Genomic DNA, 109,742 nt, shown 5'->3' on the forward strand with positions numbered 1-109,742 from the left:
GCGGTCCCGCCCCCCCACTTTTTCTCGGGGGACCGTTTGGGCGCCCCCCCCACCCCGAGCTCGTGCCAGGCCCAGGCCGGCGCCCATGACGGGGCCCCCGACCGCAACACCCGCAGGAGCGCCGGTTTCACGGACAACCGGGGCATCCTCCCCGTGGAGGAGTTGCGCCGGGGCCTCGCGGGCGCCCCGGTGCTGGTGTGGGACACCGGGACGCCTTCCGCGGACTGGGCGGACGAGCGGCACGCGCTGCTGACCCGTTCGGTACGGAACATGACCGAACCGGCATCGCCGCACGAGGGCCTCGCCGGACTGAGCACCCTGCCCGACGTCCTGGCCGGACTCGAGGACCACCCGAGCCGGTCGTCGATCCTGCGCATGCGCGTGTCGGGGCCGTTGCAGCGGCAGGTCTCCGGCGACCGTCAGCTGCTCGCGGCGGTCCTCGACGGGGACACCACCGCGGGTTCCCGGGAGGCGGCGGAGCTGCTGAGAGCGTCCTCCGACGGCTTCGTGGAACTGGCCCGGCTGGTCTTCCTGCTCGGCCGCTCCTGGTCGGCCGAGACGCTCGGCCTGTGCTCGGAGCGGGCGGAGCGCCTCCACGACCTGGACTCCCGGGCCGTGGAGCGGCTCGCCGCCCTTCTGTGAGCGGGGACGTTCAGGCCAGGGCGGCGGCGTTCGAGAAGCCGCCCATGTAGTAGTCGACGGTGGGTCGTCCGCTGCACACCGTGGTGACGCCGTGGCGCAGCAGCTCCTGGCAGAGGGCCATGTCCTCAGTGGTCTCCAGGATGCGTTGCCACACCGTGTACGTGGTGGGGAAGGGGATCCGCGCATGGGTCTCACGGCGCACCAGCAGCTCGTTGGTGTCGACCCGGCTCAGGAGCTTTCCGTCGATCACGCGCATCGCGTCGCGGACGACGGAGGAGCCGGGGACGAAGACGCCCTGGTCGACCAGCGAGCGGTAGGACGCGGCCCGCTGACGGGGGACCGGGTGCCACGGGTCCTCGCCGTCCGGCACGAAGTCGGCGCCGGCGTGGGTGAGCAGGCGGCGCCAGCTGTGGGCGACCTCGGCGCCGGGGGTGCGCTCGAGGAGCTCCAGCAGGGAGCTCAGATGGTCGGGGGCGTAGGCGTTGTCGTCGTCGAGGTGGGCGACGTACGGGGTGCCGGCGAGGGAGACGCCGAGATTGCGCAGGTAGGCGAGCCGGGCCGGCAGGTAGTCGCGGGGCATCAGCGGGTGGTCGCCGGGCGTGACGTTGACGAACCGGGCGTGCGGGAACTCCACCTCCAGGGTCCGGCGGATGACCTCGTCCCCGAGGAACGGGCAGTCGTCGCCGACCACGACATGGGCGGCGGTCACACCCTCTTGGGCGGTGACCGAGCGCAGGGCCCGCTCCAGCAGGGCGGGCCGTCCCCTGGTCGGAGTGACGACGGTGACGGTCATGGGTTCTCTCCTCGTGGGTGCGCGGTTCAGCGGTGGGCGGCGGACAGCACCAGCGAGGCGTTGTTCCCGCTGAAGCCGAAGCTGTTGACCAGGACGTGTTCGGCCGTGGGTGCCCGGCGCGGCTCGGCGACAGCCGTGACTCCGTCGGGCAGGGGCGCCCGGTGGCGCAGTCCGGGGGTGCCGGGGATCCACGCCTCGCGGAGGAAGCCGACCGCCGCCGCCAGGCCGGGGAAGGCCGAGGCGTGCAGCAGGTGCCCGATCGCGCCCTTGTGGGAGCTCATCGGCAGGGGTGCGGCGGCGCCGAGGGCGTGGGCGAGTTCGGCGACGGCCTCGGCCTCGGCGGCGTCGCCCTGCGCGGTGCCGGTGGCATGCGCGTGGACGTAGTCGACGCGGCGGACGCCGGCGTCGTCGAGCGCGGCACGCATGCAGTCCCGGATGGCGTCGGGCGCGGAGGCGACCGCCTGAGAGGTGTCGACCAGGCAGGCGGCTCCGGTGAGCCAGGCTTCGGGCCGGTGGCCCCGGGCGCGGGCGGCCGAGGCGGTCTCCAGGACGAAAGCGCCGCCACCCTCGCCGACGGTGATGCCGTCCCGTTCGGCGTCGAAGGGCCGGGCGCCGTGCGGGCTGAGCGTCTTGACGACGTCCATGCTGGCGTACTCGTACCGGTTGAGGGCGCTCGCCCCGACGACGAGCGCGGTCGTGCTGAGGCCGGACAGCAGCCAGTCGCGGGCGAAGGAGGCGGCGAACGCGGCGGAGGCGCAGGCGTGCGAGAGGTGGACGACGGTCGTGCGGCGGGCGTCGGCGCGGCAGGTGGCGAGCAGCGCCGCCGGGCGCGGACCGGCGAAGTCGCCGTTCCGCTCGGCCTCCGGGGCGGTCAGCACGGGTGTCTGCGAGACGACGACGAGCAGGGAGCCCTGGGGAAGGCCGGGCAGACCTGCCGCGTCGAGCGCCTGGCGGGCGGCGGTCGCCGCGAGGGCCTCCTTGCGGCGACCGGCCGGGGCGGGACAGTCGCCGAACGGCACGGCGGCCACCACACGGCTGCGGAACTCGCCTTCGATGCCCTGGAGTTCGCCGAAGGCACGCCGCCCGTCCAGGAGGCCCCGCCAGAACGCGGCCGGTGTGGGGCCGAGCGGGCTGATCAGACCGGTGCCGGCCAGGGCGACGGCGGTCATGCCGCGGCCGCCGTCTCGTCCGAGGCCCAGGCGCGCAGCCGGACCCGGTCGTACTTGCCGCTGCCGGTGCGAGGCAGCGCGGGCACCACCCGGACCGTGCGGGGGCGGGCGTGCGGGGGCAGTCGGCGCCTGCAGGCCTCGGCCACCCGGCCGGCCAGTGCCGTCCTGTCGGCGTCCAGGCTCTCCACGAACGCCCACACGGTGTCGCCGCGGTCGCCGCGGCGGACGCCGACGACGGCGACGTCCGTGACGCCGTCCGCGGCCCGCACCGCGTCCTCGACGACGGTGGGGGCGACGGTCTCGCCGTGGACGACGAGGACCTCCTTGATGCGGCCGCCGACGGTGAGCCACCCGTCGGCCGTGACGGCGCCGGTGTCCCCGGTGCGGAGCCAGCCGTCGGCGGTGAACGCCCCGCGGTCGAGGGAGCCGGTGGCCGGGTCGAGGTAGCCGAGCATCAGGCTCGGGCTCGCGATCTGGATCTCGTGCTCGGGGCCGGCGAGCCGGGCCCCGACCCCGTCGAGGAGTTTCCCGACCGTACCCGGACGTACGTCACCCGGGGCGTTCAGCGCGACGTTCGGCCCGGCCTCGCTCAGGCCGTAGCCGTCGTGCAGGGGTACGCCGGTGGCCCTGAGGAAGTCGTCGTACAGGGCGGGGGTGAGCACGTCACCACCGCAGCCTCGGATGCGCAGGGCCGCGAGTGCCCGGGCCGCCTCGGGGTCCCGGGCGGCCTCGGCGGTGAGCATCCGGTACATGGTGGGCACGCCGTCCAGGGAGGTGATTCCCTCGGTGACGAGCCGGGCCATCGTGCCACGCAGGTGGAATCCCGATTCGACGTACAGGTGGGCGCCCGTGGTGCGCCACACGCTCAGAACGCTGTACCCGTAGGCGTGCCGCAAGGGCAGCGGGAGCAGCAGCCGGTCATCGGCGGTCACCCGCATGCGGGCGGCGGTGGCACGGCCCTGGTGGGCGAGGGCCGCGGCGGAGACGGCGACCGCCTTCGGATCGCCGGAGCTGCCGGAGGTCCAGAAGACGGCGGCGGTCGCCTCGGGGACGTCGAGCGGGCGCCCGGCCCGGGTGACGACGGGCTCCCCGGTGGTGGTGGCGTGGACGACGGCAGCCGGGGGGACGCTGCGGGCGGGAGCGGCGCCGTCCAGCAGCAGCGGCGCGCCGACGGCCTCGGCGGCGAGCGTGGCGACGACGGCGGTCAGCGGGTGGTCGCACGCGAGTGCGGCGGCCCGTCCGGGTCCGGCTCCGGCCGCGTCGAGTTCCCGCGCGGTACGGGCCGCCAGCCGGGCCAGACGACCAGGCGGGACGTGCTCTCCGTCGACGGTCAGGCGCGGCCCGGCGGCCCCGGGCGGGGGGATCACGCCTCGGCCCCGGTGGTCGGGACGGTGTCGAAGACGCGGCGTACGCCCACGGGGACGTCGTCGTCGTGGACCGGCACCGTGATGACGGTGGTACGGCCCTCGGCGTGGGCCCTGGCCGCGGCGTCGAGGGCGGTGGCGAGTTCGGCGGCCGTGGTGCAGCGCGCCGTGTCGCCGCCGAGCGCGCGGACGACGGCGTCGGTGTGCGAGGGAGCGGTGAAGCGGGTGAGGTCGTCCGGCGCCTCTTCCCCGGCGCGGACGAACCGGGGCCAGCCGTAGCCGCGGTTGTCCAGGACCAGGACGGTCAGCCCCAGGTTCAGCTCGGCGGCGGTGGGCAGGGCGGCGAGCCCCATCTCGAACGCACCGTCACCGCAGACGAGGACGGTCCTCCGGGAGCGGTCGGCCAGCGCCGCGCCGACGGCCGCCGGGAGGCCGAAACCGACCATGGTCTGTTCGCCGGGGGTGATGACCCGGGCCCGGTCGCCGACGGACACCACCGGGTGGTGGTATCCCCACATGTCGTGGAGCCCGTTCTCCTGGACAAGGGTGGCGTCGCGTGTCACCGACCGCTGGAGCAGCCGCAGCGCCTCGGAGACGGTCAGCTCCGGTCCGTCCGTCGTGACAGGGGTGTGGCGGGCGCGCATCTCCTCGCGTACGGCGGCGATCCCGGCGCGGCGGGCGGCACCGGCCTCGGTCGCGGCCGGCGGGTCGGCCTCAAGCGCGTCGGCGAGCTGGCCGGCCACGAGAGCGGCGTCACCGAGCAGGGCGACCTCCGGCTCCAGGGCGGTGAGGAACACGGCCGGATCGACGTCGACGTGCACGAGCCGTTTCTCGTCGAGGCCGTCCCAGCCCATGCGAGCGGTCTCCTCCAGGCGGGAGCCGATCGCGAGGACCACGTCGGCGTCGCCGAGCAGGCGGTCCGCCGGGGGCGTGGTGTAGAGGCCCACCAGGCCGCAGGCCAGCGGGTGCTCCTCGTCGAGGACACCCCGTCCGGCGGCCGTCGTGAAGACCGGCGCGCCCAGGAGCTCTGCCAGGCGCCGCACGGCGCTGCCGGCTCCCGCGGGCTTGCAGCCGCCGCCGGCGACGACGACCGGCAGCCGCGCCGCCGCCAGCAGGGCCGCGGCGCGGCGCACCTCCTCCACGTCGGCGGCGAAGCGCAGGCGGCGCACCGGCGGGGCGGGCCGCCGCTCGGGTGCCGGGGCCCGCAGGACCTCGTCGGCGATCTCCACCAGGACCACGCCCGGGGCGCCGTTGACCGCGAGGTGGACGGCCCGGCGCAGCGCCCAGGTCAGCTGTCGTGGATCCTCTACGAGGAAGCTCCACTTGGTGAGGGGCCCGGCCATGGCCGCCTGGTCGGTGTGCTGGAAGCCGCCGCGTCCGATGCCGAGGGCCGGTACCCGGGTGCTGACGACGACGACGGGGGCGCCCAGCGAGGAGGCTTCCAGAAGGCCGGTGAGGGCGTTGGCGAAGCTCGGGCCGGAGTTGACGGCGAGGACGGCGGGCCGCCCGGAGACGGCCGCGTGCCCGATGGCCGCACAGGCTCCCGCCCGCTGGTCCCGGACCCCGAGCACCCGCAGCCCCGGTACCGCGCGTGCGGCGTCCATCAGGCCGGGCTCGTCGGAGGGCAGTCCGACGACGACGTCGCATCCGGCGTCCGCGAGGGTCACGGCCGCGACGTGCCAGGGGTGGGTCTCGGTGGTCGCGCTCACGGCAGCTGCTCCTCGGCGGGATCGGGGGACGACGAACGGACGGACGCGCGCAGGACGGCACTGCGGCGGCTGGTGACGGGGTCGAGCCCGAGGGCGGTGCCGTCGGCCGGGGCCGGGGGGTGGCCCCCGGCCTCGGTGGACCGGCGGCCGGGGCGGACCGCCGTCTCCTGGTGGACGCGGGTCGCGACGGCCCAGAAGGCTCCCGTGTCGGCGCGCCGGAGGACTTCGCACAGGTAGACGGACGGGGCCCGGCCCGACTCGACGAGTGCGCGGGCGAAACGGAGGGCCGCGTCGCCGTCGCCGTCGGGCTCGGCGATCGCGTAGCCGGGGCCCTGCCAGCCGGTCAGGGCGGTGAACCGCTGGAGGAGACCGGAGGCTTCGAGGGCCACGGAGTCCGAGGGGCGCAGTCGGCGCGCCGGATCGTCACAGCGGGCGGCGAACGCGTCGGCGGCACGCACGCAGTAGTCGGTGGCGGCGAGGATCACCGGCACGGTGCGGGGTGACCCGTCGGTACCGTGCAGCGCGGCGAGGGCCTCGCCGACCGCGTCCACGGCCTCCGGTTCGGCGAGGAGGCGGCGGGCGCCGGTGACGGGCAGGGGCGGCGGATCGTCGGCGGAACGCCCCCGGACGACGGGAGCGTCCAGGACGGCCTTCACGATCCGGCCCGGATACCGGCCTCGGCGGACAGGAGCAGGGGTCGGCCGGTGGCCGTGCCGCGACGGCGGACGTTGCCGGCCCGGAGGCCGTAGCCGCCGAACGGCCGGTTGCCGTCCTCGGCGTCGAAGGTGATGCGCTCGTGGCAGACGACACTGGTCGCGATGCGCGCGGCTCCGGCGAGAGCCGGTTCCCCGAAGACCGAGACGTACATGCCGCGGGCGGTCTCCTCGGGGGAGTGCAGCCAGCGGGTGATCTGCCCGGGGGCGTCGTACTCCATGACGCACACGACGGGGGAGAAGAACTCCGGCGGGTGGAACGCGTCCTGCCAGGGCAGGTGAAGCAGTGTCGGTTCGACGACATGCCGCGCCCCGTCGACCCCGCCTCCCTGGACCGTGAACTCGCGGTGCCCCGCGAGGAATCCGGCCGCGTCCTCCACGGCGTCCGGGTAGACCAGCGGTGCGACCCGGGTGCCGGGATCGCGGCGGTCGCCGACGCGGACCCCGGCGAGCGCGTCGGCGAGCCGGGGCACGACCTCGCGCACGAGCGAACGATGGACCAGGACGATGTCGGTGCAGAGGCAGTCCTGCCCCGAGTTGTAGAGCCGCGCGTCGAGCACGGTACGGCAGACGGCTTCGGGGTCGGCCTCGGGTCCGACGACCAGCGGGTTGGGGCCGGAGCCGAAGGTGAGCAGCAGCGAGTCGGCGGGGAGGTGGGCGGCGACCTTCTCCCCGTTGTCCGGCTGCCCGGTGAAGACGACGGCGTCGGAGCGGGCGCAGTCGGCGAGGAACTCCCGTTGCGAGGAGGGCGCCATGATGATCCGTCCGCCGCCCAGGCCGCGCAGCTGCGGCCCGAGGATCTCGTGCACGGCCATGGCCGCGGGCGCGACCCGTGCCGAGGGCCGGATGCGGACCTCGTCGGTGTAGAGCGAGGGGATCACGCCGAAGAGGACGTAGGAGTAGAGCAGGTTGTTCGACGGCAGGAAGGTCGCGAGGCGGCCGAGTCGGGCGGGAGAATTACGCAGCAGTTCCCACGGGGCGCCGGAGAGGGCGCGCAGCGAACGGAACAGTTCGTCCGTGGCGGCCTCCGCGGTGGCGACGCGGGTGAGAACGGAGTGCAATGCGTCCCGGTTCCGCAGAAGCGCGTCGACAACACCCGGAACGATCGTTTCCGTGGTGGCGGGCAGTTGTCTCGACGGGTGCGCCCGCCGGTCCGTCGAACCGTCCGGAAATGCCGTTCCCGGCCCTGCGTCGATGACGCCGCTGTGCATGCGCGTACCCCCTTGCACCTGCCCGTGACCTTCGGGCTCGATCAGGAAGCGTCTCCCGCGCGGGTGCTCTCGCGCATCTCGGTTCGTGCTCTCTTCGGACAGGTCCGAGTCCACTCCGCATTCTCGGAGAACGCGGGTGCCGGGACGGCCAGTAGCATCCGGAATACGTCGGCACGTCCCCCCGCGTCGACGCCGGAATCCAGCCGCTCGCGGAGAAGGGAGAATTGCTGTGAATATCCGTACATTCCGTTTCAGCGCCTTCCTTTCCACGGTCGTTCTGGATTCCGGAATTCTTCTTTCCCACGGGCCGCACCAGCAGCGGATCGTCCTGGACGCGCCCTGGGAGCACCTCGTGCGCACGCTGGCCGACGCGCCGTTCGACCGGGCCGCGTTCACCGCGCTGGCACCGGACGCGGCCGCCGCCCCGGCCGTCTTCCGGGCGCTCACGGAGCGGCAGCTGATCGTGCCGGACGGGACCGACGAGGCGGCGGCGTTGCGCGCCTCGTTCGCGGACCGTCCCGAGAGCTCCGGTCAGGACCCGGCAGGCGCGTCCGCCGGCTCCTGGCCGGTCACCCGCTACGGCCTGCCTCAGCGTCTGACGTCGGCGGCCGCTGCCGCCCGGGGCCCCGGGGAGCGGGTGCGCGTGCTCCTGATCGGCGGCTGTGTCACCCAGTTCGCCGAGGAGCCCCTGCACGCCCTCGGGCAGGACCTCGGTCTCGACGTGCGGACCGAGCACATGTGGCCCGGCCCGTCCGCCGATCTGGCACGTGCGGTCGCCCGCTCCCGCCCCGACGTGACGGTCTACCAGCCGGGTGTCCAGCCCTTCCTCACGGGCCTGTTCGACGGCGCGCACACCCTCGGCGACGAGGAGCGGGCACGCACGCTGGCCCTGATGAAGAACGCGTTGACGGTCGCCGTCCGTGCCCTCGCCGAAGCGCTCGAAGGTTCCCTGGGCCTCGTCCACAACTTCGGGCCGCCGGCCGTGTCCCCGTTCGGCCGCTTCGACTTCGCCGAGGAGTTCGGGCTGCGCCGCGTCGTCGCCGAGCTCAACGCGCACGTCGACCGGTGCGTGCGGCGGTACGCCAATCTGATGGTCGTCGACGAGGAACGGCTGGTCGCCCGGCACGGCGCGCCCGCGCTCTTCGACGACCTCGTCTTCCCCTTCGGCCACCACGGCGGCTCCGTCGACCCGTTCGACGAACGGCCCCACCAGCTTCCGGCGCTCGGCCGCGTCCTGGCCGGCGAGTACCTGGCCTGCCTGCGCGCCCACCGTGCCACCGGGCGGATCAAGCTGGTCGTGACCGACCTCGACGGCACGTTGTGGCCGGGCATCGCCGCCGACGACGGCTTCGGCTGGCTCGACTCGGACGCCACCAGCCGCTGGATGCACGTCGGGCTGCATCAGGCCCTGTCCGTCCTCAAGAGCCGCGGTGTGCTCCTCGCCACCTCCAGCAAGGGCGACCCGCACGCGACGCTCGGAGTGTGGGAGAAGGCGGGCAGTCGACTGCTGCTCTCCCCGGACGACTTCGTTCTCCACCGCATCACCTGGGAGGCGAAGTCCGCCGCCGTCGCCGACATCTGCGCACGGCTCGGCTTCGCGCCCGAGCAGGTCCTCTTCCTGGACGACAACCCGGTCGAACGGGCCGAGGTCGGCGCCGCGCTCCCCGGTCTGCACATCGCCGAGGGACCGGTGCACGGCTTCCGTGAACTGCTGCTGTCCCATCCCGCTCTGGAGGGCGGCCGGCGTACGCACGAGGCCGCGCGGCGGACCGAGACCACCCGGGCGATGCTGCGCCGCGAGGAACTGGCCGCCGAGGTCGACCGGGACGCGTTCCTGCGCTCGCTCGACGTGGAGGTCCGCGTGGCACGGGCCGGCGAGGAACACCTGGACCGGGTGGCCGAGCTGTTCAACCGGACCAATCAGTTCACGACGACGGCCTGGCGCACCACGCCGGAGGAGCTCCGGCGCGTTCTGGCCGAACCGGACGCGCGCCTGCACGTGGCGCACGTCTCCGACCGGTTCGCCGACTACGGCATGACCGGTGCCTGTCTGGTGCGCGGCGGGGAGGTGGCGGCCTTCGCGCTGAGCTGCCGGGTCATCGGTCTCGACGTCGCGGTGCCGTTCCTGGTCGCCGCGGTGCGGGACGGCTCCGACGGCGAGCCCGCCCGTCTGGCGGGACTCGGCGGCCGGATCGCGGTCACGGACCGGAACACACCCGCGCGCGAGCTGTTCCTGAACGCCGGATTCGCCGCGGACGACGGCGAGGGCCGGCACGTGCTGACCGATCCGGAGAGGCTGCCGGACCTGTCCGCGCTGCCCGTGACGGTCGTCTCCGGGACGGCCGTCGGCGCGGGAGGGCATTAGACCGACGACGCGGGGCAGCGGACCGAGATACTCATCAGAAGGGAAAGACCGTGCGAGCAGTAGTCACCGGAGGCGGCGGATTCGTCGGGTCGCACCTGTGCGAACGGCTTCTGGCGCGGGGGAACGAGGTCGTCTGCGTGGACGACCTGTCCACCGGCCGGGCCGAGAACATCGCCCACCTGCTCGACCACGCGCGCTTCCGTTTCGTGCACCAGGACGTCACCGAGGGCTTGGAGATACCCGGCCGGGTGGACGCGGTCTACCATCTGGCGTCGCCGGCCTCCCCGCTCGACTACCTGCGGCTGCCGGTCGAGACCCTGCTCGTCGGCTCGTACGGCACGCGCAACGCGCTGGAGCTGGCCCGCCGTGACGACGCCGCGTTCCTGCTGACCTCCACCTCGGAGGTGTACGGCGATCCGCAGGTCCACCCGCAGCCCGAGAGCTACTGGGGCAACGTCAACCCGATCGGGCCGCGCTCGGTGTACGACGAGGCCAAGCGCTTCGGCGAGGCCCTCACCGCGGCCTACCGGCGCACCCACGGGGTGCGGACCACCATCGTGCGGATCTTCAACACGTACGGCCCGCGGATGCGCGCCGACGACGGGCGCGCCGTCCCCGCCTTCTTCACGCAGGCGCTGGCCGGGCTGCCTCTGACCGTCCACGGCGACGGCAGTCAGACCCGCTCGCTGTGCTACGTCGACGATCTGGTCGAAGGGCTCGTCTCGGCGCTGGAGGCGGGCGTTCCCGGCCCCGTCAACCTCGGCAACCCCGAGGAGGTGACCGTCCGCGAACTCGCCCTGGCCGTACGCGAGGTGTGCGCGTCGACGAGTGTCCTGACGTTCGTCCCCCGCCCCGAGGACGACCCGAGCCTGCGCCGTCCCGACATCTCGGCCGCCCACAGGGAGCTGGGCTGGGCACCGAGGACCCCGCTGGCGGAGGGCCTCGCCCGTACCGTCACCTGGTTCCGGGACGCCTCTCCCCTCACTGAGGAGGCCCTGCCCGCGCTCGCCTGATCCCGGCCGAACCCGGCGCCGCCGACCCGGCGCCGGCCCTCGACACTCCGGCCCGACCGCCGGACCCTATTCCCCCAGGAAGGGGGGCACGACCCATGGCCCCACACCGACAGCTCGCCGTCAGGCGAACGGCCGACGTCCCGCTCGACAGCCTGGTCCGCCTGGTGCGGTCCTACGAGGAGAACATCACGGGGGTGGCCACCTGCACACGGGAGGACATCCTCCTGGAGACCGGCCATCCCGGGTACGAGGAGAACAGCTGGTGCCTGACCGGTCCCGGTGACGAGGTGCTCGCCTGGGCGGCCCTGACGCCGCGCGGCAGCACGGTCGACGCCGCGCTGACGGCGCTGCCCGGCCCGCACGGCCCGAGCGCGGCCCGCACACTGCTGTGCCTCGTCCTCGACCGGGTCGACGAGCTGGAGGCGGAGCACGGCAGGCCGTACGCCGTCACCGTCGGAGGCGTCCTGCGCGGCGATCCGGTGGTCCCGTCCGTCCTCGGGGAGGCGGGGTTCGTCCCTGGCGCGACCTCGGGCCAGTACGACATCGATCTGAGGGCTCCCGCACTCCCGCCCCTGCTCCCCGACGACGGGACCATCCGGCGGGCCGGGCCGCAGGACGACGAGGCGCTGCACACGCTGCATCTGCGCAGTCTGTCCAGGGGACCCAAGACGCAGGACGCGGCGGCCTTCCGCGCGAGCCGGAACCGGCTGCGCGACAGCGGCGAGGTGACGCTGCTGCTCGAGATGGCGGGCCGCCCGGTCGGCTACGTCCTGGCCCAGGCCTCCGGCACGGAGGGCCGTGTCCTGGATCTGTGCGTGGCCCCCGCCTTCCGCGGCCTCGGCATCGGTCTGGCCCTGCTCACCGCCGTCCTCGCCGACCTGCGCGAGATCGGCGTCGAGCGTGCCCTGGTCACCCTGGACACCGGCGATCCGAACGAGCACGAGGCGCTCGGCCGCGTGCTCGCCGTTCAGGGCGCCCGCGTCCTCATGCGCTTCGACCGAACCGACGGCTGACCCGTCACCCCACGAAAGACGCGGCCGGCACCGCCCCCCGGCGGACACCGGCCGGCCCCACACCGGACAGCGGACAGCACTCCCGACCGAGCTCTGTCCGACTTCTGACGCAACGATACCGACTCTCCCCCTCCCGAAGAACGATCGGCGGGCCCTCGGCGCTTCTTCGGGAAGTCGCCGGCATCGGGCCGCCCTCCCGGGCCTCCGCGCCCGGCGGAACCGGACCAAGTCCCACGAGAACGGAGCCCCTCGACATGAACCCCACCGGCGCACCCAGGCGGCTGCTGATGGTGATGCCCTACAGCCAGTTCGTCCGCAAGGCCGCCGAGGCGGGCTTCGAGGTCTGGGCGATCTGGGACCCGGCCCTGCGCGAGCAGGAGTACCTCGACGAGGTCGCCGAGCATGCCCGGGAACTGCTGCTGACCGACTTCTCCGACGAGGCCGGCCTGCGTGCGCTCATCGCCGGGACGGTGCGCGCCCACGACATCGGCACGGTCCTCCATCTGGGTGCCGAGGACTCGATGCCCCCGGCCGTCGCCGAGGCCGAGGCGCTCGGCGTCTCCCCGAACCCGGCCTCCGCCGTCACCGTCCTCAACGACAAGGCCGCGATGCGCGCGCTCCTCGCCGAGCACGGGCTCTCCGTCGTCCGCGCGGAGCCCGCCGGGACCATCGAGGAGGTCGCGGCCGCCACGGAACGGCTGCCGCTGCCCGTCGTCGTCAAGCCCGCCCGGGCCTCCGGCAGCCGCGGCGTCGCCCTGATCCACGACGCGGACGACCTCGAGGAATGGACGGACCGCGTCACGGAGGCCGGTCTCCCGGGCCCGTACCTGGTCGAGGAGTACCTCCGGGGCCCCGAGTTCAGTGTGGAGACCCTCTCCGCCGACGGGGTGCACCACGTCATCGGCATCACGGCCAAGCACACCACGGGCGCCCCCTTCTTCGTCGAGACCTCGCACGTCCACCCGGCCCCGCTCGGGCCGGACGAGCGGACCGCCATCCACGCGGTCGTGATCGGGCTGCTGGACCTGGCCGGCTACCGCTTCGGCCCCGCGCACACCGAGGTCATCCTCACGGCGCGCGGCCCGCGCATCGTCGAGTCCCAGACCCGGCTCGGCGGTGACCGGATCCCGCTGCTCATCGAGACCGCCTCCGACTACGACATCGAGGCGGCGATCTTCCGCACCCTCGCCGGGGAACCGGTCGAGCCGCCCACCCCGCGGCACACCGCGTCCGTCGGCTTCCTCTCCTTTCCCGCCGGCCGGCTGGAGTCCCTCGAGGGCCTCGACGCCGTCCGCGCGCTGCCCTACGTCCAGGCGGTGCACTTCCCCTTCTCCCCCGGGGACGAACTGCCGCCCACCACCAGCTCGTTCACCCGCCACGGCTATGCCGTCGTCGACGCCGAGTCCCCCGCCGAGGCCGCAGACCGCGTCGCCCGCGTCCGTGGGCTGCTGCGCGCGAACGTCCGCGACGCCGTGCTCGCCGCCCCGAAGGGATCCCTCTCATGAGCAACGCCAAGACCGTCCTGCTGATCGGCGGTGTCGACGCCCATGTCGAGCGCTTCACCGCGCTCGGTGTCAAGATCGTCCTGATCCAGCACCCCGACAAGGTCACCGAGTACCAGACCCGCGCCGCCGACGTGCTGCTCGTCGTCGACTACACCGACTGGGACGTCGTGCGGCCGTTCGCCGAGGCGGCCCACGCGGTCTACGGCGTGGACGCCGTGGTCTCGCTCACCGAGCCCGGTCTGAACCCGGCGAGCCGGCTGGGCGACCTGTTCGGGCTGACCGACGGCCGCCGCTACGAGGTGAGCCGCCGCATGCGCGACAAGTGGCTGATGCGCCGCCACCTCGCCGAGCACGGCCTTCCGGTGCCCCACGCCGCCCTGGTGGAGGACCGGGCCTCGCTCGACGCCTTCGGCGAGCGGGCCGGCTTCCCGTTCATCCTCAAGCCGGTCTCCACGACCGCCGGCTTCGGTCTGCTGCGCGCCGAGGGCCCGGAGGACCTGGACCGGGTGTGGGCGCGCGTCCGGGAGCTGGACGGCGGCCGGACCGACCGCGGCTCGACCATGTTCACCGTCGACGGCTTCCTGATGGAGTCCTACATCGACGGACCGGAGTTCAGCGTCGAGGCCCTGAGCTTCGCCGGCCGCCACGTCGTCGTCGCCGTCACCGAGAAGCTGACCGCGGAGGAGCACTTCGTCGAACTCGGTCACGCCGTTCCCGCCCGTCTGTCCGACCCCGACCGGGAGCGGCTGACCGGCGCCGTCGAGGAGTTCCTGACCGCCATGGGCGTCACGGACGGTCCCAGCCACACCGAGATCCGGCTCTCCTCGCGCGGCCCGGTCGTCATCGAGTCCCACAACCGGCTGGGCGGGGACAACATCGTCGAGCTCGTCGAGGCCGCGTACGGCGTCGACATGATCGCCTACGGAGCCGCCTGGCCGCTCGGGCTCACCGAACCGCTCGCCGCGGCACCGGCGCCGAAGGCAGCGGCCGTCATGCGCGCCGTGCTGCGCGAGCCGGGCACCGTCACCGCGGTGTCGGGAGTGGAGACGGTCCGTGCCCGGCCGGACGTCCTGGCCGCCCAGGTCTCCGTCCGCGTGGGGGACACCGTGCGACCGCTGAACGACAACTGGGACCGCCTCGGGAGTGTCGTCGCCGTGGCCGCCGACACCGACAGCGCGGTGGAGCTGTGCGAGCGCCTGGTGCACGAGGAGATCCGTATCGATGTCGAGCCGGCGGCCGTGGACGCGCCGGTCCTGGCCGCCTGACCGATGGCCTCGCCGAAAGGAGTCGACAGCATGCCCGAACAGCCAGGTCTACTGCGGACCCTGACCGAGGACCTGGACGTCGTCGTCGCCCGTGACCCGTCCCTCGGCGGCCGCTGGGAGGCCTTCGGCCACACCGGTCTCTCCGCCGTGTGGGCGCACCGCGTGGCACACCGGCTGTACCGCCGGCGGCTGCGCGCGGCCGCGCGGACCGTCGCCCGCGTCGCCCGCCGCCGTACCGGCGTCGAGATCCACCCCGGCGCGGTGCTGGGCCGCCGCGTCTTCATCGACCACGGCGCGTCCGTGGTGATCGGCCAGACCGCCGTCGTCGGCGACGACGTGACGATCTACCAGCAGGTGACGCTCGGGGCGGTGGGCTGGTGGGCCGACAACCACCGTCCGCCCGGTGCCCGGCGGCATCCGGTCGTCGGCGACGGCGTGATCCTCGGTGCGAACGCGACCGTCCTCGGACCGGTCACCATCGGCGACCGTGCCCTGATCGGCGCCATGGCCACCGTCACCGAGGACCTGCCTCCCGGGGCCCGGGTGTACGCGGCGCGTTCCGTCGTCCGGTCCACGCCCGCGCTGCGGGCGGTCCCCGACGCCGCGCCCGGTGCCGAACCGGCCGTCGGCCCGGTGCCCGTCTCCCCGCCCGTTCCCGACGCCGTGCGGGTGCTCGCCTCGGCGGGTTCCTGGTGACCCGTTCCGCCTCCTCCCCCGACCTCTTCACACCCCCTGGAGTCCTCTGGTGACCACCGACCTCCTCGCCGCACCCGCCCGGCGGCGCATCGCCGCCGGCCTCGAAGAACTCATCGGCAACACCCCCCTGGTCCGCCTCGCCCTTCCGGACGGCGCGCCCGGAGCCGAGGTCCTCGCCAAGATCGAGGCCGCCAATCCCTTCGCCAGCAGCAAGGACCGGGCCGCCCTGGTCATGCTCCGCGGCGCCGAACAGCGGGGTGAACTCGTCCCCGGCGGCACCGTGGTGGAATCCACCTCCGGCAACACCGGCATCGCCCTCGCCGCTCTGTGCGCCTTGCGCGGCTACCGCTGCGTGGTCGTCCTGCCCGACAGCGCGACACCCGAACGGATCGGGCTGCTGACCGCGCTCGGCGCGGAGATCGTGCAGACGCCCAGCGCCGACCGGTTCGCCGGTGCCATCGCGAAGGCCGAGGAGATCCAGGCCGCCACACCCGGTTCGTGGTACGTGCGCCAGCACGAGAACCCCGACAACGTGCGGGCCCACTACGAGACCACGGGACCCGAGATCTGGGCGGACACGGGCGGCCGGGTCGACGTCCTCGTCGCCGGGGTCGGCACCGGGGGCACCCTGACCGGCGCCGGCCGCTTCCTCCGGGAGCGCAACCCGGAGCTGGAGATCGTGGCGGTCGAGCCGGAGGGCTCGCCGGTCCTCTCCCGCGGCTATGGCGGGTCCCACCGCATTCCCGGGCTGAACGGCGGTTTCGTCTCCCCCACCACGGATGTCGCGCTCATCGACCGGGTGCTCACCTGCTCCGACGAGGCGGCTCTGGAGACGGCCCGCGCCCTCACCCGGGAGCAGGCCCTCTTCGCGGGGCTGTCCTCGGGTGCCGCGGTGTACGGCGCCACTCTGCTCGCCCGGGATCCCGCCTACGCGGGCAGGACGATCGTGACGATCCTGCCGGACACCGGCGAACGCTACGTCAGCATCTGGAACGAAGGGAGCTCCGCATGACCACGCTCGTCCTGCACCGCGGCTCGCTGCGCGCCAACCCCTACGAGCGGTGGCTGGCCGACCACGGCGAGAAGATCGTCCTGCTGGGTTCGGCCGAACAACTCGCCCTGTTCGGCGAGGAGCTGCCCACCGGGGCGCCCTACGTGCACGCCGAGGTGCTGTCGGACTACGACACCGGCCCGCACGTGGCCGAGCGGGCCGCCGCCCTCGTCGAGGAGTTCGGTGTCACCGATGTCGTCGCCTGCCAGGAGTTCGACATCGAGCGGGCGGCCGCGCTGCGCGAGCGCTACGACCTGCCGGGGCAGCGGCCCGGGTCCGCTCGGGTGTACCGCGACAAGTGGGAGATGAAGCAGGTCGCGAAGGCCGCCGGGATCCCCGTCGCCGACCATGTGCTGCTGCGTGCGCGCGAGGACCTCGACCGCTTCGCCGAGCGCCACGGGCTGCCGGTCGTCGTCAAGCCCCGCAAGGGGCTGCTCTCCGTCGGCGTCTCCGTCCTGCGCACGCGCGAGGAGCTCGTCGCGTGGGCGGAGGACGCGGAGCTCCTCGCCCCGGACGGAGAACCGGAGTGGCTGGCGGAGGCGTTCGTCGTGGGCTCGATGTGTCACATCGACGGCAACGTCCTGGACGGCCGGATCGCGACCCTGTGGCCCTCGCAGTACCAGTACGCGCTGGCCGACTTCCGGGACCGCAAGGGCCGGGTCGACATCGCGCTCGACACCGCCGATCCGCTGGCGCGGCGGCTCGTCGACTTCGGCGAGCGGTTGCTGGAGGCGTTCGGGGGGCCTGAGCACTTCGCTTTCCACATCGAGGTGTTCCACACCGCCGACGGCGAGCTCGTCCTGTGCGAGGCCGCCTCCCGGGCCGGCGGGGCGGGGGTACGGGACGTGCAGCGGGTGCTGTTCGGTTTCGACCCGATGGAGTACCCGGTCCGCCGGCAGCTGGGGCTGCCCGCCGACGCCGGGGAGCGAAGGGATCCCGATCGGCTCGCCGGTCAGCTGCTCTTCACCAAGCGTCCCGGCGTGCTGCGGTCCCTGCCGGACCCGGCGACGCTGCCGCCCGGGGTCGTGAAGTACACGACGTACGCGGAGGTCGGCCAGACCGTCCAGGACGCCTCGCACTCCGGGGACTTCCTCGCGGCGTTCGTGATCGAGGGGGCGGACCGGGCGGAGACGGAGGAGCGCATCCGGGTCGCCGAGGCGTGGTTCCGGGAGGGGCTCGACATCGGCTGAGGCCCCGCCCGGTCGCCGGGCACCCCGGCTACGGCGTCACGCCGCGCCGCGCGACGGCGGCCAGGCGGGCGGAGAGAAGGACGGCGAGAGCCGCGACGGCGACCTCGGTGATCATCGCGGGCGTGTAGCGCAGCCCCGACGCCGGCTCGGACGGGTAGAGGACGATGCCGACGACGGCGATGCCCAGGGCCGCCGCGAGCTGCTGAGTGGTGGCGAGCACTCCGGCCCCGGCTCCCGCGTCCTGCGGCGGTACCCGGCTCATCACGGTGCCCGTCAGCAGAGGGACGATCATTCCGTTGCCCGCCCCGTAGACGGCCATGCCGACCAGCAGCAGCGCGAGCGACGCGCCGTCGCTCTCCAGCGCGGCGGCGGCCGGTGCCGCGGCGAGGCCGAGTGCGATCAGGGCCGCCGAGGCGACGAGCACGCTCCCGCCGAAGCGTGCCCGCAGCGGTACGGCGATCCTCGAGCCGACGGCGATGGCGACGGCGGCGGGAGTGAACGCCAGCCCCGCCGCGGCGGAGCTCAGCCCCGCCTCGTCCTGGAGGTACAGGGCGAGGACGACGGCGAAGGGCACGCTGGCCATGTAGAGCAGGAAATTGAGCAGGACGCCGTGGACGAAGACAGGGACGGCGAACAGGTCCACGGGGAGCATCACCGACCGGCCCCGGCGGGCCCGGGTCCGCTGGTTCCGGACGAACACGGCGGCGAGCAGGCATCCGGCGAGGCACACCGCCAGGCCGGTCGGGAGGAACGACCACTCACTGACCGCGGCGAGCGGCAGCAGCACGCAGGCCATCGACACGGCACTGAGCACAGCACCGGTGACGTCGATCCCCCGGCCCGCGAGGGCGGGCCGGTCGGCCTCCAGCGTGACGGGCAGGAGCAGGAGGACCGCCAGGCACAACGGCACGGCGACGAGGAAGACCGGGCGCCAGCCGAGGCCGAACAGGTCCCAGGCCGGCAGGGCCCCGCCGAGAATCTGGCCGAGGACCATGCCCAGGCTCATCGACACGGCGAACCAGGACAGGGCCTTCTGCTGCTCGGCGGGCGGGAACTGCGTCCGGATCAGCGCAAGGACCTGCGGCTGGAGGACGGCCGCGGCCGCTCCCTGGGCCAGCCGGGCCGCGATGAGCGAGCCCGGGGACCAGGCGAGGGCGCACGCCAGCGAGGTCACCGCGAAGACGGCGATGCCGGCCCGGTACATGCGCCGGCGCCCGAACAGGTCGCCGAGCCGCCCGCCGGTGATGAGGCCCAGGCCGTAGACCAGACCGTATCCGCCGACCACCGCCTGGAACTCGAACGGGGTGAGGCGGAACGACTGGTTGATCGACGGGGCGGCGAGATTGACACAGAACTGGTCGAACAGCGAGAGGAACGGGCCGACCAGGAGCAGGGCCAGTGCCTGTCGGCGCCGAGGGTTCGGCGGGGGCGGAGCCGGGTCCGTCCCGGCACCCGCGCGCCGCTGCCCGAGCCGCGGGACAGGCTTCTCGCCGACGAGTTCATCCGCCATGTATCGCAATCCCCTCACACGTGTCCTGCCGCCATCCCAGGAGTGGCCGGAGCGCGGGGCAAGCGGACTTGGCTGAGTCTTCGCGGGTCGGGGAAGCCACGGAGGCTTGTGCAACTCGGCATGGACGTCGCGGGGACGGGCCGCACATTCTGCCGACGCAACCAGACGCAGAAAGGCTGTGCGATGGAAAGCGGTCCTTCGACGGTGCGCCTCCTCTCCGGGAACGGACCCGACCACGAGGAGGCGCGCGGCCTCGTGCTGCGGTTCCTCGGCGGCGACGTCGGCTCCGACCCGTACCCCGTGCTGAACCGCATCCGGCAGGCGGGACCCGTATGGGTCCGTGACGACCTGCTCGTCCTCTCCTCACGCGCCCACTGCGAGGCCGCCCTGCGGGCGACGGACACCGCGCCGGCCTCCGCCGGTGCCTGTCCGGTGTCCGCCGCCCGGCTGCGCCGCGCGGCGGACCGGGCCTTCTCCGCCGACGCCGTGACGGACCTGGCCCCGCTCGTCCGCCGCCTCGTCGACGACCGTCTGGACTCGGTGGCCGCCCGCGGCCGCCTCGAAGCCGTCAGCGATCTCGCCCATCCGCTGCCGATGGCCGTCCTGTCCCACCTGCTGGGCCTGCCGGCCTCCGACGCCCAGTGGCTGCACCGGCGGGCTGTGGCGCTCGCCCCGGCCCTGGACCCCGGTCCCGCGGGCACCGGGACGGCCGGGCCGGCAAACCTGGCCGGGTCGCGGCAGGCGGAGACCGAGCTGGAGGCGTACTTCGCCGAGGCCGTCGAGCGGCGTCGCCGGAACGGCGGCGACGACCTGCTGTCCCGGCTGATCCGTGTGGACGACGGCGGGGAACGGCTCACCGACGCCAAGACCGCCTCGGTCGGCCGCTTCCTGCTGGGTGCCGGATACGAGACCACGGCCGCCCTCGTCTCGGGCAGCGTCCTGGCGCTGCTGCGGGCACCGCAGGAGATCGACACCGTGCGGAAGGATCCGGGCCACGCGGGGCACGTGGTGGAGGAGACTCTGCGACTCGACCCACCGCTCCAGATGGTCCAGCGCCGCGCCTCCGCCGACCTCGACCTGTGCGGGACACCGGTGGCCAGGGGCACCCTGATGGTGCTGCTCCTCGCGGCGGCCCATCGCGACCCGGCCCTCGCGTCCAGCCCCGATGTCTTCGCCCCCGACGGCGCCTCGCCGCACCTGGCGTTCGGAGCGGGCCGGCACCACTGCCTCGGCGCTCCCCTGGCCCGGCTCGTCGCCCGGACCGTACTCGTGCGCTTCACCCAGCGCGTCCTCGGACCGCGCTTCGCCCTCGGCAGCCCGTCCTACCGGCCCGCCGGCGCGCTGCGCGGGCTGCGAGCGCTGTGGGTGGACGCGGACGGATTCGCCGGCCGGGACCTTCCCTGGCCGGAACCTCCCGCGTAACCACCCGCCCTTCGACCACCCTCGCCATGCCGCGCCCGGCGCGGCGGGAAGGACATCGTGACAGTCACGCACCCCGGCGCGCCGCCCCTGACGGCCGCCCTGGACTGCTTCTTCGTGAGGCCCGGCGACGAGGAACGGGCCCGCGCGACCGGGCGGCACGTGCTCGGCAGGGTGACCTACGGCCACGGCGGCCGGCCGCCCATGCTGCACGACGGCGCCCCCCTGGTCCGGATCGCCATGGCCGGTGACACCACCGAGCGGATCACCGAGGTGTGGACCACCGACCGTCCGGTGCGGTCCGGCCGCGAGGGCGGGCTGGTGTACGCCGAGGACGGCGAGACCTTCTTCTGCGCGGTCCGGATCGACGAGCGCGGCGTCTACCGCGACACGGTCCGTTCGGTGTACGAGAACGCCTTCACGCTGATGTGCCGGCTCGGCTACACCGAGCTGCTCCGCATGTGGAACATGGTCGGCGCCATCACGGACGCCAACGCCGACGGCATGGAGAACTACCGGGACTTCTGTGTGGGCCGCGCCCAGGCGTTCGAGAGCTGGTCCGGCCGGGTCGACGGCATGCCGGCCGCGACCGGCATCGGCTCGCTGCGTCCCGGCATCGACCTGTACTTCCTGGCCTGTCGCACCGGTCGTGCCCGGCACCTGGAGAACCCGCGTCAGACTCCGGCGCACCGGTACCCCACGCGGTACGGCCCCAAGTCGCCGAGTTTCGCGCGCGCCACGCTCCTGGAGCCGGGCTCCGGCACCCGGGCGGCTCTGTACGTCTCCGGGACGGCCAGCATCATCGGCGACGACACGGTCCACCACGACGACGTCGAGCGGCAGTGCGACGTCACCCTCGCCAACATCGAGGCGCTGATCTCCTCGGAGAACCTGCGACGCCACGGCCTCGCCGGCGGCTTCGGCCTGGCGGACCTCGACTGCGTCAAGGTCTACGTCCGCGACGCCGAGCACCTGCCGGCGGTCCGCGCCCGGTGCGCCGAGGCGTTCCGCTCCGGCACGGACCTCGCCTTCTTCAACGTGGACGTCTGCCGTCCTGACCTGCTGGTGGAGATCGAAGGGATCTGCCGATGACCAACTTCGTCCGGCGCCTGGCGGAGACCGCCCTGTCCCGGAGCTGGCTGGAACGCCCCGCGTACTTCGTGGACGAGAGCGTCTACCGCTTCGAGGACGTGTTCGCGGGCGCGGACCGCGCGGCGGCGGCCTTCGCCTCCCGCGGCCTGGGACAGGGCGCGCGCGTCCTGATAGCCCTGCCCGACGGCATCGAGTTCGTCTGGGCCTTCCTCGGTGCCCTGCGCGTCGGGGCCGTGGCCGTTCCGGTGAACTCCATGTTCCACCCGGACGAGATGCGCCGGGCCGCCGACATCGCCCGGCCCTCAGTCGTGGTGTCGGACCCCGGGTTCGAGGACCGCTTCACGGTGCCCGTCCTCACGCCGGACGCGCTCCGTGGCGACGACACCCCCGTACCTCCGTACGCTCCCGTGACGGACGACGCCCCGGCGTTCGCGGCGTTCACCTCCGGCACGACCGGCGGTCCGAAGCTCTGTTTCCACACGCATGGCGACCCGGAGATCCTCACCCGGGCGGCCGGCGCGGCCGTCGGCGTCACCGCGGACGACGTGAGCTATTCGGTGCCGCGCATGAACTTCGCGTACGGCCTGGGCAACTCGCTCTTCTTCCCGCTGCTGACCGGCGGCGCCACGGTGCTCACGCCCCGGCGGCTCGCGCCCGGTGACTCGCTGGCCGTGCTGGAGAAGTACGGCGTCACCGTCTTCTACAGCCAGCCGACCTTCTTCGCCCACATGCTCGGCCATCCCGAAGCCCGTCGGGTGCTGGACGGGCTGCGAGTGGCCGTCGTGGCGGGCGAGGTCCTGCCCGATTCGCTGGAGCGTGAGCTGCGCGGCGTCCTCGGACCCCGGCTCCTGAACGTGTACGGCACCACGGAGATCGGGCACGCCCTGCTGGCCAACGGGCCCGACACGGTGCGCGAGTTCACCCTCGGCCGAGTGCTCACTCCGTATCGCCTGCGAATCGTGGACGACCAGGGCGTGCCGGTCGCGGCCGGCGTCGAGGGGCGTCTGGAGGTCGCGGGTCCGACCATCGGGCTCGGCGTCCCGAGCGGCGATCACGCGCCGATCCGGCTGACATCCGACGAGTGGTACGCCACGAGCGACGCCGCGGTCATGGACACCGACGGGTTCGTCCGCGTCCACGGGCGGCTCGACGACGTGGAGATCGTGGCGGGCATCAACGTGCACCCCACGGAGATCGAGGACCGGCTCATGGCGCACTCCGCCGTCGAGGAGGCGGCCGTGTGCGCGGTCCGGCGCGACTCGGGCATCTCCGTGCTGCGCGCCTACGCCGTTCTGCGCCATCCTGTGGACGAAGCCACCGGCCAGGCGCTGCGCGACGAACTGCTCGACTCCTGCCGATCGTCCCTGACCTGGTACAAGGTGCCGGAAGACGTCACCTTCGTCACCCGGCTGCCTCGCAATCCGACGGGCAAGCTGCTGCGCCGCACCATCCGCGCGCTCGCCGCCGACGACGCCCTGCACTGACCGGGACGGCGTCCGCCTTCGCGTCGCCCGCCCGCCTCTGCCCCGCACCGCATCTACGCCCTGGAGTGAAAGCGTTGAGCTCAGTCGAGACCGTCACCGCCCCCGTCTCCTTTGACGGCCAGACCCTCACCATCGACGCCGTCCGGCGCATCGCCGAGGAGGGGGCGCAGGCCGACGTCGCCCCCGAGGCGGTCGCCAAGACGCTGCGCAGCCGGGCGATGCTGGAGGATCTGGCGGAGCAGAACGTTCCCATCTACGGCGTGACCACCGGTTACGGCGAGATGATCTACATGCAGGTCGACAAGTCCAAGGAAGTCGAACTGCAGACCAACCTGGTCCGCAGCCACAGCTCCGGCGTGGGGCCGCTGTTCGCCGAGGACGAGGCGCGGGCGATCGTGGCGGCGCGCCTCAACACCCTCGCCAAGGGTCACTCCGCGGTGCGCCCCGAGATCCTGGAGCGCCTCGCCCTCTATCTGAACCGGGGCATCATCCCGGCCATACCCGAGATCGGCTCGCTGGGCGCCAGTGGCGACCTCGTCCCGCTCTCGCACATCGCGAGCACGCTGATCGGTGAGGGCTACGTGCTGCGCGACGGCCGGCCGGTGGAGACGGCCGCGGTCCTGCGCGAGCACGGCATAGAGCCGCTCCAGCTGCGGTTCAAGGAGGGGCTCGCGCTCATCAACGGAACGTCGGCGATGACCGGTCTCGGTTCGCTCGTCGTGGAGCGCGCCCTGGCCCAGACCCGGCAGGCCGAGCTGGTCTCCGCCCTGCTCAACGACGTGCTGCGCGGCTCCGCCAGCCCCTTCGGGTCCGAGGGCCACGACGTGGCCCGTCCGCATCGGGGACAGATCGACTCGGCCGCCAACATGCGGGCCCTGCTGGCCGGCAGCAACCTGATCGCCGAGCACGCGGAGCTGCGCCGCCAGGTGCAGGACGTGAAGGAGGACGGGAAGGAGGTCCAGCGGACCGAGACCTACCTCCAGAAGGCCTACACGCTGCGCGCCGTCCCGCAGATCCTCGGCGCGGTGCGCGACACCCTCTACCACGCCCAGGACAAGCTGGAGATCGAGCTCAACTCCGCCAACGACAACCCGCTGTTCTTCGAGGGCAAGGAGATCTTCCACGGCGCCAACTTCCACGGTCAGCCGATCGCCTTCGTCCTGGACTTCGTGACGATCGCCCTCACCCAGCTCGGCGTCCTCGCCGAGCGGCAGCTCAACCGTCTGCTGAACCGTCACCTCAGTTACGGCCTTCCGGAGTTCCTCGTCGCTTCCGAGCCCGGTCTGAACTGCGGCTTCGCCGGAGCCCAGTACCCCGCGACCGCGCTGGTGGCGGAGAACCGCACCATCGGCCCGGCCTCCACCCAGTCCGTCCCGTCCAACGGCGACAACCAGGACGTCGTCAGCATGGGGCTGATCGCCGGCCGCAACGCCCGGCGGGTGCTCGGCAACAACAACCGGATCCTCGCCGTGGAGTTCCTCGCCGCCGCCCAGGCCGTCGACGTGTCGGGCCGCTTCGAGGACCTGAGCCCCGCTTCCAAGGCGACGTACGACGCCGTGCGCTCCCTGGTGCCGGCGCTGGGCGTGGACCGGTACATGGCCGACGACATCGAGCTCGTCGCGGCGGCCCTGTCGCGGGGTGAGTTCCTCACCGCGCTCGCCAAGTACACGGACGTCGAGCTGCGCTGACCTCCTTCCCGTGACGCGGAAGCGCCCCCACCCGGTCGGGTGGGGGCGCTTCCGCGTGTGGGATCGGTTCAGGCCGCGAGCGTCTGCTCGTCGGAGGACGCGGCCTCGGCCGGGGCCTCCTCCTGGCCGATCGGCGGGACGTGGCGCATCAGGGCGACGAAGAAGGCTCCCGCCACCGCGATCAGGATCGCGCTGACCGTGGCGACCGTGTGGATGCCGCCGGTGAACGCGACGCGGACCGGTTCCATCAGCGCGTCGGCGAGCTGCTGGGGCAGGTTCTGCGTGGCGGCGGCCGCGCCGGAGACGCTGTCGCGGGCGGCCTCGGCCGCGTCGGCCGGGACGGTCGCCGGCACGGTGTCCGCCACCCGGTCGCGGTAGACGGCCAGACCCAGGGTGCCGAGCGTGGCCACGCCGAGGGCCGCGCCGAACTCGTTGCTGATCTGGGAGAGCGCGCCGGCGGAACCGGCCTTCTCCGGCGGGACGGCGCCGACGACCATGTTGGTGCCGAGCGCGACGATCGGGGCGCCGCAGAAGGAGAAGACGGCGAAGCCCGCGATCAGGGTGGCGGTGCCGCTGTCGGCGCTCAGCTGCGAGAAGACGAGCAGGACGGCGACCACGCCGACGATGCCCGCGCCGATGACGTACGCGGGGCGGATCTTGCGGGCGATGATCGGGCAGACCATGAAGGAGACGGTCGCGGCGGCCATGCCCGGGAGCAGGCCGAGGCCGGACTCGATCGGGGTCATGCGCTGGGCGGCCTGGAAGTACTGGGTCATGAGGAGCATGACCGTGCCGCCGATGAGGCTGTAGGCGAGCAGGCCGAGCAGCGAGGCGCTGAAGCGGCCGTGGCGGAAGAGCGATACGTCGAGCAGCGGGGCGGTCAGCGCGCGCTGACGCCGGACGAAGAGCACGCCGAGGACGATGCCGACGACGATGGCGGCACCGGACAGCGGGCTCCAGCCGTTGCGGGCGGTCTCCTTGATCCCGTAGATGACCGGGAGGGTGGTGCCCAGGTTGAGGGCGACGCTCGGCAGATCGATACGGCCGGCCTCGGGGTTGGCGGATTCGGGCAGCACCTTGGGGCCCACGATCAGCAGCAGGACCATGACCGGGACGCCGAGGAGGAAGAGCGAGCCCCACCAGAAGTGCTCGAGCATGACGCCGCCGAGCATCGGGCCGATGATGGCGCCGAGGGTGAAGCAGCTGGCCCACATGCCGATCGCGGCGGCCCGCTGCTTGGCGTCCTGGAACATCGTGGAGATCAGCGCCAGGGTGGACGGGCTGATCGCCGCGCCGGCGATGCCCAGCAGTACACGGGCGGCGATCAGCATGGCCGGACTGGTGGCGAACGCGGCGAGCAGCGAGGCGGCGCCGAAGGCCGCGCCGCCGATCAGCAGCAGCTTGCGGCGGCCGATGCGGTCGCCGAGGGTGCCCATGGGGACCAGGAAGCCGGCGACCAGGAAGCCGTAGATGTCCATGATCCACAGCTGCTGGTTGCTGTTCGCGCCGAGATCCGCACTCAGGTGCGGCAGCGCGAGGAGGAGTACGAAAACGTCGAGGGCCACGAGCAAAGTGGGAAGGGCGAGGATTCCCAGCCCGATCCACTCCTTGCGCCCGGCCTTGGGAGCACCGCCTGCAGTCATGTGCCTGTTCTTCCCGTCGTCGTGTGTGTGGAGGGCTTTCCGCGTCTCTGCCCATGGCCGCGCGCGCCCGCCCCCGAGGGTCTCCCGGCCGGAGCCGTGCACGCATCTCGCAGAGTGCCGTCCTGACGCCGCGCGGGAGTGAGTTTCATGAAGCAACCTCGAAGATGCGGACGGTGATCACCCGCTTCTAATGTCGTTGGCGGACAAGGGGAAACGGCCCCACGAAAGCACGCCGGGTCCCGCGGTCCTGAGATCCCCTCACACATGACATGGAGTCAGGAAATGATCGTCAAGAACAAGCTCGGCCTTGCCACCCGCGTCGCCGCCGCCACCGCCGTCGCCGCCGGTCTGGCACTGACCCTGCAGCCCTCCGCGAGCGCCGCCCCCACCGCGCCGGTCGTCTCGGTGTCGCCGGCGTCGGCCCTCTCGGACGGCCAGCAGGTCACCGTCACCGCCTCCGGTCTGACCCCGAACACGGTCTTCCACCTGGGTCAGTGCGCGTTCGTCGAGCCGGGCAAGTACGGCTGTGACGCGACCACCGCGAAGGACGTCGTCTCGGACGCGCAGGGCAAGGTGAACACGACGATGGTCGTGCACAGCTCCTTCCAGGCCGTCGTCGGCGCCGACCGCACCGTCTGGGGCACCGTCAACGCCAAGACCACCCAGACCCAGGTGGGCCTGGGCAGCGACGCCGGCGAGGGCGGCGGCCAGCTGATCTCCTTCAAGTAATCCCGGCCCGGCACGGGCATCCCCCTCCGGAGCCCTCGGCACGTCGGCCGCCAGCCGACGGCCGGGGGCTCGGACGTGTTCCGTCACGGACTCCGCGAGAACGCCGAACGGCGCGGCCCCCGAGGAACCGCGCCGTTCGGCGTGCGCCGGGAACGGAACTCAGCCCGCCGCGGTCGCGCCGGGAGCGATGTCCCCGGCGAACCGGCCGCACGGGTCGATCCGTGCCCGGACCCGGTCCACGGCAGCCACGGCGCCGGCAGCGAGATGACGCTGCGGCCGGTCCGCCCCCTCGACCAGGGAGGGCACGGTGGTCCCCGTGTCCCAGGGTGCCAGCGCGGCGCGCACGGTGGCGCAGTGGGCCTCGAGGTCCCCCACGGTGACCGGCCCGAACGGAGGGCCCGACCCCATGTACGCGAAGGCCGCGTCCACCTGGTTCAGCACACCGCCACGCGGGTCCGGGTCCGCGAACGCCCCACCGAGCTGACGGAGGGTGGCGACGACCAGCGGGGATCCGGAGCCCTCGCCGACGACGGCCAGGAACGCCTCCGCCGCCTTGTCGGAGAGTTCCGCGAGAAGCAGGTGGTCGCCGATGAACGGGACCGGGTCGGCCGGGTCCATGTGGGCGTCGAGCACGCCGGCGGCGTCGGTGAGCGCCCAGGTGTCGAGGAGCGGTTCGGCGAGGTCGCGCAGGGGCCCGAGCAGGTTCTCTGCCTGCCGCTCCGCCTCGGCCACATCGTCCGGCGACGCGGCGAGCACCGCGCCGTCGACGCACAGCACGGGCCCGGCCGCCAGGGCGGGCGGGACGCCGGGGACGGGCGGCAGGTTCATCACGCGCAGCGAGGTGGTCGCGTGGCGCGGTGCCGTGCGGGTCCAGTCGCGCCAGGCCGCGAGCAGCGGGCGGGCGTGAGCAGCCGACCAGTACGTGGCTCCGGTGACGACCTTCGCCACCGGGAAGAGCGCGATCTCGACGGCGGTGACGACGCCGAAGCCACCGCCTCCGCCACGCAGCGCCCAGAACAGTTCGGGGTCGTTCTCGGCATCGGTGCGGACCGGCTCACCGTCGGCGGTGACGAGTTCGACCGCGCGCACGCTGTTGGCGGCGAGTCCGGTGTGCCGGCCGTAGAAGCTGACGCCGCCGCCGAGCAGGTAGCCGACGACGCCTACGTGGGCGGCCGAGCCGTGCGGGGTGGCCAGGCCGTACGGCGCGGCGGCCGCGACGACCTCGCCCCAGGTCGTACCCGCCGGAACGCGGGCGACGCGGCGCTCGACGTCGATCTCGACGCCGCCGTCCAGCCGGGTGCGGATGAGCACGCCTCGGTCGGCGGGAGGTCGCGCACCGGAGGCGTGGCCGGTGGTGTGGACCCGTACGGCCAGGTCCCGCTCGCCCGCCTCGCGCACGGCGGCGCGGACCTCGTCGACGGTGCGGACGGTCACGGCCGCGTCGGGGCGCGCCGGGGCGGCGAGGTTGAAGACGCCCGTGGCCTCGTCGTACTCCGGCGAGCCGGGTGCCGCGAAGGACTCCTGGAGGACGTCGTGCTGGTTCATGTCGGCGGTTCTTCCTTGTCTGTGTCAGTGCTCGCGCACGGCCGTCAGGAACACGAACGTTCCCGGGCCGCTCTCCTCGCGGACCGTCAGGCCGGCGTCGTCGAGCCAGCGCCGCAGGTCGTCGAGGTCGAAGAGCTGCAGGCCGCCCTGGTGTTGCGGGAAGCGGTGGGCGCTCTGGAAGTAGCGGTAGACGGGGTCGTCGGAGCGGCGGAACGTCATCAGGGTGAAGGTGCCGCCCGGCCGCAGGACCCGGCCGACCTCGGCGATCGCCGCGCCGGCGTCGGCGTAGAAGGCCTGGAGCGCGTTCCAGCACACGACCGCGCCCAGCGAGGCGTCCTCGAAGGGAAGCTCGGCGGCGGAGGCGAGGACGGAGGGCACCTCGGGCAGTCGCCCGCGCAGCACGTTGAGCATGGGCAGCGCCGAGTCGAGGGCGATGAGCCGCTCGGCTCCGACCGTCTCGGCGATGACTGCGGTCCACCGGCCGGCGCCGGCTCCCAGGTCGAGGACGGGCCCGTCGACGGGCCGTACCTGCTCCGCGATGTAGCGGTCCTCGTCCTCGGGGGCGACCGCGCCGCCCCAGTCGGAACCGGAGACCCGCAGGAAGGCCGGGCGGGCCACGGCTTCGTAGAACAGGCCCATGCTGGGGACGCGGGACAGCTTCTCCAGGAAGTCGGCGGCGGTGTCCCCTTCGGCCGCCGTCGCGGTCAGGTCGAGGATGCCGCCGGCGACCGGGTAGCGCGCCTGGCAGCCGCCGCAGAGCGCGACGCCGTCGTGGGACTCCAGCGACCCCTGGCAGGAGGGGCAGCGCAGCGCGCCGAGGGTCGGGGCGAACAGGGCGGCGTCGGCGACCGGGGCGGCGACCTCGCGGCGCTCGGGAACCGGCGCGGCGGGCAGGTTGCGGGGGTCTCCGTTGCACACCGCCCAGTAGGCGCGGGCACCGGTGCAGCCGAGGACGGTACGGGTGTCGTTCTCCCAGTTCGCCACGAGCTGCTCGGGCGCCAGTTCCTTGATCCATCCCTGGTCGAAGGCGCGCTCGTCCTCGTTCAGGGTCCACGCCGACGGCGAGGGCCACACCCGGCCGAGGTCGGGGCGCTCGAGGTCGAGTGTGCTCAGCGCGCGGTCCAGGCGGGAGATGTCCTCGGCCTCGAGGTCCAGCGCGGCGACCGCGCCAAGGATCCGTTCGCGCTCGGCGGGGAAGTGCGCGAGCAGGTAGAGCAGGGCGAGGGTGAGCGGTGTACCGATGCCGGGGGTGCCGAGCAGCTCCAGGTAGGTGTCGAGGTGTCCGCGGACAGCGCCGGCGATCGGGCCGTCGAGGTCGGGGTACTCCGTCTCGGCCAGCAGACCGAGGAGGACGGCCAGGTGCCCCTTGCGGTCGGTGCCGGCCCGTTCCAGGGCAGCCACGAGCGCGGGAACGGCGGCCAGGGCCTGCCCACTCGCCGTGCCGTCCTCCCACAGGACGCCCACCAGCGCGCGGAACTCCCCGGCCACGCCGTCGGGCGCGGCCTCGACGAAGGCGTCGGCGAGGCCGACGGCAGCTGGGGCGGTGGAAACGTTCATCTCCATGTCCTTCCAAGGTCTGTGCGGCGGTCGCCGGCGCCACGCGCGACCGTCACGCTGCCAGCGGCCGGGCGACCACCGCATCTTCCTGGCTGCCCTTCCGGCCCGCGCGGCGGACCGGGGCGCAGGTGGAGCAATCCGCAAGATGCGGGCGGATTCGACGACGGCGGACGATACGGCTGGGCGCTCCGGGTGCTCCGGGACCGGTCCCGGCTCCGCGGGCACGCCCCCGTTCCCCCTCGACCGATGACCTGCCGCCGGCGGTCAGCCATCTCCGGAGCGCTCATGCACCCCTTCCGCATCGACATCCCGCAGGCCCAGATCGACGACCTGCATCGCCGCCTCGACGCGACGCGCTGGCCGGACGAACTGCCCGGCGTGGGCTGGGACCGGGGTGTTCCGGTCGGGTACCTCAAGGAGCTCGCCGCGTACTGGCGCACCTCCTTCGACTGGCGGGCGGCCGAGGCGCAGTTGAACGCGCACCCGCAGTTCGTCGAGGAGATCGACGGCGCACAGGTGCACTTCCTGCACGTCACCTCCCCCGAGCCGGACGCGACCCCGCTCCTCCTCACCCACGGATGGCCGGGCTCGGTCGCCGAGTTCCTGGACGTGATCGGGCCGCTGACCGACCCGCGCGCGCACGGCGGCGACCCGGCCGAGGCCTTCCACCTGGTGATCCCGTCGATCCCGGGCTACGGCTTCTCCACGCTGACCGAGACCGGCTGGGACACCGCGCGGATCGCCCGCGCCTGGGCCGAACTCATGGCCCGCCTGGGCTACGGGAAGTACGTCGCGCAGGGCGGCGACGCCGGAGCGGTGATCTCCCTGGAGCTCGGCCGCATCGACCCCGAGCACGTCCTCGGCGTCCACGTGAACATGCTGATGACCTTCCCGTCCGGGGACCCCGCCGAGTTCGAGGGCCTGGACGAGCGCGACCAGGCGCGCCTGGGCAAGCTGGCCCGGTTCGACGCGGAGCTCTCCGGTTACATGAAGCTCCAGCAGACCCGCCCGCAGACGCTCGCGTACGGGCTCACCGACTCCCCCGTGGGCCAGCTCGCCTGGATCGTCGAGAAGTTCCTCGACTGGACCGGTGCGACGGACCTGCCGGAGGACGCGGTCGACCGCGACCGGTTGCTGACGAACGTGACGATCTACTGGCTGACGGCCACCGCCGGTTCGTCCGCGCAGTTCTACTACGAGGGTGCCGCCGGGGTCCGGGCCGCGGCGAGCGGCGCCGTGCCGCCGCCGGTGACGGTGCCGGTCGGCGTCGCCGTGTTCCCTGATGACATCTTCGTGCCGGTCCGCCGCTTCGCCGACCGCGACCTCCCGAACATCACGCACTGGACCGAATTCGAGCAGGGCGGTCACTTCGCCGCTCTGGAGCAGCCGACCGCGCTGACCGGGGACATCCGTGCCTTCGCGCGGGCGCTCCGGCCCGTCGCCGTCGCCGTCTGACGCGCGCCGCCGAACCGTTTCGAACGCTTACGAGAGAGATGAGGCATGGCATGACGGCCAAGACCGTGATCGACGTCTGGGTGGCCGACCTGACGTTCCCCGGCTACATGGACCGGCTCCACCGGCTGGGAGCCGAGTTCGAGAAGGCGCACCCCGAGTACGAGATCAACATCGAGGGCCGTGACTTCCGGCTGCTGTCGCAGCAGATCGCCGAGGCCGCCGACGCGGGACGCCCCCCGGCCGTAGCGGAGTACTACTTCGCCGTCACCCAGGCCGCCCGGGACTCGCGCACCCGTGACGGGAAGCCGCTGTTCACCTCGGTGCAGAAGGCGATCGCGGGTCGTACGGAGATCCTCGGCGAACCGGTCGTCGTCGACGACCTCATCCCGTCGGTACGCGAGTACTACTCGGTGGACGGCGATCTCACGTCGATGCCGGCCGTGGTCACGGCCATGCTGATCTACGGCAACAAGACGGTGCTGGACAGGGCCGGGGTCTCCACCCTGCCCACGACCTGGGCCGGGGTCGAGGCGGCCTGCGAGGCCGTGGCGGCCCTGGAGGGCGGCCCGTCGCACGGTGTCACCTGGGCCAACCACGGTCTGTTCTTCCAGCAGGCGCTCGCGGTCCAGGGCGGTGAGCTCGCCGACAACGCCAACGGCCGCGCGGGCCGGGCGACCCGCCTGGACCTGTCGTCGGAGGCGATGCTGACCTGGGCGGAGTGGTGGCGCGAGCTGCAGCGCAAGGGCCACTACCTCTACACCGGGAAGATCCCGGACTGGGAGGGCAACATCAAGGCCTTCGCCGACCAGGACGTGGCGATCCGCGTCACCTCTTCCAACGACCTCAACTACATGGCGACGGCGGCCGAGAACGCCGGCTTCGAGATGTCCGTCGGCCGGTTCCCGCAGCGGGACGGCGTACCCTACGGCGGCAACATCATCGCGGGCACCTCGCTGTGGCTGGCCGACGGCCTGGACGAGGTGACGCAGGACGGCGCGCTGGCCTTCATGCAGTTCCTCAACAACCCCCGGAACGCCGCCGACCGGCACATCGCCAGCAGCTTCGTCCCGGTCACCCGCTCCTCCTACCGTCTGCTGGAGGACGAGGGCTGGTTCGAGGCGAACCCCTACCACCGGCTGGCGAGCGCTCAGCTCGGCTCGTACGACGAGGGCCAGGGCGAGGGCGTGCCGCCGTGCCGCGGAGCGATCTTCGGCGACTTCGCCGGCGTCCAGGACGTCATGACCCGGGCCATGGACGACGTGCTGAGCCGCGGCGACCTGCCCGCCGAGCGGTTCGCCGAGGCCACGGCCGAGGCCCAGGCGCTGCTCGACGCGTACGAGAAGGACCGCGTCGACAACGGCGTGCGCAGGGCAGAGAGCCTGCGGGTGGAGTACTTCCGCGACGCGGAGGACTACACCGGCGCCCAGCTGGAGGACGCGGTGAAGGGCGTGTCGAAGGAGTAGCCGACGACACGGCGAGGGGGCGGACCGGTCGGTCCGCCCCCCTTCGGCGTCGGGTGGGTGTACGGCTCAGGCCGCCGCGACGGTGCGGAGCGGCCGGTAGTAGTCCTCCAGGTCCACCGCCTGCCCGTCGAGGGCGACGCGCAGCTCGGCGAGGGCGCCGCGCAGCGCGGCGGAGACCGCCGGGACCCGACAGGTCTCCGCCAGGTCCGTGAGGGTCCGGTAGCTCTCCAGGAGCAGGTGCTCCTGCTCAGGCGTGAGCGAGCTGTCGTTCGTCATGAAGTCGTGCCGCCTTCCATCTCGTTCGGGGCAGGCTGCCGCCGGGGACCAGTTCCACCTGGGGCCGGATGCCGATCTCGCGCTTGAACTCCTCGGCGATCCGCGCGCACAGGGCCGACGCGGCCTCACCGGTGACGCCGTCCGCCTCGGCCTGGACGTGGACGGTGTCAAGGCCGCGGACCGTGCGGAGGGAGGAACGGAACTCCGCGACCTCGCCGAAGCCGCGGAGCACGTCCTCGATCATCACCGGGGTGACGGAGACCCCCCGGATCTTGCGCATGTCGTCGTAGCGCCGCAGGATGCCGCCGTCGAGGAAGTCCCAGGTCCGGCCGCATCCACAGTCGGTGTAGGGCCGCTTGACCACCATGTCCTCGGTCCAGTGGCGGAAGAGCTGCATGCCCTCGCGATAGAGGCCGGTGGTGACGCGGACGCCTTCCTCGCCGTAGCCGACCGGCTCCTTCGTCTCGGGGTGCAGGACCTCCTCGATCACCGTCGGCTCGTTGATGTGGCAGGCGCCACGGCGCGAGGGGCACTCGAACATGAAGACCGCGCCGAACTCCGTGGTGCCCGCGGCGTTGAAGACACGGGCGCCGAACGCCTGCTCGATCGTACGGGTCGTGAAGTCGGAGCGCGGCTCCGCGCCTGCCAGCATGACCTGGACGTTGGCGTCGCGGGCGAGGTCGACGCCCATCTCGGCCGCAGTCTCGATCAGCCGCATCGCGTAGCTGGGGGTGAGTCCGAGGACCTCGATCCGGTAGTCGACCAGCAGCCGGACCACCGTCTTCGAGTCGAGGCCGCCGGCCGGGACGACGGTGCAGCCCATGCGCTCCAGGGCGTAGTGCATACCCCAGAACCCGGCGAACAGGCCGTAGCCGAAGGCCACCAGGGCCTTGTGCCGGGGGCGCACCCCGTTGGCGTACAGGGCCGTGCAGAACGTGTCGGTGATCCACTTCCAGTCGCGTTCGGTGTCGAACGTGCGGACCGGGGGGTTGCCGCTGGTGCCGCTGGTCTGGTGGTGCCGCACGCCGTGCACCGGGTCGAGCGAGGGCCAGGTGCCGTACGGCGGCGCCGCTTGCTGCGAGGCGAGGAGGTCCGCCTTGTACAGCAGGGGCATCCGCTCCGTGTACGCGTCCATCGAGGTGATGCCGTCCGGGATGCGCTCCGCCCAGAACGGGGAGTTCCGCCGGGCGTGGTCCAGGGCACGCCGCAACCGGTGCCACTGCCATCGCTCCAGCTCCTCGCGGGGCATGGTCTCCGTTTTTCCGTTCCAGTACTCCACTACGCCTCCGAGGTGCGCGACGCCTACGTGAGCGAGCCCATCACGCCCGGCAGCGGCCGCGCATCTCAGCACGTGCGGTCCTCCGCCCCCTGTCAGGCGGCGCGGACGGTCGCCACGGCGGAGAACTCCCTGACTCCTTCGAGGAAGTTGGAGATCACGCGCATGCCGTGGTCGGTGCGGAAGCTCTCCGGGTGGAACTGGACGGACTCGATGGGCAGGGTCCGGTGCCGCAGCCCCATCACGTAGCCGTCGTCGGCTGACCGGGCCGTGACCTCCAGACAGGACGGCACGGTCTGCTCGGGCACGATCAGCGAGTGGTAACGGGTCGCCGAGAACCCGGCCGGCAGCCCGGCGAACAGGCCGCGTCCGTCGTGGTCGATCGGGCTGGCCTTGCCGTGCATCAGCCGGCGCGCCGGCACCACGTCGGCGCCGTACGCGCGGCCGATGGCCTGGTGGCCGAGGCAGACGCCGAGCAGCGGCAGACGCCCGCCGAAGGCCCGCACGATCTCGACGTGGCCGGACTCGTCCGGGTGGCCGGGACCGGGGCCGAGCAGGATCGCGTCGGGGAGGTCCCTCTCGATGTCCGTCAGGCGCACGGCGGTGGAGCGCACCATGACCGGATCGGCCCCGGCCGACATCAGGTACTGCCGGAGGATGTCGACGAAGCTGTCGAAGGCGTCGACCACCAGGACCTGCGGCCGCCCGGCGGCCGCCCCGGTGGGGAGGAAGGTCACAGCAACTCCTTTCCGGTGACCGCCCAGTGGGCGGCGCTCATCTTGGCCAGCGTCTCCCGCCACTCCTTCGCCGGGACGGAGTCGGCGACGATTCCGGCCGAGGCGCGTGTGCGGTAGACGCCGTCGTGGTGGAAGAGGGTGCGGATGCACAGCGCGAGGTTGGTGTATCCGCCGACGTCGATCAGGCCGAGCGCGCCCGCGTACAGGCCGCGGCGGCTGTGCTCCAGGGACTCGATGATCTCCATGGCCCGGATCTTGGGCGTGCCGGTCATGGTGCCGGCGGGGAACAGGGCGGTGACGGCGTCGAACGCGTCCTTGCCGGGTTCCGCCTCTCCGGTGACGGTCGACACGAGGTGCAGGACGTGGGAGTACCGCTCGACCACGAACTCGTCCGGTACGGCGAGGGTGTCCGCCCGGGCGATCCGGCCGATGTCGTTGCGGCACAGGTCCACCAGCATGGTGTGCTCGGCGATCTCCTTGGGGTCGGAGCTCAGCCGCCGCGCCGCTTCCTCGTCGTCGCCGGTGCGGGGTAGCGTCCCGGCGATCGGCCGCATGGTGACGGCGCCCTCCTCGACGCGGACGAACAGTTCCGGGCTCGCGCCGATGACGCACTGGCCGCCGACGCTCGCCAGGTACATGTAGGGGGAGGCGTTGCGCCGCCGCAGCCGCTGGTAGACGTCGACGGGGTCGGCGTCGGAGCGCATGGCCAGTTCATGACCGATCTGCACCTGGTAGATGTCGCCGACCGCGATGTGCTCCAGGCAGCGTTCGACGTCGCGGTGGAACGCCTCGGGGCTGGTGTCGTCGCTCACGGTCGACCCGGGGATGGTGTCCGCGACGGGTTCGGGGTGGGTGTCCTCGGCACGCTCCAGGAGGGCCGTGATCTCCGGCGCCGCCAGAGCGGGCCAGGCGTCGGACTCGTGGAGCAGGAGTTCGGTCCGTCCGTCGGCGAGGTCGCGGACGACGCAGCCCTGGTGCAGGACGAGCTGGACGTCGGGCAGGTCGGGCCGCTGCTCGATGAGGTACGGCAGCTCCTCCACGTAACGCACGGTGTCGTAGCCGAAGTAGCTCAGGAACCCGAACCGGAAACTCGTCGGCGAACCCTCGGCGTCGAACAGCGCCCGGGTGGCCCGCAGCAGCGGCCAGAGGTCCGCGAAGGTCCGCAGCCGGAGGGTGCCTCCGGCGTCCTCGGTGAGCAGCGGACGGATCCGTTCCAGCAGCGGCCGGCGCAGCGCGGGAACGCCGTCGACGCGGACGACGCCGTCGGTGACCGCCACGGACAACAGCGCACCGAAGCCCACGACCTGGTAGCGGCGGTCGCGGATCGGCCCCCCGGCCGATTCGAGCAGATAGACCTCGTCAGGTCCGAAGCGCCCGGTCAGGGCGCGGTAGGCGGGCAGCATCGGCACCGGGGACAGCGTGTGTGTCCGGGTGGTCACCCGGATCGCTGCCGGGGCCGGGAGCAGGTCGGTCATCGCGGGGTCCTTCGGGCTCAGGTGGTGATCGCGTAGCGGTGCGCGACCTGCCGGGCGGTCTCGACCGCACTGTCGGGACCCGACCGCAGGTCGAGCACCCTGGCTGCCTTCCAGCTCACGAACGAGCCGGTGTGTGTCACCGGGTCGAGGTCGCTGTCGACGACGACACGGACGACGGCACCGGTGAGCGCGCGCAGCCGCCCGGCCACGGCCGCGGCGGTGGCGTCCGCGTCGGCGGAGCCGGGCAGCAGGTCCATGCGTACGGTGACCTCGTCCTCGCCGCCGACCGAGTGGTCGACGACCACCTGGTACCCCAGGCAGCCGCGTACGCCGTCGAGGATCGCGGCCTCCAGCTCACCGGGGTACAGCAGGGCTCCGCCCAGCGGGATCCGGTCGGCGACCCGGCCGACGACGTCGACCACGGGTCCGGGCAGCGGCGAACCCGGCGGTGCGGGGGTGATGCGGACCAGGTCGCCGGTGCGGTAGCGGATCAGCGGCTTGATGCCGTCGACCAGCATGGTCAGCGTCAGTTCGCCCTCGCCGGCGTCACCGAGGACGGCTCCGGTCTCCGGATCGATCAGCTCGGCCAGGTAGTTGGGCACCGACAGGTGGAGCCGGCCGTTGTCGGCCCCGGTGGCGATGCACAGCGCCTCCTGGGATCCGTACAGCGCGGGACGGACCACGGCGTGCGGCCACACGGTCGAGACGTTGGCGGCGAACTGCGGGGTGCAGATCTCGCCGAGCACGAGGAACAGCTTCACCGGCAGCCGGGCGAGGTCGTACCCGTAGTGCAGCGCGGCCTTGGCCAGGCTCAGACACAGCGCGGGCGCGCACACGACGACTTCGACGCCGAGCTCCTCGATCAGGCGCAGCGCCTTGCGGAAGCCGACCCGGGGCGACTCCGGCCAGATCTTGACGTGGCAGGCGCCCAGGGAGCCGGCGACGGCGGTGAACACGTCGCCGAAGGCGTACAGCTCGGAGGGGCCCATGAGGCCGACCACCGGCATCCGGTCGCCGAAGCGGGCGCGGAACATGCGCCGCCAGGACTCCTCGACGGCGGCGTTGGAGGTGACGATGTCCTTGGCCCCGCGCGGGCAGGGGGTGGCAGCGCCGGTGGTCCCGTTGGTCTCGTAGTAGATGCTCGCCTCGGAGAGCGGGCCCGACAGGACGTCGTACATCTCGCGGCGCAGGTCGTCCTTGGTGGTGAAGGGCAGCGACGACAGGTCCTCGGGGGTGACGGCCTCGATGTCCGCTCCCGCGAGATGGCGACGGTAGAACGGTGAGCGCTCGGTGACGTGGCGCAGGACGCCGGACAGCCGCTCGCCGCGCCAGCGGGCCAGTTCGGCGTCGGACAGGGAGGAGTCGTAGAAGGCGCGGCTGACCTCCTCGTACGCGTCGAGGAAGTCGTCCGGACCCGGGCCCTCGCGGACGGGGAACGGGGGCGCGGTGGTCACGCCGGCACCTTCGTCTCGTTCAGGGCCAGCCCCACCCGCTCGTTGGCGTCGCCGGAGGGCAGCAGGTCGTCGCGGCCGGTCAGCCGGCGGTGCTCGTCGAGCAGCTGGATCATGTCGACCATGCGGTCGATCATGCGCGAGACGTTCTTGAGACCTTCGTCGTCCTTGAGCGCGTCGCCGCGGTGCAGCGCGTGGACCGTCGCGGGGAATCCGCTGCCGACCACGATCATCCGGTTGAGCAGGGCGTTGACGGTGAGCTGGGCCCACACCTCGCCGGCGCTGTAGCGGCGGGCGACGGAGATGATCCCCGCGACCTTGTTGCTCAGCGGCCGGTCGAAGCGCAGATAGCCGACACCCGCGCGCTCGATGAACGTCTGCATGAGGCTCGCGGTGCCGAACCCGTGCACGGGGGCGGCGAAGACGATCCCGTCCGCCTCGATCATCTTCTGCACCACACCGGACACTCCGTCGCCCAGCTCGCAGGCGATCGTGCGGTCGTTGCAGTCGCCGCAGGGTCCGCAGCGCTCCATCCAGGTGTTCCGCAGGTCGACGACCTCGAAGTCGACATCGCGCTGTTCGGCGGTCTCGGCCGCGTGCCGGAGGACGTCGGCGGTGTTGCCGTCGCGTTCCGACCCGTTGATGGCGAGGATCTTCAGACGTGCTGTCACGAGGTGTCTCCTTACGAAGGATCCGGCCGACGCCAGAGGGACCCGGGCACGGCGCGTTCCCAGCCGCTCTCTCGACCCTTGACTCCCCTAAATCGTCATGTCTCGCCGCCGCTCGAAGCATCTTCGTAAATGCTTGATGGATCTACGGGCCGGAACCTGGTACTGGCCCCCTCTCCTCAGGCGGCGACCACGACGGGGAAGGTGTCCAGGCCGCGGACGACCCAGCGGTCGCGGTACACGGGCGGCTCGGTGGCGGTCAGGCCCGGGAACCGGGCGAAGAGCCGGGGCAGCGCGAGCGCGGCCTCCAGACGGGCCAACGGGGCGCCCAGACAGAAGTGTCCGCCGGCCCCGAAGCTCAGGGGCCGGTTGCCGGGGCGGTCCGGGTCGAAGCGGGCGGGGTCGGCGAAGCGCCGCGGGTCGCGGTTGGCGGCGGCCAGGACCAGGGTCAGCCGGGTGCCGGCGGGGACAGGGGTGCCGAACAGTTCGGTGTCGGCGGCGGCCCGGCGGCTGGTGACGTGCACGGGCGGCTCGAAGCGGAGGATCTCCTCGACGTAGGCCGGGGCGAAGTCCGGCTCCGTGCGGAGCCGTCCGGCGAGGGAGGTCCGCTCCATGGCGAGCATCGCGCCGTGGCCGATGAGGAAACTCGTCGTCTCGAAGCCGGCGGTGAGCAGCACCATGAGGGTGCCCATCAGTTCGTCGTGGCCGAGTCGGCGCGGGTCGTCGTCGTGGGTCCGCGTGAGCAGGCTGACGAGGTCGTCGCGCGGGTCGCGGCGGCGCCGGTCGACGAGGTCGGTGAAGTACGCGGTCATGTCGTCCATCGCCCGGTCGGCCCGTTCCAGGGCGGCGGGGTCCCCGAAGCCGTCCGTGGAGACGGCAACGGTCGAGGCCATGTCGCGGAACCACACCTGGTCCTCCTCCGGGAATCCGAGCATGGCGCTGATCACGGCGACCGGGAGGCGGGAGGCGTACTCGGCGATCAGATCCACGGGCGAACCGTCGGCGCCGAGACGGGCCATGCGGTCCAGCAGCCGGTCGGCCATCTCCTCGACGACCGACCGGAGCCGGCGGACCTTCGGCGGGGTGAAGGCGAAACCGGCCACCGCGCGCAGCCGGGTGTGATCCGGCGGATTGCTGTAGAGCATCGAGCTCGTGAAGGCGCGCAGCGAGGAGTGGTCCCGCCAGCCCGGCGAGGTCGCGTCGTAGCCCGCGGCGTCCTGGACGTGCAGGCGCGTGTCCCGCAGCGCGTGGTCGCACTCCTCGTACCCGGTGACGACGAGTCGGCCCGGCTTGAGCCAGGCCGTGCCGCCGTGGGACCGGATCGCCTCGTACAGGGGATAGGGGTCCTGGCGTCCCCGGGCCGTGCCCAGCTCGGTGAACGCCTCCTTCACCGACATCGCGCCGGCGGATGTGGGACGGCTCATCGGGCGGCGGTGAGCTCGATGATCGCCGAGGGCCCGGCGGGATGCACCGCCGCGACGTCGAGTCCCGCGGCCGCGGCCAGCGTGGAGAACTCGGCGACGCCGCGCTCCCTGGCCCCGTAGACACAGAGCATGCGGAGGTCCATTCCGGTGTGCGGTGCCTCGCCGGTCGCACCGATCGACTCGATCACGAAGACCGAGCCGGTGTCCCCCGCGGCCTCGGCGCAGCGCCTCAGGATGGCGGTGGCGGCCTCGTCGTCCCAGTCGTGCAGGACCAGTGAGAGGACGTACCCGCCCGCCCCCGCGGGCAGCGCGTCGAAGAAGCTTCCGGCCACGGCGTCGGCGCGGTCGCCGAGACCCGCGTCGGTGAACCTTTCCTTGGCCGCCCGCGCGGCGTCGGGGAGGTCGACGACGGTGCCACGCAGCGTCGGGTTCGCCTTCAGCAGCTCGGTGAGCAGCGAGCCGTCGCCGCCGCCGACGTCGACGACGTGGCCCACCGAAGCCCAGTCGAACCCGGAGACGACGCCGGGGGCCCGCACGGCCACGTCGGCACCGAGGAGCTGGTTGAAGGAGGCCGCCCGGCCGGCGTCGGCGGTCAGGTCCTCCCAGTACTCGCGTCCGTAGCGGACGGGGAAGGCTGCCTCGCCGGTGCGGACGCTGTGCGGCAGCTCGACGAAGGACAGCTCGCCGCGGCCGGCGCCCTCGGTGTCGAACCAGGCGCGGATTCCGGCGGGGTGGTCCTCACGCAGGGGTTCGCCCAGCGGCGTCAGGGTGTAGCGCCCGTCGTCGTCGACGTCCAGCACCCCCCGGACCGCGAGGTACCGCAGCAGCCTGTCGAGTGCCCCGGCGTGCGCGCCGACCGTCTCCGCAAGCTCCGCCGCGGTGCGGCGGCCCGCGACGATGTGATCGGCGATGCGCAGCGTCGCCGCCGTCCGTATGGCCATCGGCGTGCCCAGACCCGCCATGGCCCACAGCTTGGCGGCCGTACCGTCCTCGTCACCCAACACGGCATGTCCTCCCTCGTCAGAGGGCTCCTCCGAGCCCATGTCCTTCATCGTCGCGTACGGGCACGTGCGCCCCATCTCCCTTATTGCGCTGCTGCCCCGGGTCGCGCACGACGCGGCGCCGCCGCCGTCCTCGGGTCGGGACAGCGGCGGCGCCGGGCGGGCGACGGTTCGTCAGACGTTCTCGAGCTCACGCTCCCTGACGGCTCCGGACCCCTCCGGCGCCGGGCCGGACGCGCCGCCCTTGGACAGGGCGCCCGGTGCCCAGAAGCGCGGGCCGAGGTCCAGCGCGAGCGCCGGCACCAGGACCGTACGGACCAGGAAGGTGTCGATCAGGACGCCGATGCAGACGACGAAGCCCATCTGGGCCATGGCGACCAGCGGCAGCCCGGCGAAGACCGCGAAGGTCGCGGCCAGCACCAGGCCCGCGGAGGTGATCACACCGCCGGTGGTGACCAGACCGGTCAGGACACCCTTCTCGTGACCGTGCGTGGTGACCTCCTCCTTCACGCGGTGCATGAGGAAGATGTTGTAGTCGATGCCGAGTGCGACCAGGAAGACGAAGCCCAGGAGCGGGATCGTCCAGTCGACGCCGGAGTAGCCCATGACGTTCTCGAAGATCAGGTTCGCGGCGCCGAGCGCCGCGAAGTACGACACGACGACCGTCGCCAGCAGGACGAGCGGTGCGACCAGCGACCGCAGCAGCCAGATGAGGACGAGCAGGACGACGAGCAGGACGAGCGGGACCACGACCCTGAGGTCGCGGGCGGTGGCGGTCTCCTTGTCCAGGGCCTGGGCCGCCGTGCCGCCGACGAGTCCGTCGGTCTTCTCGCGGAGGGTCTCGACCGCGTTCTTGGCCTGGTCGCTGTCGGGGGTCCCCTCCAGGACGGCGGAGAGCCGGGTGAGCGTGCCGTCCGGGGTGCGGCCCACGGTCGTGACGCCGACGACTCCCTTCGTGGCCTCGGCGGCCCGGGCCGCCTCGTCCGCGTCCGGGGTCCTCACGATGATCGTCGCCGGGTCGGCGGCGCCCGCCGGGAAGTGCGCCGAGAGCTTCTCCTGGGCGACGACCGACTCCGGCTTGGTCTGGAACCAGTCCTTCTGGCTCAGGCCCATGTCTAGGCCGAACGAGCAGAGGGCGAGGGCGCCGGTGACGGCCAGGGACAGGATCCACGCGCGGCGCGGCCGGGCGGCGACGGCGGTGCCGACGCGCTCCCAGAACGGGCGGGACGCGCGGACGGCCGCACCGTGGCGCGGCACGAGCGGCCAGAAGACCCAGCGGCCCGCGATGACGAGCAGCGTCGGCAGGATCGTGATCATGGCGAGGAAGCCGCAGACGACGCCGATCACGCCGACGAGGCCCATGGAGCGGGAGGAGTTGATGTCGGCGAAGCCGAGGCAGGCCAGGCCGATCGCGACGGTGCCCGCGGAGGCGAGGATGGCGGAGCCGGAGCGGCGCAGTGCGGCCTTCATCGCCTCGTGCTTGTCCTCGTGGCGGTGCAGCTCCTCGCGGTAGCGCGCGATGAGCAGCAGGGCGTAGTCCGTTCCGACGCCGAAGACGAGGACCATCAGGACGCCCGAGCTCTGCGGGTCGACCTGGAGGCCCGCGTACTTCGCGAACAGGTAGGTGCCGGCCTGGGTCAGTACGGAGGCGAAGGCGACGGCGAGGGTGGGGAAGAGCCACAGGACCGGGCTGCGGTACGTGAGCAGGAGCAGGATGACGACGATGAGTCCGGTGGCCATCATCAGGGTGCCGTCGAGGGTGCCGAAGACGGTGAAGGCGTCGGCGATCGAGGCGGCGGGGCCGCCGACCTGGGTGTCGAGCCCCGGCGGCGCGTGGGCGTCCGAGATGTCGCGCAGCTTGTCGATGGTGTCGGCGACGTCGGCCTGCTCCTCGCCGAGCAGCGGCACGACGACCATGAGGGCCTTGTGGTCCTTCGACGCGATCGCGGGCGACACCGTCTCGCCCTGGGCGGCGAGCTTCGCGAAGGCGGTGCGGTCGGCCTCCACCTTGGCACGGGCCGCCTCGCCGAGCGCGTCCTGCCCGCTGTAGACGACGACGGCCGGCAGCAGCTCGTCGGTACGGAACTTCTCCAGCTCCGTGTTGACGCGGGCGGACTCGGCGCCACGCGGCAGGAACGCGTTGGCGCTGGTGTCCTGGACCTCACCGAGTTTTCCGGCCAGCGCGCCGAGCGCCATGACCGCGATCAGCCAGATCGCGAGGACGAGCCATTTTCCGCGACGGCCGCCGGGCACGACGGCGCCTCGCTCGAGCCATGCTCGCATGGGGGGTTCTCCTTCGGGGGACGTTCCGCGGCCTCGCGCGGAGCGGCCGCGCGGCGGGGACGGTTCATCGTGGCGGGTGTTCAACCGCACGGGCATCTTCGGGATTGCGGAGTTCCGCGCACGCGTCAGCGCCCGTGGAACACAGCTCCACGGGCGCTGTCCGGATGCGTTCCCGGCGATACGCCGGGCCCGGCACCGGGCGGGCGTCGTGTCTCAGCCGGTGAAGAAGTTCTTCAGCTCGGGGGCGAGGACGGCCGGGTCGACGGCGATCCCCTGGCCGGCCAGCGTGTGGCGCGAGGCGACCGGAACCGTCTCCTCGACCGCCTTGGCCGAGGCGTGCAGCCACGCTTCGGCCTCACCGGCGTGGACCACGTGCACCGGGATCGTGACCGAACGCAGTTCCTCGGACGGCAGCGCGAAGCCCTTGCCCAGGAGGGTGGTGTCGTACGGCAGCGTGTGCGCCAGGGCCTCCAGACCCGGCCAGAAGGGAGCGAACTTCATGCCGGCGACGGCCTCGGCCGGTGCCCCCATGCCCTCGACCATGAAGAACTCGACCGCCTCGCCGCGCCGGCCCGACGCGGCGAGCTCGGCGAGCTTCTCGGTGAAGTCGGCCGGCGGGCGCGGGCCGGTCTCCTCGACGACGTACGGCGGGTCGTAGAGGGCGATCTGCGTGATGCTCAGACCGGCGGCCGCGGCCTTCAGTGCCAGGGCACCGCCGACCGACATGCCGAACACCTTGGCCGAGCCACCGGCCTCGGCGATCAGCGCGGCGAGGTCCTCGATCTCCTTCTCCACCGTGTACTCGGCGGCGTCACCGCTGTCGCCGCGGCCGCGGCGGTCGTAGTTGTAGACGGTGAAGTGGGGGGCGAGTTCCCCGGCGAGCTGTGCCATGACCGGATGCGCGCGCTCGCTGAAGGAACCGCCGATGAGGATGAGCGGTTCGCCTTCGCCCGAGCGGTCGTAGGCGATCGTGGTGCCGTCGGCGGACTGAACTGTGTTCATTGTTCTCCTGGAGTTCGGGGCCGCGTGCGCAGGCGGAGGTCCGATGATGCGGGGTGTGGGATGTGACGCGTCCAGCCTGCGGACGGCGAGGCGGCGCACGCATCTTCGGAATTGCTTCGTCCGGGTCGCGCACACCGGAAGAGCCCGAAGACCGTCAAGGCCTTCGGGCTCCGGTACCGGGCGTCGCGCCGGTCAGCGCGGTCCGGCGACCGTGTAGGAGTCCTGCGACGGGGTGGTGGCCTGATCGGCCGCGCGCTCCTTGCGGGCGGCCCACCGGCCGACGGCGTTCACCACGGGACGCTCGACGAGGTAGTGGCTGACGGTCGCCGCGAGGATGCTGCCGACGAGCACCGCCGTCATCAGCTCGGGGAAGCCGATCGTGCCGCGGAGCTGGTTCATCAGGGCCGGCTCGGTACCGAACACGCTGCCCGTCTCGAACCAGAAGTACATGATCGCGAAGTGCCAGAGGTAGATGCCGTACGAGATCCGCCCGAGGTAACGCGAGACCGGGTTGGCGACGATCGCGTCGACGACCCGGGACCTGGAGCCGGGGATCGAGAGCGGCATGACCGTCAGGTAGGAGAAGGCCAGCAACAGGAAGTACTGGGTCAGGGCCAGGCCCACGCCCTCGTAGTCGCCGTATCCGGGACGGCCGAACGGCTGGGTGCAGTTGAAGGCGTAGATGGCCAGGGCGCCGACCCAGAAGAGGAGCGGGTGGTCACCGGCGATCCGGTACAGCGCGGGCTTGTGGTCCGGCTTGATCTCCGCGAGGACGTGGAGGACGGCCATCGCCATGCCGAGGGCGAAGGCGCCGCCCACGGCCAGCGGCCACCAGTACTCCTGCGGGTAGATGCCCATCTCCGGGCGGTGGATGTAGTACGTCCACACCGCGGAGCCCACCGTGATGAGCCCGAGGGGGATCATCATGCGGCCCGCCTTGCGCACCGGGTCGCTCACGCCCTTGGCCAGCCGGTGCATCAGCGCGGCGAGCAAGGGCAGGGCGAGGTAGTACTGCATCTCGGCCGGGACGGTCCAGGCCGGGTCCATGCCGGCGATCCACGTGTAGTCGTACACCTGGAGCATCAGGATCGGCCGCAGCACGTACCAGGGGCCGTCGACGGCGTCGAGGTTGAGCAGGAAGACGCAGACCAGCGCGAGCAGCACGTACGCAGGCCACAGCCGCGCGAGGCGCTTGGCGAGGAACGGACCGATCTGGGGGCGCTTGCTCCCGGTGAGGGTCCAGCGGGCGAACGGCTTGTAGAGCAGCATTCCGGACAGGACGAAGAACGGTCCCAGGGCCAGCGGCCTCAGACCGGCCAGCAGGGTGGCGAGGGCCTCGTTGCCCGGCGGCATGACGTAGGCGCCCATGACTCCGGCGGCGAAGGACGTGTGCACGCCCGCCACCCCGAGGGCACACAGCGCGCGGACACCGTCGAGTCCCCCGACACGCTGGGTCTGGTGGGCCGGATCCGCGGCCCGCTTGGCATTCACTGCGGAGAGCTCCTCTACGTCTCGGTGGCTCGTTCAGGATGGGCGTGGCTCAATTTCCGCGCCATCTTCTGCCGTGCGGTGTTGAGGGGCGCGCCCGGCGTGCGCGGACAGGGCCGGGGACGGGCGGCGTCACGACGGCAATCCAGGAGATGCAGGGCCCGATCGGGCTGTGTGAGCGTTCCGGCAGACCTGACCGTTCCGTGCGGGCCACGCGTCGGCAGGGACGAGCGATTGGACAACACCTTGGTCTCCACCTCGATTCACGCACGCTTCGCCGACCAGGCGCGCCGGACGCCGGACGCGGTGGCGGTGTCGTCGGACGACGTCACGCTGACCTACCGTCAGCTGGACCAGCGGGCCGACCGGTTCGCCCGCGGCCTCCTGCGGGCCGGGGTCCGGCCCGGGGACCCGGTCGCGATACTGATGGAGCGCTCTCCCGATGTCGTGGTCTCGATGCTGGCCGCGCTCAAGGTCGGCGCCTTCTACCTGCCGCTGCACGATGCCTACCCGCTGGAGCGGATGCAGCAGATCATGGACCGCGCCGGCTCCCCCCTGCTCCTCGCGGACCCCGTGATGGACCGGCGCGGCCTGCCCCGCACGAGCGCGGTCCTCTTCCCCGCCGCCGACCGGGGCACGGCGGTGGCCCTCACCACCGACGTCGGCGTGACGGGCGGCCCCGACACGACGGCGTACGTCATCCACACCTCGGGGTCGACCGGCGAGCCGAAGGGGGTCGCGGTCACGCACCGCGGCGTCCTGGGCCTGGTCGACGACACGTGCTGGGACGGGGACGCGCACCGCCGGGTCCTGGCCCTCGCGCCGTACGCCTTCGGTGTCTCCACGTACGAGGTCTGGGTCCCGCTGCTGCGCGGCGGACAGATCGTGCTGCCGCCTCCCGGCGACCTCGACGTGCGCGCCGTGCGCCGGCTGATCGCGCGGGAGGGCATCACCGCGCTGCACGTGACCGCCGGCCTGTTCCGCCTGTTCGCCGAGGAGGCGCCGGACAGCTTCGCGACGGTCCGGGAGGTCCTCACCGGCGGTGACGTGATCTCCCCGACGGCCGTGCGAAGCGTCCTCGACGCCTGCCCCGGCCTGGTCGTCCGAGCGATGTACGGCGCCACCGAGGTGTCGTCCTTCGTCGCGTACGCCACGCTCACCGCGCCCTACGAGCCGGCGGCGGCGATCCCCGTCGGCCGCCCGATGGACACCGTCGACGCGCGGCTGCTCGACGGGGACCTGCGGCCGGTGCCGGACGGCGAGGTGGGTGAGCTGTACATCGCGGGTGAGCGGCTCGCCCTCGGTTACCACGGCCGGCCGGACCTGACCGCCGAGCGCTTCGTCGAGGACCCGGGTGCGCCCGGTTCCCGCATGTACCGCACCGGCGATCTGATGCGCCGCGGCTCCGGAGGACTCCTCGAGTTCGCCGGCCGCGTCGGCGACCAGGTGAAGATCCGCGGCTTCCACGTGGAACCCGGCGAGGTGGAACACGTTCTGGCGCGTCAGCCGGGCGTGGCGCACGTCGCCGTCGTCGCGCGGGAGCACGAGGGGGGCGAGAAGCGTCTCATCGCCTACGTCGTGCCCAAGGCCCCCGGTCCGGACATGGCGGAACTGCGGGCGGCCGCTCTGGCGGTGCTGCCCGACTACATGGTGCCCGCCGCGTTCGTCGAACTCTCCGCACTGCCCCTGACCCCCAACGGCAAGCTGGACCGCGCGGCGCTGCCCGCCCCCGCCGCGCCCCGCTCCCAGGCCGCCGCCCCGGCTCGCAGCGCCCGGCAGGACACGCTGTGCGAGCTGTTCTCCCGGGTGCTCGGCGTTCCCGGTGTGGGCGTCGACGACAGCTTCTTCGCCCTCGGCGGGGAGTCGCTGCAGGCCATCCGCCTCGCCTCCCGCATCGAGGCGGAACTCGGATTCGACGTCTCGGTCGGCGACGTGCTCAACCATCCGACGGTCGCCGAGCTCGACGCCCGTATCCAGGACCTCGCGGAAGCGCCCGAGCTGACGGGAGCGGGCCGATGACCCCGGACGACGCCGGCAACCACGGAGCACCTCCGCCTCCGTACCTCGTACTCGTCAACTCGCTGGGCGCGCACGCCCGGTGGCCCGAAGCCCTCGACACTCCCGTCGGCTGGCCCATCGCCCACGGCCCCGCCGTCCGCAGCGAGTGCCTGGACTTCATCGAACGCACCCCGAGCCCCCGCCACGCCGCTCGGACGGCGCACGCCGCCTGAGCCACTCGGCCGCCCCGCACCACCCATGCCCACGAAAGGACCCGTCACTGTGAGCATCACCGCCGCGCCGCCCGAGGCGACCGGACGAGACCAGCGGATTCCGCTCTCGTACAACCAGGAGTTCCTGCGCGCGTTCGACAAGGGCGAGACGGACGGTGCGTTCGGCCACCGTCACACCCTGGTGTGTGGCTGGCGGGTCTCCGGCGCGATCGACCTCACCGCCCTCCAGCAGGCCCTCGACGACGTCGTGGTCCGCCACGAGGTGCTGCGCACCGCGCTCCTGAACGACGAGGAGGGCGGTCACCAGGCCGTCCGGGCGCCGTCCCCGGTCGCCCTGGAGGTCCGCGACCTGGACGCCGACGGGGAGACGTCGCGGGACGAGCGCGCCGAGGAGTTCCTGAACGAGCTGGACGCCCGCCCGTTCGACGTGCGCGAGCTTCCGCACCTGCGCGCCGCTCTGGGCCGCTTCGACGCGGCCGACGCGGTCCTGGTGCTGGCGACCCACCACACGTCCACCGATGCCTGGTCGCTCCAGGTCGTCATGCGCGACCTCGCCGCCGCGTACGCGGCCCGGGTCGAGGGCCGGCCGGCCCTGACGGCCGAGGTCGCCCAGTACCAGGAGTTCGCGCGCTGGCAGCAGGACACCGCCGGGAGCGGTCGGGTGGACACCGCCCGCGCGTACTGGCGCGAGCGGCTCGCGGGCGCCGAGATCACCGGCATCACCTCCGACCGGCCGCGCGACGAGAACCTGACGAGCGCCTACGGCGTGCACCGCTTCGTGTTCGACGCGGAGCTGTCCTCGGCCGTCGTCGAGTTCGCCAAGGCCACGCGCTCCACGCCGTTCATGGTGATGGCGGCCGCCTACAGCGCGCTGCTGCGCGAGCGCACCGGCGTCACCGACGTCGTCTTCCCGACCTTCTCCTCCGGCCGCTACGAGGAGCGGTTCATGGACTCGGTCGGGCCGTTCTTCAACTTCGTGCCGATCCACATCGACACCACCGGCTGCACCACCCTGGGCGACGTGCTGGACCAGGCCCGTACCGCTTGTGTCGGCGCCTACCAGCACGAGATCCCGTTCGCCCGGATCGCCGAGGACAGCCCCGCGCTGCTCGCCCCGTTCGCCAACGGTTTCCTCGCCGTCGTCGCGTTCGAGGTGCTGCAGACCGCGTTCCCGATGGAGGGAAGCCGGGTCGGCGGCCTGGAGTTCGCCGAGATCCGCGGCCGTCACCTGTCGCAGAAGGTCAGCTCGGCCATCCCGGACGGCGGCCTGTGGGCGATGGACGTGCTGCCGAGCGGTGAGCTCGCGGGCAGCCTGAAGTTCGACCACAACCGCTTCGACGAGTCCACCGCTGTGGAGCTGGTGGCCCGGTTCCGCGAGCTGTTGGGCTCGCTGGTCGGCGAGCCGCAGACCCAGCTGTCCTGACCGCGGGCCGAAGGGCCTTCCGACGCAAGAGGAACCGATCGACGATGACCACCCTGGCTCCCTTCGCTCATGTGGCTCCCCCGGAGCCCGATCTGACCCCTGACGAGATCATCGCCCGGGCCGAGGCCCTCGCCGCGACCCTGGTCGAGCGGCAGGCCGAGACCGAGCGGCGCGGCTTCTACGCAGAGGACACCCACGAGGCCTTCGCCCGCGCCGGCTTCTACCGCATCCTCGTGCCGCGCGCGTACGGCGGGTACGAGTTCGGCCCCGAGACCTTCATGAAGGTCTCCATGGCACTGGCGCGGGGGTGCCCGTCGACCGGCTGGATGTACCTCTTCGGTGCGGCGCACGCGCTGGTGGTGGGCACCCTGTTCGACGAGGCCACCCAGGCGGAGCTCTTCGCCGGCGGTGACTTCGTCTGCCCCGCGACGGTGGCCCCGGCCGGCTCGGCCCGGCCCGACGGCGAGGGCGGCTGGATCGTCGACGGCACCTGGAGCTACTGCTCGGGCGCCCCGTACGCGACCCACTTCATCGGCCACACCCTGGTCGCCCAGGGCGAGGGGCAGCCGCCCGCCCCGATGCTGTTCATCGCCCCGCGCGATCAGTTCGAGCGTCTGGACGACTGGGGCGCCCAGCTCGGCCTCAAGGGCAGCGGATCGCACAGCATCCGTATCGAGGGCGGCCGGATCCCCGGTCGCTTCACCCTCGGCGGACACCTCAGCCAGATGGCGATCACCGACCGGACGCCTGGCCGGACCCTGCACGGCCCCGAGTACGGCGGCGGTCCGCTCAGTTTCATGCTGCTCGAACTCGGCGTCCTCGCCGTCGGCATGGCCAAGGGCGCCCTGGACGCGTACGAGGAGCTGATGCGTACGCGTACGACGACGTTCTTCCCCATCGTCCCGCGCACCGAGGACCCCGACTTCCAGTTCCGCTACGGCGAGGCCACCGGCATGATCGCGGCGGCCGAGGCGGCCGTGCTGCACGCCACGCAGCAGTGGCAGGCCCTGTGTCTGCGCGAAGCGGAGGCCTTCACCCGCGAGGAGGAGCTGCGGCTGGCCACCATCAGCCGGGAGGCCGTGCGCCTCGCCTGGCGGGCGGTCGAGGGCCAGCTGTTCCCCACCGCGGGTTCCAGCGCGGTGCGCGCCGGTGAGCGTGTGGAACGCGTCTGGCGCGACCTCTCCACCCTGCACAGCCACGCCGGCAACGGCGTCTTCCTGTCGACGCTCGCCAATCGCGAGCTGGCGCAGGCGCACTTCGGCGGGGCCGGCCGATGAGCGGCGCCGTGCACCCCTGGCCGCATGGCGGCCCTCAGACCTCCCTCCTGACAGATCGGGAAGAACCCATGGCACAAGGCTGCCCCTTCGCCCTCGACACGGCCGGCCGCGACATCCACGCCGAGGCCGCGGTCCTGCGGGCCCAGGGCCCGGCGACCCAGGTGGAGCTGCCGGGCGGTGTGCTCGCCTGGTCGTTGAACGGTCACGACGTGATCAAGCGCGTGCTGGCCGACCCGCGTGTCACCAAGAGCGCCCGCAACCACTGGCCGGCCTTCGTCAACGGCGAGGTGCCGCCGGACTGGGAGTTGATCAGCTGGGTCGCGATGGACAACATGGTGACGGCGTACGGCAAGAACCACGTGCGGCTGCGCAAGCTCGTCGGCAAGGCGTTCACGCCGCGTCGCACCGAGGCCTTCCGCCCTCGCGTGGAGGAGCTCACCGATCAGCTCCTGGATGCCCTGGAGCAGGCGGAGCCCGGCGAGACGGTGGATCTGCGCGAGCGGTTCGCCTACCCGCTGCCGGCGCGTCTGGTCGCCGACCTGATCGGCATGGAGGAGGAGGCCCGCGCCAAGACCGCGAAGGTCATCGACGCCATGGTGGACACCACCATCACGCCGCAGCAGGCCCAGGCCGTGCTCGCGGGCTGGCGCGGCGCGATGGCCGACCTCATCGCCGAGAAGCGCCGCGAACCGGGCGAGGACATCACCAGTGACCTGGTCGCCGCGCGCGACGAGGACGGCTCGCGGCTGACCGAGGACGAGCTCGCGGACACGATCTTCGCGATCCTCGGCGCCGGCTCGGAGACCACGATCAACTTCTTCGACAACGCGATCACCGCGCTGCTGAGCGACCGCTCGCAGCTGGAGCTGGTCCGCTCCGGCCGCGCCACCTGGGACGACGTGATCGATGAGACGCTGCGCGTCGAGTCGCCGCTCGCCCATCTGCCGCTGCGGTACGCGGCGGAGGACATCGAGCTGGACGGGGTGACCATCCCCAAGGGCGACCCGATCCTGGTCAACTACGCCGGTGTCGGCCGCGACCCCGAGCTCCACGCGGACGCTCCCGACACGTTCGACCTCACGCGGGCCGACAAGTCGCACCTGTCGTTCGGGTTCGGTCCGCACTTCTGCCTCGGCGCGGGCATCGCCCGCCTGGTGGCGACGACCGGCCTGTCCCGTCTGTTCGAGCGCTTCCCGGACCTGGAGCTGGCCGTCGAGCGCGACGAGCTGCAGCCGCTGCCGACCTTCATCATGAACGGCCACCGCAGTCTGCCGGTCCGGCTGACGGCGAGGGTGCCGGCGGGCGCGGGCGCCCGCTGACGGCCCGTACCCGCGAAGGGGCCGCCAGGACGTGTGTCCTGACGGCCCCTTCGCGTCGTGAAGGTGTTCAGCGCCGCCAGGGCAGGTCGCCGTCCTCGTCACGGAACCCCCCGGCGATGAGCCCGCACAGCTCACCGAACCGCGCGGCCTGCTCCGGCGTGAGCCGGTCGAAGATCCCGCGGCGCACGGCGTCGACGTGGCCGGGTGCGGCGCGCCGCACCAGCAGGGCGCCCTCGTCGGTGAGGACGGCGAAGTGGCCCCTGCGGTCGGACGGACAGGTGTCGCGGCGTATCCAGCCGCTCTTCTCCATGCGTGTGACGGCGTGGGAGAGCCGGGAACGCGTGATGTCGGCGTGCACCGCCAGGCCGGTCATCCGCATCCGGCCGCCGGGTGCCTCCGACAGCCGGGCGAGCAGCGCGTAGTACAGGTGCGGGATGCCCGCGTCACGTCGTGTCGTCTCCCTGTCGGTCGGAGCGGTGTGGACACCGTGATCTCGAACGTGGGAACCCGCCCCGCGCCGGACGCGGAGCGGGTTCCGTCGTGGCAACGGCCGGTGGACCGCTAGGCGGCGAGCACCGCCGCGGCCTTCTGCGCGCCCTCCTCGACACGCCGCAGCATGTCCGGACTCATGAGCGCGTCCGGCGTGTCGACCAGGCCCATGACGCGCATGAAGGTGGCGGTGATCCCACCGTCGACAGTGGCCGCCGCGTGCAGGGCGGCCATGTAGGTGCCGGCCGCCTCCCACTCGGGCGTGCGCTCGCCCTCCACCTCGGGGTAGCCGAGGTCGGCGCTCGCCGAGAGCTGCCAGGGCAGTTCGATGGTCCCGGCGATGTCCGCGAGGAACGCCGTCGGGTCCACCGCGCCCCGGGCGAGGTGCTCTCGGAGTACCAGCGCCTCCAGCGCGGACACGGTCATGCCCTGCCCGTACACCGGGTTGAAGCTGCACGCGGCGTCGCCCAGGACCAGGAAGTTGCCCGGGAAGCGGGACAGCCGCTCGTAGCGGCGGCGCTGGCTGGCCGGGTAGCGGAACACCGCCCCGTCGTCGACGGGCTCGGCGTCGTGGATGACGTCGTGGATGTCGGACACCGGGAGCGTCCTGGTCCACTCGAGGAAGCCCTCCAGGTCGGCGGGGGCGCTGTCGCCCAGTACGCCGGTGAGGGAGACCACGACCAGTCCGTCCTCGATCCGGGAGAGGAACGCGCCGCGCCGGTGGCTGGGCGAGGAGACGGGGTTGATCGACAGGTCGCCGTTCAGCACCGTCTCGTCGCGCAGCCGGAACCTGCGCGTGGTGTAGCTGAGATCGATGCGGATGCGCTCCTCGTCGGGGCGCTCGTAGCCGAACTCCTCCAGCCACACCGGAGTGCGCGATCCGCGGCCGGTCGCGTCGACGACGAGATCGGCGTCGATCGTCCGCTCCGCCGAGCCCTGCTCCTGCGACTGGACGCGGACCCCGGTGACGGTCTCCCGGCCCTCGTCGGCGACGAGGCCGACGATGTCGTGCCGCTCCAGGAGGGTCACGCCCGGCAGCGCCGCGACCCGCTCGCGGACCCGGCCCTCGAGCACCGGACGCGTGGCGGAGACACAGATCAGGCCGGTCGTGCCCGGGCTCAGGCGGCGCCCGTTGAAGAACCAGCGCAGTTCGCCCAGGTCACCGGTGGGGATGCCGGCCTCGACGGCCTCCCGGGTGAAGCCCGGGAACAGCTCGTCGAGGATCTGCTGCCCCCGGGCGAGCAGCCCGTGGACATGGCGTCCCTGCCCCACGCCCTTGCGGGCCGTGGTCGTCCCGGTGACGGCGTCGCGCTCCACGACGAGGACCTCGTCGTAGGAGTCGGCGAGGACACGCGCGGCCAGGAGACCCGCCATGCTGGCACCGAGCACCACCGCGCGCTCGCCCACCCTGTTGGTCATGGACCTCAACCTCTCTCGCGGATTCGGTTGCCGTCAGGCGGCGCTGCGCGGGGTGTTCTGGTAGGCGGCGAGGAACCAGTGGCCCTCGCGCTTGACGACGATCCAGGAGGCGTTGACCGCGCGCTCGGCGCTCGGCTCGCTCTCGCCGGGGGCGAGGACGCCGCCCTGGGTGATCAGGATGCCGGACTCGCTGTTCGCGAAGCGCAGGTCGGCCGGGGTTCCGGTGACACGGGTGCCCTTGAAGGGGCCTTCGAAGGCCTGGGCCATGAAGGCGCGGATGGACTCGCGGCCCTTCTGGAAGACACCCGGGATGATCATGGAGCCGTCGGGGGTGAAGACCTCGGCGAAGGCGTCGGCGTCGTGCGCGGCCCAGGCCTCGACGATGCGCTGAGGCAGGGCGGCGATGGCGGCCTTGTCCTCGTCGGTCACGGTGGCGGTGTTCTCGACGGTCTGCGTAGTCATGTCTGCTGCTCCTGGGGTATCGGCCGGGTGGCTCAGATGTAGAGGGTGTTGGGCTCGAGGCCGCACAGGACCCGGCCGTACAGCTCGTTGTTGGTGTTCGGGTTCATCAGCGCGTGCAGGCTGATGGCCTGGATGTCGCGGCTGATCCGCTGGATCGGGACGTCGCGGTAGACCGAGGAGCCGCCCGAGGCCGAGGCGAGGATGTCGACGGCCTCCTTGGCGAGGCGGACGACGGCCCCCATGTCGGCGCGGGCACGGGCCCGCTCCTCCAGGGTGAACTCCTCGCCGACGACGCCCTTCGAGTCGACGAGGTCGGCGAGACGGTAGGCGTGGAACTCCGCCTGGTCGATCTTGAGGGTGGCCTCGGCGACCTGGTGGTGGGTGAGCGGCGCCTCGGCCTGGGTCTCGTACGCGGTGTACGTGAGGGTGCGCCCCGGCAGCCGGTCGAGGAAGGTGTCGCGCGCGGCGCGGGCGAGGCCGAGGGCGGTACCGACAGAGGAGGCGGCGGCGACCGGCAGCAGCGGGACCCGGTAGACGGGGCTCGCCGCGTTCAGCTCGGAGGCGTACTGGCCCTGGAGGATCGCCGGGAGGGGGATGACCCTCTCCTGCGGAACGAAGACGTCCTGGGCGACGGTGCTGACACTGCCCGTACCGCGCAGGCCCGACGTGTCCCAGTCGTCGATGATCTGGAGGTCCGACATCGGCACGAGCGCCATGACGGGCAGGTGCTGGCCGTCGGGCGTCGGCTGGACGGCGATGATCTCCTGCCAGTGGGCGTGCCGGGCGCCGCTGACGAAGCCCCACTTGCCGTTGACGACGATGCCGCCCTCGGCCGGGGCCGCGAACGCCGACGGGCTGAGCGTGCCGCAGATGCGCACGTCAGGGGTGGAGAACACCTCGTCCTGGACGCTGTCGGGGAACAGGCACGCCATGAAGGTGGGGATCCAGTAGACGGACGTGGTCCACGCGGTCGCCCCGTCGGCGCGGCCGAGTTCGGCCGCGACCTCGACCAGCGTGCGGGTGTCCGCCTCGTAGCCGCCGTAGCGCTTGGGCACGCGCAGCTTGAACAGGCCCGCCCCGGCCAGTGCCTCGATCGTCTCGTCCTGCAGCCGCCGGTCCTCCTCCGCCTGCGCGGCGTTCTTCTTCAGCAGCGGTGCGAGCTCGCCGGCGCGCTGCACCAGTTCCGTGCGCGTGGGGATCTCGGCGGTGAGCATCGTGGGGTCCTCCCGGGAGGTGACAGAGGTGTCGGTCGTCGAAGCGGGACCGTTTCCGCGTCCGACGCTCACATCCCGGCCGCCCCCGGGACACCTCCCGGATTGCGCAATCGGTGTCTCGCCGCGACTTCGGCACGTCGGCGCGGAGGCGGCCCGGCTGCCGCACGCAGCAAGAAGCCTCCCGGTCCGGCGGCTGCCACGATGAGGCGCATGACCGATCAGCAGCACGCCGCGGCAGACCAGGAGGGGGCACCCCGCACGCGCCCCCTGACGGGCGACGAGTACGTGGAGAGCCTGAAGGACGACCGCGAGGTCTACATCTACGGGGACCGCGTCAAGGACGTCACCAGGCATCCCGCCTTCCGCAACCCGGTGCGGATGACAGCCCGCCTGTACGACGCGCTGCACGACCCGGCCCATCAGAGCGTCCTCACCACCACGACGGACACCGGCAGCGGCGGCTACACCCACCGCTTCTTCACCACGCCCCACAGCGCCGAGGACCTGGTGGCCGACCAGAAGGCCATAGCCGCCTGGTCCCGCATGAGCTACGGCTGGATGGGGCGCAGCCCCGACTACAAGGCCGCCTTCCTCGGCACGCTCGGCGCCAACGCCGATTTCTACGCGCCGTTCTCCGACAACGCGCGCCGCTGGTACCGCGAGTCGCAGGAGAAGGTCCTGTACTGGAACCACGCGATCGTGCACCCGCCGGTCGACCGGAGCCTTCCGGCGGACGAGGTCTCCGACGTCTTCGTCCACGTGGAGAAGGAGACGGACGCGGGCCTGGTCGTCAGCGGGGCCAAAGTGGTCGCGACCGGCTCCGCGCTGACCCATCACAACTTCATCGCGCACTACGGGCTCCCGGTCAGGAAGAAGGAGTTCGCCCTGGTCGCCACGATTCCCACGGGCGCACCGGGAGTGAAGCTGATCTGCCGCCCGTCCTACACCGCGACGGCCGCCGTCATGGGCAGCCCGTTCGACTATCCGCTGTCGTCGCGTCTGGACGAGAACGACACGATCCTCGTCATGGACAAGGTCCTGATCCCGTGGGAGGACGTGTTCGTCTACGGGGACATGGCCAAGATCCAGATGTTCTCGGGTCAGTCCGGGTTCCTGGAGCGCTTCACCTTCCACGGATGCATCCGCCTCGCGGTGAAGCTGGAGTTCATCGCCGGCGCGCTGGCCAAGGCACTGGAGATCACCGGCACGCAGGACTTCCGGGGCGTGCAGACCCGGATCGGGGAGGTCCTCGCCTGGCGGAACCTGTTCTGGGGTCTGTCCGACGCCGCCGCGCGCAATCCGGTGAAGTGGCGCAACGGGGCGGTCCTGCCCAACCCGGAGTACGGGATGGCGTACCGCTGGTTCATGCAGATCGGCTATCCCCGGATCAAGGAGATCATCCAGCAGGACGTCGCGAGCGGACTGATCTACCTGAACTCCAGCGCGGAGGACTTCAAGAACCCCGCGATCCGTCCGTACCTGGACAAGTACGTGCGGGGGTCGAACGGCATCGACGCCGTCGAGCGCGTCAAGGTCCTGAAGCTGCTGTGGGACGCGGTGGGCACCGAGTTCGGCGGGCGCCACGAACTGTACGAGCGCAACTACTCCGGGAACCACGAGGCCGTCCGCGCCGAGCTGTTGTTCGCGCAGACGGCGAGCGGGCAGATCGACGGCTACAAGTCGTTCGTCGACCAGTGCCTGTCCGAGTACGACCTCGACGGCTGGACGGTCCCCGACCTCGACTCCTTCGAGAAGCTGCGCGACGCGCGGTCCGGGCTGCTCGGCGGCTGAGGCACCGGCCGCGCCGTCAGGCGCGTGCCAGCAGGTCGGACAGGAACGGCGCGACCACGCCGGCCACCACCTTGCAGTCCAGGACCAGCGTGCCCGGGCAGCCCGCCTCCCGCCACTCCCGCACGGCGCCCAGGTCGTCGACCGAACGCACGGTGACCGCGGCGGCGCCCAGCCCGCGGGCCACCGTCGCGAAGTCGGTGTCCGCGAAGGACGTCGTCGCCGGGTCGGCGCCCTGGGGCAGGTACATGTGCTCCTCGAAGCCGTACGCCGCGTCGTCGTAGACGACGACGAGAGCCGGCCGGCCCGACCGCACCAGCGTGTCCAGTTCGGGGAGGCCCATCAGCGCGCCGCCGTCGCCCGCCGCCGCCACGGTCAGGCGGTCGGGGCGTCCCACTGCGGCGCCGACCGCGCCGGCGAGGCCCAGCCCGATGCTCTGGAAGGCGGCGCCGGTGAACACGAATCCGGCGGGGTCGGGCACGGGCCAGTACATCGCGGGCCAGGCGATGAAGTGCCCGCCGTCCAGCACCACCGTGCGCTCCTCGGGGAGCAGCTCGGCCAGGGCCCGGGTCAGGGTGCGCGGGTCTATCCGGCCGGCGCCTGACGCGTCCTCGGAGGGGAGGGCCGCCCATCCGGCGCGCGCCCCGGCGACGGCCGCCGCCCGGTGGTCGCGCCATCGCGACACGGGCAGTGTCCTCTCCTCGACCGCGTCGAGCAGGCGTACCGCCACGGCGTGGGCGTCCCCGCGCACCGTGAGATCGGCCCGCTGCGCCCAGCCGCCCCCCGCGAGGTCGACCTGGACGACGGTGGCCGCGGGGTCGAGGATCCGGCCACCGTGCAGGGTGAAGGTGTCCAGGCTCGCCCCGAACGCGACGACCACATCGGCCTCTCCCATCAGGGCGGCGGCCGACGGTGACGCGAATCCGCCGCAGATCCCCAGCGACCAGGGGCTCCCACGGAAGAGACCGCCCGCCATGACGGTGGTCGCGAACAGCGCACCGATGCGGTCACCGAGCTCACCGATGACCTTCCCGGCTCCCGCGTGCCAGGCCCCGAGCCCGGCGAGGAGCAGCGGCCGGCGCGCGCCGGCCAGGGCGGTGAGGACCGGCTCCAGGTCCTCGCCTTCCGGGGCGGCCGGGCCGCCGGCCTCGACCGGCGCCCTCAGCGGTTCGCGGTCGGGAACCGGCTGGTCGATCAGGTCGCCGGGCAGGAGCAGGGCGACGGGGCGGTGACCGTCGCGGGCGGTCCGTACCGCCGCCGCGGTGTCCTCGCGGGCCGTCGCCGGGTCGGTCAGCCGGACGACGCGGACACCGACCGCGGCCATGAGCGCGCTCTGGTCGATGTCGTGCGGCCTCGGGCCGCTCACCGGCGCGTCGCCGCAGAGCAGGACGACCCCGCTGCGGTTCTTGGCCGCGTCCGCCAGCGCCGTGACGGTGTTGGTGATGCCGGGCCCGTGGGTCGTGGTGCAGATCGCGACGTCACCGGTCGCCCGGAAGTAGGCGTCGGCCATCGCCAGGGCACCGCCCTCGTGGCGGGCCGCCGTGTAGTGCACGCCGGCGGTGGTGAGCGCGGCGGTCGCCAGGATGTTCCCGCCGCCCACGACCCCGAACGCGTGCCGGATGCCGCTGTCGGCGAGGGTCTGACCGACGGCTTCGGCGAGTGTGGACATAGACGTGACTCCATGGGTTGCGTGAAACAACTTACTGATCACGGAGAGAGCGCCGCGTGAGGCGGCGCTTCGCCGTGCGGGTCAGGCGAGTTCGAAGATGACCTCGCCGACCGTCATCTCGATCCGGTTGGTGCGCACGAGCTTCCAGCCGCCCTCCTCGAAGACCGACTCCCAGTCGTCGATGGTGGGCAGGAAGGTGCCCATCAGGTCGTGGCCGAGTTCGAAACCGAGGGTGAAGACGGGCAGTTCGGTGTCGGGCAGCGACGTGCGGGTCGCGTCTCCGATCAGCAGGCGCTTGGCCGCGGGGAAGACCTCGCGCAGCCGGCGCAGCGTGGCCACGCAGTTCTCCCGGGGCCAGAAGTCGTGGCCCATCATGAAGCAGGTGAGCAGTTCGATGTCGGCGTACTCGGGGCGGGGCTCCAGGCGCAGCACGTCGCCCTGGACGAAGTCGGCCCGGTCCGCGAACCCGGCCTCCGCCGCTTCCTTGCGGGCCACGTCGATGGAGGGCTGGGCGATGTCGACGCCGACACCCGTCGTACCCGGGTGGCGGTCGAGGACCTGCATGAGCCGGGCGCCGCTGCCGCAGCCGAGGTCGGCGACGCGGGTGAAGGGGAAGTCCACCCGGTCCACGGCGGCCCAGAAGGTCGGGGCGTAGGTGACCTGGTCGATCTCACGGCACGCGTAGGCGATGGCGGCGGGGTCGCGATGGCAGTCGTCGCCGGTGCGGTTCTCGGTGCGCAGGACCGAGGGGATCTGCCGGAACAGTTCGGCGCTGCCGCGGGTGAGCCAGTGGAAGAACGACTTGTTGCGGTACATGTCGTCGAAGCCGTCGAGGGTGCGGACCACGGCGCCGTCGCGCGCCACGAGGCCGACCGCCGAGAGGGCGCGGAACAGGCCGGTGGTCGACTGCGGGTCGAGGCCGTTGCGCTCGGCGAACTCCGCGGTGTCCAGCGTCCTCGCCCGGTGCAGTTCGTCGAGCGCGCCGATCTCCCAGGCGGCGGCGATCGCCCAGGCCGCCACGGCGGAGTTGTAGATGGAGGCAATGCCGCGTGCGTTGCCCTGTGCGATGTCAACAGTCACTGCTCTCAGCACCTCGTCCTCGGGACGGTTCACGGGTGGGTCACCTCTCGTCCCTCATGCTTCAAGCAGGTGGCGGGCAGGGCATCTCTGACGTTGCTCTGCCCGCCGCGGAACGGTGGGGCGCCGCCAGTGACCGGGAAGCAGCTCGCGGGATGCCTGGTCAGGTCATGGGAAGGGTCTCCCTTCTGGCGTTCTCGACATGCCGTCCGGGTCCGGACGGAGTGTGCGGGAGGGATTCGGATCAGGCCGACAGCTGCCTTGCCAGGGCACGTTCCTCCGCGGTCAGGGGAAGTCCGGTCAGCCGCTCGGGGTGGCCGGGAGGCGGCCCGTCGGGGGCGGGCTCGTCGACGAGCGGCACCGTCGGTGTCGTCATCCCGAGCCAGACCCAGCCGAAGTCGGACACGGTCCAGTAGGCGGAACGGAACAGCTGCCTGGCCACGCGGAGGGCGGAGGCGGGCCATCGGTCCCCGGCGGGGTGCGGGGAGGACAGGGAGGGGGACGTCATCACTCGACCGTCACACTCTTCCGCCGGTGCGCGCATCTCGCGTCGTGCGCAGGTCACCGGCCTGCCGCAGCGCCGCCTCCCCTCGCCTGCCCTCCTCCAGGGTCAGGGCGAGTTCCAGCGGCGCCGAGTCGTCGCCCTCGCGCAGGATGGCGGCGGCCCCGTTGAGCTGGGCGGCGATCCGGTCGAGCACGTCGGCCACCGGGCCGGCGTTGTGCGCCAGCACGTCGCTCCACAGCCACGGGTCGCCGCCCGCCGTACGGACGGCGTCGCGCAGCCCCTGCTCGGCGAGGCCGAGGAACGCCGAGGAGCTGTCGGCGAAGCGAGTGGAGCAGGCGGCCGCGACCAGGTGCGGGCCGTGGGACAGCTCGGCGACGATCCGGTCGTGCACGTGGGGCGCCAGGTCGAGCCGGTCCGCCCCGCACAGCTCGATCAGGGCGGCGACCGTCTCCAGGGCCCAGCCGGGCGTGGTCTCGTACGGGCACAGGATCCAGGGCCGGCCGGTGAAGCGCCCGGCCTCGGCGGCGGCGGGACCGGGGGCGTCGGGTCCGGCCAGCGGGTGCCCGGGCACGTAGCCCTTGAGGTCACAGCCGCGCAGCTCGGCCTCGGCGGAGACGATCTCCTTGGTGCCGGCCGTGTCGGTGTAGACGTTCCCGAGCCCCCTGCTCTGCGCGCTGTAGAGGGTGTCGACGACCTCGGACGGCGGGGTGGCCACGACGACGAGGTCGGCGGGCGGGCGGTGCGCCGTCCAGGCTGCCCCGGCGCCGAGCGCCACGGCCCCGGCCGTCGCCCCCGGGTCCTCGTCGATCAGGGCGACGTCGACGCCCGCGGCGGTGAGGGCGAGGGCCACGGAGGTGCCGGTGGCGCCGCAGCCGATGACGATGGCGGTGCGCAGGGGGGTGGCGGTCATGGTGGGCTCCTGGCGTGGGCTGCGGCGGGGACGGGCGGGGTTGGTGGGTTCCGGGCCCGCGTGCGCGGCCCGGGTGACACCGTCGGGGTGCGGCGCTCGGCCGCCGGTCGGACGGTCACGGCCGCTCAGTGTTCGCAGTGGGCGTGGGCGAACTGGCCGGGCGTACGGCCCTCTCCGGCGGGGCCGCGGTAGGCCTGGGCGATGTCGAGCCAGCGCTCGGCTTCCTCGCCCGTGGCGACGACGGCGAGGTCGTCACGGTGGCGGCGCCGGGTGACCAGGAGGCAGAGGTCCTCGGCGGGCCCCGTGATCGTGTTCGCGGCGTCCTCGGGGCCGTACGCCCAGATCTCGCCGTTCGGGGCGGTCACCTCGAAGCGGAAGGGCTCGGCCGGCGGGGTCAGGTCGCGGGAGAGGTAGCCGAAGTCCCGGGTGAGGAAGGTGAAGAGGACGAGGTGGCGCAGGCGCTCGGTGGGCTCGCGGCGCACGCCAAGCGCGTCGGCGATGTCCTGGCCGTGGCCGAAGATCTCCATGATTCCGGCGGAGGCGAGAACGGTCGGCGGCAGCGGGTTGACGAGCCAGGGCACGACGTCGCCCTCGGGGACGGCGGCGAGCGCGTCCACGGACTTCCGGCCCAGGGCGCGGAAGCGGCCCAGGAGTTCGGTGGGCGGGAACGGGTTGAACTGCTTGAGGGCGGCGTTGACGGCCCCGTCGAAGTCGCCCGCCGCGCCGGCGGCGAGTTGGGCGAAGCCCTCGGGGTCGGAGGCCGCGGTGCCGGCCAGGTGGAAGATGAAGGTGAGGTGGGCGATCTGGTCGGCGATGCTCCAGCCGGGGGCGGGGGTCGCGGTGTGCCAGGCCTGCTCGTCGAGGCCCTCGACGAGGCGGGCGGTCTCCTCGATGTCGGTGGCGAGGTCCTTCAGCACGTCGTTCAGCGTGGTCATGATCGTTGTCTCCTTGGAAGCGAAGCGGTGTGGGGTGTGGGGGGGTGTGCGGTGGGTGTGTGTGGGGGGGGCGGGGGGGTGCCGCCGGTCAGCCGGCGACGGGCGTCACGGGCCGGGCGGGCTCGGCGAAGCGGGCTCCGATACGGACGGCGGCGGTGAGCGCCGCCCAGGAGGCCAGCTCCACGAGCTCCCGGTCCTCGGGGTGGAGCGCGCGGAACTCCTCGAGGTCCGCGTCGGTGATCTGGTGGGGGTTGAGGGCGACGAGGAGCGCGAGCCGGGCGGCCGGCACGTGCCCCGCGTCGAGGCCGTCGGTCGCCTTCCCGAGCCAGGCCCGGGTCGGTCCGGGGACGGTCCCGTCGTGGACGGCGAGTTCGGTGTGCAGGAGGTCGCGTACGGGTTCGGGGACCCAGCGCTCGGCGGCCGCGTCGACGGAGGCGACCGCCCGGGCGAGGGCTCCGGCGACGGCCGGGTTGGGCTTCGCCCAGTCGAGTCCGGCCGGCAGCGGCGCCGCGGGGAGCAGACCGAGTGCCGTACCGGGTGTCACGGTCGTACCGGTGTCGGGGCGCATGGCGCGGGCGACCATCCGCATCACCGGCCCGCGGCCCGCGGCGGGGGCCGCGGCGGGGACGGGCGAGTCCGGCAGGAAGAGCCGGACCATCCGGTTGAGGTAGTGGAAGGTGACGGCGGTACCGAGGATCTCGGGGGCGTCGGCCGCGTCGAAGGGAGGCCGCTCCTCCCCCTCGGCCGGGCCCAGGGCGTTGCGGTCCGCCCAGTCGGCGAGCGTCCCGTGGGCGTCCGCGCCGGTGAGGGTCGCGAGCTTGGCCTCGTGGACCTCGACGCAGTACGGGCAGTCGTTGGCCCGGGAGATCGCGGTGGCGACCGCCTCCTTGGCGGCCCGGCTCACCCGGCCCTGGGCGAGCAGCGTCTCGCGCAGCAGGAGCCAGGATGCCGCGAGCGCCTCGGGGGCCGGCGAGTGCAGCGCCAGGGGCGGGGCGACGACACCGAACTCGCGCCGGGCCTGGGCGTAGACCTCGGCCACCGGGCCGCGGGCCTCCGCGTGCGGGACGGCCGCGATGTGCCGGATCTGCCGGAGGGAGTCCCTCAGCATGATTCTTACGAGCGGTCGCACCGCCGCCTCCTGGTTCGGCTTCGAGTTGCGTGAAGCAACTCACTGGTCAGAGAAGGTTTCTTGAAGCAACTCACTGGTCGGCGAAAGGCCGTTCCGGGGTGTCACACGGTGGCGAGGCTCTTCTGCTTCAGCAGGGGCAGCACGCCCTTGCGTCCGCTCTTGTAGCCCGTGGGGGCCGGGGCGCCGTAGGTGACCGCGACTCCCCTGGCCTGGGCGGCGGCCACGATGTGCGGCACGGCGCGTTCGGCGAGGGCGGCGATGGTCATCGCCGGATTGACGGTCAGGGCGCCGGGGACGGCGGAGCCGTCGGTGACGAAGATGCCGGAGTGACCGCGCAGTTCGTTGGTGTCGTCCAGCGCCGAGGTGTGCGGGTCGTCGCCCATCCGGCAGGAGGCCAGCGGGTGGACGGTGTAGGCACCGACCAGGTCGTTGGTCCACGGCATCACCTTGGCGAGGCCGTCCTTCTCCAGGATCTCCTTCACGTCGGCGTCGGCTTGGTTCCAGCCGTGCCACGTGTTCTTCGTCGGCTGGTAGGACAGGTTGCCGCGACCGAGCATCTGCTGCGAGATGCGGTGAGAGTTGCCGGTGGCCGGCGGCGGGCCGAAGACGCCCTCGTTGTCGTCCTCCGTCATGCAGAAGATCGTCAGCCAGGACTTCCAGTTCTTGAGGATCTCCTTCTTCTCCTTGCCGAACCAGGTCGGCCCCTTGGTGTCCGGCACCTGGGCGAGGACGGTGCCGAGACCGGGCGGGAAGTAGAGCTGTTCCAGGGAGTAGCGGGAGTACTCCGGCAGGGAGCCGTCGAGCTTGTCCCAGCTCGCCACGGTCGGGCCCTTGCCGATGGCGTTGGCGCCGTACGGCAGGTTCCCGTCACCGCGGGTCAGGCCGAGGATCTCGGCGGCCTTGTCCTCGTTGATGATGGCCGTGTTGAGGCGCTCGCCGTTGCCGGAGAAGTAGCGGCCGACGGCGTGCGGCATGGTGCCGAGGTGTGCCTCGCTCCGCTGGAGGATGACCGGGGTCGCACCGGCGCCCGCCGCCATCACGACGAGCTTGGCCTCGATGACGCCGGAGCCGTTCTGCAGCCGGTAGTCCTCGTCGTGGACGATGTTGTAGTGGACGCGGTAGTCACCCTCAGGGGTCCGCGTCAGGTACTGCACCTCGTGCAGCGGGCGGATCTCCGCGCCGTGGGCGAGCGCGGCGGGCAGGTAGTTGACGGTGAGCGACTGCTTCGCCTCGAATCGGCAGCCGGCCATCATGAAGTTGCAGTTGACGCACTTGGAGTTGTCGATGGCGGCGGCGAGCGGGTTCGCGGTGCGCCCGGCGTGGTCGCAGGCCGCGGCCCAGAGACCGCCTGCGTAGGAGGCGTCGCTCCAGTCCTGCTTGCTGACCGAGAGGGACTCCTCGATCCGGTCGTACCAGGGGTCGAGGGTCTCGCGGCTGACGGCCTTCGGCCACATCCTGCGACCGATGCTGCCGTGCCGGTCGAAGACGAACTTCGGAGCCCGCGGCATGGCCGCGAAGTACACCACGCTGCCACCGCCGACGCAGTTGCCGCCCAGCACGCTCATGCCGTCGCCCACGACGAAGTCGAAGATGCGCGTGTAGGAGGAGCCGAGCTTGTAGTCGTGCTCGAACTCGTCGTTCTTCAGCCAGGGGCCTCGCTCCAGCACGGTGACCTTCGCCCCGCCGGCGGCCAGGTGGTAGGCGGCGATGGCTCCGCCGAAGCCGCTCCCGATGACCAGGACGTCGGTCTTCTCGATCGTGTCGCTCATGCTGGGCTCCCGGAGAGGGTGGTGTCGGGGTGGAGGGCGGCGAGCTGCCTGCCGTAGCCGAAGTCCTGGAATCGCCACAGTCCGTCGGCGTCCGGCTGGGTGATGCCCATGGCCTCGAGTCCCGGGTGGCCGGCCGCGAGGGCTTCGGCGGTGTGCAGGTGGGCGGCGGAGTCGTAGGCCATGTTGCAGAAGAGGGAGAGCAGCACCCAGAAGTCCTTCTCCGGGTGGCCCGGGGTGGTCAGCTCCTGGATGAGCCGGACGCGGTCGTCGTAGTCGAGGGCGACGAAGGGGGGCACCGTCGTGTCGAGCGTCAGGCCGGCCTGCTCGGCGTAGGTCCCGGCGTGGTCGTTGACGCGGCTCGCGAGGTCCTCCAGGCCGTCGTGAATGCCGGTGGCGTCCCAGCGCAGCAGTTCGAGGGCGCCCGCGGTGACCGAACCGCCGCCGGTGCTGACACCGGCGATCGCCCGGTCACCGGGCCAGCGCTTCTCGCCCGGGACGATGGTGTCCGCGTAGGCCTCGAGGGTGATGGTCGCTTTCTCCCCGATGTCGACCCTCCGGTCAGGGATTCTCCGTACTGTCGGCAACTCGTTCTCCCGGTCGGTGGGTTGTTCCGGTTGGCGTGAGAAGAAAGCTAGAAGTGTTGAGTCTTTTCAAACAACCAACCTCGGGACCGTTCACCTGAACGCGGGTCTCTCCATGCAACTAACCGGAGTCGCGATATCTCGCCGCAGGGGCGTCAGAAACAAACAGGTCGTTCACTATGCTCATCCCGGATGAATGATCTCCGTGGTGTGGCGGCCCATCTCCGCGGGATTCTCAGGGGGCAAGCGGGAAACGCCTCGATCTCGCCAGAGGAAGGGGAGAGGTGGACAGCAACGACAGATCTCTGGCGCTGCCGGCCAACTTCACCCACCGGGTCCGGATCGAGGCGCTGCTGCCCGCCGATTCGCCGCGGCTGAACGGCGTCGACGAGGAGCACGTGCGACGCCTCGCCGGCATCTACGCCTCTCTGCCCCCGGTCCTCGTCCACCGCACGACCATGCGCGTGGTCGACGGGATGCACCGCGTCGCCGCCGCCGCCTCGATGGGGCTGCCCTCCGTGGAGGTGCAGTACTTCGACGGCGCGGACGAAGAAGCGTTTCTCCGCTCGGTGACGGCCAACATCGCCCACGGTCTTCCGCTGTCGGTCACGGACCGCAAGGCGGCCGCCGAACGCATTCTGCGTTCCCGCCCCGACCTCTCGGACCGATCGGTCGCCGCCTACACCGGCCTCGACGCGAAGACGGTCGCCTCGATCCGTCCGCGTTCGACCGCGGATTCTCCACGGTCGAACATCCGGGTCGGTGCCGACGGCCGGCTCCACCCGCTCGATCGCACGGCCGAGCGCCTCCGTGCCGCGGAGCTCATGACCAAGCACCCCGACCTGCCCCTGCGCGCGATCGTCCAGGAGACCGGCCTGTCCCTGGGGACGGCCCACGACGTACGCCAGCGGCTCCTTCGAGGTGAGACACCGGTGCCACAGGGCCGCAGACCCGCGACCGGACCGCGTCCTCCCGTGCCGGTGGCCGTCCCGGACCTCCCCGCCCCTCCCGCCACGACCGGCGCCTCCGCCACGACCGCCGCCTCCGGCTCGAGCCGCTCGCGCGGCTCGCTGGAGACCCTGCGGCGGCTCGCCGGCGACCCGTCGCTGAGGCACTCGGAGTCGGGCCGCCAGTTCCTGCGCTGGCTTCACACCCACTTCGTGGTCGACGAGGCCTGGCGGCAGCAGGCCGACGCGATACCCGCGCACTGCACGGACACCGTCGCGGAGCTGGCCCTCCACTGTTCCCACGCCTGGAAGAGATTCGCCGAAGACCTCGGCCGGCGGCGGCTGACCGACACGACCCCCGTTCCGTTCCGGCAGACGGCCTCCGGATCTCGGCCGGCAGCATGATTCAACGACAGGGAGAAACGGTGACCACCACCCCCATTGAAGCCGCCGTCCTTCGAGTGATCGACGAAATGCATGCGAATCTCGGCCAGGAACTGACCATCGACGACATGGCGCGCACCGCCATGTTCAGCAAGTTCCATTTCACCCGGGTGTTCCGGGACGTGATGGGGACGTCGCCCGGACGTTTTCTCTCCGCCCTGCGCCTTCAGGAGGCCAAGCGTCTCCTGCTCGAGACCGATTTCAGCGTTGCGGACATCAGCAGCCAGGTGGGATACAGCAGCGTCGGAACCTTCAGTTCCCGATTCAAATCGTGCGTCGGCGTGTCTCCGAGCATGTTCCGCGAGCTGGACGGATTCACCGGGGAAATCAGCCAGGTCCAGAATCCGAGTGCCCCCGTCGAGGGCTCCCGCGGGGTACTGCGCGGCCGGGTGCACCTGCCGGAGGACCGCAGGCCCGGACACTGCTTCGTGGGCCTCTTCCCCACCCCCGTCCCGCAGGGGCAGCCGGTGCGCTGCGCCGTCCTGGACGGCCCCGGCTCCTTCGAGTTCCGCGACGTCCCGGCCGGCACCTGGTACGTCCTCGTGCACTCCGTCCCGTACGGACACGAGCACGTGCCCAGCGGCATCGGCGACGAGGACATCGTGTCGGTCGGCACCTACGGGCCGGTGACCGCGCACGAGGACACGCTCCTGATGCCGGCTGAGATCACGCTGCGCCCGCTGAACGCCCTGGACCCGCCCGTCCTGATGGCCCTGCTCGATCTGCGGTCCGGCGCCCTGGACCGCCTCGCCGGCTGAGCCGCCGTCACGCTCAGTCCACCGGACGGACCGTCATCGGCAGTCCTCCCCGCATCCGCAGTGACATCATCGGCTCGGCGATGCCCTCGTGCCCCGGCACCACGGCCAGGTCGAGGTCCCGGGTGACGAGTGCGGTGACGAACACCGCCTCCATCATCCCGAGGTTGCTGCCGACGCAGAACCGCGGTCCCGCACCGAACGGGATGTACGCGTACCGCGGCCGGTTCGCCACCCGCGACGGGTCGAAGCGGCCCGGGTCGAAGCGCTCCGGGTCGTCCCACAGGTCCGGGTGCCGGTGCATCGTGTACGGGCAGACCAGCACGTCGGCCCCGGCCGACACGGTGAACCCGCCGACCTCGTCGGCCGCCTGGGCGATCCGGGGCAGGATCCACACCGGCGGGTACAGCCGCATGGCCTCCTGCACCACCTGCGTCGTGTACGACAGCTTGTGCAGGTCCTCGGCGTCCGGCAGACGGCCGCCCGCGAGCACCGCCCTGGCCTCCTCACGCACCAGATCCCGCACGTGCGGGTGACGGGCGAGCAGCAGCAGCGTCCAGCCGAGCGTGCTCGCCGTCGTCTCGTGCCCGGCGAGCAGCAGCGTGACCAGCTCCTCCTGGAGCAGCCTGCGCCCGGTGGCCGGGTCCGGGTGGGCACGAGCGGCGAGGATCATCCGGGCGAACGCGTCGTCAGCGCCGTCGTCGGCGCTCATCCGGGCGCCCCGGTCGGCGACCAGCTCGTCGACGGTCCGGGTCAGCTCCCGGCGGGCGGCACGGAACCGGCGCTGGGTGCCGAACGGCACCCAGGTCGGCACCAGGCCCTGCGTGAGCATGTCGAACATGGCCTGGTCCTGCACCGCCTCGAAAGCGTGCGCGATGCCGCCGTGCCCCTCAAGAGAGGTGTCCATCAGGGTCCGGCCGAGTATGCCGAGGGTGAGCCCGGTGACCTCTTGGAGGACGTCGACCGGGGTGTCCCCGGCGCGGCCCCGCAGGGTCTCCACGAGCCGTCCGGACTCCTCGGCCACCGCGCCGGCCTGGGCGGCGACCCGCCCCGGCTTGAACGCGGGCTGCACGGTGCGGCGCTGCTTGCGCCACAGCTCCCCCTCGCTGGTGAGCAGCCCGTCACCGAGCACCTTGCGGGACTCCACCAGGCCGATGCCCTTGTGGTAGTTGGCCGCGTTGTCGGCGAGGACGTGCTTGGCGTAGTCGGGCCGGTTGAAGATGTAGAGCTTCTTCGGGCCCATGTTCACGCGCACGGCGTCGGCGAGCTCGGCCGCCTCCCGCATCATGCCGAGCCGGTCGACCGCCAGCTTGCGCAGCAGTCCCGGCAGCGCCCAGACGGGCGGGCCGGGTGGGTGGACCCTCATCGGTGGCCCTCCGGCTGCTGGGGCATGACCTGCCGGAAACGGCCGCCGTGGAACACCAGCGGTTCGCGCCCCGGCAGTTCGTCCAGGGCGAGCACCCGGCCGACGTGGATGGTGTGGTCACCGCCGTCGTACGCGCGCCAGCGGGCGCACTCGAAGTGGGCCGCCGCCCCCGCGATCAGGGGGGCGGCGGTGGCCTGGCCCGGCAGCCGGTCGACGGTGTCGAACTGGGCCGCACCGAGCGGCCGGGAGCGGTCGGCGAAGTGCCGGGCCACGTCCTCCTGGCCGGCGCCGAGCACCGAGACCGCGAAGGTCTCGGCCTCGGCGAGGACCCGGTTCATGACGGCGTCGTTGCCCACGCACACCAGCACGAGGGCCGGGTCCAGCGACACCGACGTGAAGGAGTTGGCGGTCATGCCGCGCGGGGCCGCGCCGCCGACCGTCACGACGGTGACACCCGTCGCGAAGGACCCCAGGGCCCGCCGCAGCCGCGCGGGGTCGCCGGTGACGGCGTCCCGCGGCGGCGCGACGGTCAGGGTGCTCATGCGGTCCGCCCGGCCAGCGCCCGGCCCTGGTTGCTGTACGGCTCCAGGGCGCGGGCGAGGCCGTCCGGGATGCGCGACGGCACCGTGTTGGTGTTCGGGCCGCGCATGCACGCGATCCGCTGGCGGCCGCGGGCGATGAGCACCTCGGCCCCGCCGGTCACCTTGACGTAGTCGAAGGTGAACTCCAGCTGGGTCTGGCCCAGCTCGGACAGGCGCATCCGGATGGACAGCTCGTCGAAGGCGGTGATCTCCGCGAAGAACTCGCAGTCCACCTTCAGCGTGAACAGCTTGAGGTCGTCCTGGACCTCGGCGAGCACGTCCGGCGCCTTCTGGTGCAGGAACAGCTCCCGGCACCGGCCCTGCCAGCGAAGGTAGTTCACGTAGTACACGTTGCCGACGAGGTTGGTCTCCTCGAAGCCGACCGTGTGCCGGTACTCGAAGTAGTCGTCCGCCATGATCTAGGACCGCCCTTCGGCGAGAGGTGTCTCGTGGGTGAGGAAGGCGAAGACGGCGGGCTCCAGGGCGTCGCGCAGCGCGGTGACGAAGGTGGCGATCCGCAGGTCCCCGGCGGCGAACACCACCCAGGCGTCCTTGCGGCGCGGCAGGACCGTCAGCGGGGCGCCCGCCATGATGCCGGCCTTGCGCAGGCATTCCACGGCCCCCCACACGCGGGTGGCCGCGGTGTCCGGCGCCTCTCCGGTCTCCCTGGCGACCAGTTCGGCGACCGGCGCGTGGTCCCCGAGCAGCCCGCGCCACTCGTGCGGCGAGCGCATGCTGACCGCCTCGATGTCACAGGCGACCTCGGTGTCGGAGACGGCGCTGAGGGTGACTCCCAGGCCGTGCGCCGCCGACATCGACATGTGCCGACCGGGCTCCAGTTCGGGCCGCCCGTCCGGACGGTGCCGGACCGCGACCGGGCCGCCGAGGGCCCGCGCGGCGGCGTCGGCGGTGAAGCCGCGCCGCTGGGCGACGGAGCCGGCCGGGGCGTCGCCGTGCGGTTCCACCGCGACCGCGACGCGGCTGCCGACGACGTCCTCGAGGGAGCGCTCCAGGTACGGGCCGAGCAGGGGCGCGACCCACGGGCCCGATCCGTCGGTCTTGCGCACCGCGTGCAGGGTGAGCCCCTCCCAGCGCTCGACGACGGTGCCGTCGGCGTCGCGCACGGCGATGTCGTACACATACGTGTCGCCGTCCCGGCTGCGCTCGACCGCGGTGTAGCGCAGCTGATCGGGGACGTGCGAGCCGGAGCCGAGGGTGTGGATCCGCTCCACGCCCGAGGGCAGCAGCGTGGCGTCCGGGACGCACACCTGGTTGCCGTGCATGAGCGCGTCGCGCATGCCCGGGTCGGCGAGCAGCAGTTCGCCCGGCAGGAAGGCGGCGAACCAGCCCTCGGGCTGCTGCTGAACGGTGACATCGGCGTCCACGTGCCGCGCGGCGGCCCGGTGGAAGCGGCGCAGCCGCTGGAAGCGGCCGCCCTGGAACAGCACCCCGCCGTACAGGTCGACGGCCGGGTCCAGCGGGACGACCGGTGTGTCCTCGGGCACCTGGAGCGGCGGGCCGTCCGGCGCCGGGGTCCCGCCGAAGATCAGTCGGGCGCGGAAATGCTCGGCGACGAAGCCGGTGTCCTCGGCGTGGATGGCCACGTCGACGGTGTCGGTGCCGGTGACGGTCGCCGCGATCCGGATCCGGGTGCTGCCGTTCGGCGGCACGACGATCGGACGCAGGAACTTGGCGCCCTCGATGACCGGGGCGGTACCGGTGCGGCCGGTGACGGCGGACGCCACCTGGGTCATCGCCTCCATGCCGATGACGGCGGGCAGCAGCAGGTTGCCGTCGAGCAGGTGGTCGGCCAGGTACAGGTCGGTGCCCGGGTTCAGCTCGACCTCGGTGACCAGTTCGACGCCGTGGTAGCGCACCAGCGGGTTGCCCGTGAAGCGCAGCATCGGCAGGGGGGGCAGGTCGCGCCGTACGGTGTCGATGCCTTCGGTACGGCCGCTGATGACCGTCACGACGGGGGCGTCCGGATCCTCGATCAGCCGCAGCAGGATCTCCACGCCCCGGTCCGGGGAGACGGGCACGATGCCCTCGCGGGAGAGCGACTCGACGACGGAGAGCTTCTCGCCCATGCCGACGCCGGACCACACCGACCACTCCATGCAGCGGGCCCGGATGTTCGGGTGCGCGCGGGCCACGTCCTCGGTGAGGTCGGCCAGCCACTCGTTGGCGGTGGCGTAGTGCGCCTCGCCGCGCAGTCCGGCCCGGCCGATGATGCTGCCGAAGCTGACGAGCAGCTTGAGCCGCTCGGGGCCGACCGCGTCGAGGACCGTGCGCAGTCCGTCGACCTTGGGGCCGAAGGTGCGGTCGAAGTCCTGGCCGGTGAGCCCGGTCAGCGCACCCGGCTGGTTGAGTCCGGCGCCGTGCAGCAGGCCGGTGATCGGGCCGAGGGCCTCGGTCAGTTCGGTGACGGCGGCCGTGACCTGCTCGGTGACGGTGACGTCGGCGCGGGCATAGTGCACCCGCACGCCGCTGCCGCGCATCCGGTCGAGGTTCTCGGCGAGCTCGGTGTCCTGGGCCGGGTCGGACCGGCCGAGGACGGCGAGCGAGGCGCCGGTCTTCTGGGCCACGGCGAGGGCGCACTCGGCGGAGATGCCCTTGCCGCCGCCCGTCACGAGCATCACGTCGGTGTCGTCGAGTGGGGCGTCGGTACGCTCCGGCTTCACGGGCAGCGCCCGCAGCGTCGGCACCCGGCGCACCCCGGCCTGGTCGTAGTGGACCTCGGCGAACCGGGTGGTCGCCGCCACCTCGGCCACGACCCGCTCCACGACGTCCTCGGTCTGCGGGGTGTGGACGACGGTGGTGCGCAGGTGCGGGGCCTCCAGGTACAGCGTCTTGGCCAGACCGGCCGCGCCGCGGCCGTCCTGGACGAGGACGAAGCGGCGGGCCCGGTCGCCGGCGAGCGCGCTCTTGGCCGCGGCCAGGACCTGCTCCACCTCCTCGCGGGGGCAGCCCTTGGCGAGGACGGCGAGTACGCCGGAGCCGAGTCCGGCGGCGGCCAGTGCCGACCGGAGCCGCTCGGCGTACGGGTGGCCCGCGGAGCCGAACAGCTCCCAGGGGCCGTCGGTGCCGTCGGCAACGCCGTACGGCCGGTCGACCTCGTCGAGGTCGACGGCGAACGGCCGGGCCCAGGGGGCCGCGCCGGCGATGACGGGCGTCTCGGACTCCGGGGCGGCGCCGCCGGTGCTGACCAGGGTGTCCAGCGCCTCGGCCAGTTCGGCCAGGGTGGCGGTGGCGAAGTTGGTCGGCACCTGGGCGGCGGCGATCCCGAGGCGGGACGCCGCCTGGTTGACGATCTGGCCCACGGTGATGGAGCTCATGTGCAGGTCGTCGAGGAGCCGGCTGTCCGGGTCGACGAGGTCGGCGGGCAGCTCGGCGCGTTCGGCGACGAGGGCGCGCAGCACGTCGAGCGCGTCGTCGCCGTCCGCGGCGGGCTCCGCCGCGGCGGCCGGGGCCGCGTCGGCGGTGTCCTGGGCGGCGGGGGCGGCCTTCGCCGGCGCTTGGGCGGCGGCCTTGGCGGCCCGCTCGGCGCGCGGCGCGCGCTCGGTCTGCGGGAGGTCGCGCGGGGCCTGCTCGCAGGGGTTGGCGAAGAAGGAGAACTCCTGGCCGACCTCAAGGGGCCGGATCAGCCGGTCCTGGAACAGCCTCTCCAGGTCGACCGGCGCGCCCGCGACGTACGCGGCACCGGCGACCTGGAGCACGCTGCGCAGCGACTCGTCGTCGGTGTTGAGCGCGACGGCCGGGACGCCGGTGGTGGCGCGGGCCAGTGAGCTGAGCACCCGGCCCGGGCCGACCTCGACGAACAGGTCGATGCCGCGGGCGGCTTCGCCGACCGCCTGGGTGAACCGGACCGGGCCGGTGATCTGCTCGGTGAGCAGGGCGGCCAGGTCGGTGGCGGGGGTCAGCTCCTCGCCGCTGACGGTGGAGACGACCCGACCCGCGACGGTGCCGACCGGGGCGTCCGCCAGCCAGCCGCCGAAGGACGCGGCGGAGGCGGCGACCAGCGGCGAGTGGAAGGCGTGCGAGACGTTGAGGCGGGTGCAGGGGATCTCGGACCGTTCGGCCCGGCGCTGCACCTCCTCGATCTCGTCGACCGGTCCCGCGACCACCGTCTGCTCGGGGCCGTTGTATCCGGCGACGACGACGGACAGGCCCTCGATGAGCTGCTCGGCCCGCTCGGGCTTCACGCTCAGCGAGGCCATGGTGCCGGAGGAGCTGTGCTCGGCCATCGCCCTGCCGCGCACCCGTGCCGCCGCAAGGAGGGTGTCCTCGTCGAGGGCGCCCGCCCAATGCAGGGCGGAGAGTTCGCCGAGGCTGTGGCCGACCGCGACAGAGGCTTCCAGCCGCAGCGCGTCGAGCACCCGCAGGCCTGCGGCGGAGCCGGTGGCGATGCGCGGCTGGGCGACGTCGGTGGCGACCATGTCGCCGGTGGTGGGCAGCGCGGCCCGGTCGAAGACCTCGGCGGCCTCCGGGAAGCGCCGGCGCAGCGCGCCGCCACCGGTGCCGTGGCCGGAGCCCTGGCCGGGAAAGAGGAAGCCGATCCGGGCGGGTCCGCAGGCGCGGCCGAGGAAGCTGCGGCCGTCGGCGGCGGTGTACGCCGTCTCGCCGGACTCCAGCAGGTCTGCCAGGTGGGTCAGACGTCGCTCGGCGTCCTCCGGGGAGGTGACGACGACGGCGGCGCGGTGCGCGAGGCCGCGCAGTTCGCGCTGCAGGGTGGCGGCGAGGTCGGCGACCTGGCCGTAGGAGACCTGCGCGGCGAAGGCGGCGACCTCGTTGAGGCGGGCGCGCAGCGCCTTGGCCGACTCGCCGTCGACGACGAGCAGTTCGGCGTCCTGGAGGGCGTGCGCCAAGACGGCGGAGCGGCGGCTCGGTGCCGTACGGCGACGTCCGGCGGGCTCGTCGAGGACGACGTGGGTGTTAATGCCGCCGAAGCCCATGGCGGTGACACCCGCGCGCCGGGGCGCGTCCTCGGGCCAGGCCTCGGCCTTGCGCAGCGCCTTGAGGTTGGCCTTCTCGTCGCCGAGCAGCTCGTGCGGGTCGGTGGTGCCGATCGCGGGCGGCAGGGTCTGGTGGTTGACGGCCATGGCCGCCTTGATCAGACCGGCGACCCCGGCGGCGGCCTTGGTGTGGCCGATCATGCCCTTGATGGACGTGATCGCCGCGAGGGGCGCGTCGGGGTCGGCGGCCCGGCGGGCGCCCATGAGGGCGGTGAGCTCGGTGGCGTCGCCGACGGCGGTGCCGGTGCCGTGGCCCTCGAAGAGCCGGACGGTCTCGATGCCGAATCCGGCCTTCTCGTAGGCGCGACGCAGGGCCAGCTGGTAGCCGCTGACCTCGGGGCGGGTGATGCCGCCCTGGCCGTCGGAGGAGACGCCCCAGCCCGCGATGGTCGCGTAGATGCGGTGGCCGGCCGCGAGGGCGTCCTCCTCGCGCATCATCACGATCATGCCGCAGCCCTCGCCGGGCCAGAAGCCGTTGGAGCCGCGGTCGTAGAGCTTCATCTCTCCCTTGGCGAGGGCACCGGTCTTGGCGAAGCCGATGATCTCGAAGGGGTCGATGGACAGGTCGACACCACCCGCGACGGCGACGTCGAGGTCGCCGTTGATGAGGGCGGTGCCCGCGGTGGTGACCGAGAGCAGCGAGGACGAGCAGGCGCCGTCGACGGTGTAGCCGCCGCCGTTCAGGTCGAAGTGGTTGCAGATCCGCCCGGCGATGGTGTTGGCGAGGCCGCCCGCGAGGGTGTCCTCGTCGATCGCCGGGAACGGCTCCTTGTACGCGACCTCGACGTCGTCCAGGAACTCGGCGATGCGCTCGTCGTCCCAGACGTCCTGCTCTTTGAGCGCGGAGGCCATCACCCGGCGGACGTACGGCCAGCGCAGCCGCATCACGTTGGCGCGGGAGAACTCGCCGGTGAGGGTGTTGCCGACGACGACGCCCGTGCGCTCCCGGGGCAGGCCCTCGCCGCCGGCGAACCCGGCGTCGGCGAGCGCGCGGCCCGCGGTGTCCAGGGCCAGCCAGTGGGTGAGGTCGGTCGAACGGAAGGTGCTGCCCGCGATCTTGTGGGCGATCCGGTCGAACTCGTAGCCCTCGATGACCGCGGCGTTGCGGGCGTAGAAGGTGTCGGGGGTGGTCGGGTCGGCGTCCCAGTAGTCGTCCAGGTTCATCCGGACGTCGGGCAGCCGGCGGAACGCGCGCCGTCCGGCGACGGCGTTGTCCCACAGCTCGTTCGGGTTGGTGGCGTCGGGATAGCGGCAGGCCATGCCGACGATGGCGATCCTGGTCATGCGGTCACCGGTATCTTCTCGGTCTCGGCGGTAGCGGGGGCCGGGCAGGCGCAGGCGCCCGCCGGGCAGGCGCAGGCGCCCGCCGGGCACGCGCAGCCCTCCGCGTCGGCGACGGTCACCTCGGTCCGGGCGGCACCCGTCTGACCCTGGGCGACGGCGTCAGCCTGAGCGACGGAGTGGGTCACGGCGGCCAGCGCGAGGGCCTCCTCGGCGCGCTTCCTGGACACGATGTCGGCGGTCCACAGGAACACGCCACGGATGGCGCAGACCAGGGCGGTGGCGAAGAAGATGCCGTAGGCGACGCTCATCGCGGTGAGCACGCCGTACAGGGCGGCGGTGCCGCCGCCGAAGGCGATCTGCCCCCACTTGGACGACGGTGTCGTGCCCGGGTCCGTGATCATGTAGTTGGTGAACAGGACGAACGCCACGCCGGTCATCATCGCGAGACCGGCGGGGATGGAGGTGTCGAACAGCAGACCGCGGACGATCGCCTGCAGGGCGAAACCGCCGACCCAGGCGAGGATCAGCCACATGCGCTCGGTCAGCTTGGCGTTGAGCATCGTGCCGAGGGTGATGATGATCGCCGGGACGAGCCAGTCGAAGCCACCGTCGAGGTACTCGGTGAAGTGGTACGGCGGGGCGATCGAGGCCCACGGGAAGAGCAGCAGGATGACGGCGATGCCGAAGTTCGACGGGTTCATGAAGTGGCGCAGGCGGCCCTTCACGGGGGCGCGCAGGACCCACTTGGTGCCGACGGCGACGATGACGCCGAACACCATGACCCAGACGAGGTCGTTGACGTAGGTGAGCATGTTCACCGCGAGCGAGGTGATGTGGGCCGGCAGGAGGAACTCCATGAAGCCCTTGGCCCCGCCGCCGGCGAAGCGCGGCGCGCGGCCCTCGGCACGGGCGCCGAGGATCTCCAGCAGGATCTCGGTGGTGTAACCGGCCGCCAGGGCGATGAACGGCCAGGTCCAGGGCTGCTCGAAACCGAGGACGGTGTAGCCGAAGATGTTGAGGACGGAGATGGAGATCGCGAAGCGGCGGAGCGCGGTCACGACCTTCGGGTTGTGCCGTGGGGCAGCGGCGGTCTTCGTTGCGGACATCGTCACTTCTCCTTGACCTCGGTGCCCAGCTCGAGGCTGTGCCAGCCCGGCGTGAGCTTCAGCTTCTGCTCGTGGATCCGGCCGGCCCGGTCACGCCAGGTGACCATGGCGGGCACGGGGCCCCTGACGTCCTTGCCCAGACCGAGGTGGACGTCGGTGCTGCGCTTGCCGGAGTGGCCGCCGCCGCCGTCGAGGCGGGTGATGCGCTTGGTGCCGTCGGGCAGTTCGACGCAGACCTCGGCGCCGACCACGGGAGCGCCGTCCGGGTGGGTGAGCTTCAGGCCGAGGTACGCGCCGGGGTTCTTGGCGACGTTGTGCAGGAAGATCGGCTCGCCCCACTGGCGGGCGACGGCCAGGTCGAGCCGGCCGTCGCCGTCGACGTCGCCGGTGGCGAGGCCGCGGGTCGGGATGGGCTCGCCTATGCCGAGGGCGACGGAGAGGTTGTGGTACTCGCCGGTCTCGGCGTCCTTGGCGAAGAAGCGCATGCGCTGGTTGCCGGCGAGGTCGTCACCGTGCTTGACGTTCGGCCACCAGACGGGGTTGGCGACGAGGGCGTCGTTCGCCGTGGCCAGCTCCTGGAGCTGCGGCCAGCGGTTGTTCTTGCCCTTGACGAAGCCGAGGGCCTGGGTGATCTCCAGGTCGCCGTTGTTGTCGAAGTCGCCCGTCTTGACGTCCCAGCCCCAGCCGGACCAGGCCAGCTTCAGGTCGGTCGAGCGGTCCTTGAACGGCGCCTCGCCCTTCTTCAGCCGGGCCTGGACCTCGGAGCGGGAGTCGGCCGTATCGATGAACGCGAAGTTCGACTCCTGGATGCCGAAGGAGGTGGTGATGTTGCTGACGAACATGTCGTACAGGCCGTCGTTGTTCAGGTCGCCGAAGTCGACGCCCATGCCCTTGAAGGAGCTGCGGCCCAGCTCCTTCGACTTCGGCACGGTGCCGCTGTGTACGGCCTTGACCTCGGAGAACTTGATGTTCCCGGGGGTCGAGGTGTTGTGGAGCAGCGCGGAGGTGCCGAAGTCGTGGGCGAGGAACAGCTCGGGCAGCCGGTCTCCGTCGAGGTCGGCGGCGGAAGCGCCGAGCGACCAGCCCTTGTTCAGGTTCTGCGGGACGGCGGCGTCGACCTTCTCGTAGCCGTCCTTCGTCCACCGGAAGATGTGGGCGCCGCCGCCGTTCTGGGCGTGCGACAGCGACTCGTTCATGGTGACGTCGCCGTCCTTGGACGGGTCGAGGACCGGGCTGTCGGGGAAGTAGTTGCCGATCAGGATGTCGTTGTGGCCGTCGCCGTCGAAGTCGGCGACCGCGGCCGCGTTGGAGTTCCACAGCGGGCCGGTGTAGGTGGCGCCGGACTTGCCGGGCAGCAGCTCGGTGGGCGTGAAGGAGGCGGCGGTGAGCGGCTTCCCCTTCTCCCCCTTGTTCACGAAGATGACGGGGGTGCGGCCCCAGTAGTAGACGAGGAGGTCCGTGCGGCCGTCCTCGTTGTAGTCGCCGGGCATGCAGCCCATCGGCGCCATCGTCTTGCTGGTGCCCAGCGGCGCCGGGTTCAGTGCGAACGGCGCGTACTTGTCCTTGCGGGTGGGTGCCGGGGTGACGACCGCCTGGTCGATCCGCACGTCGTTCACGCAGAGGTCGTTGTCGAGGCCGTCGCCGTCGAGGTCGTTGATGGCGATGCCGGCACCGACCGAGGAGATCCACGCCTCGATGTGCTGGTACGCCTTGTTGACCTTGCGGACCTCTTGCTTGTCGAATCCGGCGGGCATCGCGATCGACATCGGCTCGAATGCGAAGTTCTTCGCCAGCTTGTCGATGTCAGCGGCGGAGGATTCAGGCAGCCGGACGCCGTAGAACGTGCCCACCATGACGGCGAGAGCGACGATTCCCGGTGAATTCCTGCGGAGCCAGTTCTTTGTGACCGTCACTGGTCGACACCTTTCGAGATGAGCGAGTCAGAAGCGAGTGCCGCGGCGATGTCGCGCCGCCATGTCTCGTAGGCCGGGGAAGCACCGCCGACGGTCGCGGCGGGACGGGTGTCCCGGCACACCTGCGAGGCCCGTTCGGCGGTCGTGCCGCACACGACTCGGGCCGCGAGGTGGGTGTGGTCGATGATCGTGCCCGCCTTGACGCGGGCCTCGGTGGCGAAGGCCGCTCCCTGGGCGAGCGCCCAGCGGTGCTCGCCGGCGCCCTCCACGAAGCGGGCGAGCTCGTCCTCGGTGACGCCGCCCGCGTAGGAGCAGGCGAGGCCGGCGCCCGCGTACAGGTCGCTGTGACGGCGCTCGTCGTAGGACCGGATCAGTTCGGTGACGACGTCGGGATCGGTGCCGCCGACGAACCACAGCGCTCGGCCGATGCCCTGGTCGACGGCGTTCAGGGTGTAGTGGTTGTGCCCGCCGCTCCAGCGGAAGGGGTGCTGGATCTCCGGGGTCCGCACGTACGAGGCGGTCTTGAAGTACGCCTGGTGGAAGCCGTATCCGTCGAGCGCGAGCCAGCGCAGCAGCGGGTCGGTGGTGCGGATGTCGGGCCACAGCGGCTTCGGCAGCCGGGCCATCGCCCAGCCGACGCCGACGTAGATCATGTAGTCGTGGTGGCGGCCCGCACCGGCCAGCAGACCGTCGAGCCGGCCACCGTGCCCGGGCAGCGAGTCGTAGACCACCGCGCCCATGCCGGCGCCCTCGTAGGCGAAGCCGCGCATGTCCCGCGGGACGGTCTCCAGGAGTTCCTCCGCCTCCGCGGGCGACCCGGCCTCCACCGCGTACGCGTAGCCCTGGAGAAATACCTCCCCGATGTACTCGAGCCTGGCCTTTGCTTCCGCGTTCTTCACATGAAAGCCACGGACTTCCATGGTCGTCTCGGAAACAGGCGGCGTGAGCAATCGGCGTCGGAATGCGCCAAACAGACTGGACACGGCTGTAGACCGCCCCTCTCGAATCCCACTCGAATCCCTGGATTTCCCCCAGCGAATCGAATCTAGCCAGCGGGCCCGGAGGGGCGTCTACTTCAGATGTGCTCAAACAACGAGGGCACCGAGTTGCGTCCGCACATTCCGCCGCCAGACCTCGTAGGCGGGTCCGGCGCCCGGCTCGGGGTCGGTGACCGCGCAGTCGTCGGCGAGCCGGGCGACCGCCTCCACGGTGCGCCCGGTGAACGCCGCGACGGCCGCCTCGCTGTGCTCGGGGACGAACCCCGCGTGGTGGCGGGCCTTGGCGGCGAACACCGAGCCCTGTGCCAGGTGGTCGGCGTGCTCGCCGGCCTCCGCGCGCAGCGCCGCCAGGTCCGCGGGGGTGCTGCCCCCCGCGAAGGTGGCGGCGAGGCCGACCCCGCTCCACAGGTCGGCCCTGCGGTCACCGGCGAACGCCCGCACCGCGGCGGAGACATTGCCGACGTGCCCGCCGTGGATGAACCACAGCGCGCGGCCGACGCCCTGGTCGAAGGCGCGCTGCCAGTAGGAGGCGTCGCCGTCCCAGTCGTAGGGGGCGTCCAGACGCTGTCCCCCGACCCAGGTGTCGGTGTCGAAGTAGGCCCGGTCGAAGCCGTAGCCGTCCACGCACAGCCAGCTCATCGCCGGGTAGAGGTCGGGCTCGGCCAGGGTGGGGACGAGCTTCTTCCACAGCGGCCTGGGCAGCTTGGCCATCGCGAAGCCGATGCCGATGTAGTTCAGGAAGATGTGCGGCCGGCCGCCGCCGCGCAGCAGGTCGGCGGCGCGGTGCCCGCCGGGGCCCATGGTGTCGCGGATGGCGCAGGCCATGGTGGCGCCCTCGTAGGCGAAGCCCCGGTTGAGCGGGTCCACGAGCGCGAGCCTGCGCTCGGTGGTGGCCAGGTCCTTGTCCTCGATGCCCCATTCGAAGCCGGTCACGACCGCTTGCGGCACGGCTTCCAGCTGCCGGGTGCGTTCGGTCGGTTCCACGGCGAACCCTCGCCCCGCGAAACTCACGTCGTCCAGGGACGGGGCCATGATCAGCCTGCGCAGCGCTCCCAGTGCGGGCACAGTTGCCTCCTCGTACGAGCCCGCTCCGGACATGGGCGGCGGGGGCTGTCATCGTCGGCAGACGGACCGCGGTGCGGCATCTTCCCCGTTGCGCTTCCCCTGGTGTTCACCGGATGCGGCGGACGTCCACCTCCTCGTCGTGCACGGCGCGCCCGCAGTCGGTGCACCGCAGCTCGACGTGGACGGAGCCGTCGCAGCCGATGTGGTCGGCGCGGCGCGGCGGGCCCAGTTCCTGCGGCAGGTTGCGGTCGCCCCACTGCATGAGGGCGATCACGGCCCGGGTCAGGTCCCGGCCCACCGGGGTGAGCCGGTACTCGTAGCGCACCGGCTTGTCCTGGTAGGGCACCCGCTCCATGATCTCCTGGTCCACCAGCCGGGCCAGCCGGCTGGAGAGCACGTTGCGCGCGATGTCGAGGTGCGCGAGGAAACCGTCGAAGCGGGAAGTGCCGAGCAACGCGGAGCGGATGATCAGCAGGGTCCAGCGCTCGCCGATCACCTCAAGTGAGCGGGCGAGGTTGCAGTCCTGTCCCTCGTACGTGTGCTTCAGCATGCGCTCACTCTAGGGCGGGGAGAGTTGCGTGAAGGAACCCCGAGTTGGCGAAGTCGTCGCAGAACGCGCCCGGTCGTTCAGGCGGCGACCAGCAGCCGCTCTCCGCCACCGGTGGGTGCGGGCCGTCCGTTGAAGCGGCTGTAGGCGTACGCGGCGGAGACCAGGGTCATGTGGTGGTGCCAGCCCGGGTAGGAGCGTCCCTCGAAGTCCTGGAGGCCGAAGCCGTCGGACATCTCCCGTACGGACTCCCCCGCGTTCGAGAGCGTCCGCGTCAGGGCGAGCACCGACTCCATGCGGGTGTGCGTGAGGCTGGTCAGCCACAGCTGGACGGGCTGCCGCCCGTTGTCGGGGCGGACCGCGAAGAGCCGGTAGGTGCGGTGGACCCGCTCGCCGCCCCGTCCGAGCTGGGGGATGCGCACGAAGCTGGATATGACCGTGGTGTGCCGGCCGCGCCCGTCCCAGGGGGCGACGTTCTCCACATGGGTCAGCGTGCCCGCGTCGAACTCGAAGAGATTGCGGGCGGCGAGCACCAGGCCGTGGCCGTCGCCTCCCGGGGAACGCTGCACCCGCAGGTGACGTCCCACAGCGACCTGGAGGTTGTCCGGGACGGCGACCACGAAGTCGCGTCCGCGGAGGGCCAGTCCGTGGATCAGAGCGGTCGCGCTGGTGCCGCCGAGGGCCTCCAGGTCGGCGACGACCGGCAGGGGCACGGTACGGCTGGTGTCGGCCAGGGTGTCGACGAGGTCCAGGGCATGCTGCTCGACGGAGCGGGGGGTCACGTCGGCGGGGATACGGGTGCGGACGCGACGCTCGGGATCCTTCGTCCACGAGCCCGGAAGGAGCAGGCGCCAGTCGACCGGAACGGCCTGGTCGTACGAGGAGAGGAACATGCCGACGCCGACCTGGCACGTGACCGAGCGGCCGGTGGAGGCCAGGAAGCGGCGGTGCACACCGCAGGAGTGCTCGCCCCGCTTGCGCAGGACGGCCTGGCCGATCACCCAGGCGCGCGGCGTCATCTCGTGCTCGACCCAGCGAGCGAGCTCGGCGCGCACCGGCATCCAGTCCCACGGGCTGGCGTTGACGAACTGGTGCAGCGACTGGGAGACCGCCGGCTCGGGCGAGATGGCGGCGGCCAGCCTGCGGACCGACTTCTTCCCCGGTGTGGTCAGCAGGCCCTGCATGTACGCCTGGGCCCAACGTCGCTGATCCACCCGCCGAAGGCCTTCGAAGACCCTCTCGGCGAACACCGGCACCGAGGTGCGGGCGGCCTGCAGAGCGTACGCGACCATGGCTGGTTCCCTCCCCTGTTCCCGGCCCCTGGCGGCCGTCTCGGCTAAAATAATAGCGAACGCCCTCTTTTTTTTGCGACTCAGGAGAGTTGCCGCATGCACTTCGCCAAGTCGGCCCCCGCCGCCCTCCGCGACGGGGGCCGACTCACCCCTGTGACCTGCACTGATCTACAACATCTTGGGCAACTCGCCCTTGCCCACCAGAGGAAGGAGGCGCGAGCGTTGGACGGGAGGGTGAACGTCTGTTCCTCACGGGACGTCCCGACGGTGCGCCGTCGAGACGGAGTCAGGGTCCCTACATGTCCGGCGGCGATGAGCCCTCTTCGGGAGACGGTGTGGTGAAACAGGAGAGGGCTTTGCGTACGCGCCAGGCCCTGATCAGAGCGGCGGCCGGGGAGTTCGACCTCTACGGGTACGACGGGACGTCTCTGTCGCGGATCAGCTCGGTGGCGGGCATGTCCCTCGGCGCGATCACCTTTCACTTCCCGACCAAGGTGCACCTGGCGGACGCGGTCCAGCAGGAAGGGCGGACGGTCACGCTGGCCGCCCTGGAACGCCTGGCGGCCGAACCGATGACGCCGCTGCGCATGGTGATCGACCTGACCCTCGAGCTGACCCGGCTGATGGAGCAGGAGCCGTCGGTACGCTCCGCGATCCGCCTGGGCCGGGAACGTCCGGGGACCGAGGCCTGGTCGGACGCCTGGTTGCCCATGGTCCGCGGACTGCTCGACCGGGCCTATGAGAACGGCCAGCTCCGCACGGACGCCCTGCCCGCTGACGTGACGACGCTGGTGGAGCACCTGACGAGCGGGGCCGAGGCGTACCTGCGCGGGCGCATGGGCTCGGACCCCGCGTTCGAGAGCGCCGTCGCCCAGCTCAAGCGCGTCTGGCACCTCGCGCTCGTGGGCGTCTCCGCCGAGGCGTCGGGCGTGCCCCGGCAGCCGGAACCGCCGGCCTGTGAGGAGGGGGACCAGGAGGCAACACGCTGACGGTCCGTCGGGCGGATCTCTCCCGGTCCGCCCGACGGAGCGTCAGTTCCCGGTATCAGACCGCGCTCAGCCCGCCGTCCACCGCCAGTGCGGCACCCGTGACGAACGAGGCACGCGGACCGGCCAGCCAGAGCGCGGCCTGGGCGACCTCGTCGGGATCAGCCATGCGCTTCTGGATCTGGCGCGCGACGAAGAGCTCCTCGAGGTGGGGATGAGCCGCGATCGCCCCTTCGATGAGTTCGGTGCGCGTGGTTCCGACCACCAGGGAGTTGACCCGGATGCCGCGCCCGCCGTACTCGGCCGCTGCGGCCTTCGTCATGCCGATCACGGCGTGCTTGGCGGCGACATAGGGTGCTCCGGCGCCGGTGGCCACCACGCCCGCCGTGCTGGCGGTGTTCACGACGGAGCCGGCCCCGTGGGCGAGCATCGCGGGGAGCTGATGCCGCAGACAGTTCCACAGGCCGCGCACGTTCACGTCCATCACCTGGTCGAAGACCGCGTCCTCGGTCTCGTGCAGGTCGGTGCCGGCCGTCCCCCAGCCGGCGTTGTTGAAGGCCACGTCCAGCCGTCCGAAGGTGTCCACCGCCGCTGTCACCACGCGGTGTACGTCCTCGGAGCGGGTGACATCGCCCGGTGCCGCGAGGGCACGGCCCCCCTCGGCGGTGATCCCTTCGACGATCTTCCCCAGCTCCTCCTCACGTCGCGCCATGAGCACGACGGCTGCCCCTTCCGCGGCGAACAGGCGGGCCGCCGCCGCCCCGATACCGCTGGAAGCCCCGGTGATCATGGCGACCCTGCCGCTCAGCAGACCGCCGGCTCTACCCGTAATCTCGTTCATGTCCGTACCCCCTGTTGACGGAGAAGAAAAAGCTCTGTGGGCCCGATCGGGCCTATGCCGGTACGAGGCGCGTGGTCGCAGGGGCCCAGAAGGCGCCGGCGGCGGCTTCGGCGTCGACGGTGCGCAGCATCGCCTCGTCGATCGCGTGCAGGGAGTCCACGAGGTGTCGCACGCCCGCCTCCCTCATCAGCTGGCGCTGATGGCTGTGCTCGAAGGCACTGGGGTGGCCGATGAACGGAACGCCGAGCTCCTTGGCGCTCTCGGCCACGCGAGCCACGTCGTCGATGAACACCACCTGGTCGTAGGCGAGTCCGAAGGTCTCGGTCGTGATCTCGCGGATGCCGGGGCGGAAGTCGTTGGTGCAGACGTATCCCGGACCGTCGAAGAGGTGGGCCCACTCCCCCAGGAATCGGTCGAAGTGCTCCCTGCCGAGCCCTCCGTAGCAGATCGTGTTCAGCCCGAGGCCTCGCAGGCGGCGCACGAGGTCGACGGCACCGTCGACCAGCCGTACCGGGTCGTCGCACAGGTAGGCGTCACGCTCCACGAAGTAGGCGTCCAGGGCCTCCTGCGCCGTCATCGGCACGCTCACCACGCCGGCCATGTAGGCGCTTGCCACCTGCTGGGGCTGGGAGAAGACGTGCCGTTCCACCTCGGCGGTGTAGACACCGCCACGGCTGACTATGAAGTTGTGGATGACCGGGCTGAAGGTGTCGTTCAGCAACACGCCGTCGATGTTGAGCGCGGCGAGGCGCAGCTGTCGAAGTCCTGAGGACACGAGGGATCTCCTGAGTCGGTCGGGGCGAGGACGGTGCGAGAGATCGTGCGAGAGAGAGGCGGGGCGTCACCGCGGTCAGCCGAGACGGTTCACGTCCAGGTCGATGGAGTCTACGATCCGTCCCGCAGCGATGCTGGGGAGAAGGAGCTTCCACATGGCCACGGTCCGTTCCGGCAGGTCCTGGCGCGCGCTCACGGCGTTCGAGTACATCTGCATCCCGGTGCACGCGCTGACGAGGAACTCGGAGAGCTGCTTGACGTCGACGGACTCCCGGAGCTCACCGTCGTACTGGGCCTCCCGCAGCGTCACTTCGAGGATCTGGGACCAGTCCGTGTACGGCGTCGCGTCGCGCACGCCGGTGCCGTCCTGTTCGTTGGTGAGACGGACACCCGCGCGCAGGAGAACGTCGCTCTGGATCTGCCAGGCCCATACGAACGTCGTGTCGACGATGCGCTGCAAGCCGTGCGAGCCCAGCCGGGGAATGACCGTCTCGGGTTGCGCGCTCATCACCGCGCGCGCCAGGTCTTCCTTCGACTTGAAGTGGAAGTACATCGCACCCTGGGAGACCCCGGCCCGCTTCATGATCTTGCTGATGCTGGCACCGCTGAACCCGTACTCGTCGAAGACCTCCGCGGCCCCCATGACAATGGCTTCCCGCGTCTTCAACGCACGGTCCTGCTGCGGCCTGGCCATGGATCCCGGCCTCCCTCTCGACAAAAAAAAAGAACGACCATATTTTATAGCCCGTCCCCCATCGACCGGTAGGGGGTCCTGGGGGGGAACCCCACACGCACGCCCTAGGGGAGAGGCATGCTGTCAACCACCACGGAACTTCAGGCAAGACCGGCGCTGACCACGACGGTGGCCAGGGAGTACGTCCACCGGGCGGCCCTGTCGGAAGTGTTCCTCACCGGCTGGAACATGGCGGGCCGCGACACCTACAAGGTCACCGCTCAGTGGCCCCGCAGCCACAGTTTCTACGTCCCGGAGCACGGGATGCACGACCCCCTGCTGCTCTGCGAAACGATCCGGCAGGCCAGCACCCTGCTGGCACACGTCGGTTACCACGTCCCGTTCGGGCACAGCCTCTCGTGGTCGCGCCTGCAGTTCGCCGTCAACCCGCAGGCTCTGCGCATCGAGGGCACACCGGCGGACGTCGAGCTGCACGTGACCTGTTCGGACATCCGGTACCACCGCGCGATACCCGTCACGATGTCCATGCACATGGAAGCCGTCCGCCGCGGTTCTCTGCTGGCCATGGCCAGTGTGCGCTTCGGCAGCCACTCCCCCGCCGTCTACCAGCGACTGCGCGCGGGCCGGGGCGAGGTCGGCGAGATCTTCGCGCGGGCGCCGCAGCCGCCGGAGCCGGTCTCACGGAGCACCGTCGGCCGCCTGCGCAAGCAGGACATCGTGCTCGCTCCGACCCCGGACCGCCGGCGCTGGCAACTCCGCGTGGACACCAGTCATCCGGTTCTCTTCGACCACGCTCTCGACCACGTTCCCGGTATGTTGCTCCTGGAGTCGGTACGGCAGGCGGGACACGCCATGCAGCCGTCGAGCGCCGGTGCGGTGATGCCCGTCTCGATGGACGTCTCGTTCAACCGCTACGTCGAGTTCGACGAACCGTGTTGGATCGAGGCCGAACCGGTGGACACCGCGTCGTCGGACGGCAGCCGCCGAACGATTCGCGTCAACGCGGTTCAGGGGGGTGCCTTCGCGCTCAGCGCGAGCGCGGAGCTGGCGGACGTGGCCTCGCTCTGATGAAGAGCCTTTCACCCGGAGCATCGGGTGAAGGAAGGGGAGGGGAAGGGGAGGGGGAAGCCATGTGAGGGTGCAGGGCGGCCGGTGCCTGCCAGGGGGACCGGCATCGACCGGAACCCAGTGAGCCACCACTGAGGTCCACGGTCGTTTTCATACCGCCCGTCGAGTTGCCAACTCGACGGGCGAAGGCCCGTTCCGGGAGCCACCCCAGAGACGCGCGATGTCAGGTTCTGCCAGAACCGTGAAGCCGCCGCACAGCGGCTCCTTCATGCCTCCTGCCAGGAGACCACTTCATGATGAACCAAAGTTCTGTAATTCTCCAGCCCCTTGCACACCTTTCCGAAACGGAAAGTTGCGTTAACGGCCATTCTTCACCCCAAAAATCCAGCCACTCCGGGGCTGCAACGGACCGTTCCACGCCCGCCCCCCTCCCTCGCGGGCGGGTCAAGGTGCCGATGCGACTCGTCGAGTCCCCTCACTACGCCGACGCGGCTCTGAGCGTCTACATGAAGGTCAAAGCACTCGGGCTGCGCCCGGAGGGCTGTACCGCGGGCGTGGCCACCCTCGCGTCGTACCTCGGTGTCTCCCCCTCGACCGTGCAACGCGGCCTCGCGCAACTGCGAGCCGTCGCTCCCGACGGCGTGGTCGAGCTTCCCGACAGCCGGCGCCGATCCCTCCCGGGCGGTTGCGGAACCACCGCACGCCGCCGGGTCCGTCCACTGCACCCCACCGAACGGTTCATCTGGCTGCCCGTCGCGGCGAGTGAACACCTGCGGCCCCGGTTGCTACGCGCGTACGCCGTCATCGCCTACGCGGTCGTGCGCGGCATCCCTCTGACCGAGGGGGTCCTCGCAGACTTCCTGCGCCATCACTCCGGCCGACGCGCCGGCCAGGCCCTCACCGCCGAAGCGGCGGGCCGCATCGTCGACGAACTGGCGGCGTCCGGCTGGATCAGCGTCCATCGGCGAGCCGGGTCCAGGGGTCGCCACCTCTTCCTCGTCCATGACCAACAGGCCCCCCTGTCCTCTGTTCTTGATGACCGGTCAGGTCCCCAACCTGATGCGCGTTCGCTCGCGAACAAGGAAGACCTGAGGATTGACCGACCCGAGAACGACGCGATGCCTGTGTCACCCGCCGTAGGCGAAGTACCGGTGGACAAGGCTGTGGACAACCGCCTCGCAGCAGCGCGCCCCACCGAGGCACCGGGTGATCACGCGCTGCGCGCGGGCGGCACAGCTCCGGCTCCCTCCCCCACGACTCACAGCGACGGCAAGAGCCCTTACAGGGGCCCGCAGCTGACGTTCAGCCCACGGCTGCACACCGTCCTGGAGCCGGTCCGCTTCCTGCTCACGGGGGTCGGCGCCTACGTGCAGCGGCGCATCGGCCAGGAGATCGCCCGCCAGCTCGACGACGGCACCGAGGTCCGGCGTCTGCAGGCCCGGCTCGCCCACCGCCTCGCCCGGACCCTCGTCGCAGACATCCGGGACCCCGGCCGCTGGCTGCTGGGCGTCGCACTCCGCCGCTGGGGCTGCGCCGACCCGGACTGCGAGGCGGGCGTGCTCTGGTCGACGGGCGCCGAGTGCCGGGCCTGCCGGGAGGTGATCGCCGAGCGCGCGGCGCATCGCCGGTGCACCCCGCCGCCCACCGCACCAGCCACCACACCCTCCCCCACCAGACCGGCCGCCGAGGTCCGGCTACGCGTCGTGGAGTGCTGCCCGGAGTGCGAACGGCCCCACCACCCCGGCAACTCGGGGCTGTGCGCGGAATGCCGGCCCCGCCCCGGGCTCACCCCGGTCCCCGGGCCACCGGCGGCGATCGGTATCGCCTGCCGGGGCCGCGAGGGAACCTGCGGACGCCCGGCCCCGCGCGGTCTGTGCTGGCGCTGCCGCGCCGAGGAGAGAGCCCGGTTGCCCGAGGACGCCGACGCGCGCGTTCCGGCGGGCACGTCATGAGCCCCGCACCGCCCACGACGGGCATGCGCATCGCGGAACTCGGCCGCACCTGTGGCGTGTCCACGCCCACCATCAAGTACTACATCCGCGAGGGCCTGCTTCCCGCAGGCCGCCTCACCAGCAGCAACCAGGCCCGCTACACCGAGGAGCACGTCCACCGGCTGCGTCTGATCCGGGCTCTGCTCGAGCTCGGCGGCCTGTCCGTGACGAAGGTCCGGGCCATCGTGACCGTGCTGGACGGTGAGTCCGACCTGTCATGCCGGGGCAGGGGGACCGCCAGGCTGGACGCACTGGAGGTGCTGGCGGCCCCCGCCCCGCAGGATGGACCACTCGCGATCCTCACGGCGAACCCCCGCACCCTGGCCCTGGTCTACGCACTCGCCGAGCGCCGTAGCTGGCACGCGCCCGCCGACGGCCCCGAGTTCGCACGGGTGGTCGAGATCCTGGACACCCTGGGCGAACTGGACGAGCACCACTTCGCCGACCGGATCGACGCGTACGCCGACGCAGCGGAGCAGGCGGCGACGACCGACGCGGAGCTGCTGCACTCCTCCACCAACGGGACGGGCCCGGCGGAGCGCCTGGTCGTTGCGGCCGTCCTGGGCGACCAACTGCTGTCGGCGCTGCGCCGACTGGCCCGTACGACAGCTACGACAGCTACGACAGCTACGACAGGATGATGCACCGCACCGGCCACCGACGGGCAAGGGGAGGGAGCCGCCCGCCGGGCAGCCCCCTCCCCCACGCTTCGGGTCGGCGCGCCTACGAGCGGCTCACCAGCTCCCGCTCGTGCACGTGCTCCGCACCCTGAGCGGACTGCTCCGCGGAGTCTGAGACGGGGTCGGAAGCAGGGAAGAGGGCACGGTCCCCGTCGGCGGCGCTCGCGAACTCGGGCAGGTAGCCGTCCTTGACCGCCTTCTTCTCCTTCCACAGGTGGAAGAGGGCGGCGGCGAGGATGGCGGTGCCGATGAGGTTGGCGACGAAGTGCCACCACACGCGGTACGTGACGAGGGCCGGGCCCGGGTCGATGGCGCCGAACCAGGTGGACAGGCCGATGGCGCGGCTGGCGCCGAGCGCGACCGACAGGGTCAGCACGATGTGCTCGATGCCGTGGATCCCCTGCATCCAGACGCCCATCTTGGCCCACTTGCGGGACTTGAGGGCGCCGGTGGCGCGGCGGGTGATCTGAACGATGCCGACGAGTCCGGCGAGGAAGATGAAGTTGCCGGTGAGGTGCAGGATCTCCATGCCGAGGGCGGGCTTGGTCGGGTCGATCTGGCCCATGCCCCGCGCGATGCTGTTCGCCCACGGAGTCATCCAGGCGGGAGAGTACGGGTTCGCCACCCAGTAGCCGGCCTGGACGACGTGCTCCTGGAAGTGCCCGATCTGGCCGACGACGCCGAGACCGATGACGGCGACCGAGGTCCTGAACAGCCAGGGCCGCACCGGCCCTCGGTTGGCGTACGCGACCACGACGACGGCAGCCCACATGACAACGGCCCATCCGATGAACAGGACAGCACCCCAGCTGTCCAGGGAGGAAACCGCCCCTCCCATGTCGTGGCCTCCGTGGCCTCCGTGCGGGTGGTCCATGGGCACCATGAATGGGCTCCTTGTCGGGATCTCAGGTCGGCGTGTCGTACATGACGGTTCTGTCACGCTACGGATCCCGGTTCGGGGCGAGCCACTTCCAGAGTGCTGACTTTCCTGGGCCCGGCGGGGAGGAGCCTTCCGGGTCGTCACGACGTGATGGCCCGTAAGCAGCTCAGGTCGCCGGCGGCGCGTCGCGGGTGGCGCTGGAGGAGGACTCGTCGAGCGTTTCCCGTGAGGCGCGGGATGAGGTCGGCTACGCCCCTAGATGGGGGACGGTCTGATGCCCGCGTGCGGGCGGTGCTGTTCGCACCGCTGCGACGGAAGAACGTGCACACCACGACAGGCGCGCCCCACTGGACCAATCACCTGAAGGTGCAGCGAGTGCCGATCCGGCCCTGCCGCGTGGTCGGTGCTTCCCCTACGGTCGAGGCCGAACGGCTCGTCCGAGTCGTTCCGCAGCCACAGGGACACAGCGGAAAGGCCGGCACGGAATGGGCGAGGACTGGATAGAGAACGCCGTCTGTCGGACGGCCGACGCCGAGGACCTTTTTGTGCAAGGACCGGCCCAGAATCAGGCCAAGGCCATCTGCACCGGCTGCTCCGTCCGCACCCGCTGCCTCGCCTACGCCCTCGACAACCGGATCGAACACGGAATCTGGGGCGGAACGACCGAACGGGAACGCCGGAGGCTGCTGAGGCGCAAGCCTGCCGTCGCCTCTTTCGGCCTGTCCTGACCGCACGGCTCCGACCCGGACCGAGCGCTGAAGTAGCTCACCGACAGCAGGGGCCTCGTTCTCGACCGAAGAGTGCGGAAAACTCACAGCAGCACCTCAGCGGGAGCACTGGGCGCCGGACTCGCCGGCAACTGCCCGATCCGCTCATCCATGGCAGCCGCAGCGGGGTCCTCAGCGCCGAGCATACGAAGGACGCCACGGCCTGGTGGTCGTTCCCCGGCACCGATGAACCGACGAAGCGACGACCGACGAACACGCGGTCAGACGGTCCCGTGATCCGACGACAACGTACTTTCGCATCCTCGTTCCACCATCATCGAGCAGCTCAGGTGCACCATGCACGTGATCACTCTCGGTCCATCCTGTACGAGTGTGGTGGTCCGGATGCCCACAGACGTCAGTGCGGCGGGTGGCAACCGGCGTGGGAAGGCACGTACCCGGGGGGGGCATGCGACGCGCCGCCACGTGCCCGAGCCCTGCTGGGCGGGCCGTTGTCGCTCGCCGTACAGGGACCCTCTCGCCCCGTACACGGGCGCAGTCGGCGGCCGCCAGGGCTCCGGCGGTGACGACGGTCGCGGGCACGCACGACATCCGCTGTTCCCGGAGACTGTCCGTCCTGCCCGCCGGGACGCCTCGGGCAGGGACCGAAGGGACTCGGAGAACCGGTCTAGGCGACCGTCGTCTCGGATCCCCGCTGAGACCGGGTGGTCTTGCTGCCGACCTGGCCTGGCCTGATCGTCCGTGGGTCGACCGCTTCGCCGGGCGCACCCGCGCGGTACAGCCCGTTGGGCTCTGCGTCCCGGTCGTGGGGCAGCAGGTAGAAGACCCGTCGTTTCTGCAGTCCGCTGTCGGGGTCGGCCTCGGCGCTTTCGCTGAGCTCGGCGAAGCCGATCATGCGTCCGTCGCGGTGGTAGCGGGGCTTCCCCCGGCGGCGGGGGGTCTTGTCGAGGGCTTGGCGTACGTAGTCGAGCTCTTCAGGGTCTTCCAGCCACACCACTTTGTCCTCGTGGGTGAGGTCGCCTGCCGTCAGTAGCGAACTCATGGCCTGGGTCCCTTCTCGGTCATCTCGGCCCACGGGGGGCCCGGTGTCCTCCACGCCGTGCTCGGCGCCGGTGGCGATATGGGGCCGGCCGTCACGGGGCCCGGCACTGTGGTGGCTCGGCTCATTCCTCTTCCATGGTATGTGTGTCGGTCGTTCTCGGGGAGCACGCATTCCGGCCTCACCGTGAGGCCTACCCGTCTGCGCCGCGGCGGGGCGGCTCGTCGTCTGCCAGGAGAGCGAGCCCGGGATAGAACTTCTGTCCGTTGGAGCGGAGCATCTCGCCGGGCGAGGCGACGCCCACTTCGGCTCTGATCCGTGTGGCGAACGCGCGGGTGGTGGCGGGGCGCAGTCCTTCGCCGTCCTGACACCACATGCTGTAGGCGCGGTACAGGGCTCCCTGCTCGACTTTCAGATCGCGGGGTTCCTCCAGGTCGCCGCCGGTGGTGCAGCACTCGGAGAGGAAACGTCCGATGTGGTCTTCGGTCGTGGCGTATGCCTGGGTCGCGGTGCGGACCACGCTCGGGCCGGTCAGCGGCGGTTTGGTGGCCAAGTAGGCCTTGGCTCCCTGGATCATCCAGTGGAGGATGCCGGGTCCTTCGTCGTGGACGAGGATTTCGGCGAGGTTGTCGATCTTGCGGTGGTCGGGGACAACGCGTTCGAAGGGGATGAGCCGGATCCGCCGCCAGAAGGCGTGCCCACCGGTGCCGACCTCGGGACGGTGGTTTCCGAGCAGCCACAGCTTGTGTGTGGGTTCGAAGCTGAAGAAGTCCTGTCGCATGCGACGGGCCTTGAGGCGGTCTCCGCCGGTGAGGAGTTTGACGCGGGCCTCGTCGAACTTGTCGTGCGGCTTCAGTTCACTGCACACGAACAGCCGACGGCCGTGCAGCTCGGTCAGCTCCGTGGAGTGCTCATTGAACTTTCCCCGTTCCATGAGGAAGCCGGGAGGCGCGACGTCGGCGTAGTCGCCGAGGATCTTGATGACGACGTCGAGGAGTGCCGACTTGCCGTTGGCTCCGACTCCGTAGAGGAAGGGCAGGACCTGTCCGCCGACGTCGCCGGTGATGGAGTAGCCGAGCAGAAGGTGCAGAAAGTTGATCATTTCCTTGCCCCGGTCGTCTTCGCCGAAGGTCTGGGCGAGGAAGTTGTGGAACCGGGGTGTAGGCATGGCTTCCGGTGCGAGGTACGTGGCTCGCGAGTGCAGGTCTCGGGTGGGGTCCGGTTTGTGGAGTTCACCGGTGCGCAGGTCCACGACGCCTGCCGGGGTGCACAGGGCGTATTTGTCGCCGTCGAGGCTGTCGGGGTCGAGAGCGAGTTCGGGTGAGGCCTTGGCCTGGGTCAGCATGGCCTTCACGCCGGAGGTGGACATGGCGCGCTTGCGGTGCTGGGTGAGTTCGCGGTCGGTGAAGACGCCCCGGGGGTCGGTGGTGGGGAGTTCCTCGGCCATGTCCCCCGCGGCCCAGATGGCGGCCTTCTCCCCGCCGGTCCGCTTCCAGCGGTACTCGTCCCAGACGTACCAGCCCAGCCCTTCTACGTGGCGGAACCGGTCGTGGTAGAGGTGGGCGAAGAGTTTGGCGTTGCCACGGTCGCTGAGGTTGCCCAGTACCCCGGACTGGACGAAGTCGGAGGAGCCTGTCGAGGCGGCTCCCCCGTTCTTGTGCTGGGGAGGAACCCGTTTCGCGGGTGCGGCAACGGGTTCGTCGCCGAACGCGGCGAGCTGTTCGGCCGCCGCTTGGGCGTTGAACCCGGTGCTTCCGGCGCTGCTCATGTGCGTTCCTCGAGTCGGATGGGTCGGGCGCTGCCGGCACGCATGCCGGTCTCGACGATGTGGGCGTTTCTGCGGGGCTGATGAGGTCGGGCGCGCGCCGCGATTTCGAGAAGCAACTGGCGGGTCTCGGCGTCGCTGAGATGGCCGCCCTGCACGAGTCCGCCGGCGGTGAAGGCGGCCCGGTTGAGCTTCTCGCTGAAGGCTGCTCCTTCGGGGATGGCGGCGCAGGCCTCGATGTTGCTGAGCAGAGTGGCGAGGATGCGCGGGCCGTCTCCGGTGCGAGGGGGTGAGGCAGGGGGGCTTGTCGGCGGTGGTGTATCTGCCCGGTGCCCGGTGCGGGTGAGTTCAGCGACCAGCCACAGGGGCAGCGGAGCGGGGGTGCGGGCTCCGGGCAGGGCTTCGTAGGCACCGGCTGTCGTGCGTGTGCCGGGCGCGACGATGTATCCGTTGGCGGCTCGGATGTCGACCTGCCAGGCGAAGGCGGTCCGGTTGCTGGAGCCACTGGAAGACGTGAACGGGGGTCCGATGCGGGGCGCGCGGTACCAGATGTGCATACCGCCGGACGGCGTTCGCACGCGCAGGGTCGAGGTGTCCGTGCAGGGGTTGGGCCTTCGCCGGTAGGCGGCCAGCAGGGCGAGAGTGTCGAAGCCGCTGCTGAGGCCGGTCAGATCGACGGAGTCGTGGATGGCGATTCCGGGGAGAAGACGTGATCGCTCCGGCAGGCAGGTGGTGTGGGCGTCCACGTCAAGGATGATCAGGCGGGAGGGCCCGCAGGCGACTCCGATCCCGAATCGGGGCTGAGTAGCCCACCACTGCTGGACGGCGTCGAGGTCGGTGGTGGCAGCGTGGAAGCCGTGGCACCAGCCGAGTCTCGCGTGGCAGGGGCAGTCTCGGGCCTGATGAGTTCCCGCTGCGCATGCTTCGCAGTTGGGGGCGGGTGTCTTGGCGCCAGGAGCCAGAGGGTGCACTGCAAACCCATGTCGGACCATCCAGGTCGCGACATCCACCGGACGGACGGGCACTGGCTCTTCCTTGATGGTGCGTTGAAGGCGTTCGCAGGGACTGAAGGGACTGAAGATTCCCTATTGCGGATGCTAGCGCAGCGTCACGCCTGACTCGCGCATGACGTCACCGGTCTTTCGGAACTGGGTCCCTTCGGTCCCTTCCGTCGCTCTTCGGCCGCTGGAACAGAGGGGCGCGACGCCGTGAGGGCGCATGTCGGTGCGCCCCCTCCCCCGGACACCCTCCCCCTGCTCCAGGGGCTGATGCCGGTCCAGCCCCCTTCGGTCCCTGTCGCTTCAGTCACTGCATAAACCTGCAGGTCAGGGGGCTGGGCTGGGCTGAGCAGGGACTGGAGGGACTCAAATCTCTAGTTATGAGCCACTCAGAGCACAAGGACTTACATACGCCCGCGCATACACGCACGCACGTAAAGGCTGGAAACAGCAAATTTGAGTCCCTCCAGTCCCTGGGTCCCTCTCCACACGCTTCTGACCTGCTGGTTTTCGGAGGGACTGAAATGGGAGGGACCGATCGCCGAGAAGGGCACGGTAGGGACCGAACGCTGAGGGGGGTGAGCGACCTGCTCCCAGGAGGAGGGACGCAAAACGCCTGGCTCCCCCAGCAGTTCTCATGCCGGGGGGCCAGAAGCTCTGTACAGGAAGCCGGGCTACAGCTCGAACTCCAGGTGCTCCACGTCGGTGAAGCGGACCTCCTCCAGAGAGCCGGCGCGGCGGCCGCCGTCCTGGAAGTACACCTCCTTGAGCGCCTCCGCGGCGATCTCCCGCAGCTCGTCATCGCCGGCGTCGGCGTCCTGCGCGTCGAAGAGGCGGGCGGCGTAGACGGGGGGCAGGGCGATGGTCAGATGCCGGATGCGGTCCTGGTCGGTGGTCCCGATCGGTGCGGTGTAGCCCATGCGGGCGCGGGTGTCGATGATGATGCCGGCCGTGGACGCCGCCTTCTGGCGGGCCCTGGCCCTGATCTGAGGCTGCCAGCGCTTCTTCACCTCGCGCTCCAGGCGCGCGGCGAGGTGGGCGCGGGGCTTCTTGGCCGTGCCCACCACGTACCGCTCCACCTGCCGCTGGGAGATGCCGAGGAGAACGGCGACCGCCTTGGTGCCGCCGAGCTTCTTGACCAGATACCGCATCTGCGCGCCCGCGCTCTTGGGCGCCGGACGGGTGAAGGTTCTTTCCACGGCCTTGTCCAGGCTGTCCCCGAACTTGCTCATCGCCCACTCCTACTCGCCGTTGTCGGCGTCGGTGACGGTACCGTCCTTGATGTACCGGGCCAGGTTGAGGTCCGGGGCGTCGAACTTCTCGCGGACTTCCTCTCCCCACAGGACGGTCTGGGTGCCCTCGTGCTTGACCAGGCCGGGGTTGATGCCGAGCTTGAAGCCGCCGGGCAGCGGCTTGCCCTCCCGGTAGGGCAGGAAGTCCAGCGGACTCTCGCCGTCGGCCGCGTAGACGACGCAGTCGGACAGGATGGCGATCGGGTACTGCCCGGTGAACGACGCGTGCTTGACGATCTTCCGGTGCAGGTTGATCCGGGTACGGGCGATGACCGCCGCCCGGATGTCCGGCCGCCACGTCGGACGGGACAGGGCGCGCCACGGCTCGCCCGGCCTCCAGCCCTCCCCGCGCGGCCGTTCGCGCAGCTTGCCCAGGCCGCCCTTGACCGTCGCCTTGACCGCCGAGACGACGAGTCCCAGTTCCGGGTCACGGGCCTTGTAGCCGTTCATCGCCGTGAGGAAGTCGGCCGGCGACAGGTCGGTGTCGACGCCGAGGTCGGCCATCGTGGCGAGGTAGGCGTCGCGGAGCCGATTGTACCAGCCGTCCAGGTAGCGGCCGTTCTCACGCCGCACCCACGCCTCCACCGGCCGCACCGCGTAGCCGAGCTCCACCGCGTACGCCACGGTGGGCGTCGCGTACCAGGCCGGCCCTTCCGGGCGCTCGCCCTTCGGCGTGAACGGAGAGGGCAGCAGGCCGCCGTCCAGCTCCACCCACTCCTTGCCGACCTTCACGCGGGACAGGTCGACGTGGGACAGGTCGACCAGCCACGAGCCGGGCAGCTTGGGGTCGAACACAGGGTTCTTGACGTGCGTCGCCTCGCCGAGGCCGACGTTCAGACCGTTGGCGCCGGCGGCGAAGGCCATGTTGACGTCGATGCCGACGAGGTGGCGCAGGGTGCACTCGGCATCGGTCATCGGCCGTGCCCAGTCGTACGCCTCCTCGAACAGCTTCTCGCCGGGGCCGCGCACGTGGAACCGGGGCAGGTCCTTGAGGACCGGGTGGCCGTCGGGGACCTCGCACGGCGGCCAGTTCATCGGGTCGATGGCGTCCTTGCCCAGCGAGCCGGGGTTGTGCTCGGAGTGCCGCTTGCCGTCGGCGTCCGGCTCGGAGGCGCGCGTCGGCGGGTGCAGGGCGGTCATCAGTTCCAGACCGGTCACGGCGGTCGAGCCGCGCGGCGTCATCACCCGGGAGGCGTACACGCCCAGGACGCGGGCGAGTTCCGCCGGCGGGAGCTGCCCGGCCTCGCCCCAGTGCCGCGTGTCCAGCGCGTTCCACGACGGGATGCACAGCTGCACGCAGGCCCGCTCCGAGCCGGTCGCGGGACGGTAGATCCGCGCCCACGGCCCGAACCCGCGCTTGGTCAGCTTCCACTCCGCGCGGGCCAGCTGCCTGATGACCGTGTGGCGCTCCGGCAGACGCCCGGCGAGACGCTCCTCCTCCGTGAGCGTTGCGGGCAGGCCGTAGCGCTCCAGGGCGGTCTCGGTGAGCACGATCAGCGGGTCGGCGTCCTTGCCCGGACCGGCGAGCTTCGGCGCCCCGAGCTTCGCCTCGCGCAGCGTCCAGTCGACCAGGGCCGGGATGCTCTTGGCGGGCACGTCCAGGACCAGGCCGCCGGTGCAGTACGCCAACGCCTTCCCGTCCTCGACGTCCACGACCGCGAGCGGTCCGTTCTCGAACCGCGGATCGGTGCCGGGTGCCGGGGTGCCGGCCGGGGCCGCCTTCTTCGCACCCGTGCGGGGTGACGTCGACGACGTCCTGGTGGTGCGCGCCGGACGCGGCGCGGCCGCCGGAGCAGCGGCGACCGGGGCGGGGTTCTCGGGTGCGGTCACGTCCGCGACCTCAGGCGCCGGACCTGTGGAGGGAGTTCGCGTTTCTTCCGGATCGGATGCGGCGGTGAACGGGGCCGGCACGGCGGCGTCCTGGACGGGCGCGGCCACGTCGGCACCGGCGGCGGGGTAGAGCTCCGCGAGCTTGTCCAGCAGCCGGGCGTATGCGTCGCGTTCGGGCGGGCGGGGCTCGGTCTTGCCCGCCTCCCAGCCGGACACCGTGGCCCGGCGCACCTTAAGGGCGGTGGCCACTTCGTCGATCGTCAGGCCGTGTGAGACGCGCAGTCGCTTGCGCTCCGCCGGCAGCGGGAGTGTGGCGCGAGACGCGAGCAGAGCATCGACCGCGTCGAACAACTCGGACATGGAACACCTCCTGACGAGGAGCCTACCTCGTAAAACGTATGAATCGCGTACGTTCAACGTACATATCGCGTACGTCTGCTATTGGTAGGCGACTCGTCCGGCACGCAGTCGTTCCTGGCAGCCAGCTGGTCACCCATGACAACAGCCACTCCGGCGCGGGCTCTCTCTCATCAGGCATGTCCCCCTGCGGACAGCACGGGCCTCAAAGACGAGGCGGCCGAGTACGCCCCGAGCCGCCGGCCTCTCCGCTCTGGCCGCCACGGCCGAAGCCCAGCCCGCTCACCGACGCACAACACCAGCGCAACCGCGAGCTCCTGGTGCTCGTGCAGCGCACCACCCGACCCCGCTCCCCTCGCTGCACAGAGACCCTGGCGGACGCCGGCTGATGGACACCAAGCACTGCGCCGTCGACGGATGGGTCGACGCGATACCCGCCCTCCGGCTCGCACGGCCTTCGCCCTGGTGGTCCTGGACACCGCACCGGTCCCGATCCTGCGAGACATCGTGACGGACCGGTACGGCGACTACGTCGTCATCCTCGACGCCGACACGGATGCCGTGCCTGTCTGCACATGCTCGGGCGGTGGGTCGGCCTGGCGGACACCTCCGACGCCATCGCCACCCTGATCGCCGACAGCCTGCGGACGCGCCGCCGACTCCAGGCCAACCAGACCCTCGCCGCCACCGGCCACCGCCTCCCCCGCAGGGGCCGGGCCCCGCGGCATCGCCTCCCGCCCTACGGCGACGAGTTGGCGGCCCGCACCCACTGCCCCGCCGACCAGCACGACCGGCCCCTGGCCCGACCTGCACCACCAGCCCGTCCTGTCCGTATGGACGGACAGGACCTCGAAGCCGCCGTCTCCATCGGCGCCGCCTCCACCGAACTCTCCCGCCTCATTCGCGGCGCCGATGTCGCCAGGCAGGGGCACAACAGGCGCACCGGCAACGACCGCCTCGTACGACGCCGACGACCACCAGCGGTTCATCGACCCGGACGAGGCCGACGCCGTCGACCTTCCGGCAGCCGCCGTCGAAGGAATCCGCACCCCCGACCGCCCCCACCCTGCACGAGACAGCCGGCGGCCCCGGCTCTGGACCACCGACCAGGATCCGACGAAGCCTGGTTACCTCCAAGCCCTCGGCGGCCTGCACATCGTCGACGTGCCCCCCGGACGCCGAACGAGGGCGCCACACACTCATTTTCCTCCTCGGACACCCCCACCGACGGGTCGCCACCCTCCACGCCGCAGCCCTCTACGTAGAACGCGCTCACGACTGGACCCGACCCGCCGGTGCCTCTACCCGGGTGACGACCAGGACGAGGTAATCCCCCGTATCCCCGGGTCGTCGTCCGCATCCACGCCACTGCCACTGCCACGGCACCTGGGGGCCTCCCCCGGGCCCGTCCTGCGAACTCGGCGCCGTCTCGATCACCGCCATGCGGCACCCCGTCCTCGTTTCAGGCCCCTGTCGTGCTGCAGGCGGCGCATCTGTACCGGGTTGCACGAGGTCGCGGCTGCTCGTAGTTCCCGGCAGCCGAGGTGCCCGACCTATCACGGCGTGATAAGTCGACGTGTCTGCTGTAGCTGGTGAGGGGTTATCACGGCGTGATACCCCACCAGAAGTTCGTAACCTTGGTTACGTGTTGATGGCTGAAGATGATCTGAACCGTTAGTAGAGTGACGGTCATGACGTCACCTGAAACGGGCGGCGACCGGCTGAAGGTCGTCACCAAGCTCACGAGCAGCCTCCGACAGGAACTCAAAGTCCGAGCTGCCATCCATGGCCTCGACATGCAAAACGCTGTCGAAGCAGGCATCGACGCCTGGCGCGCCCTTGGCTCGAACCTCGCGCCCGTCGACACCGCCGGAGCAGAGACCTACTCCACCTTCCTCCCCGACGGTCTGTGGGATGGCTTCCGCGACGACTGCAAGAACCGCGGCGTCTCCCTCACCCAGGGAGTCGCTCAAGCCATCACTCTCTGGCTCGACAACAACCCCGTCCCTGAGGTCAAACGACCCGAGACAGTCCGCCGCATCGTCGTCTGCAATCAGAAAGGCGGCGTCGGCAAGACCGCCATGACCGCCGGTCTCGGCGAAGCCCTCGCCGAAGACCCCGCCGCGCTCGCACCTGTCCGAGTCTCCAAGCATTTCGCCGCACTGCTTGAAGAAGACGACCGGCCCGAGGACCCGCTCGCCCTGGAAGACCTCCCCGGTCTCGGACAGCGCGTCCTCCTCGTCGACTTCGACCCACAGAGTCACCTCACCAAGCAACTCGGTCATGAACCGCTCCCCATGAACGGGGACTCCCTCACCAATCACATGGCCGGCGAAGGCAAGGGGGAGCTGACCGACCTCATCGTTGCCGTCGACGAAGAGCGTTTCGGCGACAGGCTCCACCTCCTGCCCGCCTGCACCGACGCCTTCCTCCTCGACGTCCGCCTCGCATCCGTACGAGCCCGCGAAGCCGCCCTCGAGCGCGCACTGCGTACCGTCGAAGCCGACTACGACGTCATCCTGATCGACTGCCCGCCCAGCCTCGGACTCAGCATGGACGCCGCCTCCTACTACGGGCGCCGCCGGGACAACGAAGCAGCCGGCAACTCGGGCGTCCTCATCGTCGTCCAGGCCGAGGACAGCAGCGCTGACGCCTACGGCCTGCTCACCTCCCAGATCGAAGACATGCGAGGCGACCTCGCCCTCGACATCGACTACCTCGGCCTCGTCGTCAACCACTACGACGCCCGCCGCGGTTACATCGCCACCTCCTCCCTCCAGTCCTGGATGGACATAAAGGATCCCCGCGTCGTCGGAGTCATCGGAGACCTCAAGGAGCAGAAGGAAGCCGTCCGGGCCAAGCGCCCCCTCCTCGCCTACGCACCCCGCTGCGAGCAGTCCGTCGCCCTCCGAGCCCTCGCACGGGAGATCAGCAAGTGAGTAAGGCCAAGAACCTCGGCGCTGGCGCGTCCTTCGCCCAGGCCCGTCCCATCAGCGCCCGACGTGCAGCGATCGGAGCCGCTACGGGCGCACCCACCGAAGGCGTTCCGGACCCCAGCGAGCTTGCGCTCGACCTCATCAGCCAGAACCCTGACAACCCTCGCGAGGAGCTTCGCGATCTTGAGGGCCTGGCCGACAGCATCCGCGAGATCGGCCTCGTCAACTCCATCACTGTCGCCACCCTCGACTCCTATCTGGCCGAGCGGCCCGATCGAGCCGACGACGTGGACGAAGGCGCCCGGTACATCGTCGTCGACGGCCACCGACGACTCGAAGCCGCACGGCTCGCGGGCGCCACCACGATCCGGGTCAGCGTCAACAACAACCTTGTCGCTACCGACGAAGCCCTCCTCGAAGCCGCGTTCGTGGCCAACGTCCACCGCGACGACATGAACCCCATCGAGCAGGCCCACGCACTGAAGACGCTCGTCAAGTTCTACGGCTCGCAGAACAAGGCCGCCAAGCGCCTCGGCATCGCCCAGTCGACCATCTCCTCCAAGCTCTCGATCCTCGACCTGGACCTCGAACTCCAGTCAGACCTCGTCGAAGGCCGACGGACGATCGAGCACGTCCGTAACCTCTCCAAACTTCCCCCTGAAGAGCAGCGCGCGAAAGCCGATGCTCGAGCGGAAACCGCAGGACAGAAGGCCGCCGTCAAGCGTGACCTATCACGCCGTGATAACCCTTCCGTCCCCGAAGCGGGTGCCCCTGCCGAGCGGAGCGCTCCGAGCAGCACCGCCACCGACCTATCACGCCGTGATAACCCGAGCCCCAACAGCCGCGGACCCCTCACGGACGAGGTACCCGGCCCCAGAAGCGCGACGGAAGCTTCAGCAACTCCACCGGCGCAGAGCTCGACCTCGGACCTCGCACCCGAGCCGCTCTCAAGCAGCAGAGAAGTGGCAACCCCAGAGGATCCAGCAGGGGAGCGGTCAGCAGCGCCGCCGAGTTCAGCTGGTCCGCAGGTTACGTCTCTCTCGCAGATGCCTCTGGACGACGGCACTGCCCTGATGGATCTGGCCTTCGACCACCTGACCCCACGGCAGCGCAGCGCCTTCATCCAGCGCTACTTCAAGCGCAGCAGGGGAGTGGAAGCCGTGGTGGCGGACCTCCGGACCGACCTTGATCAACCTGCCCGTACGTCGCTGGCAGAGATTCTCCAGCAGATCGCCACAGGACTGGGCGAAGAGGAGTAGTTGAGCTCAAGCACGACGAAGTCTTCGCTTTTTCCGAGGCTGGGGGCTTCGACAGCAGGATGAGGGGCTCTCTCCCCGTACGGGGGAAGGGGGCCCCTTGCCGTGAGCGCCCGTCTTGTTCGGGGTGTGGTTTGTTGTTTTTGGTGTGTTTGGGGGGTTTGTGCGGGTTGGGCGGTCGGTTGTATGCGGGGTTGGTCCGGAGTTGCTTATGCCTGGTCCGCCGTGTGGGGGATCCGGGGTGTAGGCCTGGGTTGTGTGGTGTGTGGTCTCCTTGGGGCTGTGAGTGCCGGGGGTTGCGCGGCTGGCCCTTTGTTTGAGAGTGCGGTTGGCTGCGTTGATGGGTCGGCAGTCGGACGCTTATCCCTGGGGGATGTTCATGTCCGACTCCATCCGGCGGTCTGTGGAGGGGTCTTTTGCGGAAGCCCGTCCGGCCGTCCGTTTGTGAGGTGCCCGTCCGGCGGTCGGTCTGGGAGTGGCCCCTGGAGCCTGTTGTGGCCTTCCTGTGCCACCACGGGGCCGTGATGATGCTTGTCATGCTGTTCCTCGGCCAGGTCTTGTTCGAGTACTGCGCGAGGGGATCGGTGGTTTCGCTGGCGTGGCGGTGTCCGGTTTCGCGTTGATGGCCGTGGTCCTGGTCCGCCCCGGGTGCCGGCGTCGACCGGTGTCTGCCGCCGGGTGCGCCGTCGGGCGTATCCGGATCATGGGCCGTGGGTAAGCCCCCCCATCCGGCCTGTTCGCGGTTTGCGCAGGGTTGCACCGGAGGCTGCTGCCCGCGGTGTGGCTGCGTCGCGTCGGGTGCGTGCTGCGGTAGCCGGCCTCCAGGATGGGCACGGGGGTGGGGTGGTCTGTTCCGGTCCGCTGTCGGCTGACAGGGGACCGGTAGTGTCTGACGCGATGCCTCGTGCTGAGTTCGGCCGTTGGCGGCCTGGCCTGGCCTGCTCTGTGTGGGTGTGGGTGGAGGGGCTTGTGCCGTACACGGCTGCACGCCGTCGTCGGGCGGCTGTATGCGGGATTGCCGGTTCTGACGTGCGGGATCCCGTGGGAGGACGTCCATCGGGTCAGGCCTCGGGCGCCGCTGGGCTGTCCGGGCTGTGAGGGCGCGATGAGCGCGGTGCTGCAGGGCGGTACCTGTGCAGGAGAGTCCGTGTTGTGCCCGTGACCTACCAGAGCATCGGCTGGACCGTGGCCGTGGCACCGGGCCCCGGTTCGAGAAGGCCGGGGTCGGGTCACGGTGCTGGAGCGGTCAGGGGCTGTCCGGGCCGGTCTGGGGGATCGGCACCGGCGGGCTGTCACGCAAGGGGGGAGTTGCGTCAGCGGGTCAGGGGTCGCCGCCGAGCAGGAGAGGGCCGATGTCAAAGACACGGCCATATGTGCGGGGTGTGTTTTCTGCTCGGGTGTGAGTGGGTATCGGCGCTTTGATGTGGGTGGGGGGATGCCGGGAGGCCGGGGGTGTGACGAACCGGCCCGGGTAATCCCGTGTCCTTGTCGGTGACGGCCGTGCTGCTCGCGGGTGTGGCGGGCGGCCTGGCTGGGGTGGGACCAGCACCGTGGCGTGCACCCCGATGGCTCCTCGACCGGCCCCTATGAGGCGTGGCAGGTGATCGGGCTGGGGTTGGGGGCTGTGGATACCGGTGTGCTGGGCGGCGTTGCGGGGGCACGTCGTGGCCGCGGTGCCGGGCACCTCCGGCGGCCTGACCCTGGCCGCCGCCTACGACTGGTCGCACGAGGCGAGTGGCCTGTTCGCGATCGGCGTGGGGAGGGTCATGATCGGGAGCGCGGCCGCGACCGGTCTCGCCGCGTTTTTGTCCTCCGCCCTCCACAAGAGAGGGGCCAAAGCCGGCCGCCCGGGACACTGACCCCCGGCCGGCCCGCTGCGCCCCGAGCGCCGCTGAGGGACCTCCCCTGCGGCCTGTCCGGGTACCTTCGTCCCTCGGCGCGGTTACGCCCACTCGACTCCCAGCCCTCGGAGTGCACCCAGCTGCTCCTGGTCGAGTTTGTCTCGCCGGGTTTTGGTGTTGGTGATCCATACGCCCAGCTTCACGATCGCCGGCTCCGTCTCGCCGTCGACCGCGATCTGCTCGCTGTGCCCCCTTGGCACCGGTCGGTCGCCTTCCCGTTCGACCCACTGTGTGAGGGCCGTCAGGCCGCGTTGGAATGCCGCCTGTGCTTTGCTGGGGCCCCCCTTCGCCGCACGTGCGGGGGCGGGGGCGTGGTCGGGTTGCACGCCGAGCTTGGCCAGCCGTTCCTGCTGCTCGGGCATCAGCTGCGCCCAGGTGGCCGGTTTCTTCTGCCGCTGAAGCCACGTGCCCAGGTCGTCATCGTCGAAGACGACGCCGGGCGCGATGTCGGGCAGGTGGCCGTCGGCGTCAACCAGATCCACCAGGACCCGGTAGTGCCGCTGCCAGTTCAGGGGCCAGGGGCAGTTCCAGTCCTCATCGACCGCGGTCAGTTGCTGCGCGCGCTTCGCCGCCCGCTCCTGGTCCTTGCCCAGGCCGCCCTTGCGGCGCAGGTTCGCCATGTGCTGCCCGACCGGCGCCATCGTCTCGCCCTCGCCCCAGACCGCGTCCTGACGCGGCGCGAGGTGCCCGGTGGCCCGCCGATACGACCGGAGCGCGGCGAGCTTGTTCTCCCAGGCTTCCTCGCCCGGCTCCCACACCATCCCGGCTTCCGGGGCGTCCAGCAGGGTCTTGCGCCGTTCCTCGAGCTCACCTGCCCGCAGGGCCTTCCGCTGCTGGTGGACCCATCGCCCGAGCGGGAAGTCCTTGGTGACCCCCACCTCGACTTCGACGTCGTAGGGGACGGCGTAGAGACCGGTGATCTCGTTCTCCTTCCGCCAGCGGAGGAGGGCTTGGTAGCCCTGAAGCCAGACCAGGGATTCGGGCCGGTAGACCCGGGTGCGCAGGAACGCCGCGATGGTCGCGGTGTCGCGCGGGCTGGAGAAGTGGAGCAGGGCTGCTTCGGCGGCGGCCTGCGTGTCGTTGTTCTCCTGGTCCTTGTTGTCGCCCGTGCTGTCGGCGTCGATGATCCGTCCGTCCTCGTCACGCCGGACGTGGACCTTGCGCTTGCCGCTCGTGAGTGCCCGGGAGGCGAGTTGCTCGACGAGTTGCTCGACGAGTCGCTCATCGTGGCTGCGCAGGCCCTGGAGGACGGCGACAAGGGGGCGGTAGCTGGCCGAGGCGATCATGTCGGTGGGGTCCTCGCCGGGCTCCAGGAAGACGGGCACGATGATCCTGGCAACCTTGGTGGAGCCGTCCTTGTTGAGCCTCAGCGCCCGTCCGATGTTCTGCACGATCTCCACCTGGGAGCCGCGGGTGTCGGCGAAGCAGATCGAGTCGACTCCCCGTTCGCCGGTGATGTCCACGCCCTCGCCGAGAACGCGAACGCTGGCGAGGAACGCACGGTGCACCCGCCGCCCGGCCGCGTCGATGCCGTTGGCGAACTGCCGCAGCACCTCACGGCGCTCGGACACGAGATGGTCCCCGCACAGCCACGCCGACCACACCCGGTCCGGGGGTACGTGGCGGCCGGTCTCGAGCTGGTAGAAGGTGGCGTCGATCGACGACGCGGGGAGCTTCTCCGCGGCCGCCAGGTCCATCTCCGAGGCATCGCCGTCATACAGCGCGGCCGCGGTCTCGGGCAGCTTCTCCGCGAACGCCGCGGCTTCCTCGACCTTCTGGTGGAACGTCATGACCGTACGCAGGTTGTACGCGGCGGCGTGCTCCAAAAGTGCGGTCTGCAGCAGGGCAAGGCGCCGGCCGCGTCGCGCTTCCTCGGACTCCCCGAGGACGGGGGAGGGGTCGTGGATCTCCAGGACGTCGATCTCGAACCCGGCAAGGATCTCGCGCTCGATCGCCTCCGAGAGTCCGAGCTCCGCGAGCCACGCGCCGTAGGTGCCGTTGGGGTCGTCGGCCATGGTCGCGAGCTCCGCCTCTTGGCCGTCCGCGCCCTTCTGCGGCCGGGGAGCGGCGAGGATGCGCGGGGTCGCGGTCAGGTAGAGCCGGAAGTCGGCGGGGATCCGCTGGTTGTCGTGGATCGCCGCCCACGGACGACCAAGATCACCGGCGGTTCCATGGGCCTCATCCACGATCGCGAGGTCGAAGCCGTCCATGCGCTGGCCATAGAGCCGCTCCCCGCCCGCCAGAGCGGCCTCCAGAGGCCCGCGAACCTTCCGCTGCCCTGTCGGGTCCTCAGGGTCGTCACGGTCGACGAGGGAGGCGTACGTGGCGAGCACGACGACCGGCCCCTTCCCGGCCCACAGGGCGAGCTGGACCGGATTGGTCGTGGTCCGTACCCCGAGCTGCTCCAGGACCGCGTCGTTCTCCAGCGAGCACACGGCGACCCTCGGCGCGGTGTGGCCCACCAGGCGCCACGCCTGGGCGGTCTGCACGAGCAGGTCCAGGGTGGGCACGGTCACGAGGACCCGACCGTCCGCGAACGTTTCCAGCGCGCACGCGGCGGCCGTGATGGTCTTGCCCGACCCGGTCGCCGACACGATCGTGCCCCGAGCCCCCTCCGGTGGCACAGGTGATCTTGCAGGAAATCCCACCCATCTGCGAAACGCCGACCGCTGGTCTACCTGATGCTCCCTGAGCGAAATCAAGACCCTGCACTCTCTGTCCTAGGATCAGCGCCATGATCCGTCCCGTCGCAGGATCCCCTACGTGGAAGCACCTGGCATCCGCCCTCGCCCTCACCGCCCTGATATGGACAGTCTGGTACGGCATGCAGTGCGACTATCCGCCGTGCGCCTACTTCGGCGACCATTCTTACGAAGAAGCTGTCCAGTACGGCCAATGCGATCCACCGAAAACGAGACTCAGCACCTGGATCCACTAGACAGACCCATTAGGACACCCTGTCATTCCGCCAACTCTACATGCTGCATCAACCTGAGCCACTTCCCGTCCCGCATCAGCGGATAACGGCCACCCGTGACCGCTGACTGGTACGTCCTCATCGAAGAGGACACCCGAACCACCCAACGCGTCGACGGCACCGACCTCAAACTGCACCGATGGATGCTCACAGGCACGCACCGCATCGGCCAGGACCAGGCGGAGGCGACCGCGGCCGCCGAGGACGCGGCGCTGCACTTCCTGCCAGGCATCCTGGCCCGGCACACACGCCCGGGAGACGAGCCCGCCCGCCATGCCCTGCTCACTCAAGGCGGCTCCTGGGCAGTGCTCGTGAAGCAACGTCACCGCGAATGCCATATACGGGTGACCACAGCCCAGCTCGTCCATTCACGGGAAGAGAAGGAAGCACCCCCGAAGAGCCTGAAGGAAAAATTCCGCAGCACCATGGAGGGCCCCATGCCTGCAGTGAAGCCCTGGACCTGGACACCCAAGGGCAGGGCCGATCAAACCTGACCGCCCCACACCTCCTCGCCGGCCATCCTGGACCGAAGCGAAGCGAAGGCTTAAGCCGTGGAGAAGCAGGGCCAGGTGCTACCGCCTCCCGAACCACCCCCACCGCTAGCAGCCCGCGAAGCGGGTCGACCTGGGAGCGCAGCGGACAGGTCATCAAGCGGGAGCGCAGCGGACCCGCTTGATGGCTGAAGCGCAGCGGAAGCCCCAGGGGACGAAGTCCCCTCCCCAGCTCCGGGAGCGAAGCGGACGGAGCGTCACCGTGCCTGCGAAGCAGGCACGGTGAACGACTCGCGCAGCGAGTCGTTCACCCCCGCGAAGCGGGCAGGCCCTCCCCGCGCGCAGCGCGGGGGTTCGCTTGCACATCGCGCAGCGATGTGGTACCC

The 109,742-nt window shown here is 71.6% G+C and carries 85 protein-coding genes and 1 pseudogene; 33 read left to right on the forward strand and 53 right to left on the reverse strand.

The genetic code is table 11. The features are described 5' to 3' along the window. The first annotated feature begins 36 nt into the window (after positions 1–36). Positions 37–642 carry a hypothetical protein gene (locus tag ACFWV2_RS25775; RefSeq protein ID WP_384408168.1) on the forward strand — a complete coding sequence of 202 codons (606 nt, stop codon included), beginning with the start codon at positions 37–39 and terminating at the stop codon, positions 640–642. 10 nt (positions 643–652) lie between these two features. Here the strand turns inward: ACFWV2_RS25775 and ACFWV2_RS25780 are convergent, their stop codons facing one another. The 6 genes from ACFWV2_RS25780 to ACFWV2_RS25805 are packed head-to-tail and all read right to left on the reverse strand — an operon-like array spanning position 653 to position 7,451. After that, complete coding sequence (locus tag ACFWV2_RS25780; RefSeq protein WP_384408170.1) at positions 653–1,435, reverse strand: glycosyltransferase family 2 protein; 783 nt, start codon at positions 1,433–1,435, stop codon at positions 653–655. A gap of 26 nt (positions 1,436–1,461) precedes the next feature. After that, a complete protein-coding gene (locus ACFWV2_RS25785; RefSeq protein WP_384408172.1) occupies positions 1,462–2,604 on the reverse strand; it encodes a beta-ketoacyl synthase N-terminal-like domain-containing protein in 1,143 nt (380 codons plus the stop codon). Then, positions 2,601–3,971 carry a class I adenylate-forming enzyme family protein gene (locus ACFWV2_RS25790; protein WP_384408174.1) on the reverse strand — a complete coding sequence of 457 codons (1,371 nt, stop codon included), beginning with the start codon at positions 3,969–3,971 and terminating at the stop codon, positions 2,601–2,603. The genes ACFWV2_RS25785 and ACFWV2_RS25790 overlap by 4 nt, the downstream gene beginning before the upstream one ends. Next, positions 3,968–5,677: a thiamine pyrophosphate-binding protein gene (locus ACFWV2_RS25795; RefSeq protein WP_384408176.1), complete on the reverse strand. Its 1,710-nt coding sequence runs from the start codon at positions 5,675–5,677 to the stop codon at positions 3,968–3,970. Before ACFWV2_RS25795 ends, ACFWV2_RS25790 begins: the two co-directional genes overlap by 4 nt. Next, on the reverse strand, positions 5,674–6,333 hold the full coding sequence (locus ACFWV2_RS25800; protein ID WP_384408178.1) for a hypothetical protein: 660 nt from the start codon (positions 6,331–6,333) through the stop codon (positions 5,674–5,676). Before ACFWV2_RS25800 ends, ACFWV2_RS25795 begins: the two co-directional genes overlap by 4 nt. After that, entirely contained in the window at positions 6,330–7,451 is a 1,122-nt protein-coding gene (locus ACFWV2_RS25805) for an aldehyde dehydrogenase family protein (protein ID WP_384408180.1), read from the reverse strand. Before ACFWV2_RS25805 ends, ACFWV2_RS25800 begins: the two co-directional genes overlap by 4 nt. A gap of 379 nt (positions 7,452–7,830) precedes the next feature. Between ACFWV2_RS25805 and ACFWV2_RS25810 the strand changes: the two genes are divergently transcribed. The 8 genes from ACFWV2_RS25810 to ACFWV2_RS25845 all read left to right on the forward strand — a co-directional run bounded on the left by ACFWV2_RS25810 (position 7,831) and on the right by ACFWV2_RS25845 (position 17,699). Next, positions 7,831–9,966, forward strand: coding sequence for an HAD-IIIC family phosphatase (locus ACFWV2_RS25810; RefSeq protein ID WP_384408182.1), 2,136 nt, complete (start codon positions 7,831–7,833; stop codon positions 9,964–9,966). Positions 9,967–10,016: 50 nt separating this feature from the next. Next, on the forward strand, positions 10,017–10,979 hold the full coding sequence (locus ACFWV2_RS25815) for a UDP-glucuronic acid decarboxylase family protein (protein ID WP_384408184.1): 963 nt from the start codon (positions 10,017–10,019) through the stop codon (positions 10,977–10,979). Between the two features lie 95 nt (positions 10,980–11,074). Continuing rightward, complete coding sequence (locus ACFWV2_RS25820) at positions 11,075–11,992, forward strand: GNAT family N-acetyltransferase (protein WP_384408186.1); 918 nt, start codon at positions 11,075–11,077, stop codon at positions 11,990–11,992. Between the two features lie 254 nt (positions 11,993–12,246). Next, entirely contained in the window at positions 12,247–13,497 is a 1,251-nt protein-coding gene (locus ACFWV2_RS25825) for an ATP-grasp domain-containing protein (RefSeq protein WP_384408188.1), read from the forward strand. After that, the gene (locus ACFWV2_RS25830; RefSeq protein ID WP_384408190.1) at positions 13,494–14,762 is read left to right on the forward strand and encodes an ATP-grasp domain-containing protein; all 1,269 of its coding nucleotides are present in this window, start codon (positions 13,494–13,496) and stop codon (positions 14,760–14,762) included. Before ACFWV2_RS25825 ends, ACFWV2_RS25830 begins: the two co-directional genes overlap by 4 nt. Positions 14,763–14,792: 30 nt before the next feature. Continuing rightward, entirely contained in the window at positions 14,793–15,458 is a 666-nt protein-coding gene (gene epsC, locus ACFWV2_RS25835; protein ID WP_384408192.1) for a serine O-acetyltransferase EpsC, read from the forward strand. Positions 15,459–15,507: 49 nt separating this feature from the next. Further along, positions 15,508–16,470 (forward strand): PLP-dependent cysteine synthase family protein, encoded by a 963-nt coding sequence (locus tag ACFWV2_RS25840; RefSeq protein WP_384408194.1) that lies wholly within the window; start codon positions 15,508–15,510, stop codon positions 16,468–16,470. Then, positions 16,467–17,699, forward strand: a complete 1,233-nt coding sequence (locus ACFWV2_RS25845; protein WP_384408196.1) for a NikS protein — start codon at positions 16,467–16,469, stop codon at positions 17,697–17,699. The genes ACFWV2_RS25840 and ACFWV2_RS25845 overlap by 4 nt, the downstream gene beginning before the upstream one ends. Before the next feature lie 28 nt (positions 17,700–17,727). Here ACFWV2_RS25845 and ACFWV2_RS25850 read toward each other — a convergent pair whose 3' ends face one another. After that, on the reverse strand, positions 17,728–19,209 hold the full coding sequence (locus ACFWV2_RS25850; protein WP_384408198.1) for an MFS transporter: 1,482 nt from the start codon (positions 19,207–19,209) through the stop codon (positions 17,728–17,730). 183 nt (positions 19,210–19,392) lie between these two features. Between ACFWV2_RS25850 and ACFWV2_RS25855 the strand changes: the two genes are divergently transcribed. The 4 genes from ACFWV2_RS25855 (at position 19,393) to cmdF (ending at position 24,892) form a co-directional block, all read left to right on the forward strand. After that, positions 19,393–20,631, forward strand: coding sequence for a cytochrome P450 (locus tag ACFWV2_RS25855; protein ID WP_384408200.1), 1,239 nt, complete (start codon positions 19,393–19,395; stop codon positions 20,629–20,631). Between the two features lie 57 nt (positions 20,632–20,688). Continuing rightward, positions 20,689–21,720 carry an FkbO/Hyg5 family chorismatase gene (locus tag ACFWV2_RS25860; protein WP_384408202.1) on the forward strand — a complete coding sequence of 344 codons (1,032 nt, stop codon included), beginning with the start codon at positions 20,689–20,691 and terminating at the stop codon, positions 21,718–21,720. Continuing rightward, the gene (locus ACFWV2_RS25865) at positions 21,717–23,204 is read left to right on the forward strand and encodes a class I adenylate-forming enzyme family protein (protein WP_384408204.1); all 1,488 of its coding nucleotides are present in this window, start codon (positions 21,717–21,719) and stop codon (positions 23,202–23,204) included. The genes ACFWV2_RS25860 and ACFWV2_RS25865 overlap by 4 nt, the downstream gene beginning before the upstream one ends. Positions 23,205–23,278: 74 nt before the next feature. After that, on the forward strand, positions 23,279–24,892 hold the full coding sequence (gene cmdF / locus ACFWV2_RS25870; RefSeq protein ID WP_384408205.1) for a tyrosine 2,3-aminomutase: 1,614 nt from the start codon (positions 23,279–23,281) through the stop codon (positions 24,890–24,892). A gap of 68 nt (positions 24,893–24,960) precedes the next feature. On the opposite strand, the gene ACFWV2_RS25875 is transcribed toward cmdF, so the two are convergent. Continuing rightward, on the reverse strand, positions 24,961–26,535 hold the full coding sequence (locus ACFWV2_RS25875) for an MFS transporter (protein WP_384408207.1): 1,575 nt from the start codon (positions 26,533–26,535) through the stop codon (positions 24,961–24,963). 282 nt (positions 26,536–26,817) lie between these two features. Between ACFWV2_RS25875 and ACFWV2_RS25880 the strand changes: the two genes are divergently transcribed. Continuing rightward, complete coding sequence (locus ACFWV2_RS25880; protein ID WP_384408209.1) at positions 26,818–27,264, forward strand: enediyne antibiotic chromoprotein; 447 nt, start codon at positions 26,818–26,820, stop codon at positions 27,262–27,264. Between the two features lie 159 nt (positions 27,265–27,423). On the opposite strand, the gene ACFWV2_RS25885 is transcribed toward ACFWV2_RS25880, so the two are convergent. Together ACFWV2_RS25885 and ACFWV2_RS25890 are read right to left on the reverse strand one after the other, a co-directional pair. After that, complete coding sequence (locus tag ACFWV2_RS25885) at positions 27,424–28,809, reverse strand: FAD-binding oxidoreductase (RefSeq protein ID WP_384408211.1); 1,386 nt, start codon at positions 28,807–28,809, stop codon at positions 27,424–27,426. Positions 28,810–28,833: 24 nt separating this feature from the next. Further along, positions 28,834–30,366, reverse strand: a complete 1,533-nt coding sequence (locus ACFWV2_RS25890) for a methyltransferase domain-containing protein (RefSeq protein WP_384408213.1) — start codon at positions 30,364–30,366, stop codon at positions 28,834–28,836. Between the two features lie 285 nt (positions 30,367–30,651). Between ACFWV2_RS25890 and ACFWV2_RS25895 the strand changes: the two genes are divergently transcribed. Continuing rightward, a complete protein-coding gene (locus tag ACFWV2_RS25895) occupies positions 30,652–31,821 on the forward strand; it encodes an epoxide hydrolase family protein (RefSeq protein WP_384408215.1) in 1,170 nt (389 codons plus the stop codon). A 50-nt stretch (positions 31,822–31,871) separates the two neighbouring features. After that, positions 31,872–33,284, forward strand: a complete 1,413-nt coding sequence (locus ACFWV2_RS25900; protein ID WP_384408217.1) for an extracellular solute-binding protein — start codon at positions 31,872–31,874, stop codon at positions 33,282–33,284. Between the two features lie 66 nt (positions 33,285–33,350). Here ACFWV2_RS25900 and ACFWV2_RS25905 read toward each other — a convergent pair whose 3' ends face one another. The 11 genes from ACFWV2_RS25905 to ACFWV2_RS25955 form a co-directional block, all read right to left on the reverse strand. Further along, entirely contained in the window at positions 33,351–33,560 is a 210-nt protein-coding gene (locus ACFWV2_RS25905) for a DUF6052 family protein (RefSeq protein WP_384408219.1), read from the reverse strand. Beyond that, a complete protein-coding gene (locus ACFWV2_RS25910; protein WP_384408221.1) occupies positions 33,532–34,809 on the reverse strand; it encodes a phenylacetate--CoA ligase family protein in 1,278 nt (425 codons plus the stop codon). The genes ACFWV2_RS25905 and ACFWV2_RS25910 overlap by 29 nt, the downstream gene beginning before the upstream one ends. Before the next feature lie 122 nt (positions 34,810–34,931). Then, positions 34,932–35,573, reverse strand: coding sequence for an anthranilate synthase component II (locus ACFWV2_RS25915; RefSeq protein ID WP_384408223.1), 642 nt, complete (start codon positions 35,571–35,573; stop codon positions 34,932–34,934). Next, the gene (locus tag ACFWV2_RS25920) at positions 35,570–37,048 is read right to left on the reverse strand and encodes an anthranilate synthase component I family protein (RefSeq protein WP_384408225.1); all 1,479 of its coding nucleotides are present in this window, start codon (positions 37,046–37,048) and stop codon (positions 35,570–35,572) included. Before ACFWV2_RS25920 ends, ACFWV2_RS25915 begins: the two co-directional genes overlap by 4 nt. A 17-nt stretch (positions 37,049–37,065) precedes the next feature. Then, entirely contained in the window at positions 37,066–38,502 is a 1,437-nt protein-coding gene (locus tag ACFWV2_RS25925; protein WP_384408227.1) for a phenylacetate--CoA ligase family protein, read from the reverse strand. Further along, positions 38,499–39,170: a flavodoxin family protein gene (locus ACFWV2_RS25930; RefSeq protein ID WP_384408229.1), complete on the reverse strand. Its 672-nt coding sequence runs from the start codon at positions 39,168–39,170 to the stop codon at positions 38,499–38,501. The genes ACFWV2_RS25925 and ACFWV2_RS25930 overlap by 4 nt, the downstream gene beginning before the upstream one ends. A gap of 176 nt (positions 39,171–39,346) precedes the next feature. Then, positions 39,347–40,591: a cytochrome P450 gene (locus tag ACFWV2_RS25935; protein ID WP_384408231.1), complete on the reverse strand. Its 1,245-nt coding sequence runs from the start codon at positions 40,589–40,591 to the stop codon at positions 39,347–39,349. Continuing rightward, positions 40,588–41,592 (reverse strand): methyltransferase, encoded by a 1,005-nt coding sequence (locus ACFWV2_RS25940; RefSeq protein WP_384408336.1) that lies wholly within the window; start codon positions 41,590–41,592, stop codon positions 40,588–40,590. Before ACFWV2_RS25940 ends, ACFWV2_RS25935 begins: the two co-directional genes overlap by 4 nt. Positions 41,593–41,766: 174 nt before the next feature. After that, positions 41,767–43,875 (reverse strand): MMPL family transporter, encoded by a 2,109-nt coding sequence (locus tag ACFWV2_RS25945; protein WP_384408233.1) that lies wholly within the window; start codon positions 43,873–43,875, stop codon positions 41,767–41,769. A gap of 213 nt (positions 43,876–44,088) precedes the next feature. Then, entirely contained in the window at positions 44,089–44,877 is a 789-nt protein-coding gene (locus ACFWV2_RS25950; RefSeq protein WP_384408235.1) for an alpha/beta fold hydrolase, read from the reverse strand. A 192-nt stretch (positions 44,878–45,069) separates the two neighbouring features. Further along, positions 45,070–46,368, reverse strand: a complete 1,299-nt coding sequence (locus ACFWV2_RS25955; protein WP_384408237.1) for an acyltransferase family protein — start codon at positions 46,366–46,368, stop codon at positions 45,070–45,072. Positions 46,369–46,599: 231 nt separating this feature from the next. Between ACFWV2_RS25955 and ACFWV2_RS25960 the strand changes: the two genes are divergently transcribed. The 5 genes from ACFWV2_RS25960 to ACFWV2_RS25980 all read left to right on the forward strand — a co-directional run bounded on the left by ACFWV2_RS25960 (position 46,600) and on the right by ACFWV2_RS25980 (position 52,615). Continuing rightward, complete coding sequence (locus ACFWV2_RS25960; protein WP_384408239.1) at positions 46,600–48,384, forward strand: non-ribosomal peptide synthetase; 1,785 nt, start codon at positions 46,600–46,602, stop codon at positions 48,382–48,384. Then, complete coding sequence (locus ACFWV2_RS25965) at positions 48,381–48,596, forward strand: MbtH family NRPS accessory protein (RefSeq protein WP_384408241.1); 216 nt, start codon at positions 48,381–48,383, stop codon at positions 48,594–48,596. Before ACFWV2_RS25960 ends, ACFWV2_RS25965 begins: the two co-directional genes overlap by 4 nt. A 49-nt stretch (positions 48,597–48,645) precedes the next feature. Continuing rightward, complete coding sequence (locus ACFWV2_RS25970) at positions 48,646–50,019, forward strand: condensation domain-containing protein (protein WP_384408243.1); 1,374 nt, start codon at positions 48,646–48,648, stop codon at positions 50,017–50,019. Between the two features lie 44 nt (positions 50,020–50,063). After that, a complete protein-coding gene (locus ACFWV2_RS25975; RefSeq protein ID WP_384408245.1) occupies positions 50,064–51,296 on the forward strand; it encodes an acyl-CoA dehydrogenase family protein in 1,233 nt (410 codons plus the stop codon). A 68-nt stretch (positions 51,297–51,364) separates the two neighbouring features. Further along, on the forward strand, positions 51,365–52,615 hold the full coding sequence (locus tag ACFWV2_RS25980; RefSeq protein ID WP_384408247.1) for a cytochrome P450: 1,251 nt from the start codon (positions 51,365–51,367) through the stop codon (positions 52,613–52,615). A gap of 67 nt (positions 52,616–52,682) precedes the next feature. Here ACFWV2_RS25980 and ACFWV2_RS25985 read toward each other — a convergent pair whose 3' ends face one another. The 4 genes from ACFWV2_RS25985 to ACFWV2_RS26000 are packed head-to-tail and all read right to left on the reverse strand — an operon-like array spanning position 52,683 to position 56,199. Then, positions 52,683–53,162, reverse strand: a complete 480-nt coding sequence (locus ACFWV2_RS25985; RefSeq protein WP_384408249.1) for a MarR family winged helix-turn-helix transcriptional regulator — start codon at positions 53,160–53,162, stop codon at positions 52,683–52,685. Between the two features lie 14 nt (positions 53,163–53,176). After that, on the reverse strand, positions 53,177–54,523 hold the full coding sequence (locus ACFWV2_RS25990) for an FAD-dependent oxidoreductase (RefSeq protein WP_384408251.1): 1,347 nt from the start codon (positions 54,521–54,523) through the stop codon (positions 53,177–53,179). A gap of 33 nt (positions 54,524–54,556) precedes the next feature. Beyond that, complete coding sequence (locus ACFWV2_RS25995; protein WP_384408253.1) at positions 54,557–54,985, reverse strand: SgcJ/EcaC family oxidoreductase; 429 nt, start codon at positions 54,983–54,985, stop codon at positions 54,557–54,559. A gap of 32 nt (positions 54,986–55,017) precedes the next feature. After that, positions 55,018–56,199 (reverse strand): acyl-CoA dehydrogenase family protein, encoded by a 1,182-nt coding sequence (locus ACFWV2_RS26000; protein ID WP_384408255.1) that lies wholly within the window; start codon positions 56,197–56,199, stop codon positions 55,018–55,020. Positions 56,200–56,409: 210 nt separating this feature from the next. On the opposite strand from ACFWV2_RS26000, the gene ACFWV2_RS26005 reads away from it, so the two are divergent. Then, on the forward strand, positions 56,410–57,990 hold the full coding sequence (locus tag ACFWV2_RS26005; protein WP_384408257.1) for a 4-hydroxyphenylacetate 3-hydroxylase family protein: 1,581 nt from the start codon (positions 56,410–56,412) through the stop codon (positions 57,988–57,990). 16 nt (positions 57,991–58,006) lie between these two features. Here the strand turns inward: ACFWV2_RS26005 and ACFWV2_RS26010 are convergent, their stop codons facing one another. The 8 genes from ACFWV2_RS26010 to ACFWV2_RS26045 form a co-directional block, all read right to left on the reverse strand. Beyond that, a complete protein-coding gene (locus ACFWV2_RS26010; protein WP_384408259.1) occupies positions 58,007–59,656 on the reverse strand; it encodes a thiamine pyrophosphate-binding protein in 1,650 nt (549 codons plus the stop codon). 81 nt (positions 59,657–59,737) lie between these two features. Next, positions 59,738–60,769, reverse strand: a complete 1,032-nt coding sequence (locus ACFWV2_RS26015; protein ID WP_384408261.1) for a class I SAM-dependent methyltransferase — start codon at positions 60,767–60,769, stop codon at positions 59,738–59,740. Positions 60,770–60,977: 208 nt separating this feature from the next. Beyond that, positions 60,978–61,241, reverse strand: a complete 264-nt coding sequence (locus ACFWV2_RS26020) for a DUF6059 family protein (protein ID WP_384408263.1) — start codon at positions 61,239–61,241, stop codon at positions 60,978–60,980. Positions 61,242–61,251: 10 nt separating this feature from the next. Beyond that, positions 61,252–62,148, reverse strand: a complete 897-nt coding sequence (locus tag ACFWV2_RS26025; protein WP_384408265.1) for a prephenate dehydrogenase — start codon at positions 62,146–62,148, stop codon at positions 61,252–61,254. 125 nt (positions 62,149–62,273) lie between these two features. Next, a complete protein-coding gene (locus ACFWV2_RS26030) occupies positions 62,274–63,083 on the reverse strand; it encodes a TIGR03084 family metal-binding protein (protein WP_384408267.1) in 810 nt (269 codons plus the stop codon). A gap of 88 nt (positions 63,084–63,171) precedes the next feature. Beyond that, the gene (locus tag ACFWV2_RS26035) at positions 63,172–64,212 is read right to left on the reverse strand and encodes a carboxymuconolactone decarboxylase family protein (RefSeq protein WP_384408269.1); all 1,041 of its coding nucleotides are present in this window, start codon (positions 64,210–64,212) and stop codon (positions 63,172–63,174) included. Positions 64,213–64,313: 101 nt separating this feature from the next. Further along, on the reverse strand, positions 64,314–65,981 hold the full coding sequence (locus ACFWV2_RS26040) for an FAD-dependent oxidoreductase (protein ID WP_384408271.1): 1,668 nt from the start codon (positions 65,979–65,981) through the stop codon (positions 64,314–64,316). Beyond that, positions 65,978–66,565 (reverse strand): DUF5987 family protein, encoded by a 588-nt coding sequence (locus tag ACFWV2_RS26045; protein WP_384408273.1) that lies wholly within the window; start codon positions 66,563–66,565, stop codon positions 65,978–65,980. The genes ACFWV2_RS26040 and ACFWV2_RS26045 overlap by 4 nt, the downstream gene beginning before the upstream one ends. Before the next feature lie 281 nt (positions 66,566–66,846). Here ACFWV2_RS26045 and ACFWV2_RS26050 point away from each other — a divergent pair, with 281 nt between their 5' ends. Together ACFWV2_RS26050 and ACFWV2_RS26055 are read left to right on the forward strand one after the other, a co-directional pair. Further along, positions 66,847–67,914: a ParB/RepB/Spo0J family partition protein gene (locus ACFWV2_RS26050; RefSeq protein WP_384408275.1), complete on the forward strand. Its 1,068-nt coding sequence runs from the start codon at positions 66,847–66,849 to the stop codon at positions 67,912–67,914. A gap of 20 nt (positions 67,915–67,934) precedes the next feature. Beyond that, positions 67,935–68,711, forward strand: coding sequence for a helix-turn-helix domain-containing protein (locus ACFWV2_RS26055; protein ID WP_384408278.1), 777 nt, complete (start codon positions 67,935–67,937; stop codon positions 68,709–68,711). A gap of 13 nt (positions 68,712–68,724) precedes the next feature. Here the strand turns inward: ACFWV2_RS26055 and ACFWV2_RS26060 are convergent, their stop codons facing one another. From ACFWV2_RS26060 to ACFWV2_RS26105, 10 genes are all read right to left on the reverse strand, one after another. Next, positions 68,725–70,074: a cytochrome P450 gene (locus ACFWV2_RS26060; RefSeq protein ID WP_384408280.1), complete on the reverse strand. Its 1,350-nt coding sequence runs from the start codon at positions 70,072–70,074 to the stop codon at positions 68,725–68,727. Beyond that, the gene (locus ACFWV2_RS26065) at positions 70,071–70,616 is read right to left on the reverse strand and encodes a flavin reductase family protein (RefSeq protein ID WP_384408282.1); all 546 of its coding nucleotides are present in this window, start codon (positions 70,614–70,616) and stop codon (positions 70,071–70,073) included. The genes ACFWV2_RS26060 and ACFWV2_RS26065 overlap by 4 nt, the downstream gene beginning before the upstream one ends. Beyond that, a complete protein-coding gene (locus tag ACFWV2_RS26070) occupies positions 70,613–71,071 on the reverse strand; it encodes an acyl-CoA thioesterase (RefSeq protein ID WP_384408284.1) in 459 nt (152 codons plus the stop codon). The genes ACFWV2_RS26065 and ACFWV2_RS26070 overlap by 4 nt, the downstream gene beginning before the upstream one ends. 3 nt (positions 71,072–71,074) lie before the next feature. After that, on the reverse strand, positions 71,075–76,951 hold the full coding sequence (locus ACFWV2_RS26075) for an SDR family NAD(P)-dependent oxidoreductase (RefSeq protein WP_384408286.1): 5,877 nt from the start codon (positions 76,949–76,951) through the stop codon (positions 71,075–71,077). After that, positions 76,948–78,057, reverse strand: a complete 1,110-nt coding sequence (locus ACFWV2_RS26080; protein ID WP_384408288.1) for an enediyne biosynthesis protein — start codon at positions 78,055–78,057, stop codon at positions 76,948–76,950. The genes ACFWV2_RS26075 and ACFWV2_RS26080 overlap by 4 nt, the downstream gene beginning before the upstream one ends. 2 nt (positions 78,058–78,059) lie before the next feature. After that, positions 78,060–79,910 (reverse strand): CRTAC1 family protein, encoded by a 1,851-nt coding sequence (locus ACFWV2_RS26085; protein WP_384408338.1) that lies wholly within the window; start codon positions 79,908–79,910, stop codon positions 78,060–78,062. A gap of 56 nt (positions 79,911–79,966) precedes the next feature. Further along, positions 79,967–80,953 carry a DUF1702 family protein gene (locus ACFWV2_RS26090; protein WP_384408290.1) on the reverse strand — a complete coding sequence of 329 codons (987 nt, stop codon included), beginning with the start codon at positions 80,951–80,953 and terminating at the stop codon, positions 79,967–79,969. Positions 80,954–81,055: 102 nt separating this feature from the next. Further along, on the reverse strand, positions 81,056–82,033 hold the full coding sequence (locus ACFWV2_RS26095; RefSeq protein ID WP_384408292.1) for a DUF1702 family protein: 978 nt from the start codon (positions 82,031–82,033) through the stop codon (positions 81,056–81,058). A gap of 106 nt (positions 82,034–82,139) precedes the next feature. Continuing rightward, on the reverse strand, positions 82,140–82,583 hold the full coding sequence (locus ACFWV2_RS26100) for a winged helix-turn-helix transcriptional regulator (RefSeq protein WP_384408294.1): 444 nt from the start codon (positions 82,581–82,583) through the stop codon (positions 82,140–82,142). Positions 82,584–82,660: 77 nt separating this feature from the next. Further along, complete coding sequence (locus tag ACFWV2_RS26105; RefSeq protein WP_384408296.1) at positions 82,661–83,872, reverse strand: IS701 family transposase; 1,212 nt, start codon at positions 83,870–83,872, stop codon at positions 82,661–82,663. Positions 83,873–84,228: 356 nt separating this feature from the next. Between ACFWV2_RS26105 and ACFWV2_RS26110 the strand changes: the two genes are divergently transcribed. Continuing rightward, positions 84,229–84,861 (forward strand): TetR family transcriptional regulator, encoded by a 633-nt coding sequence (locus ACFWV2_RS26110; RefSeq protein ID WP_384408298.1) that lies wholly within the window; start codon positions 84,229–84,231, stop codon positions 84,859–84,861. A gap of 55 nt (positions 84,862–84,916) precedes the next feature. Here ACFWV2_RS26110 and ACFWV2_RS26115 read toward each other — a convergent pair whose 3' ends face one another. From ACFWV2_RS26115 to ACFWV2_RS26125, 3 genes are all read right to left on the reverse strand, one after another. Further along, positions 84,917–85,699 (reverse strand): SDR family NAD(P)-dependent oxidoreductase, encoded by a 783-nt coding sequence (locus tag ACFWV2_RS26115; protein WP_384408300.1) that lies wholly within the window; start codon positions 85,697–85,699, stop codon positions 84,917–84,919. Between the two features lie 52 nt (positions 85,700–85,751). Beyond that, a complete protein-coding gene (locus ACFWV2_RS26120) occupies positions 85,752–86,474 on the reverse strand; it encodes an HAD family hydrolase (protein WP_384408303.1) in 723 nt (240 codons plus the stop codon). A 75-nt stretch (positions 86,475–86,549) separates the two neighbouring features. After that, positions 86,550–87,167, reverse strand: coding sequence for a ScbR family autoregulator-binding transcription factor (locus tag ACFWV2_RS26125; protein WP_384408305.1), 618 nt, complete (start codon positions 87,165–87,167; stop codon positions 86,550–86,552). 117 nt (positions 87,168–87,284) lie between these two features. Between ACFWV2_RS26125 and ACFWV2_RS26130 the strand changes: the two genes are divergently transcribed. The 3 genes from ACFWV2_RS26130 to ACFWV2_RS26140 all read left to right on the forward strand — a co-directional run bounded on the left by ACFWV2_RS26130 (position 87,285) and on the right by ACFWV2_RS26140 (position 90,867). Then, complete coding sequence (locus tag ACFWV2_RS26130) at positions 87,285–88,235, forward strand: ScbA/BarX family gamma-butyrolactone biosynthesis protein (protein ID WP_384408307.1); 951 nt, start codon at positions 87,285–87,287, stop codon at positions 88,233–88,235. Positions 88,236–88,690: 455 nt separating this feature from the next. After that, positions 88,691–90,187, forward strand: a complete 1,497-nt coding sequence (locus ACFWV2_RS26135; protein WP_384408309.1) for a hypothetical protein — start codon at positions 88,691–88,693, stop codon at positions 90,185–90,187. Next, positions 90,184–90,867, forward strand: a complete 684-nt coding sequence (locus ACFWV2_RS26140) for a MerR family transcriptional regulator (RefSeq protein WP_384408311.1) — start codon at positions 90,184–90,186, stop codon at positions 90,865–90,867. The genes ACFWV2_RS26135 and ACFWV2_RS26140 overlap by 4 nt, the downstream gene beginning before the upstream one ends. A gap of 82 nt (positions 90,868–90,949) precedes the next feature. Here the strand turns inward: ACFWV2_RS26140 and ACFWV2_RS26145 are convergent, their stop codons facing one another. Further along, complete coding sequence (locus ACFWV2_RS26145) at positions 90,950–91,780, reverse strand: DUF6008 family protein (RefSeq protein WP_384408340.1); 831 nt, start codon at positions 91,778–91,780, stop codon at positions 90,950–90,952. Positions 91,781–92,271: 491 nt separating this feature from the next. Here ACFWV2_RS26145 and ACFWV2_RS26150 point away from each other — a divergent pair. After that, positions 92,272–92,502 (forward strand): annotated as a pseudogene (locus ACFWV2_RS26150) (WhiB family transcriptional regulator); the annotation flags it as partial. Between the two features lie 679 nt (positions 92,503–93,181). On the opposite strand, the gene ACFWV2_RS26155 reads toward ACFWV2_RS26150, so the two are convergent. The 5 genes from ACFWV2_RS26155 to tap all read right to left on the reverse strand — a co-directional run bounded on the left by ACFWV2_RS26155 (position 93,182) and on the right by tap (position 99,798). After that, positions 93,182–93,556 carry a DUF6009 family protein gene (locus ACFWV2_RS26155; protein ID WP_384408313.1) on the reverse strand — a complete coding sequence of 125 codons (375 nt, stop codon included), beginning with the start codon at positions 93,554–93,556 and terminating at the stop codon, positions 93,182–93,184. 190 nt (positions 93,557–93,746) lie between these two features. Further along, complete coding sequence (locus ACFWV2_RS26160; RefSeq protein WP_384408315.1) at positions 93,747–95,321, reverse strand: phage/plasmid primase, P4 family; 1,575 nt, start codon at positions 95,319–95,321, stop codon at positions 93,747–93,749. Further along, entirely contained in the window at positions 95,318–96,310 is a 993-nt protein-coding gene (locus ACFWV2_RS26165; protein WP_384408317.1) for a bifunctional DNA primase/polymerase, read from the reverse strand. Before ACFWV2_RS26165 ends, ACFWV2_RS26160 begins: the two co-directional genes overlap by 4 nt. Before the next feature lie 680 nt (positions 96,311–96,990). Beyond that, positions 96,991–97,548 (reverse strand): telomere-protecting terminal protein Tpg, encoded by a 558-nt coding sequence (gene tpg, locus ACFWV2_RS26170; protein WP_384408319.1) that lies wholly within the window; start codon positions 97,546–97,548, stop codon positions 96,991–96,993. A 9-nt stretch (positions 97,549–97,557) separates the two neighbouring features. Next, the gene (gene tap / locus ACFWV2_RS26175) at positions 97,558–99,798 is read right to left on the reverse strand and encodes a telomere-associated protein Tap (protein WP_384408321.1); all 2,241 of its coding nucleotides are present in this window, start codon (positions 99,796–99,798) and stop codon (positions 97,558–97,560) included. 1,688 nt (positions 99,799–101,486) lie between these two features. On the opposite strand from tap, the gene ACFWV2_RS26180 reads away from it, so the two are divergent. The 3 genes from ACFWV2_RS26180 to ACFWV2_RS26190 all read left to right on the forward strand — a co-directional run bounded on the left by ACFWV2_RS26180 (position 101,487) and on the right by ACFWV2_RS26190 (position 105,846). After that, a complete protein-coding gene (locus ACFWV2_RS26180; RefSeq protein WP_384408323.1) occupies positions 101,487–102,734 on the forward strand; it encodes a ParA family protein in 1,248 nt (415 codons plus the stop codon). Then, complete coding sequence (locus tag ACFWV2_RS26185; RefSeq protein ID WP_384408325.1) at positions 102,731–103,990, forward strand: ParB/RepB/Spo0J family partition protein; 1,260 nt, start codon at positions 102,731–102,733, stop codon at positions 103,988–103,990. Before ACFWV2_RS26180 ends, ACFWV2_RS26185 begins: the two co-directional genes overlap by 4 nt. 1,661 nt (positions 103,991–105,651) lie before the next feature. Next, entirely contained in the window at positions 105,652–105,846 is a 195-nt protein-coding gene (locus ACFWV2_RS26190; RefSeq protein ID WP_384408328.1) for a hypothetical protein, read from the forward strand. 83 nt (positions 105,847–105,929) lie between these two features. On the opposite strand, the gene ACFWV2_RS26195 is transcribed toward ACFWV2_RS26190, so the two are convergent. Next, positions 105,930–108,590 carry a Helicase associated domain protein gene (locus ACFWV2_RS26195; RefSeq protein ID WP_384408330.1) on the reverse strand — a complete coding sequence of 887 codons (2,661 nt, stop codon included), beginning with the start codon at positions 108,588–108,590 and terminating at the stop codon, positions 105,930–105,932. A gap of 331 nt (positions 108,591–108,921) precedes the next feature. Here ACFWV2_RS26195 and ACFWV2_RS26200 point away from each other — a divergent pair, with 331 nt between their 5' ends. Continuing rightward, the gene (locus ACFWV2_RS26200) at positions 108,922–109,359 is read left to right on the forward strand and encodes a hypothetical protein (protein ID WP_384408332.1); all 438 of its coding nucleotides are present in this window, start codon (positions 108,922–108,924) and stop codon (positions 109,357–109,359) included. Positions 109,360–109,742 lie beyond the last annotated feature (383 nt).

It is taken from the genome of Streptomyces sp. NPDC058671 (assembly GCF_042716475.1).
GTDB lineage: Bacteria > Actinomycetota > Actinomycetes > Streptomycetales > Streptomycetaceae > Streptomyces.

Excerpts from the sequence above, each read along its gene's own strand:
- ACFWV2_RS25820 (WP_384408186.1), top strand. The coding sequence starts at position 11,075 with ATGGCCCCACACCGACAGCTCGCCGTCAGGCGAACGGCCGACGTCCCG.
- ACFWV2_RS26165 (WP_384408317.1), bottom strand. The coding sequence starts at position 96,310 with ATGGTCCGACATGGGTTTGCAGTGCACCCTCTGGCTCCTGGCGCCAAG.
- ACFWV2_RS26085 (WP_384408338.1), bottom strand. The coding sequence starts at position 79,910 with ATGGTGGGCACGTTCTACGGCGTCCGGCTGCCTGAATCCTCCGCCGCT.
- ACFWV2_RS25935 (WP_384408231.1), bottom strand. The coding sequence starts at position 40,591 with ATGAGCCGTCCCACATCCGCCGGCGCGATGTCGGTGAAGGAGGCGTTC.
- ACFWV2_RS25850 (WP_384408198.1), bottom strand. The coding sequence starts at position 19,209 with ATGGCGGATGAACTCGTCGGCGAGAAGCCTGTCCCGCGGCTCGGGCAG.
- ACFWV2_RS26145 (WP_384408340.1), bottom strand. The coding sequence starts at position 91,780 with ATGGACCACCCGCACGGAGGCCACGGAGGCCACGACATGGGAGGGGCG.
- ACFWV2_RS25830 (WP_384408190.1), top strand. The coding sequence starts at position 13,494 with ATGAGCAACGCCAAGACCGTCCTGCTGATCGGCGGTGTCGACGCCCAT.
- ACFWV2_RS25990 (WP_384408251.1), bottom strand. The coding sequence starts at position 54,523 with ATGACCAACAGGGTGGGCGAGCGCGCGGTGGTGCTCGGTGCCAGCATG.
- ACFWV2_RS26030 (WP_384408267.1), bottom strand. The coding sequence starts at position 63,083 with ATGACCACGCTGAACGACGTGCTGAAGGACCTCGCCACCGACATCGAG.
- ACFWV2_RS26065 (WP_384408282.1), bottom strand. The coding sequence starts at position 70,616 with ATGAGCACCCTGACCGTCGCGCCGCCGCGGGACGCCGTCACCGGCGAC.
- ACFWV2_RS25880 (WP_384408209.1), top strand. The coding sequence starts at position 26,818 with ATGATCGTCAAGAACAAGCTCGGCCTTGCCACCCGCGTCGCCGCCGCC.
- epsC (WP_384408192.1), top strand. The coding sequence starts at position 14,793 with ATGCCCGAACAGCCAGGTCTACTGCGGACCCTGACCGAGGACCTGGAC.
- ACFWV2_RS26010 (WP_384408259.1), bottom strand. The coding sequence starts at position 59,656 with ATGTCCACACTCGCCGAAGCCGTCGGTCAGACCCTCGCCGACAGCGGC.
- ACFWV2_RS25975 (WP_384408245.1), top strand. The coding sequence starts at position 50,064 with ATGACCACCCTGGCTCCCTTCGCTCATGTGGCTCCCCCGGAGCCCGAT.
- ACFWV2_RS26060 (WP_384408280.1), bottom strand. The coding sequence starts at position 70,074 with ATGAGGGTCCACCCACCCGGCCCGCCCGTCTGGGCGCTGCCGGGACTG.
- ACFWV2_RS25825 (WP_384408188.1), top strand. The coding sequence starts at position 12,247 with ATGAACCCCACCGGCGCACCCAGGCGGCTGCTGATGGTGATGCCCTAC.
- ACFWV2_RS26115 (WP_384408300.1), bottom strand. The coding sequence starts at position 85,699 with ATGAACGAGATTACGGGTAGAGCCGGCGGTCTGCTGAGCGGCAGGGTC.
- ACFWV2_RS26105 (WP_384408296.1), bottom strand. The coding sequence starts at position 83,872 with ATGGTCGCGTACGCTCTGCAGGCCGCCCGCACCTCGGTGCCGGTGTTC.
- ACFWV2_RS26020 (WP_384408263.1), bottom strand. The coding sequence starts at position 61,241 with ATGACGTCCCCCTCCCTGTCCTCCCCGCACCCCGCCGGGGACCGATGG.
- ACFWV2_RS25780 (WP_384408170.1), bottom strand. The coding sequence starts at position 1,435 with ATGACCGTCACCGTCGTCACTCCGACCAGGGGACGGCCCGCCCTGCTG.
- ACFWV2_RS25910 (WP_384408221.1), bottom strand. The coding sequence starts at position 34,809 with ATGCCCCGCGAGGAGCTGGAGCGATGGCAGTGGCACCGGTTGCGGCGT.
- ACFWV2_RS26025 (WP_384408265.1), bottom strand. The coding sequence starts at position 62,148 with ATGACCGCCACCCCCCTGCGCACCGCCATCGTCATCGGCTGCGGCGCC.
- ACFWV2_RS25875 (WP_384408207.1), bottom strand. The coding sequence starts at position 26,535 with ATGACTGCAGGCGGTGCTCCCAAGGCCGGGCGCAAGGAGTGGATCGGG.
- ACFWV2_RS25855 (WP_384408200.1), top strand. The coding sequence starts at position 19,393 with ATGGAAAGCGGTCCTTCGACGGTGCGCCTCCTCTCCGGGAACGGACCC.
- ACFWV2_RS25895 (WP_384408215.1), top strand. The coding sequence starts at position 30,652 with ATGCACCCCTTCCGCATCGACATCCCGCAGGCCCAGATCGACGACCTG.
- ACFWV2_RS26040 (WP_384408271.1), bottom strand. The coding sequence starts at position 65,981 with ATGAGCGACACGATCGAGAAGACCGACGTCCTGGTCATCGGGAGCGGC.
- ACFWV2_RS25965 (WP_384408241.1), top strand. The coding sequence starts at position 48,381 with ATGACCCCGGACGACGCCGGCAACCACGGAGCACCTCCGCCTCCGTAC.
- ACFWV2_RS25980 (WP_384408247.1), top strand. The coding sequence starts at position 51,365 with ATGGCACAAGGCTGCCCCTTCGCCCTCGACACGGCCGGCCGCGACATC.
- ACFWV2_RS25905 (WP_384408219.1), bottom strand. The coding sequence starts at position 33,560 with ATGACGAACGACAGCTCGCTCACGCCTGAGCAGGAGCACCTGCTCCTG.
- ACFWV2_RS26180 (WP_384408323.1), top strand. The coding sequence starts at position 101,487 with ATGACGTCACCTGAAACGGGCGGCGACCGGCTGAAGGTCGTCACCAAG.
- ACFWV2_RS26160 (WP_384408315.1), bottom strand. The coding sequence starts at position 95,321 with ATGAGCAGCGCCGGAAGCACCGGGTTCAACGCCCAAGCGGCGGCCGAA.
- tap (WP_384408321.1), bottom strand. The coding sequence starts at position 99,798 with ATGTCCGAGTTGTTCGACGCGGTCGATGCTCTGCTCGCGTCTCGCGCC.
- ACFWV2_RS26100 (WP_384408294.1), bottom strand. The coding sequence starts at position 82,583 with ATGCTGAAGCACACGTACGAGGGACAGGACTGCAACCTCGCCCGCTCA.
- ACFWV2_RS25865 (WP_384408204.1), top strand. The coding sequence starts at position 21,717 with ATGACCAACTTCGTCCGGCGCCTGGCGGAGACCGCCCTGTCCCGGAGC.
- ACFWV2_RS25900 (WP_384408217.1), top strand. The coding sequence starts at position 31,872 with ATGACGGCCAAGACCGTGATCGACGTCTGGGTGGCCGACCTGACGTTC.
- ACFWV2_RS25945 (WP_384408233.1), bottom strand. The coding sequence starts at position 43,875 with ATGCGAGCATGGCTCGAGCGAGGCGCCGTCGTGCCCGGCGGCCGTCGC.
- ACFWV2_RS25890 (WP_384408213.1), bottom strand. The coding sequence starts at position 30,366 with ATGAACGTTTCCACCGCCCCAGCTGCCGTCGGCCTCGCCGACGCCTTC.
- ACFWV2_RS26070 (WP_384408284.1), bottom strand. The coding sequence starts at position 71,071 with ATGGCGGACGACTACTTCGAGTACCGGCACACGGTCGGCTTCGAGGAG.
- ACFWV2_RS26075 (WP_384408286.1), bottom strand. The coding sequence starts at position 76,951 with ATGACCAGGATCGCCATCGTCGGCATGGCCTGCCGCTATCCCGACGCC.
- ACFWV2_RS26155 (WP_384408313.1), bottom strand. The coding sequence starts at position 93,556 with ATGAGTTCGCTACTGACGGCAGGCGACCTCACCCACGAGGACAAAGTG.
- ACFWV2_RS26125 (WP_384408305.1), bottom strand. The coding sequence starts at position 87,167 with ATGGCCAGGCCGCAGCAGGACCGTGCGTTGAAGACGCGGGAAGCCATT.
- ACFWV2_RS26005 (WP_384408257.1), top strand. The coding sequence starts at position 56,410 with ATGACCGATCAGCAGCACGCCGCGGCAGACCAGGAGGGGGCACCCCGC.
- ACFWV2_RS25950 (WP_384408235.1), bottom strand. The coding sequence starts at position 44,877 with ATGAACACAGTTCAGTCCGCCGACGGCACCACGATCGCCTACGACCGC.
- ACFWV2_RS26080 (WP_384408288.1), bottom strand. The coding sequence starts at position 78,057 with ATGTCCGCAACGAAGACCGCCGCTGCCCCACGGCACAACCCGAAGGTC.
- tpg (WP_384408319.1), bottom strand. The coding sequence starts at position 97,548 with ATGAGCAAGTTCGGGGACAGCCTGGACAAGGCCGTGGAAAGAACCTTC.
- ACFWV2_RS26130 (WP_384408307.1), top strand. The coding sequence starts at position 87,285 with ATGCTGTCAACCACCACGGAACTTCAGGCAAGACCGGCGCTGACCACG.
- ACFWV2_RS26000 (WP_384408255.1), bottom strand. The coding sequence starts at position 56,199 with ATGCTCACCGCCGAGATCCCCACGCGCACGGAACTGGTGCAGCGCGCC.
- ACFWV2_RS25920 (WP_384408225.1), bottom strand. The coding sequence starts at position 37,048 with ATGACCGACCTGCTCCCGGCCCCGGCAGCGATCCGGGTGACCACCCGG.
- ACFWV2_RS25845 (WP_384408196.1), top strand. The coding sequence starts at position 16,467 with ATGACCACGCTCGTCCTGCACCGCGGCTCGCTGCGCGCCAACCCCTAC.
- ACFWV2_RS26135 (WP_384408309.1), top strand. The coding sequence starts at position 88,691 with ATGCGACTCGTCGAGTCCCCTCACTACGCCGACGCGGCTCTGAGCGTC.
- ACFWV2_RS25885 (WP_384408211.1), bottom strand. The coding sequence starts at position 28,809 with ATGAACCAGCACGACGTCCTCCAGGAGTCCTTCGCGGCACCCGGCTCG.
- ACFWV2_RS26140 (WP_384408311.1), top strand. The coding sequence starts at position 90,184 with ATGAGCCCCGCACCGCCCACGACGGGCATGCGCATCGCGGAACTCGGC.
- ACFWV2_RS25995 (WP_384408253.1), bottom strand. The coding sequence starts at position 54,985 with ATGACTACGCAGACCGTCGAGAACACCGCCACCGTGACCGACGAGGAC.
- ACFWV2_RS25785 (WP_384408172.1), bottom strand. The coding sequence starts at position 2,604 with ATGACCGCCGTCGCCCTGGCCGGCACCGGTCTGATCAGCCCGCTCGGC.